The sequence below is a fragment of the Bdellovibrio bacteriovorus genome (assembly GCF_002208115.1).
Taxonomy (GTDB): domain Bacteria; phylum Bdellovibrionota; class Bdellovibrionia; order Bdellovibrionales; family Bdellovibrionaceae; genus Bdellovibrio; species Bdellovibrio bacteriovorus_C.
Map to the genome: position 1 here is coordinate 3,212,919 of NZ_CP020946.1, position 114,854 is coordinate 3,327,772.

The following is a 114,854-nucleotide window of genomic DNA, read 5'->3' on the forward strand; positions in this document are numbered from 1 at the left end:
TCAAAGCCTTTGCCGCCGCTCCGTTTTCGGGACAACGAGAGCAGGTAAAAGGAGGCCATTCCAGTGTCATCACCACCCAACGTTCCGCATAGGACCGCGAGCTCGTGAGCAGCAGCACCGCCGTCAGAAAGATCGCCTTGATTACATTCATTTAACCTCTACTCCCAAGCCTAGTTTCGCACTTGTATTTCACTCGCTGATTGAACTAGGAACACGTATACGATATCACTAAAAATGCATAGGCTAATCAATAAGCATGACATTACGTTTAAGAATTTTCTTATTCAATTTAATCTCCGTCTTTCTTGCGACGTTTGTTGTTGCGCTTATTGGCCTCAAGATTGTCGAGTCTACGGTTATCGACAGCACCTATGAACGTCTGACTCAGATCCGCATCAGCAAAACCAGCTCGATCGAAAATTACTTCCGTGACCTGCAGACCGCAATCAACCTGATCTCTTCTCATGAATTGACGGACGATTTGCTGCACGCAAAGAAAGTCGACAGCCTGCCCGAGTTCCGCCGTCTGCTGGATAACTATGTCCTGGACTTCAACATCTACGACATGGCTCTCATCAACAATCAGGGCGTCGTCGTCTACACCACCCGCAAAGACATCGAAGACGGCTCGTCAGCGACCAGCGGACTGCCACCAGGATTAAAGCTGAAGGATATCTACACCTGGGGCGTGAAAGCTCAGGAAGGCTCGACTCTGTTCCTGGACTTCGACAAGGACAATCTGAATCCGAATTCCGCCACCGGGTTTGTCGCCTCACCGATTTACCGCAACCTGCGCCCGGTGGGCGTACTGGTCCTGAAGATCTCCATCTCAGAAATTGATCGCATCACCAGTGACAACTTCGCGTGGCCGACTCACGGCATGGGCCAGACGGGCGAAACCCTGATTTATGGCGAAGATTGGAGCCTGCGTAACACCGGCCGCTTCCGAGTTGAAGCCAGTCAGGCGGCACAAGGTGCGCTGGAAGCTGAAGTTCTTTCTTCCAACCGTGGCGACGAAGACATCAAAAAAATTGAAAACTTGAGTGAAGTGCGCGAACTGGGCACAGACTATCGCGGGCAAAAGGTCATTCGTTCCATCGGAAAGATCTATCTGCCCAACGGAGAGCTTTGGTACATCCAGACCAAAATTGATGAAAGCGAAGCCTTTGCGGTTTTGGACCGTATCGCGATTGCCTCCAGCGCCGCGGCGGTTTTGATCTTCATTCTGTTCTTCTTTGCGACCTTTGCCGCCACCGGAAAAGTCGTGGAACCCATCCAGCTTCTGACCGACCGTCTGGAAAAACTGGGAACAAGCAACCTGACCCAGAAGATCAACTACAACTCCAAAGACGAAATCGGTTTGCTGGTAAGCAAGTACAATCAACTGGCCGACCGTTTGGAAACCACCACCGTTTCCAAAGAGTTCCTGGACAGTGTCATTCAATCCATCAAAGCCTTCCTGTTCATCGTGAAGGTCAGCCATCACGACGACTGGAGACAGGCGTCGTACATGATCTCGCAGGCCAACGAATCCGCGCTGAAGTTCCTGGGTTATTCCATGAACCAGATTTCCCACGTGGATTTGAAACAACTGATCAGGACCCAGGAAGAATTCAACAACTACACCTGGCTGCTGCAGACCCGTCACAGTATCGAAGCCGAAATCACCGCCCAGGACGGACGTCGCCTGCCGGTTCTTATGAACTGGGCCGCTCTTCCCAACCGCACCAGCAAAGATCTGACTTTCGTGTTCGTGTGCACCGACATCACCGACCGTATCACGGCCGAGCAGGCTTTGATCGAAGCGCGGGAACAAGCGGTGAAGGCCTCCCAGGCCAAATCAGAATTCCTGGCTCGTATGAGTCACGAGATCCGCACCCCGCTGAACGCCATCATCGGCATCACCGACATTCTGGCGGAATCCGATTTGAAGCCGGAACAATCCCAGTTGGTGCGTGTGTGTGCGAATGCCGGGGAAAATCTGCTGGCGCTGATTAACGATATTCTGGATATTTCCAAAATCGAAGCCCGCGAAGTTCGTCTGGAAAAAATCGCATTCGATCTTGAGTCAACGACTACAAATATCTGCGACATCCTGAAACAGAAGGCGACGGAAAAAGACCTGAAGTTCTCGTTAAGTGTGAATCTGCCAAAGAACCGCGCACCACTGGTCATCGGGGACCCGACCCGTCTGCGCCAGATTCTGTTCAACCTGATCGGAAATGCGATCAAGTTCACGCAGGAAGGTGAAATTGCTGTGTCACTCGACTTTGACAGCAGCTCTCAAAAATTCGTGCGCTTCACGATTCGCGATACCGGGACCGGGATTCCCAAAGACAAACAACACCTGTTGTTCCAAAGCTTCGTTCAGGCCGACAGTTCCATCACCCGCAAATTCGGCGGCAGTGGCCTGGGTCTGACAATTTCAAAAAACCTGGTGGAGCTGATGGGCGGACGCATCTGGTTCCAGAGCGAAGAGGGCTCGGGAAGTTCGTTCTATTTCACAATTCCTTATGTTCCAACGGAAGCTCCGCGCGAACTGGCGGCACCTGAAAAAACACCGGTTACCGACACCACGCCTCGACCGCCGGTGAATGAACTGACCGTCACCCGCTCTGCGCGCATCCTGGTAGTGGATGACACCGAAGACAACCGCTTCCTGCTTTTGACTTATCTGAAAAAACTGCCCTTTGAAGTTGTGCAGGCTGAAAACGGCAAAGAGGCGGTTGAAAAAGTTCTGGCCGAACCATTTGATCTGATCCTGATGGACATTCAAATGCCGGTGATGGATGGCTATGCGGCCACCCGCAAGATTCGTCAGTGGGAAAAAGATCAAGGCTTAAAGCCGATACCGATCATCGCAGTGAGCGCCAATGCCATGGCCGAAGACATGCAAAAGTCTTTGGATGTCGGCTGCAGCGAGCACGTCACAAAGCCCATCAAAAAATCAGCCCTGCTAGAAATGATTCAAAGATACCTAGGATAACAGCCTACCAAAAATTTAAGGCTGGTCAAAAAGGTTCAGATGCAAGGCGGAGTAGGCCCTCGCAGCGCAGGCGTGCTCCAAGCACGTCGGAGCGAGAAGGCCGCCCGACAACGCAGCAGATGGGCCTTTTTCACCAGCCGGTTAAGCGAGGCGGCCGTTGCGGATGGTGGTGACCTTGTTCCCAAGGATCTCCACATCACGCTGGTCATGGGTTACAAGCAACGTCGGAATTTTTTCGGTTTCAATGACACTTTTCACCAGTTTGCGACTTTCATCACGCAGTTCCTGATCCAAAGCGGAAAACGGCTCATCCAACAACAACAAACGAGGCTCACCCATCAGCGCCCGCGCAATGGCCACACGCTGCTTTTCACCGCCCGAAAGCACCGCGGCCGGTCTTTGCAGGAAGGAATCCATTTTTAGAATTGAAGACAGCTCTTTCAGGCGAGCACGGGCTTTGGCCGGATCCACTTTGCGTGCCCGCGCGGCAAACATCATGTTTTCTTCCGCACTCAGGTGCGGGAAAAGATCCAAAGTCTGAAACACCACGCCCAAATGACGATCCGGTGTTTTTAGTTTCGCCAGATCCGTGCCCTGATAAGTCCACTTGAATCCCGGGCAGCTTTCAAGACCCAGCAGAATACGAAACACAGAAGTCTTGCCCGAACCCGAAGGTCCCCACAACACAGTGACACCTTCATCCAGGATTTCCCAGGAATCGATGTCTAACTTGAAGTCTCCGTAATCACGGTGCAAATTTTCGACCAAGGACACGGCTGCCTCCCACACACAAAACAAAACAAATCAAACCGGCGACAATAATCAAACTGCTTAAAACGATGGCCTGATTCAGGCGATAACCTGACATCAAGGTTTCCGTCATCATCGCGATGCTCAGATCCCGGTGCGCCAGAATGCGCGACACCGCAAAATCACCCGCAGCCCAGATCGACGCAATTCCGGCCAGCAAACCCGCACGCCCTGAAAGCTGCGGGAACAGGATTTCCTTAAAGATCTGAGATTTCGAAGCACCCATGGAATAGGCGACGGTCATCTGATTTTGCAAAGCATGCAGTTCGCTGTCCCAGCCCATGCGGAACAGACTGTTCAGACTGAGCAGCGTCAGTGCGACCGGAATCTTTATGAACGGATAAAACCCCTCATTCGGGCCCAGGATCAAAAGACAAAAACACGCCAAAGAAGTTGAAGGTGCCACATAGCCATTCAGGAATCTTTCAAACCACGCCTTTGGCCAGCAATAAGCAATCAGCATCAAACCCGCATAGGACAAAATCCCCACGCTCATTCCCAGTGTCAGACTGCCAATAAAGTTCCAGATCAAAGCAGACTGCAATTCATAGAAAGTGGAAACCTGCGAAAGCCCCGACAGGAATCCCTGCACATAACCAAACAGGTACAAAAACGAAAGACCGGCGATAACAAAGATCCCGGTCGGTGTCTTCAACAGACTTAAGTTCGCCGTGCGTGTGCTGTGCATTCCTTTTCCGCGGCTGGCGACAAAGGACAGCGCAAAGATAAACACCGATTGCAGGAAGGCCAGCAGGACCGCATCCCCCCAATTGCTGGAAAGACGGATTTTTTCATAAATCAGAACTTCCACGGTGGTGCCACGTCCCCCACCCACGATCAACGGCACAGCGAAGCTACCAAAGCAGATCACAAAAATAAACAGCCCCAGCAACCAGAAGTCCTTTTTCAGCATCGGGAAAAGCCCGCGCAGTAAAAACTGCCAGCGCCCGGCGCCTTCCACATAAGCCAGCTCGATCATGCCGCCCAGTTTGTTTTCAATGGTCGACGCCAAAAGAACGGCCACCAGGCCGAAATTCATTAATGTGTGCACGATCACAATCCCGGGAATCCCCATCGGGAACGGATCAATCACATTCAGGGTGGAAAGCAGAATGAAGATTGGCGGCATAAAGTTGGGAAGCAGGCACAGAATTTCAAGGCCCCAGCGCACCTTGCGCCCGCGAGCCGAATGCAGGGTCAACAGCCCCAGCGCCACCCAAAAACCCATGATCAATGAAAAGACGGAAGAAAAGAATGCCTGAAGGAAGCTGTTCTTAAAGGCCCAGACCAGCTCGCCCATGTCGGGCCAGCCGGAAAATCCAAACTGAGTCAGCAAAAACAGGAATGGAAAAATCAGAAACAGCACCAGGCCGATTCTGAGGCACTGGCGCAGGTTCAATTGAGATCGCCCCGGCGGATCTCAGTCCAGCGGCGAAGCAGTCGGTCCACTTCGGTGGAAGAAAGGATCTCTACCTGTTGCATGGTTTTGACATTCATCAGCGGCGCAAACGAAGTGTTTTCCATCACACCCTTCATGACCGGGAACATATAGTTCTTTTCCATGATGATCTTCTGACCTTCGTTGGAAAGCATCAAATTCACAAATTGCTCGGCCAGATCACAGTGGCGGCAGAATTCCGGGATACCAACAAATTCAAACTGCACCGGCAGGGCCTCATTAAACGGCAAAGCCACATAGTCTTTCTTTTTTTCCTCGATTTCATGATACAGAGGCGAAGTCACATAAGAATAAACCAGCTTGGTCTGTTTGTTGGTGAAAAGACCGTAAGCCGTGGACCATGTCGGGGAAAAACTGTGCACCTGACTCATCAGCTTTTGCAGATAGCGGAAGCCTTCTTCCTCGCCCTTGGCGCGAATCACCCAGTACAGGAACTGCATTCCCGGGGAACTGGTGCGGGGATCTTGTAAGGCGATTTTCTTGGCCAGCTCTGGAGCCAGCAAATCATCCAAAGACGCGGGCATGCGCATCAGTTCATTTTTACGGGCCACGAAGGTCAAAGCACCCCAATCGTAAGGGACAAAGAAACTGTTGGCCAAGGCCGGTTTCACGGCATCATAGACATCCAGCTGCCCCAGGCTGAGCTTTCGCCAGCTTTGTTCGGACACGGCTTTGGAAAGATCAAACTGATCCAAACCCACCACAACATCCGCACCCAGGCTTTCGCCTTCGATTTTCAGACGCTGCAATAAAATGCCAGAATCGCTGCCTTCGATGAATTCAACCTTACATTTACAATTTTTTTCAAACAGATCCTTCAACGCCGGTCCCGGTCCCCAGCGACCGGTAAAGGACGCATAACCAAAGACACGCACTGTGGGAAGAGAGCTGTTCGGTGCGGTGGTGTCCGTGCGGTTTAGCACCGCCAGGAACAGACCCAGGAATACGACTGTCAGAAAAAGAACAAAGTGCTTCACGCTCTACCACCAAAGCCCGCGACGGCGCTTGTAGAAATAATAATCAAAGCCCAGACAGCGACCCGCACCGACCCAAGCCAGAATCAGGTGAATGGCCAGGAAGGTTTTATACAAATCCTCCATCGCCGGACCCGAGATAAAGAGCATCGTCACACACAACAGCACCCCCAACAATGCCACGGGACGAACCACGTAACCCACGATGTAGGAAATGGCCACGGCAAACTCCAGGCCCAGAATGATAAAGGCCACAGTCTGCCAGTTCGGAATCATGGTGGAGCTTGCAAAAATCTTAAACCAGTTCGGTGCATGACTGGCCGGAAGCCATTCAGCCATTTGATCCGCAATGCGCGGACGGGTCAGGAAGTCGCCACGATATTTCATCAGGGCATGTTCCAGATAATAGTAACCCAAAAAGATTCTTAAAAAAGAGATCGGAAGAAGATGACCTACGTATTTAACGCTCTCAAAGAATGAAACTAACATGAAGCCATTGTGAACTAGACACCCTTCTTAGGGCAAGTCTCCTCGAGAAAGCAATGACTGCACGCAGGTTTTCTCGCCTTACAGACAGCTCGACCATGAGAAATCAGCCAATGCGGCAACATGATCCAATCTTCAACCGGGACGAACTTTGACAATTGACGCTCAATCATCACCGCGTTGTCGGTCTTCACCCATCCAAAACGGTTGGCCAATCGGGTCACGTGGGTGTCCACGACGATCCCGCTTGGAATATTAAAGGCATTTCCCAGCACCACATTGGCGGTCTTGCGGCCTACGCCCCCCAGCTCGACCAAAGCCTCGAGATTTTGCGGGACTTCGCCCCCGTGCTTTTCCACCAGGGTGGTCGCACAGGCTTTCAGGTTTTTGGCTTTGTTTTTATAAAAACCGGTCGAGCGGATCAGCTCTTCCAAAGATTCGACCGGCGCTTTCGCCATGGCCTTCGGGGTTGGGTATTTCTTAAACAGCGCCGGGGTCACCATGTTGACTCGTTCATCCGTGCACTGGGCAGAAAGAACGGTGGCGACCAATAGTTCAAAGGGATTGGTGTAGTTCAGGGCGCAGTAAGCGTCAGGGTAATATCTCTTGAGAAGTTCAATAGTTGCAAGAGCCGCCGCCTCTTTGGCAGAGGGCTTTTTTGCCGGGGACTTCTTACTCGCCATCGTTTCCGATTGCCTCAACCGGGCAACCTTCCATCGCTTCTTTGCACAGAGCTTCTTCTTCGGGAGTCTCTGGCTGGCGGGATACGAATGCGTGGCCATCTTCCTCATGCATAGAGAAGTTCTTTGGCGCCGTCAGCACGCAGGCATCACAAGCAATGCAAGATTGATCCACGAACATCTTGCCGGGCTTATTTTCTTTCCAAGACTGACTCTTCTCTGCCATCACAAACTCCTTAGGGGTGCCAAGCCGCCTTAATATAAGGCTTTTGCCCTTGATGTCAAACCCCCTTCCCGACTTGGGTCGCATTTTTCAGGCCGTCCTATGTTACTCACTGGGTCCTCCCCCCGTCCCTCGTATAGTATCTATATATGAGCCCCAGAGGGCCTTTAGGAACAAACCGCAAGTTCCGCAGCAGTAGGTCCCGAAAGGGACCACGTCCGCGAGGATGTGTCCGAAGCGGTTTGGTCCTAAAGGCCCTCTGGGGCGCTCTATGTAGATATAAGGAGAGTTCATGGAAGGACCTCGTTCCCCCCTGGAAGCTGAGCTTCCTCAGGTTCTGGATTTCCTCAATAAAAAGCTGCGCAATGATGCCTCTTGGTCCATTGCTGCGGAATATCCAACAGCCTTTTCCTCTAACAACTTGCATAATATGCGTATTATCGCCGATGAGGGCTCCGTACTATCGCATGCGGTTATGAAACCTCTTATCATTAAAAGCCCCCATGTGATCTTCAAAGTGGGTGCGATTGGTTCTGTCGTCACCGACGATCAGCACCAGGGTCAGGGTTACAGCACCCAGATCATCAACGACTGTCTGAAATCCGCGACCGAGCAGTCCTGCGACATCGCGATTCTGTGGACGGACCTGTTTGATTTCTACCGCCGCATGGGCTTTGAATTGGCGGGATCAGAAGTCAGCTTTGTGATCGAGGAAAACTTTGATGTTCCGCCGATCAACCTGCGCTTCTCTACCGACAACAAAGTTTCCCCGGATGCGATTTACCGCCTGTACGCGGCTCATTCCGTCAACTCTGTGCGCACAATTGAAGAAACCAGAAAGTTCCTCTCAATCCCGCAAACCAAAGTATACACCGCCTGGGAACCAAGCGGTCAGTTGGCGGCTTATGCGATTGAAGGCAAAGGTGCTGATCTGGGTGGTTATATCCATGAATGGGGCGGCTCGGTTTCCAAACTGATGGCGCTGTTTGCATTTATCCGCGCGCAAAAAGATCAGCCTTACACGATCATCTGCCCACGCCATGCAACGAACCTGATTCAGGCTTTGCAAACCAAGGACGTGACGATGAATCACGGTTATCTGGGCATGATCAAGCTGGTGAACTTTGACCAGTTGGCGGCCAAGATCAAACGTGCGTTCCGCGCTGAAGGCATCGCCGACATCGTGCTGGAAAAACACCCCAACCACTTTGTCTTCGGAGTCGGTCAGGATCTTTACACCATCAACAACGAAACAGACATGGTGCGCCTGCTGTTTGGCCCGGTGGACTTCCGTGGTTTGGGCATCTTCAAGGAAGAAACCGCCATTAAACTTGAAAAAATTCTGCCACTGAATCTGTGGATCTGGGGATGGGACTCTATATGAACCGATTTTTAAAACCCCTGTTGCCGCTGCTTCTGGCAGCGACCGCCGTTTCATGCATTAAAACTCCGGAACTGGAAGAGGAAGAAACTCCATCCACCATGGCGCAGGTTCAGGATTCCCTGTCCGAAGCCTGGGGCTCTGCTGATCCTTTGACCATGAGTCCGAATGATTTCCTGCTGCAGCAGACTTTCCGCAAAATTGAAACCGGCGAAGACCGCATGCTTTTGCAGGAAGGCATCACTATTTCCAAAAAAGAGGAACGCACCAACGACTGGCTTTACACGTACCTTTATCAGACAGAAACCCTGTCTGCTGAAGGCAACACTCAGCAGTCCACCAAAGAAGATCACCGCTCGGTCACCAAAGCCGAACCGGCCATGGAAGTCTTCACTCGCGGTCAAAAGCTGAAGGGCGAAGTTTCGACGATGGCCGATGACCTGCAGATGTCCTTGGGCTTTGAGCGCCTGATCGGTTTGGCTTACGCCTGCCAGCTGACAGACGATCAAAAGAAAGTCTGCACCGAAACCCTTGGCTATGACAGTTGCGAAGTGAAATGCTTCAACTTGCAGGTGTCTGAAGAGATGCGCCCGGCTCCGGATCTGATGAAAACTCAGGCCAATTGCGGTGGGCTTGCCAACTGCACCATGAAAGTGAAAACCGTTTCATTCGACTGGGCCGCTTACTACAAAAAAGGCGAAACCACCGAGAAGCAGAAGGTCAATTACAGCATCTCCATTACTCCGGACCTGCCGTTTTTCTCTCGCGTGACGGATTACTGCTATCGTGCACTGGCGCAAGCCGGATCACAAAAAGCTCTCGTAACTGTCTGCACTCGTCTGAAAAATTATAAGCCGGGCGGCACCTAGTCTGCGCCTTGCGATTCGTTGCCAACACCTGACGAATCTTGTAGGCTAAAACCTCCTGTGGAGGTTTTATGAAAAAAATTGCCGTTGTTCTTTCTGGCTGCGGTCACCGCGACGGAAGCGAAATCACTGAGTCCGTCAGTCTGCTGATCGGCCTTCACCAGGCCGGTGCCGAAGTTCAGTGCTTCGCTCCGGACATTCAGATTCCCATCACCAATCACATCAATGGCGAAGCCGACGGCGAAAAACGCAGCCTGCTGATTGAAGCCGCACGCATCGCTCGCGGTCAGATCAAGAGCCTCGATAAACTTCATGCCAAAGATTTTGATGCCGTGGTTTTTCCGGGTGGCTATGGCGCCGCGAAGAACCTGAGCAACTGGGCCGAAAAAGGCGCTCAGTGCGAAGTGAATCCGGATGTAAAACGTGTGATCCTTGAATTCCATTCCGCCAGCAAGCCTATCGGAGCCCTTTGTATCGCTCCGGTTCTGGTGGCGAAAGTTCTGGGCGACAAAAAAGTCACCGTCACTATCGGTGACGACGCAGCGACGGCGGCTGAAATTCAAAAAACCGGCGCCATTCATGAAGAATGCCCGGTGGATGACTATATCACCGACCGCGAAAGCAAAGTGGTGACGACTCCGGCTTACATGTACGGAAATGCGAAACCCAATGAGGTCTTTACGGGCATCTTTGGGTTGGCCCATGAAATCGTGGAATGGGCTTGATGGACACTGGACAATAGAAAATTGGAAATCGGCGTAAGAAACAGGGCGTAGGACGTTAGAGGAAGTTTGGATATGAAAAAGATTGTGGCTTTGATTTTTGGTGGCAAGTCTGCAGAGCATGAAGTGTCTTTGCGTTCGGCGAAGAATGTGGCGGATGCTTTGGATAAAGATAAGTTTACGCCTGTTTTGATCGGAATCAGCAAGGAAGGCAGTTGGTATCGTTTCCCGGATATGGGTGTTTTCTCTGAGGCGACGAAGATTGTCGACCAGGCCCTTCCCTCCAAGGCCGAACCTGTCGCTTTGATGTCTTTGCAGGGAAAGCCGGTTCTTTATTCTTTGAAAGATCAATCCAAAACTTCTGTGGACATAGCCTTCCCTATTCTGCACGGAACTATGGGTGAAGATGGCACAATCCAGGGGCTGTTTAAAATGGTTCAGCTTCCATTTGTGGGTTGCGGAGTTTGGTCTTCTGCCGCCGGCATGGACAAAGAGATCATGAAACGTCTTTTGGCCGTGGCCAAAATCCCCAATGCCCGCTATCTGCTGCTAACTCCGCATCAGAAAAACGATTACAACGAAATCGTGAAACAACTGGGCTCCCCGTTCTTTATCAAACCGGCTAACGCGGGTTCTTCTGTCGGTGTTCACAAGATCAAAACAGCGGAAGATTTTGTCGTGAAGCTGAAAGACGCCTTCCAGTTTGACACCAAAGTTCTGGCGGAAGAATTCATCCAGGGCCGCGAGGTGGAGTGTTCCGTGATGGGTCACAACCACGCACCCAAAGCCTCTTTGCCGGGTGAAGTGATCCCGCAGCATGAATTCTATTCTTACGAGGCTAAGTATATTGATGACAACGGCGCTCTTTTGAAAATTCCGGCGGAGCTTTCTGCTGAAACCACCAAAGCCGTTCAAAAAATGGCCGAACAAACCTATCAGGCCATGGGCTGCGATGGTTTGACCCGTGTGGATTTCTTCATTCGCCCGAACGGAGAGTTGTACATCAACGAGATCAACACCATTCCAGGTTTTACCAAGATTTCAATGTATCCTAAAATGTGGGAGGCCTCGGGCCTGAACTACAAGGATTTGATTTCTCAACTGATCCAATTGGGCTTTGAGAAGTTCGAAGGCGAGCAAAGCCTCAAAACCAGCTACTTGGATTAACTTTCTGCAATGATCGTGTTAAAGACCCTGAAAATTTTCAGGGTCTTCCTTCTTATGTCCTGAAGCGCCGTCAAAAAGCATTTTTGTTTATTTCATCGCCTATTTAGTCGATACACTACTCGCATGGGCATCAGACGTTTCTGGAAATACCTTTCGGTCGCAAACAAGCTGTATATCGTTATCGGCGTCATGGCACTTCTCATTGCCCTGGAGCTTTTCACTTTGTATTTCGCCATGAATTCTTTGTCTTCCGTTCGCGCCTTCGTGGCCGGCGAAAGCATGTGGTCGAAAGGTCAAAAAGACGCTGTTATTACTTTGCATAAGTATGCCCGCACCCGTGATCCGCAGTTCTACACCGTTTTCCAGGAAAACGTGCGAGTGCCTTTGGGCGACAGCAAAGCGCGTAATGCTTTGGAACAGGTTCCGCCAGACACAGCCAAGGCCAAAGAGGGCCTGCTGGAAGGAAAAGTTCATCCGGATGACATTCCCGGCGTGATTTCACTGGTGCTGAGATTTCATAATTTCAAACACGTGAAAAAGGCCCTTGAGATCTGGCGCGAAGGTGACCAGATGACTCAAGAGCTGATTGTCATGGGTGAAAACCTGCACATGCTGATTCAAAAAAATGCGCCCGAATCAGAGATCTTCAAAGCCCTGAACAGTGTCGATGATCTGAATGACCGCCTGACAGTGCTGGAAGCCTCGTTTTCTTACACTCTGGGTGAAGGTTCCCGCTGGCTGGAAAACATGCTGATGGTCACGCTGATCTTTGCCGTGCTGATCGTGGAGGGAACAGGCCTTTTCCTGACGATCAGTTTCAGCCGCAATCTTTCCAAAGGTCTGTCCGAACTGAACAACGCCGCCCACGAGGTGGGTGAAGGACGCTTTGATGTTCATGTGCCTGTTCGTTCCGGCGATGAACTGGGGCAGCTGGCCGAGTCCATTAACTTGATGGCCCACCATCTAAGCAGCAGCATCGGCGAACGACAGCAGGCCGAGCAGGCCAGTCAGTTAAAAAGTTTATTCCTGGCCAATATGTCCCACGAGATCCGCACTCCACTGGCGGCCATCATTGGCTTTTCTGATTTGCTGAAGGAATCGAATCTGGATGAAAGTGAACGACTGCAGTACGTGAACATCATTCACCGCACGGGCGAGCATCTGACCCGCATCATCAATGACATTCTGGATCTTTCCAAAGTGGAAGCGGGTCACTTGGAAATGCAAAGCCACCCGGTAAATCTGAATTCCCTGCTGGAGGACCTGCACATCCTGATGGTCGCCCGCGTGGGCGACAAGCCGGTGCATGTGGAGTTCAACCGCCGTGGCATTGTGCCGGACATGATCCGCACCGATCCTTTGCGCCTGCGCCAGATCCTGACCAACATCATCGGCAACGCCATCAAGTTCACCGATCAGGGTTATGTGCGCATGACCTACGAGATCTCTGGCAACAACCTGCTGTTCACCATCAAAGACACGGGTGTTGGGATTTCATCGTCGCAAAGATCGAATCTGTTCCAGGCCTTCTCACAAATCGACAATTCGGTTTCGCGCAAATATGAAGGCACCGGCCTGGGGCTGGTTCTGTCCCGCCGTCTGGCGCAGATGATGGGTGGTGACGTGGTTCTGGAAGACTCGGAGCCGGGCAAAGGTTGCACATTCATTGTAAAAATCGCTCTGGATATCCCGAAAATCCACACGGCAAAAATCGCCCCCGCCCCGGCCAAAGAAGTTCACTTGGGCGAGCAGCTTTCATCCACTTCCATTCTTTTGGTTGATGATGTTGAAGACAACCGACTTTTGATTCAGCGAATGCTGGCCAAACGAGGCGCCAATCTGACGCTGGCAACGAACGGTCAGGAAGGCCTGACCAAAGCGCTTGAGAAAGAATTTGATATCATCCTGATGGATATTCAGATGCCGGTGATGGATGGCTACACGGCCACCCGCAAACTGCGTCAGGCTGGTTACTCCAAACCGATTATCGCCCTGACGGCCCACGCGATGAAAGATGACCGTGAACGCTGCCTTGAAGCTGGCTGCACGGACTATCTGACAAAGCCCGTGCAGGTCGAATCATTGATTCATACGATTTTGACTTATTCGATGGAATCCACTTAGATACATTCGATGATCTTCTGACGGGTGATGCAGATGGACTGCAAAGCCCCCGGGGGGCCTGGCTGACCATTGACGCCAGCATGACCTTCCGGTCCTTGGTTTCCGTCCAAAGCTTTGTATGAACAAGGAAGGAACGTTCCGTCCGATCCTTTCACCATCCCCATCGCTTTCCCGCCATAACCGCCCGGCCCACCTTTAGCTCCCGAGCCGCCTGCGCCGCCCATGCCGGGATTGCGATAGTGATCCAACTGAAATTCTTTCCCAGACTGTATCACCACTTCCAGAGTGCCACTGTCGCCACCCGGGGAACCATTGCTGCCGGATTTGCCTGTACGACCTCTGCCGCCGTCTTTTCCACTGGCCAGTTCGAAATACTCGCCAGATTTCGCGCACAGGGCGAATTTACCATTTTCTCCGGCAAGTCCTCGCATGGATTCATCTGGCGCGGCTCCGGCTTTCCCAACTGCGCCGTCCTGGCCCAGCATCTGAATTCGCAAAGAGCCTTTGGCTGTTCCCACATCCAGTAGAATATGTCCGCCATGACGTCCGGCCTGACCGATGCCAGCTTTGAACTCTGGGGATAACGTTTGGATTCTTGCGCCGTCGGATTCAAGGCGGTCAATATGCAGGCGCACACGGTGGCCCATCGTATAGAGAACGGCATTCTTTTTCAGAATGACTTCCTTATAGTGAAACTCCAACTCTTCCACTGGCCATATTTTGGGGGCTTTACGCAGCTCCAGTTCCAGTTCCGGCCGAGTCAGAAAAGCGCCGTTAAAAAGGTACATCTCGCCGTCGACCACCATCCGGCTGATTTTGTTAACCTGAACCATGGGTTTTACGGGATCTGTGTCTTCTTTATCCCGCACCTCCACACAGCCCGCAGTTACAGCCAAAACCGCCACCAAAATTGCATTCATTCCGTATTTCATATCGAACCCTTTCGAAGTTTGCAGATCGGAAAAGGGACCTTACAAGTTACGGCCCGGAGCCTGTTGGATATAACGGGTTGTTGTGATCGGATTCCGGACCTTGGGCTGTGAACAGGTTTTGCAGTGGCACAGAGATGCTCTGGGAAAGAGACTTCGTCAGGATGACGATGAAATGCCAAGGATTAGAGGCGCATGAATTACAACAAGATCAACTACTTCGAAAAAGCGGACTCTCCACAACACCGTGAGTTCATCATTTCCCAAAACAATTGCATACTTTGCGGCACTGTACTGGAGCTAAAACACATTGCCGACCGGGAAGTTTCTGAAGTGAAGGAAGAGGCTTTCTGCCCTCATTGCGAAGTCAAAACCCGCAACCGCACCCACATTCTGAACTAGGGTCCGGTCAACTTTTCGACGGGGATTTCGTCACCTCTTTGACGTTACAGGGTCCCCGTCAAGATCTTAACATCCGAATAGAAGGTGCCTGACCAGGCTTTGTCTGGATTTCCGAAGCTGGATTGTTTGAATCCAAACACATTGCTTTCGGAATTGGGCTGCCATTGATTCAACCACACTTGCGCACAATCCAGTTGTGAAACCACCTTGGCCAGTTTCTCCTGCGGGCCCCAGACCACTGCGGACTGAGCCAGATAAGACGTGTTCGCCCATTTTAGAATTTCATGCTGATATTTAACCGGAGTCATCAGGAACAGTGGTCCCTGCAACTCATCCTGCTGCAGCACCGAACAGTTCGGCAGATCCAGCATCATCACGGGCTTCATGTGAAAACCTGGGCCCGAAGCACTGTCGCCGCCAGTGAGTACTTTGCCGTGTTCGACTTTGCCTTCCTGAACTTTTTTCTGCAGTTCTTCGCGACGGGCGGACGTAATCAACGGCGTCCACGGGGAATCACCCTTCGGGTCCGTCAAAGGCTGCAACTTATCAAGATAGGCTTTCATCGCTTCAATAAACTCAGCGGACATGGATTCCAGAAGAAACAAACGAGAGCTGTTCCAGCAAAGCTGTCCCTGCCCCAGCAGGAAGGATTTCATAATCTCGGGCATCTGCGCCTGATAGTCAGTTCCCGCCAATACGACGCAGGAGTTCTTCACACTGCCAGCCAGTTGCAGTTTTTTAAACTGCGAAAGACCTGCTTTGGCAATTTGTTCCATTGTCGATGTCTTCCCCACCGCCGTCACCGCGTGAATACTGGGGTGACCCGCTACGATCTTACCCACTTCGGCATCGCCTTGAAGCAAAGACACCGCGCCTGCCGGGATTTCGGCTTTTTGCAAAGCTTCGCCCAGAATTTGTGCGGTGATCGGTGACAGTTCCGAGATCTTCACCACGCACACATTCCCGGCCGCCAAAGCCGGGGCCATGCGCTCAATAACCAAAAGCAAAGACAGATTCCAAGAAGCAATGATGCCCACAAGCCCCACGGGCTGAGTCAGCACTTGTGCTGACAAAGGCTGATGCAGACTTCCCGCCACGTCTTTTAGAATTTTGATGGCCGGAAGCAGACTGTGCTGCAGTACAAAACTTTGTGACAGGCCCTGATGAAGGGCTTCCTGATAGGCATATTCAGAGGATTTTTCTTCCAGCGCGGAAGCCAGCTTCAACAACAAAGCGGCGCGATCAGACAATGAAAGTTCCTTCATCACCGGTGCGGCTTTTTTTGCGGACTGGATAGCTTTGATCACATCCATGGCATCCGACGCCGTCACGCGCGCCAGTTCAGTGCCATCAAAAGGAGAAATTTTTGCGAAGGTTTTCTGACTGTCGGAAGGGACAAAGGCCCCTCCGATAAAGTTTTGCAGTTCCAACGAAGATCCTAGTATAAGTTTTGGTTTCGATACTGCATCAGATGATGCGCCAACATGTCGGCTTTAAGTATCTCATCCGCCACTCCCAGTTCAATCGCTTTTTGCGGAGCATAGGGAAATTGCGCTTCTTCCGGGTGCTGCACCACGCTGGCGCCACCGCGTTTTTGCACTTCCACCAGGCCGTCGACTCCGTCGGTGCCGAAACCGCCCAATAGCAGTGCATAAACACCCTGGGCGTAAGACTGCGCTGCGGAATTGAAAAGCACATTCGCCGAAGGCAATTGCGACGACACCGGAGCTCCTTTGGAAAGACTCAGTACGGGCCCCTGAGGACCGGTCACAATTTTTCCGTGATGTTCAGCAGGAATAAAATAAACGTGACCCATTCTTAGGAAGTCCCCGTCTTTACCCACCACCGGAGTCACTTTCGAACCGGCTTTCAGCTTGCTGATGAAAGCCGTCACAAAGTTCGCCACCGTACTGCAAGCGACCACCACGGGAGGTGTATCGGCGGCGAGGCCTTTAACAAACTTTTCCAGCGCATCCGCACTGCCGGCGTTTCCACCCAGCACCACCACTTTCAACTCGGCCGCCCGACGGCGCGTTGGAGCTGCAAAGGTTGTGGTTTTGATTTCCAGAGGCGCGGGAGTCTCTTTTAACTTTTTCAGAATATTCACCGACGCAGCCGCACGAACTTTGTCCACCAGCATGCCGGCAAGGTCTTTTAGTACGGCCGGATCAAACTGTGAAGGTTTGTGCACGAACTCAACCGCCCCCAGTTCCAGGGATTTCATGGCTGCCTCTCCGGTGCTTGCCAAAGAAGAAACCATCACCACCGGGATCGGATGATGCTTCATCAGCTTTTCCAGGAACATCACGCCCGACATTTTCGGCATCTCGATGTCCAGAGTCAGCACGTCAGGCTTTTTGCTTAGAATCATTTCGCGGGCCTGATAGGCATCAGCAGCAGAGCCCACCACTTCAAGTCCGCTTTTTGTGAAGATATTGGTAAACAGAGTTCGCACTGTGGCCGAGTCATCGACAACCAGCACCTTCACGCTTTTGGCCACTGCCAAGGGTCTGAAGCCCGAGACATCCACAGGTTTATCAACACCGCCGCCAGAGGAGTTATGAATAACTTCGAAAGTCGCCGTGTTCATTTTGATTGTGCGCGCGGATTCACCGGCAACGTTTCTTTCCACGACCGGAATACCGCAGTCACGCAGTATCTTTTCGGCGAACTCGATATTGCGCTTGCCGATGCCTTCACCGATCTGGGAAACACTGATGACGTTACCGCCACCGTAAATTTTTGCCTGCAGGCGACCGCGGTTGGCCCCCAGACGCACACATTCTTCAATCAGCAGGGGAATGGCATGCGCGCCGTAGCGGGTGTTTTCACGTTCATCCGGCATGCCGTCGGCCAGCAAATAGTGATTTAAGCCCCCAATGCGGGTCGTGGGATCATGCAGAGCCACCGCCACACAGGAACCAAGCAGAGTGGAAATCACGGTCTCTTCTTTGAAGGCCGCAAGTTTACCGGGAAAAAGATAATGAGTGTTCATCAAGCCACCAGTTTTTCTAGATCCAGAACCATAATACTGCGGCGGTCTTTGATGAAAAACTGGTGAACAAAGTTCGCAGACATCATAGTGGATTGGTTTTCAAAATTTTGCAGATCAGCTTCTTTGACGCTGATCATGTCTTCAGTGTCTGTGACCTGCAGGCAGAAACGAACCCCCTGCTCTTCACAGATCACATAGAAGAAATTATCGGCATCCATCCGGGCAAAACCATGATCCTGCAGGTTGACCACCGGCACGGCTTCGCCGCGGAATGGAATCACACCCAAAAGACCCTCTTTTCTTTCCGGCAGATCAAACAGCGGCAACTTGCCGCTGATTTCGATCACACTTAAAATCGGCACCGCAAATTCCTGCACCCCAAAACGGCAGTGCAGCAGCAGAATTTCACGCAAGTTCTGCGCATTCAGCGCAAAACGTGTCGCCAGATCGGCGGTGTCGGTCTTGTCAATTCCCAGAGCTTCAATATAGCCCCGCAGAGTTTTCAAGGCTTTGATCAACTCCGCAGCCCCTTCCAGGTTGCGGCTCTTTTCATCAAAACCTTCCAGCCATTCAGCCAGATGCATAAACTCATTTGTCTTGGCATCCACCGCCCAGGCGCGTGTTTGCTCGCTGACCTCTGACAGAATACGGCGCCACAGCTTTTCGTCGGTCAGATCGATGAACTTGTCTATTTCCTTGATCACACTGTCCAGGAAATACGCTTTGAGTTCCGCTGTAAAGTCATCACCGAAGAAATCACTCATGCGGCCTCCTCGTGCGTTTGCTGTTCATACATCATCAAAGCCATCATTTTTTCCGGATCCACAATGTAGGTCACTTTTTCGTCCGCCAGGATGGAAATGCCCTTAAAGCCCTTTTGTTCCCCGATCATCGAACCAAAGGACTTAACGACCAGATCGGTCTGGGCCTCGATACGATCCACCAACAGGGCAAACACGGCCTCTTTCAGGCGGATAAACACGGCCGAAGACTTGCGAACCGCCTCTTCCGGTACCGAGGTGCGCAGGTTCAGGATCTCGTGATAGTTCAAAATAGGCACAGTCATTCCACTGAACTGACAATAGCGCAGATGATCCACAGTGGTGATCTGCAATTCGTCACACGATGTGATGTGCGCCACGGAAGTCAAAGGCACCGCCAACTGGTAAGAGTTCCACGCACACAGCAAGGCGCTTTCCACCATGATGTGCTGAGGAATTGGAATTTCCAGGTGGAAGGCCGCCCCGGCCCCCGGATGATTTTCAATATGAATGCGGCCTTTGTATCTTTCCACGGTGGAAAGAACGATATCCATCCCGACACCACGGCCGGAGATGGTTGTGACTTTTTCTTTCGTCGAAAACCCGGCATTGAAAATGAACTTGTAAATCTGCTCATCGCTCAGGGCTTTGGCGGCGTCTTCGGTCACCAGGGCATTTTTGACCGCGCGCTGAAGAATACGCTCACGATCCAGCCCCTTGCCGTCGTCTTTAAAGATCACGTGAACAGCGCCGTTTTTTTCATGCACGTCCAGGCATAGCAAACCAATCGTCGGCTTCCCCTGCACGGCTCTTTCAAACTGATCCTCGATCCCGTGATCGATGGAATTTCGCACCAGATGCACAAGACACTCATAAAGATCTTTGCCAAGGCCCTTGTCGATCAGAAGCTCCGAGCCGGTGAACTCCAGATGAACGCTCTTATTCAGCTCTGTCGAAGCCTGGCGCACCAGAAGCGGCAGACCGGAAAGACTGTCCCCGGCTTTTTCCTTGCGGACCGTCTGCACCTGGCCCTGGAACTGATCGCAGATTTTCCCCAGATTCTGGGCAAAATCATTCTGACGACGTTCAAAGACCTCGGGCTGAATCCGGAAGTTCACCGTCTGATTCATCATCTGGAAGAAATTTTTCAACACCAGAAGCTCGCCGGACAGTCGCAGGAATTCATTCAGTTGTTTTACGGACAGCCACACACCCTCCTCATCAGAGGCCGAGGTCGTGCGGCTGACAGCGGGACGCGGGCTGCGAACAGCCGACTCATCCCCGAAATCAAAAACTCCGTAAGCGGAAATCACCTCAATGGCTTCACTGAGCTCTTCCGGATAAACTTCACGCTTGTCGCGCAGGCTTTGCGCCAGAACTTTCAAAATGCGTGAGCTTTTCAGGAACAGATCAATGCAGTCCTTGGTGACCGGACGGGATTCACGTTTGATGCGAGTTAAAAGAGCTTCAAATTCGTGAGCAAGGGAACCCAGCAACTGTCCGCCGGGAACAGCCCCCACACTGCCTTTGATGGTGTGAATTTTTCGGAAAAGGACATTCACCTGATCCTGATCTTCCGGATTGTTTTCCAGCTTCAGAATCAGATTGTCGAGATCTTCCAGAATTTCCTTGGACTCTTCGAAGAACGCACGGGACACCTCTTCGACCTGTTCAAAGTCGATAAAGGCAGAAAGATCCACCTCTTGGTTGTCCTGGGGTTTGTTTTCGTCCGACATATAAGGGAATTTATCGGTATTTCAGGGATTTAAGTTAGAACGGCAGGCAGTTTATTTAGGCCAGATTTGAATTACAAGTGCCACAAATAAGAAGAGCGACCTTACGGTCGCTCTTAGGTTTATGATTCTTTCGAACCCTCGGCGAAGGTCTAGGCGTCCTAAGAGGACGTCACCTCCGCCTTGGTTATGTCTACGTTTTTAACCATAAGCATCACCTCCTTACCAGCCCCAATAGAAGCTTAGATATGATGATACTATGTCTGAACTGTCTTTTGCCACAAATCTGTGGTCCAGTTTTCACCTGATCAGTTCATACCGAATCAAGTTATTACAACGACTTGATGAACTGAATCAAAGCGGAACGATCCGCTTTGGGAAGTCGTGCGAATTTGTTTTTCGAGTACTCCGCTTCGCCCCCGTGCCACAAGATAGCCTCTTCCAAAGTGCGCGCACGACCGTCATGCAGGAAGCCCGCGCGAGGGTTGATGGTTTGAGTGTGCCCCATGCCCCACAAAGGACGAGTTTTCCATTCGCGGCCGTCAGCATCGAAATCCTGGCGACCGTCGGCCAGACCATCCCCCATGTCATGTAAAAGCATGTCGGTGTATGGATAGATCTTCTGATTCGCGAACGCTTTGATCGGGTGATCTCCGGTTGTGAAGCTTGGCTGGTGACAGGTTGTGCAACTGACCTGATGGAAAATCCCCGCACCGCGGATCACTTCGGCTTCAGTCGCCCCACGACGAGCCGGGACTGCCAGGGTCTGAGAATAAAATACGATGTCGTTGGCAACCTGATCCGTGGCTTCCAACCCGGCATGAGGTTCACGGCCCGTACGGTAAGCATCATACAACGGAGTTCCCGCGATGCTTTCATCCGGGAAGGCATAGTTCGTCACACCGATATCACCACGCAAAGCCCCCAAAGACTGGTGCAATACAGAGGGTGTGTTGTTCTTCAAGCCGAAACGACCCATGGAAACCGGGTACGGATCACCCGCCATGCTTTTTTCGATATCAAACACCCAGTTGGCTTTTCCGGAAACACCTTCGGCAGACAAATCACGCTGGGCCAAAGCCAAAATGTCGGCTTCTTTGATCGCCTCAAGCAAACCCAAACCAATCATCGGCGTCCCGATACGTGCGCCCATGCGAACGTCTTTTTCATAAAGACGGCTTTTCATTTCGCCAGTCACAGAATCAAAGTACTCATCATACGCGCCGGTGACTTTAAACACAGGCTTGCGAAGCTCCACCACATCCCCGTCAGGATAGGTGAACTGGGACTTTTCGTACTTCATCCAGACTTGCGCCTGACCTGTGCCCGGAAGATCCTCCCGAACCCCCAAAGAACCCAGGTGGAACAATTGATCCGAAAAACCCGGAACCGGCACCGGAGCGCCGAATTTATTTTCTTTTGTTTTTGGTTTCTTCACACCGTCTTCGATGCTGATACGCAGGAAGACCGCTTCATTCTGGCGCAAAGGCACCCATTCTTTATTGAAAGGAACCACCGGCAAAGCACCACGGCCATCTTTGGCGTGGCAGGCGTTACAACTGGTGTTGTTGTGGACCGGACCCAAACCGTATTCGAAACGGTTCGGATCATCAGAGAAATTTCTCTCAAAAAGAGCGTCGCCCGTCAGGTGACGAGCGATCTCTTCTTCAGACAAATTTGCAGCCGGGTTACGGAAGGCCCAGATGGACTGGCCTTTGAAAAACACTGTGGTCTCGCCACCGGATTTCTCCGCGTGAACATAGTCCATGTCAATTTGAGGAGCAGCAACCGCCGCCCCTGCCATGAAATTCAAAACAGTCAGTACAATCCAAGCCTTCATATTATTTCCCGATTACATGTCCAGAGTCGGAAGAACTTCAGACTCTAGTGTTGCGTGAAGTGCATTCAGAGCATCAATCGCCGCTTGAGTGCGGGCACGGCCTTCTTTGGTGAAGATGGCCTGACCGAAGTCACCACCACCTGCTGGACGGATCGCTTCGATCAAAGCGATGCAGTTCAGGATGTCAGCTTCAACACGAGCCGCCAAAGACGCATCAACTTTTTCAACCAAAGCTTTTACGCCCGGACCCTTGTTGTTTTTGTAGTGGCCTGTGTAGATGCTGTAAACGGAACGGATGTTGTGCTGGAAGTCTTTCAAAGAGTTCCATGCAAATGGAGATTCCACCAAAGCCATGTTCGCAGAACCGATATCCGCACCCATTGGGTCAGACATTTTACCGTTGGCAACTTCGTCAACGATACCCATCATGCCTTGAACGAATTCTTCCATGACGGCTCTTTCAGAAGAGTAGAATTCATTGTTCAAGCCCGGAGTGCTGATCACTTTTACGTAACCTGGAGCCGCTGGGTTTTCCGGGTCATAGTTTGTCGTCCAAGCGTGCGCCAGTTCCGCAGCGTGCTCTGCCAATAGCTGTGCACTTGCCTTCAAGTACTCAAGTTGTTTTGCTGTCAAAGACGCTGCTGGTTTTGTGTTGGATACTTTGCCGTCACCGAACAACAGATATTCCAAAGTGTGGAAGCCCTGAAGGTTGGTCCCCAGTGCACGAACCAGATCCACCGTGATCTTGCGGTTGGAGGACATAACAGAATCCAGATCCAGTTTGTTCAAAGGCCAAGTGTCTAACAAGGGGTCAATACCCAAAGAATCCACCGGACCGAACAGGAAGGATTCAGAGCTTTCCCAAGGGATACGGGCTGCGCGCCAAGCGGCTTGAGCTTTATCCAGGTTTTCCTGATTGGTGTTAGCTGCCAAAGCGTCAACCGCTGCAGACAATTCCGCAGTTTTTGTCGCCAGGTCGTTATAAGTCGCAAGAATCACATTGTAAGAAACGTGATTGATAATTTCTTTGTTCGTTGCAGCCTGAGCCGTCGCACCCGCGAAGGCTACTGCTGCCAACATCATTTTAAGAGCTTTCATTTTAAGTCTCCTTGGTTGTTAATAAAAAACAAATTACTTTTCAAAAGCGGACAGATCGAAACCGAAGGCCACGTTGGCCTGATAGGTTTCAGGCAAGCCTTCCAGTTCGGTTTTGTCACGAGCGTACTGCACCTTCATGAAGGCTGCCGTATCCCACATCCACATGAAACCCCCGGAACGGCGGCTGACATCGTAGCGTGGATTTTTAACGATACTTCCCTGAACATCAGCAAAGGTGTTCACGTGTTCCGCTTTCAGGAAGAACACCAAGCCCGGTGTTTCCCAGTCATAGGAAAGCTGGACTGATTCCAAGCGGGCTTTGTGGCCCAATGGCGCAAACGCCTTTGGTTTTGCCAGGCCACCCAAAGTGGCATTGGCTGCGGAAACTTTGTCCGAATTTTCCAGTGAACCTTCGATGTACTCGGCCGCGATACCGAGGCCTTTCCATTTGTAGTTACCCATCAGCGTAGTGATGCGAACTTCCGCCGGAACTTTCAGTTTGTCGACTTTATAGCGGTTGTCAGTGGTGTCACCCGCGTACTGGGCAAAGGCGATCCCGGTGCCCTTGGAGATATTGCCCCACTCCAGACTGAACACTGTCGCCAGATTGTCGGCGTTCATACTTTCAAAGTGACGTTGATAACCGCCACCCACCCAGGAATAAGTACGGAAGAATTCAGAATTCAGGCCGTTCACCAAAGCGGCGCGCGCTGTGAAGCCGTATTTGATTTTTTGCTCAAGCCCCACACCGGTTTCAGTCCAGCCCAGTGGCAGCATCCGACCTTCCAGATCGGACGCGAGGATGGTCGGATATTTGTGTGGCTTGGTCAGAACCGAACCCAAAGAAATGAACAACGGGAATTTACCGATGCGAACAGCCGTCTCGGTCTTTTTGAAATCCTTTTTATAGTAGATTTCATGAAGAACGACTTCACCGCCCTTTTCGATTTCCTGTTCGAATTCGCCGAACTCTTCGAATGGATCGAATTCGATGGTGGTACCGACGCCGCCGTGTTCGATTTCAACTTCGAACTCGATTTTGGAGCTGTCAGTCAGTTTGTACTCACCTTCGAATGCGAACTCTGCCAGATCCATGGAACGACGAACGATCGGCTCAAGGTTCTGAACAGTTTTAAACGTTTCACCCTGAGCGAAAGAGATATAGCCGTAAGAAGTGAATTCAAATTGCGGGTACTCTTTTTTGACTTCGGTGACAGTCGCCACTTGAGTCAATACCGGCGCTTCTTCCGCCTGAGTTTCAATCTTTGGCGTGCTTTCAGTGGTCGACGTGCTTTGAATCACCGTCGTCGTTGTGGTCGTGGTTTTCTCCTGCGCCTGGGCAGCAGAAGACATGGCAAAAATAAGTGCAAGGGCCCATTTCATTTATCAAGATCTCCAGTGAGGCCCGGTTGTAGGCCCGCCCCCGGAAACTGTAAAGACCCCGCATCTATTTAGAGATAAGTGAGAAGGCCCTGAATGCCAACTGAAAACTTATTGATAAGGCCCACCCTAGATGGCGGAAACTCCTGTATAATTTGAAAATTCTACTGGCGCAATGAGGCCATATACTCCGCCACAGAACACGCGCGCAAAGCCCCCAAACCCTGCCCTGACCACAGTGATTGAAATTCGGTACGTCCACTTTCCTGTGCTTTCTTTCGTAAGGGCGTGGTCAGCCAGTGCTGAATTGGATAATCCGGAGTATCGGCTTCGTGGATTTTCATTTCACGGGAAAACCGATTGCTCAATCCTCGGGCCCAGCGACCACTGAAGACTTTGATCAGCTCCGTGTCTTCGGGCTTTCCTTTGAGCAAAAGATCCCGGTATTCCCGGGAAGCTCCGCTTTCATCACAGACCAGGAAAGCCGTGCCGATTTGTACGGCGCCGGCACCGGCAGAAAGCATCGTATGCATGTCAGCTTTATTCACAATTCCACCAGCGGCAATCACCGGAATCTGCAACTGCGAGACAGAGTCCTGCACCAGTTTATGCGCTGGCAACAAAGGAAACTTGCCATCCAGGAAAGAACCGCGATGTCCGCCGGCCTCTAGCCCTTGGGCAACCACCGCATCACAGCCCTGAGCTTGCAAATACAGAGCCTCTTCCACACTTGTGGCCGTGCCCATGATAAATACGTTTTGAGATTTCAGTGCCGCCATCTCGGACGGCTTCAGGCACCCGAAAGTAAAACTGAAAGCAGGGACTTTTTCTTCCAGCACAACGGCAAATTGCTTTTGAAAAAGACCGGGATCATAGGAAAGCTCCGGCACAGAATCCATTCCCACTTCACGATAGAATGGCAGCAGAAGCTTCTTCATTCTTTCCACCTGCAGGAGATCCACTGCCGGGGACGTGGGGATGAACAGATTCACGGCAAAGGGTTTTGCCGTCAGAGCTTTTACTTTCTGAATAAGCAAACGCAAAGATTCCGGCGACATGTAACCGGCCCCGATCGAACCCAGCCCCCCGCTGTTGCTGACGGCAGAAACCAGCTCGGCCGTCGTATATCCTCCCGCCATCGGGCCTTGGATTACAGGGATATCTGTCAGCTTCCAGCGGGTTTCAGACATGGTAAACCTCGTTACTTGAACAGGAATTTGAAGCGCGGCACTTTCTGTCCGTCGACTTCGACGATTTCATTCCACATCGGAAGGGGCCGGCACCACAGACGCCCCACCGAGTTGTTGTACAAAGATTCATAGAACACCATTTCATCCAGACTCTCGCTGTGGCGGCCAACACCGATCACACGGTACTGCTTTCCGGAATAATGCTGGTAGATGCCACCAGCGACGATGTCGTGGGTGGTTTCTTTAATCATGGGATCTTTCCGACTGTTTCAACAGATGGGTGCGCTCTTGTTTGTACAGATCGAAAGCCTCTTTGATGATCTTCAGGGTTTCCGGCAAATCGTGGAAGCCTTCAACTTCAACCTTTTTATTTTCAAGGCCCTTATAGATTTCAAAGAAGTTGCGGATTTCCTTCAACTGGTGCGGTGCCAGATCCTTGATCGAATGGATGTGGGCCATCTCGGGATCATCTTCATGAACCGCGATGACCTTGTCGTCCATCTCGCCCTGATCCAGCATACGCATGCAACCCACCGGGCGGGCGCGCATGATACTGAGTGGATACACCTGCGCCTGCCCCAACACCAGAATGTCCAGCGGGTCATGGTCGCCACAATAGGTGCGCGGAATAAATCCATAGTTGGCAGGATAGTGAACCGAGCTGTAAAGCACACGATCCACTTTCAAAAGACCTGAAACCTTGTCCAGCTCAAACTTGGTTTTGGATCCCGCGGGAATTTCAATCAACGCGGTCACCACTTCCGGAGCTTTTTCTCCGGGACTCAAATCATGCCAGGGATTCATAGGGCCTCCGTTTTTTATTTCATCGCTTCCAGGTGTTTGATGATTTCAGACTGGATCTGTTTCATCTCAGCGTCGGAACGGCGCTGAGCGCGTTTGAAATCCAGATCCGGAATAGACCATGCCGGGATCAGATGCAGGTGATAGTGCGGAACTTCAAATCCCGCCACGATTTGTCCCACACGCGGAGAACCCGAGGCCTTCAAAATGGCTTTCCCGATTTTCTGGGATACTTTGTGAAGATGAGCGTAGGTTTCTGGCGGCACCTCTGTCCAATGATTGATTTCTTCTTTGCTGATCACCAGGGTGTGTCCCAAATTGACTTGATCCAGCGCCAGGAAAGACAGGATGCTTTCATCCTCATAGATTTTGTAACAGGGAAATTCGCCGTTGATAATTTTGGTGAAAACTGAAGCCATGAGGTCTCCTTACATTTGCTGAAAAACTCTGGAAAATCATGCCCGATCCCAAAGGCTTTGACCAGCTTCAACACCCCGGGTCCCCGTTTCAAACCGGGACATTGGGCCAGCTTCCACAATTGCTCAATACTCCCCGGCAAGAATAAGACCTGAGACAACCCCGTAGCCTATGGTAGGCTGGAGAGTATATGAGCACTATTTTTCTGCTTGAAGATGACCCAGTAATTGGCAAAGCCGTTCAACTGCAGTTGGAACTTGAAAACTATAAAGTCGAATGGGTGCAAACACTTGCTGATGCCAAACGCCAAAGCGCGGACTGCAAAGCCGATTTGTATCTGCTGGATATCAACCTTCCTGACGGCAGCGGGATGGAGTTCTGCAACTGGCTGCGTGCCCAAGACCAGAAAAATCCAGTGATCTTCCTGACCGCCCGCACTGATGAAGAAAGTGTTGTGCAGGGCTTTGACCAGGGTGCCAATGATTATGTTCGCAAGCCTTTCAGTCAGCGCGAGCTGATAGCCCGCATCCGCAACCAGCTCGCGGACAACAAAGCCACTTTGGATCTGGTTCGTTTTGCTGGCCTCACCCTGATCAAAAATCAGCAGGTGCTAAAAAACGGTGACGCTCTGATCAATCTGAATCGCCGTGAATTTGAAATTCTGACGACATTCTTTGAACATCCGGAAACCATCGTGACGCGCGAACAATTGATTGAACGCCTGGCTTCAGGAGAAGAAATTTATGATCGTACCGTGGACTCCCACATCAGTCACATTCGCTCCAAACTGACAAAAAACGGCGTCACCATGGTGAAGATCAATTCCGTTTACGGTCAGGGCTACCGCCTGGAAAAAGCCGTTTAATCCCACGCCCCTCCACAGGATCTCACTTTAAACCGTGAGGTCCTAACTCCACAATCGCTCAATACTTGCCCGCTATCCTGAATGTGTAAATAAGGCGGGACCATGTTACAAAAATCTTTTCTGACATTTTTATTCCTCGGACCGGTGATGGCCACAGCACAAACTTCGATGTGGGGCACGGGAATGTATGGCGGCATGCAAAGCTGTTCTACCGGAATGCGCGCAGGCAACGGCGCCACCAGCATCGATGACGGCACGAAAGAAATTCAGGCCGAACTTCAAGAGGCCCAACAACAGCTAAAAACCAAAAAAGCAGAAAAGAAAAAGATCGACCGCACCCTGCAACGAACCCGCACGGATGTGGAAAAATCAATCTCTAGCGACTATGCCGACTTTATCTTTGAACACATGGAAAACTCCCGCCGCTGTGAAGAGTACAAAGGCCTGCAGGAGCAATCGGGGGAATTTGTCGCTCAAGGAGAGGAAGGTGATGGTGGCACCGTCGCCAACGCCGACATGATTCCAGTGTACGGCTTTTCCACTGCCGAATGGAGGCAGTACTGCGACCGCGGTAAAGCCGGGTCCGTCAGCGGATCGGTTTGTTCCAATTCAAAGTACCGCGAAACCGACGGCGGCCGGGGCAGCGATGCCACCACTTGCAAAAAAGGGCTGTCGGATTATCGCAAGCAGTATTCCCAGTCCGAAAAACTGCAACGTGAAATCGAACGCATGGAAAACCAGATCACCAACCTGAAACAAGATCTGAAAGACGCCAAAGCCGATGCATTGGAAGACCGCAAGAACGGCCTTGCTTCCTCGGACACTGAAGGTGGCGTTTGTGTCGAGTGTATTGCTCAAGGAAATGGAACTCAGGCATCGGCTCCGAAAACCGACTGGGCCAATGTGATCGCCAACGTGGGCACAGGGTTGTTTGCCTCGTATGTGGGTTACAAACAAAACCAGATGGTGGCGGAGTACAACTCTAACGCCGGCTGGCCGACACAGTCCTACCCGGCTTTGAGTTATGGATACCCCTATCTGATGGCGGGTCTTTATGGCGCGGTCAGCGGCGGCACTGGACAAGGCAGCTTCGGTTGCGGCAGCGGGATGAACGGCACAGGCAACATGAATGGTGCCATGGGCATGACAGGCGCCTATGGTATGGGTGGTATGTACGGAAATGCCGGCATGGGCGGAGCTTTCGGATATCCCGCAGGCATGATGGGCAACATGATGGGCGGCGGAATGTATGCCTCCGGCATGGGCCCATGGGGCATGAATGGAATGAACATGGGCGGCATGGGGGGCCTTGGTATGTACGGCGGCGCCATGATGGGTGGAATGATGGGCTATGGCTCCATGATGGGCGGGTCCATGATGAGCAGCATGGTCGGCGGTCTTGTCGGCTACGGCGGCATGATGGGATCGATGGCCGGTTATGGCGGAATAATGGGCTCTATGATGGGTAACTATGGTTCTATGATGGGATCCATGACCGGCAGCATGATGGGTTATGGTGGTCTGATGGGAACCTACACGGGAAGCATGATGGGCTATGGCTCAATGATGGGCTCGATGACCGGATACGACTCTTCGTCGCTGGCGCTGCAACAGCAGATGATGCAAATGCAGATGCAGCAGTATCAAACAGCCCTGCAGTATCAGCAGCAATACCAACAACAAATGGTGCAAAAGTACCAGACTGTGTCTTCCCTGCAGCAAGAGATGTATAATCTGATGTATCGAATTCAGCAGGTGCAATACGGTGGAACCAGCTATCTGGGCGGAACACTCAGCTCCAGCACGTCACTGGGTCCGACTCCGATCTACTCCACCGGCACCACTTCCCTGGCACCGGTGCCGATAATCAACTCAACAACCACCACAACAATTCCAGCCGGTCGTTAATTTTTTACCCACTACCAGGCACCCAGTCTTAACAGGCGGGTGCCTTGCTTGTAAGAGTCCTCGGCAAAGCGCAGAATTCCATCAGAGCTCAGCTGCGACGTCAGGAACACCATATACACCGGTATCTGCTGTTTCAGTTGAACCTTGGTGTCTTTATCCAGCACTTCACCCGGCTTGGCCATATAGCGCTCGATCGCTGTACGATCCCACTCTGTTCCTTTCATCAGATATTCCGCAAGATCCACGGGTTTTTCCACGCGTACACAGCCGGAGCTCAGCAACCGTTGCGGTTCCGCGAACAGCTCCCGCTGATTCGTGTCGTGCAGATAGATCGCGTAAGAATTGGTCATCATGAATTTCAACGATCCCAGCGCATTCATACGGTGCGGGCTTTGACGAATGTAAATATTGGCGTCCTGAGTTGGATCCATGTTGTACCAGTCAATCGTGGCCGGATCGATTCTTTGAGTGAACGACTTGTTCCAGACCTGATAGTGGCGGGAATCAAAGTATTGACGAATTTCCCAGGGCCACAGATTCTTGATTTCTTCGACCTTGTCCTCGCGGAAAATAGTCGGAGGAACCACCCAGAATGGATTGATCACGATATAGACGATTTTGTCTTTCATGGTCGGCGACTTTCTTTCGGGGCGGCCGTTGATTGTACGGAAACTCATTGAATAGAACCCGCCGCCACTCTTGTCGACCAGGCTAAAATAGGACATCGCAAGGTTCACAAAGATATAGCGCTCTTCCACGTGCTGTGGGAACCAGCGCAGCTTTTCCATATCCAGACGGATCTGTCGCATGCGGTCCTGGCATGACACATTCAGATACTTCCACGTCTTCCCACCCGGAGAAATCTTGCTGTCGGGTTTAAAGCGCAGATTCCACTGAATGTCATTTACCGCAGCCACCACTTTGTCATCGAAGACGTTGTCGAGGCTGGTCATCTGATAACCCAACTGCGCCATGCGTGTCTTTAATGGAATGAGGATGGGGTCTTTGCTTCCTAGCTTTAAAGTCTTTTTGACTTTAGGCAATGCGGGCCACAGGTTGTTCACACAGGCATTGTTCATTTTGCGAAGGCTGTCGCGCAATGCCAGATACTGCGGCATTTGCGATGACATGGACTCCAGCAGCACATTGGGATTTTGCCCGGCAGCGGCCAAAGCCGTCTGCAGTTCAATAGGCGTCGGGAATTTCTTCTTGGTCAGCTTCACATCGACTCCCACCAGCGCCGGATCAACGATTCCGGTGGAAACATTCTGTAACAGGCGCAGATAGTTAAGGCTCGCCTGATTTCGCAGAGTGGGATTTAACGGATCAACCAAAAAAGTCTGCTCCATTGAATCCGACCAGTAGCTCTTCGCATTGACTCCGTGATCCCCTGACTGTGTCATCACCCAGCGCAGTTCACTTACCGGAATTCTGTCCACAACGGCCAAATAGTCTTTTGAATTCTGCGCGTTCGCACTCAAAGCAAGGCTCAGAACAGTCAAGAAACCCATGAGACGCACCAACTCCATAACCCCTCCTCATGTCTTCTTTTGATTTAATTTTGTCTCCGTTCTTGCTGCATTGTTAGGCTGGGTCTGGCCCACGGACTTGAAGATTTCGAAATCAAAACAAACTGGATGTTTTGCCACAGAAAACTGGCTCTGACTTTGCTCCCTATCATTATCAGTAACAACATCGTTCCCCGGCTTCGATCCAATGCGAGTTCATCGCATAAAAGATCTACAGCTGTTGAACTTTTTTGGGAGGTCTCAAAATGAGATGGTCAAAGTCACTTATGACTCTGGGTTTGGTTGCTGTCAGCGTAAATTTGGCTGCATGTAAAAAGCAGTCCAACAATTCCGTGCGCACTGCCAAGATCGCCAAAACCGCCGCTCCCCTGACCGAAAAACAGAAAGCGGAAAGAGCCGCAATGACCTCAGAACAACTGTGCTATCAGGATCTGTGCGCATCCCAGTCGACAGAAATTTCCTACGCAAATCTGATGGCGAAGGCGGCCCAGCCAAGTGACACCCAAAAAGCATATTACCAAGAACATCTGGAAGCCCGCCTCAAGGACGTGGTCAATGCCAAGGTGCAACTGCACACCACCACCCTGAATCAACTGCAGGAAAAAGAGTCTGAGTTTGCCACTGCAGAACTGAACGAAACGCAAATGCGTTTAATCAAAGTCATCTATATTCTGAGTGGCAAGGACATTTCAGAATCCAACCGGAATACGATCTTTGCCAAGATTGGTGAATATGATTTCGCCAAGGCCAATCAACGGGCCCAATTGCAGGGACCTCAGGCCTATCTGTTGGCCATGCATTCAGACAAAACTGTGATGGACGCAGCCCGCGCTGAAATCAACCTCGTACTGCAAATGCAGGAGACTTTGAATAAAGCCATTGGCTTCCGATTTATCGACCTGGATCACGGTGTGTTCGCCCGCGTGAAAGCAGGCGGGGCCGCAGACGCAACTGAGCTGAAGGACCTGATTCAAAGCTCTTACAGCGTGCGCTTGGTTCACACCCTGACATTGAAGGACACGGCCATCGCCGATGCACTGCCACTGCAGACTGAAACTATCCGTACCAATCTGGCAAAGTCCGACCTTAAAGCCCGCTTGCAAAAACGTCTTTCTGAGGCTCCAGGACTGAAATCAGCCTGCGAAGTGCGCATGTACCAGGGACTTAATCTGTATCCGGAAGTCAAAGATGTGACCGCCTTCCAGGAAACAGTGGAAGTGGTGCGAGAACAGGTTTTAAAAAACCTGAATTCTCAGGACCCCGCCTATGAGATCGTAAAAAAGATCAGCGTCTATATGCCTGAGTCTATCAATGATCTGTCCAAGTCCCTGGCTCAGTCTTTGACGGACAGAGCCCGCACCGACATGCTGCAAGTGGAAATGCTTAAAAAGATGGACGCATCCTCAACCCTGATGTTGGGCGCATTGCTGTCGCAGACTCTTGGTGAAAACGACATGCTTTGTGATGATCTGGTGAACCTCGGCATTTCTGATTTTGCCAGTCCGGGTCTGACGGGCATCAAAGTCAGTTGGATGTCTGTGAAGCTGCCGACTTATGGCGTTTCCATTCTGGCGCACGAGTTCGCCCATCACGTGTTTGCCCATGCAAAGCAGTTTGAAACTGCGAAGGCGTGCCTGACAGAAAAACAGGATTCCACCCAGTTCCTGAATGAAGACTTCTCGGATGTCCTGGCAGCCAAGGTTGTGTCACAACTGCAAAACGTTCTGCCTAAAAAACAATCGAACTATGGCTGCTTCTTCGCGTCTGAAGAAGCAGATCCGTCTTTGAAAGTTAAAGTTGTTGAAGGCGTTAAAGCTGTGCATTCCTCGGGTCTGTACCGCGCCCTGCAAATTGCGCAAGTTCGGAAAGAAACGATCCCCGACACTTGCAAAAAACTGGTGTCTGGGCAAAACTCCAAAGCCCTTAAATCCTGCGAGATGTGATTTGTGAAAAAATGCTTTCTGAGTTTTCTATTTCTGCTGAGTGCCTGCGCGCCGTCTGCCCAAGAGTCAGCGTCAGAACACTCTTTGCCTGACGGTGATGAATCAGCCATCGTCGGCGGTCGTCGTGTCACCAACACCGACCCTCGCGCCAACTGGGTCGTTATGGTTCGTGGGACCAAAGGCTCTTTTCTTTTCAGAAGTTCCGGCATCTGCACCGGGGCCTTCATTACTGAAGACGTGATCCTGACAGCCGCCCACTGCCTGGATGAAAAAGACGCCAAATATGATATTGCCTATGGCCTGAATCCGCTGGAAGAAAAAAGAAAAGTCATCCGTATCGACAAAGTCATCACTCACGAAGACTACAAACGGGACACATCAAAACTGGGCGCCTATGACATCGCCCTGATCAAGATCCGTGATCCCAAACCAGCACGTCTGAAAATCCTGGGGCTGCAGGCCCAGCCAACTCTGGATCAGCCAACGGCTTACCTGGCGATCGGCTATGGTAAAACCTCGGAAGGATCCAAAGTCAAAGAGCGGGGCGTGCTGCATTCCACCCCGACGATCATTTCTGAAATCAATGAGACCCATCTGATTGGCAATCAGAAAAACGGCATCGGCATTTGCCAGGGGGATTCCGGCGGACCTTTGCTGAAAGCAGACGAAAACGGCGAGCCCGTGATCATCGGCATCACCCATGCCACTTTCAGATACAAAGGCGACCCGGTCACTTCGAATGAATGTTACAGTCGCGCCGCCTATGTCAGTGTGGCCAACCAGATGGACTGGATCCAAAAAAATCTGAAGCTTCTTTCAGATCATTCAGACAAATAAAAAAAGGGAGCTTTTCAGCTCCCTTTTTCATTCGATCTTAAACCGAAATTCTTAGCGTTGGTTGGCTGGAGTCCATTTCAGACCCTCTTTGCCTGCCCATTTGCCACGAGGACGGTAGATACGGTTGTTTGCGTACTGCTCGAAGGCGTGTGCGCACCAGCCGGAAATACGGGAAGCTGCGAAGATCGGCGTGAACAGATCTGTCGGGATGCCCATAGAGAAGTAAACAGTTGCAGAGTAGAAGTCCACGTTCGGCATCAAACCTTTTTCGTTGAACATGGTGTCGTCGATCAAAGTGGACATTTCATACATGTGGTGGATACCAGCATCTTTAGTCAGCTTGTCGGACATGCCACGCAGGATGCGAGCGCGAGGGTCGCCGTTTTTGTAAACGCGGTGACCGATACCCATAACTTTTTCTTTTGCAGCCAAAGCGTCTTTAACGAACTGCTGAGCTTTTTCCATCGTGCCGATTTTTTGAAGCATCAAAATAACCTGCTCGTTCGCACCACCGTGCAAAGGACCTTTCAAAGCGCCAATCGCAGAAACGATTGCAGAGTGAAGGTCAGACAAAGAAGAAGCCGTTACGCGAGTTGCGAATGCAGAGCAGTTCAGCTCGTGGTCAGCGTGAAGGATCAAGCACGTGTCCATCACTTTTACGTGCTCAGCTTTTGGCTCAGCTCCGCCACCCAGCATGTACATCATGTTCCAAGCCATGGATTTGTCAGCTTTAGGAGCTACAGGCTCTTTACCTTTGCGGATTGCATCGAATGCGCAAAGCAGAGTTCCCATTTTCGCTGTCAAACGAACAGACTTGCGCAAGTTTGCTTCAGCGCCGTTGTCGTTAGCATCAGAATCCCAGTGAGCCATCAAAGAAACAGCCGTACGCAACCAACCCATTGGGTGTACGTTGGTAGGGATTGCTTTCAAAACTTTGATGAAATCAGGGCTCAAAGCCATTTCATTGCGAAGTTGAGTGGAGAATGCCGCCAGCTCTTGAGCATTTGGAAGTTTGTCGTTCCAAAGAAGGTAAGTTACTTCCTCAAAAGTTGAATTCGCAGCAAGATCATCGATCGTGTAACCACGGAAATTCAGAGAATCACCGACGATAAAAGATACTTTCGTCGTACATGCAACAACGCCTTCCAAACCCTTGTCCAAGGCGCCTTCATAGATATTTACTTCAGCCATCGTAGTTTCCTTTCTGACTTATCAAATACTTCTTTTTTTAAACATTGTAGACTTAACAGGAGTTTTCACAAGTTGTCACGCGGTTCCCGCCCCAAGGTCTGATAAACCCCGCGACTGAAAACATAGTAAAAATCAAATTTCCCGGAGACCGATTTCGCCCCAGGAGCCGCTTTTACCGACTGGCAAGTTTGATGACTCGGTCTTTAACCTCTGTGACGATCAGTGTCTGGTCCCGGACGGGATCCGGTTTTCCTGAATATCGCTCATTCGCGAGCAGAATCTCGTTACGCAGTTCATGCACACCCTGCTTCGGGGCCCGAGAAATCGCCTCGGAAATCCCATGTCCACCCCAGTTCACGCCCAGGGAGTTCTGGGAAAGCTTCAACCCTTCGGTCGCCAAAATCAGACGGTCCCGCGGATTGAGCTGGATCACACGGCTTTGTGGCTCCGTGTTAAAGTCCTTGCCCAGACTTGGACCGGTCGGCAGAAGCTCTACCAGACTGTCCTGACCATAGACCTGCATGAAGCCATCGATGTTCCCGACAGAGCAGTACTGCATTTCAAAGCTGCGGCGGTCGACGATCCCGTAAAACACACTGGCTTTGTCTTCATTCTGAATGGACGGCACCACTTCCTTGGCCAGCAACGCCAGCACCTTGTGAGCCTCAAGCCCGCGACGGGCCTCGATCTGGGAAGAAATTTTAATAATCACGGACAGCAGTACCGAAGACAGCGAATAGCCGCTGGCACTGGAAATCAGAATGCCGAATTTAAGTTTGTCTTCGTGTTCAAAGATGTCGAAGTAATCACCGCCCGAACGGGTGCCGGGAAGGAATTTGGTGCTGAACTCAAACCCCTGAACGTTGGGAAGTTCTGTGGGGGAAAGAAACTTTTGCATGACCTGCGCCAGCTTCAGTTCCTGGCTGATCTGAGCAATCATCTTTTCCAGGGCGCCGTTGGCCTTGGAAAGCTCAAGGCGGTAACGGTGAAGTTCCGCCTCTTTCACCGCCAGTTCATGTTCCAGTTCTGAAATTCGCTCTTTGAGTTCGTCTTGTTCTTTTGCCATGACGGCTTATATTAAATTCTTTTTTACGCCCAGTCGTGAAGGAACAGATTCAGTTGTTCTTCTTCGGCCTTTAGTCGGGCTTGAATGTGTTCGGGCACCTGCCCTTCTTTCAAACTTCCTAACCCCTGAAGGTGATAGCGGATCTCGCTGTGTCGTTTGTGGACTTTCTCGCGGGCCCAGGTCATCACTGTGGATGACAAAAGCTCCCAGCGCTTCCAGGTCGGTCCGAAATAGCGGGAAGCCTGCATTTCATCGACTTTCGCGTTACCCCCGAAATGACCCCAGATCATCTGGGCCACAAACTGCACGGTCAAAATCAAAGCAAACAGCAAAACGAACTGCAGAGTCTTATCCTGAGCCCCCGCCGTGCCCGTGGTGAAGCCCAAATTCAGGAAGGTGCGCACCTCACCTGCGACCATCATTCCCAAAAACGCCCCGCTGGCCGAGACCATCGCAAACTGAGAACCGACGCGACGGCATTCCTGATTCAAAGACCGGCTTTGCCACCAGAAGAAGATCATGCGACCCACGCGCTCCCCCGCAACCAGCCCCAGAGCCGCGTTGAAAGAGATGGTGTTGGTTAATAGCAACCCCAAAGCCAACGCCAGGGACCAGAACTCCAGTTGCACAATCAAACTGATCAAAGCTGCCAGACAGAACAAGGCAATGACCGTCGGAAAGCGCCCATCGGCCAGGAAATAAGCCAGCTCACTTTGTCCCAGGGTCGTCATCAGAATACTGGCGTTGCGAAGCATGGATTCGCCCCCGACCAGGAACAGGCCTGTGCCCAGAACCCAGCCCAGAATGTTTTTCACCTGCACGGACATGAACACAGTCAGCAGCCCGACACCGGCCAGCCCCAGCAGGAAGTTTCCGTTGAAGCTCATGAACAGCAGCCCCAAAATCAGCACCCACCATGCACCGAGCGTGCTGAGACACATCAGCAAAACACTGGGACGAGTTCCCAAAACACGCAGATTCAAAAGCGCCAAACCAGAATACAAAGATTTTTGCGGGGATGCTTCCAGCACCACCACATCCACAGCGCGGATGAACATTTTTCCGAGAGTTGTTTCCAACCCCTTTTCCAGAAAGCTTTTTTGCAGGTTTGAGAAAACCACCGCCACGTACTTTTGGGAAAGATAAAGCCCCAGCAACATCAATACAAAACTACCCAACCACATAAGTATCATAGCGAACCACCTTTCCCTCGTAAGAATGACGAACACCCGGCAAAAGCTCTTCGGCCTGCATCGGGCGCTTCACCACCACGCGCTTCACCGGCCAGGTCAGGGCCTCTTGCAAAACCAGACTGGCGTCGTCGTCGTGACCGACCAGATCACGGAAGACCACCATTTCCTGCTTGGGAAGTGCGGATTTCTTTTTGTGCGGATACATCGGATCAAAATAAATGGCGTCCACTTCAAGCAGACCCTTGTTCTGTTTCAAAAACTGCAGGCTGTCGGCAAAGTGCAGTTCATAGGACTTCAGATAGTCCTTTTGGGTGCGCGCGAAGGCCTCTTTCAAAAGAGCATACAGCACCGGTGAGCGCTCGACCCCAATCACGGTGAATCCCAACTGGGTCAAAAACACACTGTCGATCCCCATACCTACCGAAAGATCCAAAACCCGGCGCGCCCCTTTGGCAACCCCCAGCGCTTTGGCGATCAATTCGTTTTTTCCCCGGTGCCCTTTGCGTTCGTAGTCCAGATGGTTTTTATCGAAATCAATTTCAAGCAGGCGCTTTTCCTGATCGCGCACAAACACGCCCTCAGGTTCGACAAAGAAATGAAAGAAGTATTGTTCGGGATTTTCAGGATTCAGCGGTGCCTTCAGAAAAGACGCCCACTCGACAGCCTTGTCGTGGACTTCCGGAGCGGAAGCCCGAACACAAATGCGAAGGCCGCCGTCTAGCGAAGCAGGTACCAAAGACACTCAAAAACCCACATGCCAATGGCGATCAGGAACAAGTAGAAACCGGAGCGGAACACCTTGCGCATCTCGCTGCCCACAGGGCTTGAAATGTTTTTCAGTTTATAGATGAAGCCCACGGACGCAAAAGCCAGAACCACCGTCAGATAAACGCCCCAGTAAAAACCGGCGTAGTTCAGATGGTAAACCAGATTGAAGATCAGGAACAAAATCCACCAGCCGGCAATCAGGCGGCGGGCCTTGTCAAACCCCAGCCAGTTCACGGTGTTGGTGAAACCCGCCTGACTGCTCGGGAAGATATTCATGAAGTTTCTCAGGTGCACGACGAACAGCACCAGCCAACCCCACACGCAGCCCAGCCAGAAGGCTTCGACGTCACCAGGAACACCCATTGCGATCTGGAAGCCCACAGTCAACAAAGGCCCCAGCATCACAAAAAGAGCAAACTCGCCCCCGATACGGTACTTGAATGAGTTCTGTTTTTTAAACTGAGCCCACAACCCCACCGTCAAACTGACAGCAAAGATCCCCGCCAGTTGCGGGAAAGCAAACACCAGCGGCACCGCGCAGACCAAAGCCATGAAAAGGAAGAACGAAGACAGATGTTTAACCTGAGCAGCCGTGATCCAGCCATTTTGAATGGCGCGACTGCCGGAACGCTCCAGCACGCGGTCAACACCCTTCATGTGGTCCATGTAGTCGTTGCGCAGGTTGATGGAAATAAACGCCAGCAAGACCCCAATCGTCGCGATCGCCGTGGTCACCGGATCCTGCATGGTGTGGTCATCAATATTCTTGGTCAGAATCAAAAACAGCGGCAGGAAAATCAGAAGGAAGGTGCGCACCTTGTATACTTGAGCAAGCTTCGCCCACAAAGAGGGCTTCGCGATTTCACTCAAAGGAAGAACACGAAACGTCACCAGCTCGGAAGCGGAATTGACGTTCAGGGTCTGCTGCGGCAGAGCCCGGTGAGTTTTGGAGAATGTCCCCAGCAAGTAGGATTCAAACTTCGCGTCTTTTTTGGAAAGCGTGATCAGTTCACTCACGAAGGTTTCCTTCTCCAGTACAGAATCTCGGTCAGCGGGCGCAATTGATCAATCAGCTTTTCTTCGCCCGGCTTCAACAGGGACTTCAGACGTTCCAGATGGTGATCATACATTTTGATCAGGCCGCGGTTGATCTCGTCGAATTCCGCCAGCTTCTGATCAAAGCGTGCTTTGCCTCCGACGTTTTCGTAGTACTGCTCCAAAGTTTTGGATTTCACAATGTGATCAATTTCATGTCGAGTGGCCCCGGCACACATGAACGCCCCGAAGGAATTCAGGTAACCAGATTTCAAATCACCCAGAATGGCTTTGCCTTCGTCGTTACGGATGTCGTAATCCAGAAGGTCATCACTGCGCTGGAACAACTGTCCCAGCAGTGTGCCCATCTCAGAAAGAATGTTGTGCAGTTCTTCGTCGTAGCGTTCCTGCGCGATGAACGGCGCACGGATGCACCACTTGAACAGACTTGCCGTTTTCAGATTATGAATGCGATCCAGTTGTTCCATGGTGACGAAAAAATCACCCACCACAGAATCCTGCAGCCATTCACCTTCCAACAGATCAGAAATCACTTCCGCGGTGTACTGAACCAGCTTGATGTTGCCGTGACCGGACAGATTCACCATCACACGCGCCAACAGATAGTCGCCGGCCAGAACTGCGTACTCGGGCGTGTATTTCAGCCACGCGGCCGTTTTACCACGGCGAAGGTGAGAACGATCGATCAGATCATCATGAAGCAAAGAAGCATTGTGAATAAATTCAATGGTCTGGGACAAAAGCAGCTCAGTTTTGGGTTCAATACCCAGGTGAGCGGACATCATGCGGATCAATTTTGCGCGGAAGCCTTTGCCGCCGGAAAACAGGTCGTCATAAAGCTTGTTCAGCTTTGGCAGGTACGCCGGAAAATCCTTTGGATCATAGACTTTAAGATCAATGACGCTGCGTTGCAATTTTAACTCCTGAAGAGGTCGAATAGTCCCGCTAACTTCGCGATTTATCTGCTTGCTGTCAAGGGCTTCAAGGCCGTAAAGTCCGAGACATTATGAATAAAGTCTTTCGCACGAAAAAGACCATCACCTTCAGGGACGCCGACCCTGCGGGAATCATGTTTTTTGGAAATATTTTTGGTTTCGCCCACGATGCATTTGAAGAATTCATCGTCGACGCCGGCTATACCTGGAACGAGTGGTTTGGCAGCCGTGATCTGCTGATTCCCCTGCGCCACACAGAATCCAACTTTCTGGCGCCGTTCATCCCGGGAGAAACCTATGAAGTGAGTGTGGCGGTCGCCAGTTTTGGCGAGACTTCCTTCAAAATGAAGTACGTCTTCACTCAAAAAGACAAAACTCACGCCGTCGTCACCATGGTTCATGCTCTGGTGGATGGAAAGACAAAACAAAAGACGACTTTGCCGTCGTTGATGAAATCCCGTCTGGAACCTTATCTGGAATCCACCGGTCAGGGCTGCTAGAGGAGCGCACATGGAAGAATTCAAATTCACTGGAAAAGAATGGTGGCGTGAAGGCGTTCGTTTCGAATGCACCGGTTCCGGCAAATGCTGCACTTCCCACGGGGAATACGGTTTTGTGTACCTGAGCCTTGAAGACCGCCAGCGTTTTGCCAAACACCTGAAAATGCGCACCGGTGACTTCACCCGCAAATACTGCGATATGACCGGCGGCATCTGGCACCTGAAAGAAGACCCGAAAAACCCGGATTGCATGTTCCTGAAAGGCAAAGGCTGCAGCGTCTATGAGGCCCGCCCGACCCAATGCCGAACCTGGCCGTTCTGGCCCGAGGTTATGAACGCCAAATCCTGGGCCAAGGACGTCAAAGCCTTCTGCCCCGGCGTGGGTAAAGGCCCTGTCATCCCAGCCGAGCGTATCGAGCAACAAATCCGCGAACAAATCAAAAGCGAACAGGGCTGGGGCCGCTAGTCGGCAGTCGCCGGCAGAGCTGGAGGCCCGGCAGGGCCGCAAGCTGAAGCAGCAGCTGTCTAGTCCCTAGACAGTCAGGCATTTCTTACCGTTATCCAGCAAATTCCACCATTGCAATTCTCAGAAGTGAGGTCCCTTGTGTTACAAAGGACCTCATGAAAAAACTCATCTTCCCCCTTATTGCTTTGACGCTTGTTTCCCTGCAGTCTTTTGCCGGTTCCAAAGCCACGGACCGTTCTTACAAGTACTGCGATGACATGACCCAAATCGACAAGCTGCTGGATCGCAGTCGTGAATCCGTGGAGCGCATCCAGCGCGAAGGTTTGAATATTGAGCGTATCGTGGTTTCCAAAGACAAACGCCAGTTGTACCTGATTTCTGGTGAAACCTTGCTAAGAACTTACACGGTGGCATTCGGCTGGAACTTTATCGGTCACAAACAGTTCCAGGGTGACGGCAAAACTCCGGAAGGCATCTATTCCATCGATTATAAAAATCCAAAGAGCCAGTTCACCAAGTCCCTGCATGTGGACTATCCGAACAAAGCAGACATCGCTTATGCAAAATCCCAGGGTAAAGACCCAGGTGGCGACATCATGATTCACGGTCTGCCATCCAACCCACAGAAATACGAGCGCATCAGCAAAATTCACCCGTATGACTGGACACTGGGTTGCATCGCCGTGACCAACAAAGAAATCGAAGAGATCTACGCACTCGTAAAAGAAAGAACCCTGGTCGAAGTCTGCAAAATCAGCCCCGCCAAGTAAGACTTTTCACAATAACCGAGCAGCTGAAGGCCGTTCAAAAAGGCTCAGCTGCAAGGCGATACTTGCGCTGCACCCCTTCAAGACAAGACAGCTTCCCCGCATCATCAAAGACCCTCTCACACATCAGCACCTCCTCGCGCACAATAAACTTGTTACGAAGCTTTCCCAGACACTGAATCTTTTCGTCATCACTAAAACGATCCGCACAAAAACCAACAGCTTCCGCCGTGAACAATTCTGCGGCTGACATCTCGTTCAGGCAACGGCGCTTGTCTTCATCATAAAAGAAGGACTGACACAAGCGCGATGCCGCCTGCAACCCCGGACGGGCATCCACTTTCAAACGCGTGCGGTACGGGAAAGGCCTTTGAATTTCGGCAAGGCACCGGGCCTTTTCGTCATCAAAAGTCAGCGACTCACACACGTCCACTTCCTCGGGGCGAATATCACGATTCACCACACCCGCCAGACAGTTCACGCGGTCAGAATCAAAATTCTGATGACGACAAATTGGCAAAGCCTCTTTGCTCACCCAGTTCGCGCCGCTTTCCAGACGCACGCAGCGGGGGATTTCGTTGTCATCTTCGATGCTCGCGCAAAACTGCAGCGCCGCCTGCAACCCGGGAACCGGATCAGGAATCGGGATCGAATAGGCAGGAACCGAAACCAACATCAGAGCGAAAAGTACCATCTGTTTCATAGCGAGACCTCGTCCCTACTATGTCCGTTTATATGAGGGGACTCAAGGATTGTAAGCTCAGAATGATGCGGCAATCTTACATCCGACAAAACTTGGTAAAGATTCTCAGTTTGAATCTTTAGGGGTCCACTGGACCTGTCGATGAGTAAGGTCATGATGGACGTAAGTGGCAAGAATCTCATAGTTTTTATCCTGACAGTCTTTGCGCTGACTGGGTGTAAAGAGCCCGAGATGCAGCTTTCAACCCTGGGTAAGAAGCTTCCGGCTCCTTCCCTTAAGGGCAACAGTCCGTTTGAACAGGACTTCGATGCCCAGAACTATGCCCGCGTGCAGGGAAGCTGCGACTCCCGTGTAGGCACCATTCTGGTCAGCTTTGATAAAAGCATTTGGCATCAGCCGCCTTCATCCCCGGACCTGACAGACACGGCTTTGGCCGCTGGCCTTACCAATGATTCAGACTGCTCTGACGGCAGCTTTGATATTTATCTGACCAAGAATGACCTGCAAAATATCTGGGGCATCACCACCGGTTCTTCCGGCAGCGATGTGGATTATATCTATATCAAAGGTTCTTCGGTGATCGGTGACACGGAAACACTCACCCTGGTGGATGGCGACGCCAACACCCCAGGAAACGGATCCAATTCCGGAGCGGCGGCCGTTGTGGTTCTTGAGAAAAGCTGGCCACGCGGGTTTGCAGGATCGAATCAGTGCGGCTCATTCTCGGTTTTCCTTAACACCGAAAATGGTCAACGCGCGATCCATTCTGCAGATGTGACTTTCCAGCTTAGCAAATCGGCAGGAGGCTCCACTTACAGCGGTATCACCGCCTACAAAACCTGGAGCGACTGTCAAAGTGATACGAACACAACAGACACCTTCACCATCCCGGCGACAGCGGGCTATACAGAAATCTATTATCGTTTCCCATCGACGCCAATTGACGGAACTCTGAGCTTTAAAGTCATCAACACTTCGGCCCTGCGTGCAAGCACAACTGCGGCAGATGTGACACTCAGAAATTCAGAGGCCTCATCCAGCTATCGCTGGTTGGCACTGGACGAGCACATTTCCCAGATCTACAAGAACATCTGCTATCCGTTCCGCTTAAGATCCAACAACTATAACAACAGCAGTGCTTACGATCAGTTCGGCGGCACTCTGGATGTGGCGGCAAGCGATGCCCGTCTGAAATTCTATTCCGATGCCTCCTGCGGCACAGTGACCTCCAGCTACACTTTCAGCAGCTATAATCCCTTGATTACCGGCTACATTAAATTCTCGGACGCGACCTCCTCTGACACGATGACCTCGGTCAGCGTGAGTGTCACGGGCGCCACCGGCAACAGCTATAGCTATGACACCCTTCCTCTGAACTTCCGTGTGGATATGAGCAGCAAGTCTATTGCTGCGAAGCTGGACTTGTGGGGACCGCGCGATATCGGTAACGGCTATTGCAATGCCTATAACGTCGTGACCATGAACGCCAACGGCACCATGCTGCCGGTCAACGGGGACCTGACCGTGAATCTTGCCACGCAGGAAAGTAATTTGGGCCAGTTCTTTACTGATGAATCCTGCTCAACCCCGGCAACCACGGCGATCGTAGCCAAGAACACCGCCCTTAAAAAGGTGTACTTCCGTGCAGCCGCCGCCAATGCGGGAACTTATCATTTCAATGTGAATGCGGCGGGATTAACGAACCATACGCCGATTATGAACATCAGCACTCCGGCTGTGCAGTTCAAGCTGGCGCCATTTGATATGCAGGCTGGTGCGTGCAAACCGCTTTCTATCGGGGTTGCGGATGCCGCGGGCATCTTCCGCATCGCCACTCAAAGTCACGCCACGACAGTGTCTATCGGACTGTCGCCGGATCCGGGCGCCAATGTTGTCTTTACTGATCCAAACTGCAGTGCCCCTTTCGCAGGCAGCACAGTCACAATTTCAAGTGGAATGGGCGCAGCAGTTTTGTACATTCAAACCGCCGGCATGGCCGGAAAAACCCTGAATGTCACCGTCTATGGTTCAGGCGGACTGTCGGGCACCAGCCTGACCGGAACCCTTCAATAACTATTTGATCTTTTCGTGCAGGTGCTTCAGAAGCTTTTCGCGGTCCTTTTCAGGATGGATCGCAAAAGTTTCTGTTTCACCTTTGGTGGAGGCAAACGTCACGGCCTGAGTGTCGTCGATGCAAAGATCCAGACAACTGGTTGTCACTACTCGGATCTTGGAACCGTCGCCACTTTCCTTGAATGATTTTTTCAGGAACATTTTCAGATTATCAGCGCTGTTGCCTTCTTCCTCCAGCAACTTGGGGCTGATGGACTTGTGGCACTTCGTGCAGATCAGAACGATGCCTTGGGACCAGGGGTTTTCTTCGCGCTTCATAGTTTTCTCCTCAGCTCCGCCCACAGGATTTTTCCCAAATCACTGCGCGGGATCTCGTTCATATAATAAATTTTACGTGCTTTTTCAAAGGGAAGCACTTTTTCTGAATACAACTGCAGGACTTTGTCCGTGTCAGCTTCCGACAAAAGACTGACCAGATGAATTTCTGCTCCCAGCCTGTCAGAAGGCACATCCAGCAATGTCACCTGAGTCGGCCAGTGCGGATTCAAATACAAAGCGCAGGATTCCAGTACAGAACGCAGTCTTGCCACGTTGGTGGCTTCGCCACCAATCTTGACGTAGTCCTTGCTGCGACCCTCGACCAGCAGATTGCCATTCACAACGGACCCTTTGTCTTCGGTCGTAAACCAGCCATCCGTCGTTTTCGGATCCCACACACGCGAACCCGCTTCGGTATTCTGCGCATAGCAAGTGAACAGGGATTGCGCCCACACTTCCAGATAGCCGCCGTCATTCTGCCGAGCCTTCGCATGAGTCAACAAACCCACGGGTGGGAATTCCTCCTGCATCAGACTGTCCAAGGACGCCGTGGCGATCTGCGAGGCGGTCTCACTCATTCCATAACTGGGCAGAACGGGCCACCCCAGTGCGCGCGCTTTTTTATAAAGATCCACCTCGAAGGCCCCACCGCCAACGACGATCGCTCGCAAAGTGGCCGGCGCCTTCAATCCGTGGGATACCAGATCATAAACTTGCGTCGGAACCAACGCCGACAAAGTGCAGCCTTCAGACACCAGCACATCGTAAAAGTGCTGAACGTCCCAGCGTCCGTCTTTCAGGGCCTTCACCACCCGGGCCCCGCTAAGATGCGCACGAATTTCAATACCCAGGCCCCCCACATGAAAATGCGGCAGCACCTGCGTCCACACATCCTTGGCCGAACTTTGCACATGAAGATTCACGGACCGAGCCGAGGCCATCAGTGCCTGTTTCGACAAAGCCACAAGCTTGGTTGCCGAAATCGAGTTCGCAGTGGAACCGGAGGTCGCAATCCACACATGGCCTTTCAGATTTTTTTCGCTCTGACTTTTTTCAGCAAGTCTGTACAGCGCCTGATAGTCAGCTTCCGGCCAGCGGGGGTTTAGCAGAATTTCATTGGCGTCTGAGTGAAGATCTATCGGACTTTGAGCTGATACCACGTCAGGGCCTCCAGCAATTTATCAAAGCCCACGCCGGTGCCTTTGTTTTTCAAAAGATACGGTCCCTGGGTGGAAAGCTCGGCCGAGAAAGAATCCATCTGGTACAGACGATGAGTCAGACAGCCGGATTCAAGGATCATATCCCCGTACTTGTCTTTTAGCTCCATCGCCACACCCACGGCATGCACCACCCCCACTGGATGATCCATATAGCTGGTCACGGCCAGTTTCAGATTCCACTTCAGGCAGTGGGCCACGGCTTTATCAACATCGGTCTTTGCCGGCTTCACCACAATCACATCAAAAGGCGCGGAAGCAATCTTGCCCCAGGGCACTTTGTCGTACTGATTGTCCAAAGCGATTTTTGCCAGCTTGCGGGCTTCGCCCCAAGCGTGGAAATCAAACGGGAATGGATCTTCGACGTATTCAATCAGCGGTCGCACCGTCAATGGCAGATTCACCATGAACTTTTCAAAAGTCTGCCAGCTTCCCAGGGCGTTGAAATCCAGACGCATGCGCAGGCCCGAAGCGGCAATATGAGTCAGCATGTCTGCTTCTTTTGGCAGATCTCGGCCCATTTTGACTTTGAGGGTGGTATAGCCTTCGTTTTTCAGTCCATCCAGAAATCCGGACTTCAGATCCTGGTAATGAGAAAGCAGATAGTTGTTTTTGATTTTTTCGCCGCCATCAAAGACGTGCTTTTTTTCTTTGCGAAGAAGCGCGTCCCGACGGGCCAGCCAGATGCTTTGCTCAATCTGAGTGGTCATGCGACCCATGCGCAGATCAGATAGCTGTTCTTCCAGGGACAGATCCCCCAGCTCTGGCCACGGATGCAGGTCCGCAAAGCCATACAGCCCGTCATTCCACTCGACCTTCAGCAGAATCCCTTCACGCGCGGTGGCCACTGTTGTGGCATTCAGGGACTGAACAGGCTTCAGAGTGTAGGGGCTGTAGCTGATCTTAATCAAAAGGCAAATCCAATCGCGATAAGAAGTCCAAAGAGCAGATGCAAACCCGCAGCCTGCCCCAGGAATTTATTGTACGCCGGACTTGGTTCCGTGGCGAAAACATTTTTCGTGATCTTCACCGCCAGTGGCAAAGCAAACATCGAAACAATCGCCGCAATCTTGTAACCTTCAAACCACCAGTACAGATTGAGAACAAACGGCAGAAATGCCAAGGCCGCAATCTCCCAACGGGAAAACTGCACGCCAAAACGCACCGCCAGGGTTTTTTTGTTCACCAGACGATCACCACCGTGATCGCGCAGGTTGTTGATCGCAATCAGCACCGTGGCATGCAAACCAATCTGAAGCCCCAAAACAAAGGCTTCAGTCAGCCATTCGCCCGTATTCAGGAACACGATCCCCGTCACCGCCAGCAAACCAAAGAAGATAATCACAAACAAGTCGCCCAAGCCCAGATAAGCCAGCGGGAACGGACCGGCGGTATAGGAATAGCCCATCAGCACCGACGCCACACCAATGGCCACAATCACCCAGCCGCCTTTCAGCACCAACGGCACTCCACAAAGCACGGCCAAAGCAAAACACAATGAACCCAGAAGCATCACCTGATTCGCCGTCAAAATCCCGGCCTGAGTGATGCGCTGAGGACCAATGCGTTTTTCCGTATCCGCGCCTTTTTTAAAGTCCACGGCATCGTTCACCAGATTGGTCCCGATCTGAATCAGGAAAGAAGCCATCAATGCGTAAAACAAAACCCAGCCATCCCAGGAAAGACCAATGGCCTTTACCAGCGCCGTTCCCGCCACACAGGGCACCAGGGCAGCGGTCAGAGTTTTAGGGCGAAAAGCGAGAAGAATACTTTTAATCTGGGTCGCAGAGGTCATTTTGCATCGCATTGTTAAGGGTTAAAATCCAACCTCTTTGTATCAGATTCTTTTCGCGTGACCAAAAGAATTTCTAAGGGCAAAAGAAGGAGGTTTTCCGAATGAAGGGGGTTTTTATGAATGGCATGACTTTAGTGGCTTTTGCTGCCGGCGCGGTGATTTCCGGACTGCTGGTTTATTTCAAGCTGAAAGCGCAATTTGCCTCTGAAAAGTCCCAGTTGGAAGCCGACCTGTCCACGGCGCAGATGAAAAATGATCTTCTTTCACAAAGCCTGTCGGAACAAAAAAACCTGATGGTCGAAACCCGCAAACAGCAGGAAGAGCTGTCCCAGCGCATGAACACCCAGTTTGAGGTGATGGCGCAAAAGATCTTTGAAGAAAAATCCGCCAAGTTCACCGACCAGAATCACAAGAACATCGCTTCTGTGCTAGAGCCACTTAAAGAACGCATCAAGGATTTCGAGAAAAAAGTGGAAGAAACCTATTCCACCGAACGTTCCGAGCGCGGTGTTTTGCGTGGAGAGCTGACCAAGTTGATGGAACTGAACAAAGTCATGTCCGCGGAAACCCAGAACCTGACCAAGGCGCTGAAAGGCGAAGTGAAAACTCAAGGAAACTGGGGTGAACTGATTCTGGAAAACATTCTGGAAAGATCCGGACTGCGCAAAGGTGAAGAGTACGTGATCCAGGGAACAGACATGGATCTGCGTGGCGAAGACGGCCAGATCCTGCGCCCGGATGTGATCGTGAACCTGCCGGATGAAAAGCATCTGATCGTCGATTCCAAAATGACCCTGATCGCCTATGAGCAGTATTCTTCCGCGGAAACCACAGAAGAGCAGGAACGTCTGGGGAAACTGCACATCGATTCCCTGAAAAAGCACATCGACGGTCTTTCCGAAAAGAAATATCACGCTGCTGACAAGCTGATCTCTCCGGACTTTGTGATTTTGTTCATGCCTTTGGAGCCGGCGTTTGCATTGGCCTTCAAACTGAAACCGGAAATCTTCCAGTACGCGTGGGAAAGAAACGTCGCGATCGTCAGTCCGACCACTTTGCTGGCAACCCTAAGAACTGTAGCCGCTTTGTGGAAACAGGATCGCCAGGAAAAGAACGCTTTGGAAATCGCCAAACGCGGCGGCTTGCTGTATGAAAAGTTCGCCGGTCTTTTGAAAGACCTTCAGCACCTGGGTGAAAAACTGGGGGCCGCCCAGAAAGCTCATGAAGATGTTCTGAAAAAAGTTTCTGAAGGACGTGGCAATCTGATCGATCAGGTCGAAGACTTGAAACGTCTGGGTGCCAAGACTGAAAAATCCCTGCCGCAACTGGAACAGGCCTAAAGACCACGGGGCTTGCCTAAGAGCAAAGCCCTTCTTGTTCCGTCGCAGATTTGCTTTGTATTGATTGAGCCCACACCCCTTGAAACTTAGTCTGTTCAAGGGGCCTCATGACACGAAAGAATTTTTTCCTGCTGGGTCTGGCCGTGATTATCGGCGCATCCGTCTGGCTCTATTTTTCCTACAAAGGTATCAAAACCACTCAGGACGCCTTGGTCGAGCAGGCCGAGCGGACCCGCGCCCGTCGTCCCGCCTCTATCCCTGTTGTCGTGTCCGCTCCGCCTGAAAATCGCGCCATCACGGCCACCAAGGCCCGCCTGCAACAGGAAGCCCTGACCCTGCAAGAGCAGCTTCTGGAGGCCAACACAAACCTGCAACAGTCCCAACAGACCCTGGAAAGCCTGCGCGCCCGGCAGCAGGAGGAAAGCCAGGCCCCGACAGCCGACACGTTTTCTTCCGAACTGCAAAACAGCAGCCTGGAACTGCAAAGCTTCATCAGTGAACTGAACTCCTACGACCGTCTGGCCGAAGACATCAATCGCCGGGCAGACGAAGCCCTGCGCCTGCAAAGCAGCCAGGCCCAGGTGGCGCGCAGTCAGATCGATGAAAACATTCGCTCTCAGGAAAACTACATCCGTCAGACTCAGGATGAGATCATTTACTGGCAGCAGAACACCAACGATCTGACGGCCCAACAAACCCGCTTGGAGGATCTGAACAACCTGCTGTTGCAGCAGCAGCAACAACTGGAACTGATGCAAAATGAAAAGCTGCTGCTGTCATCCCAGGCTCTGCAAGGCCCGCAAAGCGTGCAACAGGCCCGCGCCCAGGCCTTGTCGGATCTGGATCAGGATCGCAGCAACCTGCAGGAGGAAATCGCCATCCGCCGCTCCCAGATCCAATCCCTGCAGGAAAATATCTATGAGTCCACCGCCAGTGACTATTCCCTGCGCCGCCAGTTGCTTCAAACCCAGCGCGCAGTCGAACAACAACAGCAGCAGATCCGCCGTCTGGAGTCTTCGTTGATTGAAAAAAACGCCGAGCTGAATGCCTTGGAATAGACAACGGGGGCTAAAATAAAAAAAGGAGCCTCTGGGGCTCCTTTTTCATTTTCTGAATCTTTAAAGATTAAAGTTCAGCGTCGCGAACAACATGCAGCTTGGTCGCCACATCGATGCCCGTGGATTGATTTTTGATTGCGACAGCCGGGTTCTGCACCACACGCTGTTGCAGCTTGGTGAAGATAGGCTCGCGGATAGCCAGGTTGTTATCCTGAAGAACACACTGACGAGCCGTACGGGCTTCGATGTTCACGACAACTGGAGCCTTCAAGTTCGCAGTCATCAAAGTAGGATCATCCGGGATAGTCACGATAGAGAAATAACGGGCTTTGTCCTGAGCCGTCAGTTTCAAAGCTTCCATGTCCCCTTTGGTCAGGGTTGCTTTGTACTGAGGAGCGAACAGTTCAGGCTCAAGAACAGGGAAGGCAATCGCAGGAGCTTCGCAGCTCTGCAACCATGCGAAGATTTCATCATTCGGATCGTCAAGAAGAACGAACTTGCGCAAATCAGCGAAGCCCAACAGGCCTTCGGTGAAAGTCAGAACATCTTCTTGTTTCAGCTCAACTTGGCCGAATCGCGATGTTGAAATGATCATTCATCCTCCCAAAAGGTACTCAGGATTCACCCTTATTTTAGACACACCAAGGCGCTATGATGGTGAATACATGTATAAATCTGGACCTAAATCTAGGGAGACTCAATTAAAATCTAGTAGACTTGACTGGGCGCTTCAGGCTGACAGCGGCCATAGGAAAGAAAAAGACGTCCCTGCCGAGGGGGCGGGTCGATGATTTTAGAAACGAAAAAAGGCCCGGCATCTCTGCCCCAGGCCTTTTTGCTCCCAAGTCTTTTAAAACCTATTATGGTTTCAACAACTTAGCGATATTACGTGTTTTATCGGCATCTGTGGTAGCAGACTGCTGATTTTGATCCTGAATCGCAACGTACACTTCTTCACGGTGGATTTTCGTGTCTTTGGGCGCTTCGATACCTAGGCGGACCTGTTTACCTTTAATTTGAACTACTCTGATTTTGATGTGGTCATCGATAGCGATGCTTTCACCCAACTTCCGTGTGAGAACCAGCATGACAACTCCTTTTGCTGCAGTCGTTATCGGTAGTTTTAAGCGGAACTGTAGGTATTATTTTTATCTTAGAAAGTCAAGAAGGCTTGGCTGAATAAGCTTACCCGACGTTTCGAGAGTCGCTTTCAGGGTGCTATCGGTCTTATTGATATCGGAAATAACCTGGAAAGCATCGGCATCTTCCAACTGAGAAGCCGTTACTTTATTGTCCACCACGGCCTTTTGCAGGGAATCGGTGGTGCTATTGACGGCCATAATTCTGGACCCAACCTCGGATCGAGCCAAAACCACCTGGGAAATAGCCTGATCCAGGGTGTCCAAAGCCTCCTGAACCCCCGCTTTATCGTTGGTTTTAAGGGAAATCTCCAGATTCTTAAGCGTCGAGAACAAATTCACGCCCACAGAGCCTGTGACCGGATCTTGCTTGTCCGAGCGGTTTTGACGGCCAGACTCTGACGCAGGACCTCGCGTGGTCAGGAAGTTAGAGTCCACTTCCTCGTTGATCTGTTGACGCTCGATTTCCTTGTTTTGGAAGTCCTTCAGGGACTCAACATCGGTCGGCGTCTCGTACTGGGCACGAACGATCCCGTCCCCGCCCAAACCACGACCCAGGAAGACTTTACTGCCCGGAAGGTTCATCGCCACGAAGGAGTCCTTCTGGGTCTGAATCTTCATGTCAGCATCATTACCGAAATATTCGCCGGACTGATTGAACGGCGTTGTCTGGGTCTTTTGACCCCCGAAAATATATCTTTCACCCAGCTTGCGGTTCCCGATCTGGATGGACTGGTTGTAGATCTGTTCGATCTCGCTGGCCGTGACCATACGGCTTTCTTCATTACCGCTGGCATCATTCGACTGGCTGACCGCCAGTTCTTTTGCACGCACCAGGATTTCAGTCAGCTCACTCAGGGACTGATCTGAAAACTCCAGGAAACTTCGGGCGTTATTGATGTTTTTGATGAACTGGGTGTTGCCGCGTTCTTCGGTTCTTGCCGTCAGAACACGCGCCGAAGCCAAAGGATCATCCGAAGGCTTGTTGATGCGCTTTTGAGTCGCAGCCTGATTCTGCAAATCAGCCATCTCCGACCGGTTCTTGGTCAGATTCTGGTTTACCTGATTGAAAGACATCTTATCCGCGATTCTCACTCATCACATCCGTTTTAGATTCAGTACTGTATCAAACATTTCGTCGGCGGTTTTGATCAAACGCGCAGACGCATCGTAAGTTTTTTGGAACTCAATCATCTTCGTGGTCTCTTCATCAAGGCTGACGCCGCTGATGCTCTCACGAATATTGGTCAACTGGGACATCACGTTCTTTTGTGACTCCTGGGCCTTCACTGCCCGCTGGGTCACCGCACCGATCTGACCCACCTGAGTGCTGTAGTAATCATCCAATGTGGAGGTGCCACCATCCATCACCTGACGGTATTGCAAAGCCGAGATCACGTTGGCCACGGTGTTATCCCCGGCAGCGCCCGGCTGGGCTCCCGTCGCGATTCTTCCCACATCATTAAAGACTGTCTTGTTCAGACCGATAACCGATGCGGCCCCTTTGACCTGATCTGGCATATCAAAGAACAAAACACCATTACGGCCGCTTTTATCAAACCCCTCGATGTGAGCGGTGTTGACCTCTTTGGCCAGAGTGTACGCCATGTTATCCACATGGGACAAAAGATCCTCGATCACGTGATCACGCACATCCAGAGCGCCACCAATGCGGCCCCCGGTGATCTGCCCGGTGATGTTCGCGGAAGTTGATCCGCTGCCTTCAAAGAAGACTTCAACACGGTCACGGGCATCTGTCTGACGGGCTTTCAGTTCAGAGGAACCGATACCGGAAACCAGAATCGCCGTGCGCCCCGCAGTCACCGTCACCATGCCGTCTTTACCCTCGGCCCAGGAAATGTCGATTTTTTCGCCCAGTTTTTTCAGCAAAAGATCACGACGGTCGCGCTCGTCATTGGCAGGGGTTCCCTGCACCTCAACCATCTGAACCTTTTCGTTCAGGGAGGCGATCTCTTTGGACAACTGGTTGACCTCTTCAACGGTCGTTTTGATCTGACCGTCAAGGTCTTCCTGAACCGCCTTCAACTGACCCACCACGCGACCGAAATCTTTGGTCAGCGCCACCGACGATTCACGCACCATCGTGCGGGAAGCCAGACTTTCAGGGTTGTTGGAAAGTTCACGGAAAGAGTTGAAGAAATCAGTCATGTACTGATTCAAACCCTTGTTATTTTGTTCATTGTAAATCTGCTCTACACGGCTCAGAGCATCCGCACGGGAATCCTGGAAGCCCATGCTCATGCCTTCGCGCTGGATTTGTTTTTCAAGCCATGGATTGTTAACACGGGTAACGACCCCTGCCCGGGCACCCATCCCGATCTGAAGATTTCCTTCAGTGATAGGCGTGTTCGTCTGAAGCTCCACTCTCTGACGAGAGAAGCCTTCAGTCGATTTATTGGCGATGTTATGACCGACCGTTTGCAATGCCGTCTGAGAGTTCATCAGAGAGCGTTTGCCCGTATCCATCATTGCCGAGATTTTAGACATCCTATCCTCATCTCCGGTGGGTTCGTTACTGCTGCTTCAGCCTGCGGGGCTCCGCCCCTTCGGCTCTGCCCGGTCGAGCCGGGGGCCTCAGGCTTCTTTACTTACGAAGTTGCCTGCGACTTGTGGGCCTTGTTTTACCTGGCCCTTGCCTCCGTAAGTTTTCTTGCCGGAAAGCGTGTCTTTGATATTGTTCAAAGCGCCGTTCAATGTCGACAGAGCGGACTTTGTGTATTCTTCGTTATCTTTGTTAATTTCAGTGATGCGTTTGATCAGAATGTCCAGCGCCGCGTGCTGCGTGCGCAGACGGTCTGCGGCTGGAGTGCCGGCAAGTTTCTGCGCAAGCTCCAGCAAACGTGGATTTTCAACATCCGCACCAATCAGCGTCGCCAGTTCCATCGCATAGCGGGAACGCAGGGAATCCTGAGCGCGCAGTTTGAACAGCAACTCTTCTTTCAGTTTGTTGCTTTCATCCAATGCTTCACGATCCGCCTTCAAAAGAATTTCTTTTTCTTTGCGAACGATATCCAGCAGTGAACGGTAGATTTTGGTAAGTTCTTCGAGATTTGATTCTAACTTGTGAAACGCTCTTTCGACTGTTGCATCCATCATCTTCATCATCCTTGATGCCGCCGTGGGCGGTTAAGATTTATGTTCGAGGCAGCTTTTCACTCCGGCTTCGCTGGAGTAGAGCTGCTTCAGCTTCAGGCCCTACCGGGCCTTCAGCTCTGCCCGCTGGGGCGGAGCTCTGTCCGCTGAGGCGGCGACTAAAATTCCAAATGTTCGTCGACCATTTTGTCGGCGATGGCTTTGGCGTCAACTTTGTATTTGCCTTCGTCAATCAAGGCACGGAATTTTGCAACTTTAGCTTCGTCAACATCCGGAGTTGCCAATGCAAGTTCCTTGATGCGTTTTGCTTCTTGTGCACGAGGAGAAAGTTCCACGCGAGAAGATTCGCCAAGATTGGAGGAAGTCAGAACGTCAGCTTTCGCCGCGCCGATATTATCCGCTTTGCCTTTGATACCAGCGGCGTTGTCAGCTCTGGAAGAATCAGTAAGATTCAAATTTTGACCGACTTTATTGTGCGTGATCTTCATCGAGATCCTCCTCCGTCGAAAGAGTGTAAAAACACACTCTTCTGTTCATTCAATAGTATCACAATGGGACAATTACACCAAATCATTCTGAGACAGTTTCTGGTCTAGGTTCACTCTGTGGTTCGATGGTCCAGTAGAGTGATTTCGCCTCTGGACTTAAAAAGCCAAGGGTGTCGCCAGCTTGCAGTTTTTCCCCTGTCGAAACTTTTGACAGTCCGCCTTTGAATACCATCTGACTCTTTAGACCATTGTCGTGACCGATCTCGACCAGGGTCTGGTCATCGGCCAAACTGCGCTTGCCAAGAAGCACGCCATCCCAAGGGGCCTTCACTTCGGAAGCCGCTCCTGGGGCTGATTCAGTGTCGAATCGGTAAGACAGGGCCTGCTTCTTTCCCGGGTGCTGGAATGGCTTCAATGCCAGGTTGCTTTTCTCATCCATGGCCAAAGGTCCTACAGGCTTTGTGACAGGTGCACGCACACCCATGGCCACGCCGAACTTGTTCATCAGCTGATCATAGATCATGTTGGACAAACCGATACCACCGCGTTCGCCCCACTTTTCGACGTACTGGTCGTCTAACTGTTCTCGGAAAATTTTTTCAGCCTGGTTCGACTGGATGAAACCGCCTTCTTTGACGGTCGAGCGCATGGCTTTCATCATCTCCCGCAGGAAATGTTTTTCGTACATGTCAGAAACTTCGCGCAGCTTCTGCTCGGGCGCCTTTTGTTCAGGCCGCCCCATCATACGATTGCCAATGGGTTTAAAACCGCCGGATCCCACATCGCTCATTGCGAGACTCCTAGATCAAAAAAGAAAAAGGTACGGATGTACCTTTTTTGAAAGAGAAAAAAAAAGGGGAGTTAGAGTCGGAGAATCATGTGCATCCTGCACTCGATTCTGAGAGTGTAGCTTCGGCTCGTGTTGATCACTCCGTGATCTCTGCTGACCTATTGCTCCTGTTTCCTGCGAGAAACTTTTGACTCTTGACCTTCCATGGTTCGCGATCTCTTTCTCACCCTCCCCGCGTTTCAAACACGTCCATGTGTCTGAAACTATAACTTTGATTGTATTAAATGCTGTGTCATTCTGAAACAGAAATCTCATAAAACTTCGAGTTCCCCGTGCAAAGCTCCAGCTGATTTTATGGACTGAAGTATTGTAATCAGGTCCTTAGGCGAGACTCCGAGCTTGTTAAGTGCCTGGACCAGTTCACCGACGCTGACACCACTGTCGAGAACCGCCACTTTTTCTTCCGCACCTTTTTTGCCATCGCCCACTTTCACTGACAGTGCTCCGTGTGAGATAGCAACGCGTGAGATCTTCACTTTGTCACCGATAACAATCGTTCCTGTTTTTTCATTCACCACAACACGCGCTTTCATGTCGGGATTGATCTCAATGGATTCAATCGTCGCCAGAAGCTCCACACCGCGATTTTCATAGGCAAACGGCGTGATGATATCAATCGTGCCGGAATCCTTTGCCGAAGCATAGTGACCCCCCAGCTCTTTATTGATCGTCAGCACAGAGCGCGCGGCCGTCGTGAAATCCGGATTGATCAAAGTCAGGCGGTACATCTTTCTGGAAGAAAAATCCGCTGTCATATCACGCTCAATCGTTGCGCCATTCGGAATACGGCCCGCAGTGGTGTGTGAATCTTTGCCATCACCACCAATCACGATGCTTCCCTGAGCCACGGCGAACACCTGCTCATTGGCAGCGCGCAGAGGCGTTTGCAGCAGGGTCCCCCCCTGCAGGGAAGACGCTTCACCGATCGCACTGACATTGATGTCAATCGGGTTTCCGGCTTTACCGAATGCCGGCATGGTCGCCGTCACGATCACCGCCGCCACGTTTTTGCTGGAAAAATCGACATTGTCGAGCTTCATTCCCAGCTTGTCGAGCATACGCACCATGCTCTTGCTCATAAATTCATTCTTGCCATCGCCGGTGCCTTTAAGACCCACGACGATACCGTAGCCAATCAACTGATTTTCACGCACGCCACGAATGCTGGCGATGTCCTTCAAGCGGGCGGCATTGGCCGACTCGATCAAAGAGAAAAACAAGACAGCGGAAAGAATCAGAAAGTTTGTGATTTTATTCATTGCTCTTTGTCTTTCTTAAAGAAACCACGTCGTACTGTGGATCCAGAAGTTTATCCGAGTTGATGCCCGCATCGTTGAAGTCCTCTGGACGGATCAAACCCGTCACGATGACTTTGTATTCACGCTTGCCGATCATGAACGGCTGCTGACCTTTGATGCGATAGTTGCCGTCGGCCATTTTTTCCACGATACGGGTTGGGATGTTCGCCACATCGGCGGCTCCGTCATCCTTTTCCTCCACTTTGGCAGGTTCCGGTTTTTTAGCCGCTTCGGCCGAAGCCGGGGCACGGGAGGCCTCATCCCCATTTTGCGCCAAAGAGTTGTTCAACTGCTGTTGCTGCTGCTCTTCCAGCTGCTTCAAAAGTTTTTTGATCACTGACACTTTGGTGTCGACCTGTTTTTTGGCCGGACCATCCAAGGTCACATTCAACAGGTCCCCTTCTTTGCGCATTTTGTTTTGCGCAAACAGATAAGCTCCCTGGCCTTCCATCACCCATGTCGATCCGGCACTGGCACCCAGGTCGGATTCTTCTTCCATGCGGTTTTTCGTCATGCGTTTGTACTGACGGTCGGTCGGCACACCCATGTTCTGGTTGTCAGAATATCTTGGCGCTGTATTGATATCTTTCAGCGCCGGTGCCTCTTTCGGGCCGTCCAAAGACGCCATGAAATCCTGCATGGTTGCGCAACCTGCAGTGAACACCATCAAAACCAAAATTGAGAAAGAAGAAATCATCTTCATCATTGCAACTTCACCACACCTTTTTCAGTGACCAGACCGGACAGAACTTTTTGGGTTTCCAGATTTTTTACCTTGATAAGATCCCCAACAAAGCCACTGTCCTCCGCCATCATGTTGACGGAGATCTCGAAACTGTCATCGCCAAGCAAAGCTTTAACGATCTGTCCCTTCTTAGCTGCCGGTTCACGCTTGAGATCAGAAGCCCATACGGTGCTTCCAACGGGAAGTGAGCGAGCTGCCATCTGACCCTGGATATCCTCCATGCGCAAACTGCCATCCTTGGCAAAAGTCACGTCCGTCATGGACATGCGCAGGTCATCTGCTTGAACTCTCTCTCCTTGTAAGATCAAACGGGTCGTTACAGGGGTTAATTTTGAAACGCGAATTGTGCCGGAAATCCATTTGATCTGGCGCTGATCGCCATCGCGCAGTGGCAGCAGGAAGCCGCCCTTGGCGGAAAGCTGAGTGAAATCAAGATCCCACAGCTTTGACGCCGGACGTGGCGTGCTTTGGATGCTGATCTGATATTCACACTCATTGCAGCGCGCTTTGAGGATATTATGAACTTTTCTCTCAACTTCCTGGCGCGACACCGGCGTGGCAGCAAAGCTCACCTGCACTTGGGAAGGCACCTTGAATTGAGGATTCAGACGACGCAGATTTTCCTGACTGTTCAAAGCCGCGCGCATCTTCACCAGAATTTCGCTGGAATTCAGATGCTGGCTTAACAACAATTCCCGGCAGTCCTCGCGCAGGACCACGGCATCCAGAGCATTCACCAACTCTTCGGTGCCGCCCGTTACCGTCGCGATGTCCCCCAGGCGCAAAAGTTCACGCTGGGAAATCTCCACACTGGAAGGAATGGAGATTTCAGGCCTAGCGAAGGCCTGCAGACTTACCAGAAATGCAAACACGAAAATCTTCTTCATCAATTATCTCAGATTGTTAATGGCTTGAAGCATCTGATCAGAAGCCTGCATCACTTTAGAATTGGTTTCCATCGCACGCTGGGCGGTGATCATATTGACCATCTCATCCACAATGTTCACGTTGCTGGATTCCAGCTGCCCTTGTGCCAGATAGCCTGTGCCGTTCAAACCCGGACGGGAGGCAATCGCCTGACCGCTGGACGGAGTCTGTGTGAACAGGTTTTTACCCATGGCTTTCAAACCAGCCGGGTTTACAAAGTTCACGATATCGATTTGACCGATAGTCTGAGGAACATCATTCAGGCCCGTGATCACACGCACTTCACCCGTGGGTGCCACCTCGATACCGGAGACGTTGGCAGGCACAGTGATTTCCGGCTGCAAAGCATTTCCGTTTTTGTCGACCAGACGGCCGTTGGGATCTTTTTTGAAGGCCCCGTCGCGGGTGTAAGCTGTTTCACCATCCGCCGTCAGCACCTGGAAGAAACCGGAACCTTCGATCTGAAGATCCAGAGGATTCTTGGTGATCTGCGCCTGGCCGCCGGCAAAATCCTTTTGCACACCCGCCGTACGCACACCCAAACCGACCTGAACCCCGTTCGGGGAATAAGCATTCAGACCCGAAGCCGTCCCTGGCTCCTTTTGGGTCTGGTACATGAGGTCTTCAAACTCAGCGCGGGATCTTTTAAAGCCAGCCGTTGAAACGTTGGCGATATTATTGGCGATAACATCCATGTTCGTCTGTTGTGCCGCCATCCCTGTAGCTGCTGTGTTCAAACTCTTAAGCATTCACGAATCCTTCCGTTGGCTTAATAAATAATTTCAAAAACCGACTGCAAATCCTAAGCAGCTAGTTTGTTTTTCCCACCACATTGATCATTTTGTCGGCCATCTGATCGTAAGCACTGATGGCCTTCTGCGTGCTTTCAAACACACGATTGGTGGAAATCATGTCCGTCATCTCCTGAACGATATTGACGTTCGAAGTTTCCAGAAAACCCTGTTTCAAACTGGGGTTTGCAATATTCTGCATGTCTGGAGCGATATTGGGTTTGAAGGTATAAAGAGAGCTGCCGGTCTTTTGCAGTGAATCCGGATTGTTCACGTTCACCAAAGACAGTCGACCCAGATTTTCCGTGCCCTCGTACACATCCCCATTGTCGGCGATAGCCACGGCCCCATTGCCCGTGAAACGAATCACGCGGCCTGCGGGATCAGAACCGGCTTCACCCTGTCGAAGAACAGGATAACCTTCCTTGGTCACAAGCTGTCCGTTGCCATCCAATGTAAAATTACCGGAACGAGTCAGCTTCACGCCGCCCGGAGTGGCAATTTCAAAGAAACCTTTGCCATCAATGGCCACATCCAGACTGTTGCCTGTCGGTTTCAAACCACCTTGAGAAAAGTCAGTGAAGGTGCCTTTGGTGTCGACATAGGATTTGTCGCCACCTTGCATGTTGTAGAAGCTTTCAATCGCCGCCACATCGCGCGGGATCTGTGTGGTCTCTGGCATCTTTTCGTTGGCGGTCAGATATTCCTGGAAGAGCTGCTGGTCCCGCTTGAACGCAGGTGTGTTCACGTTCGCCAAATTATTGGCGATTGTATCAAGCTTCGTACTTTGAGCCATCGCTCCACTGAGTGCTGTATAGACCCCTTTTATCGCCATGAAAACCCCTCCACAGTGTTGAGCAGCAAGGCGTGTGCCATCTTTTGACAGGACGGATTTTGGTCTGGGAAAAAGGTTCCAAGCCAGACCTTCGTTCAGGAAAAAAAATCTGGGCTCAAGTTTTCTTCGATTTGACCGTGCATTGACCTTCGTCGATGGTGCCAGGGAATTGTCAGATCTTTGTCGACAGTGTCAAAGAATCGGCTTCATAATTGATTCTATGAGGACGTGGGTTGCATTCATTTTTATTGGCATCATTCAACTGAGCACCGGAGCTGGCGCGGCTTCTGTGGCATCAGCAACCCCGGCTACAGCAGCGACCACGGCAGCCCCTGCACCAGGGACTCAGGCCCTCAGCCTGAAGGAAAAACTGAAAGCCCTCACTGCCAAGTCCACCCACGTTCAATCCGACAATCTGATCTTTGATCTTCCCGTCACCTACAATAAAAAAGTCAGTCAGTGGATCGCCTATTTCCAGGGAAGCGGCAACAAGTGGTTCCGCACCTGGATGCAGCGTTCGTACAAGTACATGCCGTTCATTCAGGAAGAACTAAAGCGCGCGGGTCTGCCATCAGATCTTGCCTATATGGTGATGATTGAAAGCGGCTTTGCCCCGAATGCAATCAGTACGGCGGATGCTGTAGGCCCGTGGCAGTTCATCGAATCCACCGGAACTCGCTATGGCCTGAGCAAAAGCTGGTGGCTGGATGAGCGCCGTGATTTAAAAAAGTCCACCTTGGCAGCCATTCGTTACCTGAAAGATCTGCACGCTGAGTTCGGTTCCTGGTATTTGGTGGCGGCAAGTTACAATATGGGTGAAAACGGTCTGCGCCGTCGCATCAAAAAATATGGCACCAAAGATTACTGGGCACTCATTAAGCTGGATGCACTTCCTCAAGAAACACAAGACTACGTTCCAAAAATCCTGGCGGCCATGCTGATTGCCAAAGCTCCGAACCTTTATGGCTTCCGTGACTTGGAAAAAATGGACCCATTGGAATATGACGTTGTTCTTGTCCCTGGTGGCACCGATCTGGAACCTTTGGCAGATCACTTGGGAGTCACCAGAAAAGCATTAAAAGATTTGAACGCCGAGCTGTATTTGGGATACATTCCTCGTCAGATTGAGAAGCACTTCATCCGCGTTCCGAAAGGAGCTGGAAGAATGGTTTCCACTTACGTCTATCAGCACTCTCGGAAAGTTGCTTTGGAATGAAACCTCTGATTGTCCAAAAATATGGCGGCGCCACTTTAGCAGATCCTGAAAAAATCAAATCTGTTTCGTCCCGCATTGCCGCCCAATCAAAAGAGAATTCACTGATCGTCGTGGTCAGTGCCATGGGTAAAACCACCAATTCCCTGATTGATCTTGCCAACCAGGTGTCTGGTCATCCTCAACGCCGTGAAATGGATATGCTGCTGACCGTGGGTGAGCGCATCAGCATGTCCCTGGTCAGTATGGCCTTGAATGATCTGGGTTGTCCCGCAATCAGCTTCACCGGAAGCCAAGCCGGAATTTTCACAGACGATTCCCACGTGAATGCGTTTATCAAAGACGTTAAACCCATGCGCCTTGATGAGGCCTTGAAAAACAACCGCGTGGTGATTCTGGCCGGTTTCCAGGGCGTGTCCCCGGTCACCAAGGAAATCACCACTCTGGGACGTGGCGGTTCGGACACTTCGGCTGTTGCGATGGCGGCGGCCTTCAATGCCGAGCGCTGCGAGATTCTGAAAGATGTCCCGGCCGTTTTCACCGCCGACCCGAACATCGTGAAATCCGCGCGCCCTTTAAGTGAACTGAATTACGATCAATTGATGGAGATGACTTTCTGGGGCGCCAAAGTTCTGCACTATCGCTCGGTGGAACTTGCGAAAATGCGTGATGTGACCCTTTACATCGGCCCGGCCTCCAGCAAAACCTCTGACGGAACCATCGTCAAAAAAGGATTGAATATGTTTGAATCCTGCAAAGCTCTTTCTTTGAACTCTCACGAACTGGTGCTGGGCATTCACTGCCGCGAAAAGAATCCGGCCAAGGCCCTTCAGGGTCTGCAGAATCTTTTGGACAAGAACCAGATTGCCTTCCCGCAGCTGCTTAGCTGTGAAACCAGCCTGGATAAAACCGAAATCTTTTTGACCGGCCCGCAGGAAATCATGTTCGCCGTCAAAAAAGAGCTGGAAAAACATCCGGACTTCACCCTGCTGCCAACCGACTATTCCACTGTCACCCTGACTTGCACGGGCGCGACATCACCGGAAATGACCCAGAAGGTTTTGAATACTTTGACGGGGAAAAATCTGGAAACCCAAAAGATCCTGATCAGCGCCATGAGCCTGACCGTTCTTGTTGAGGCACCCCTGCGCAAGCAGGTCATTGAGTGCCTTCATCCTTTGATTTGATTTTTGATTAAGGCAGAAGAGTCGGACTCATCACGCGATAGCGGTTTTGAATCTTCTGCCAGATATTGGAATGCGGTCCGGTGATTCCATCCGGGCCTCCGCTGCCAGCCAAGCCACGCAATTTTGGATCATATTGTCCACCAGGAAGGAACTTGCTTAGATCAGGTCCGCCTTTGCCTTTTGCCGCACCAGCCATACCCGCCATGCCGGCAGCGCCGCGATCTCCACCACCACTGCCGCCGCCAGAGCCACCAAAGGATCCGCCGCCACCATAGAATCCGGCATTCACCTGAACACCATCTTCAAGGCCTTCTTCGCCGGCACCACCACCGGCTGCGCCACCGCCGCCGCCTCCACCAGAACTGGAGATGCCCGCACCACCGCCCTGCTTGCCATCCACTGCCTCACCCGCACCGCCAGAACCTGGCTTGCCTGGAAGAATGGAAGGAAGACTTGGCAGATCACCCCCGGCACCTTCGAGACCTTGAGTGCCCAGACGAGCTCCCGGGTTTGTGCTGCTGATGAAAGTAGAACCGCCGGCACTGTTTTCATTCATACAAATTGGATCTGTCGGATTCTTGGAGCACACGCACACCTTGCTGCCCGCATTTGCAGGGTTTGTGCAATCAGCGGCAGCGATCGCGGCACAGCCTGGCAGATTCGGGTTTGTTTTACAAAGCTCAGGCAAAGCTGTGCTGTCGCCTGCCGTCTGTTCCGCACACTGAGCCGCGTTTTTCATTGTACCTGCGAAGTTATTGATCGCCTGATTGGCTTCCTGAACTTTGGAGTCAAAGTCATTACAGCGTTTCGCAGAGTTTTCCGCCGAAGCAATTGCCTGACGACTGATACCATTGCCGCCCGCTGCCGCATCCAAACAAGCGGCATTCTGCTGGGCAAATTCAACAACCCGGTCACAGACGGAATGACAACTGCCGATGGCGGACTGACAGTTCAATCGATAAGCGGCCACTGCCGCATTGGCCGCCGAACTGAATGAAGCCATCTTGGAACAAGCCGCCTGAATACTGCCTGCGGTCTGCTGACCGAACATTAAACTAAGCTGCGAGGCCGTGTTGGCAACACCGCTCATGCCAGAGTCATTTTTTTCATCGCAGGAATAAGAGGTCTCGGAAATTTGGGTGCGACATTCTTCCATCATAGTATGCAGTTGGGTGCTGCACGTGAACATCACATTGCTTGTTGGTGCCGGAGGCCCGACAAAGCTGTCGTTGGGAGTGCACTGCTGTTGACCTGATTCACTGACAAAGCAACTTGAGCCCGCTGGACACACGATATTACAAGCAGGCGTTGCTGCAGCGTCGTTCGCGACAAAGAATAGCGAAATTGTGAATAGTGTTTTCAACGCGAACAAAGTACTCATTCCCATGGTATCTCTGATCGGCATTCCCACATGGGAACTTTACCAAGGTATTGAGCGCCGTCTCAAACTGAGATTAAGGCATCAAAGTCGGACTTAAAACCTGATATCTATTCTGAATTTTCTGCCAGATATTTGAATGAGGCCCCGTGATTCCGTCCGGCCCGGCATTCCCCGCAAGACCGCGGGTCTTAGGATCGAACCTACCACCTGGCAGGAACTGACGCAGATCCGGAGCACCTTTGCCTTTGGCCGCTCCGGCTTGACCGGCCATACCGGCGACACCGCGATCACCACCGCCACTACCCATACCAGAACCACCGAAGGATCCGCCGCCACCATAGAACCCGGCATTCACCTGAACACCGTCTTCAAGGCCTTCTTCGCCTCCGGCGCCACCACCGGCTCCACCACCACCTCCGCCACCTGAGCTGGAGATGCCAGCGCCGCCGCCTTGTTTGCCATCCACAGCTTCACCGGCCCCGCCAGAACCTGGTTTGCCAGGAAGAATGGAAGGCAGACTTGGCAGATCACCCCCGGACAAACTGGCCCCGGATGTTGACAGACGCGAACCTGGATTTGTGCTGCTGATGAAAGTGGAACCCGCAGCGCTGTTTTCATTCATACAAACCGGATCGGTCGGGTTCTTTGAACAGACACAGACTTTGCTTCCGGCATTCGCTGGATTCGTGCAATCAGTTGCTGCCACTGCGGCACAGCCGGGCAGCGTTGGATTGGTCTTACAAAGTTCTTCCAATGCCGTTGTGTCCCCCGCCGTCAACGATGCACACTGAGCGGCGTTTTGCATGGTTCCGGCAAAATTATTGATTGCCTGATTGGCTTCCGCCACCTTGGCATCGAAGTCATTGCAGCGTTGGGCTGCGCTTTCAGCAGAAGATCTCATCTGAGCCGAAGATCCCACACCGCCGGCAGCATCCAAACAAGCGGCATTGCTGTTGGCAAATTCAACAACCTGATCACAAGCCGAATGGCAACTGGTAATGGATGATTGGCAGGTCAAACGATACGCGGCCACGGCCGCATTCGCTGCGGAACTGAAAGAGGCCATCTTCGAACAGGCCGCCTGGATACTTCCCGCCGTCTGTTGACCGAACATCAAACTAAGCTGTGAAGCCGAATTAGCGATGCCGCTCATGCCTGAATCATTTTTTTCATCGCAAGTATAGGAAGTGTCGGTGACCTGAGCACTACACTGCTCACGCAGCTGGTTGTATTGAGACAGACAATCGGTATTGTTGACCTGATTTGCGGCCACACACATATCGTTGCGACCACTGGGATCCGTCGGATCCGGCATAAAGCAGGTGAAACCTTCAGCGCACTGAGCCCGACAGCGGCGAGCCTCTGCATCCACAGGGATGAGAATCACTGAAAGCGCGAGCAACATTGTCACTGATAAAAACGATCTCATTCCCATGACAAACTGTTCGGCATTTCAGAGGGGAACTTTACCAAAGTGTAAGGAATCCCAGAGTGAGATTATGGAATTAAGGTCGGTGTCAGAACCTGATATCGATTCTGAATTTTCTTCCAGATATTTGAATGGGGACCCGTAATACCATCAGGTCCTCCGGTCCCCGCAACACCACGGGCTTTCGGATCATATTTTCCACCCGGCAGGAACTGTCGCAAATCCGGGGCACCGTTTTTACCGGCAACACCGGCTTGACCTGGCTGACCTTGACCAGCTCGGCCTTCACCACTGCCGCCTCCGTATCCCCCGAAGGATCCCCCGCCACCATAGAATCCGGCATTCACCGAGTGACCACCCTCTTCGCCTTCCGCACCACCACCTTCACCGGCACCAGCGGCACCGCCGCCGCCGCCACCACCTGAACTGGAGATGCCCGCACCGCCACCTTGCTTGCCGTCCACAGCTTCACCCGCGCCACCAGAGCCCCGCTTGCCATGCTCAATCCCCGGCAATGAAGGCAAATCACCACCGGACAACTCAACGCCGGAGGTGTTTAGGCGAGCCCCGGGATTGGTGCTGCTCAGGAAGGTGGATCCACCACTGCTGTTTTCAGACATACAAATGGGATCAGTCGGATTCTTGGAGCAAACGCAGATTTTTGTGCCTGCAAGTTCGGGCTTGGTGCAATCCACCGGTCCCGTCGCCACACATCCTGGAAGATTCGGATTGGTCTTACAGAGCTCTGGAACAGGCGCACCGTCACCCGACGTGGCCGCCGCACAGCTCGCTGCATTTCGCATGGTGCCCGCCACATTGTTGATCGCCTGAGTCGCCTCTTGCACCTTGCTTTCAAACTGATCGCAGCGCTCAGCCTTGGATTCAGCATTTTGCAGCAGCATCGCATTGGATCCTGCCGTTCCCTGAAAACCCTGAACCGTGCACGTCGGATTGTTCTGAACGAAATCAACAAGCTTGCTGCAAGTCGAACGGCAGGTTCCCAAGGCACTGTTGCAATTCAGGCGATAAGCCGCGACAGCCGCATTGGCCGCCGCCGAAAAACTGGCCATCTGCGAACACGCCGACTGAATACTGCCCGAGGTCTGCTGCCCCAGCATCAAGCCCAACTGCGAAGCGGTGTTGGCAACACCGGACATGCCAGAGTCATTTTTTTCATCACAAGTGTGCGAAGTCTCCTGAACCGCATTCGAACATTCATTCAGCAGTTCGGTATATTGGGAAGTACAATCATTCACCGTCGACTGAGTGTTGCCATTGATGATATCGATTCGGCACTGATAGTCCCGCCCGCTGCCATTCACATCCACACACTCGGAAACCGGGCAGCGCCCCCCGCAGGGCACTGACCCTGGTTCGGGATTATAATTGGAGGACTGAGCTGGTTCCTGCTGGCGTTGCTGGGCCGGTCGCGAGGTGCCTGATGACCGTGGCGCGCCTCCACAGCGGCCCTCGTTCTGGGTCTGCACCACGCACATGTCATATTTTCGCATTTGAGATTGATCGGCCTGACCCGACTTCGGAAGGAATCTGGCTGCACACCATTCAGCGCAACCCAAGAACGTGTCCGCAGACGCCGGTGCGCTCAAAAGAAGTGCCGAGAATAAGAGGGATATACACCCAAAGTACCAGTTCCCCATGGTTTTCTCTTCGGCCCCCCCACACTGTTCCTATAGCGCCTCACAATATATTCTCATGTTTTAATGTTCCCTGTTCTCAAATTAATTTAACAAATCATATTCTTGATTAGAGACCACTATCTGTCTCAGAATGAGATCAATACAGGAGTTCCCAATGAAGAAGCATCTTTATGATTTCACCGTCAAAGCCGCCAACGGCCAGCCCGTGTCTCTGGATCAGTACCGTGACAAAGTGGTGCTGGTGGTGAACGTGGCGAGCAAATGTGGTTACACTCCCCAATACAAAGGCCTTGAGGAACTTTACCAGCAGAACAAAGACAACGGCCTTGTCATCCTGGGCTTCCCCTGCAACCAGTTCGGCGCGCAAGAACCGGGCAGCAACGAAGAGATTCAGCAGTTCTGTGAATTGAACTATGGCGTGTCCTTCCCGGTGATGGGCAAAGTCGAGGTGAACGGCGGCAATGCTGATCCTCTGTACCAGTGGATGAAAGAGGAAGCTCCGGGACTGCTGGGAACTGAAATGATCAAATGGAATTTCACCAAGTTCCTGATTGGAAAAGACGGAACTGTGTTGAAACGTTTCGCCCCGAAAGACGAACCCAAAGACATCGCTGACGACATCAAAAAAGCCCTGGCTTAGATCTCGCCGCGAAACATACAAATAAACGTCACCGGACTGTCTGTGGCTTAAACACCGCCACAGCAGCCAGGTCCCTCACTTTCCTTCCCGCCTTCTGGCATCGTCGTTGCTATCTCCTCCTTATATACAAGGAAGGGATCCATGGTGATTTTCCGCCCGCTGCTGAAAGCTTTGCTGTTTTGTCTCGTTGTGGGACAATCGACTGCTTTTGCCGCCCTTAAAGTGGAAAAAGAAAAGTTCGACAACGGGGTCGTTTCCCGCGAGTCGTACTATCAGGACTCCCGACTGGTAGAGCGTCGTTATTTCAATATCGACGGCGTCTTCACCGCGTGGACACGCTTTACCTATCCGGCGGCAGGCCGGGTGATTGTCACGGACCTTTCCGTTGAAAAAGAAAGCTACGGCCTTGTCCAAACCCGCGAGGAATGGACCGGACTTGATGCGAACAATTCGCAGACTGAAAAATCCCGTCTTATACGCAAATGGCACTTTACCAAAGAAGCCCCTTTCAATCTGGAATATGTGGGCTGGAATGAACAAACCTCGCCGTTCCGGGAAATCCAAAAAGACTATCTGGATAAGAACGAGAAGGTAACCAGCTCGGTTTACCTTTACTACAAGGGCACCGATGAAAAGCCGTATGCCTTTATCGAAAAGGACCCCGCCGGAAAGACGATTGCGGAATTCAGTCTGTATGAAAAGTATGATCTGGAAAAGTCACTGAGAGAGGCTGGCAAAACTGCCGCCGAGATCAAAGTGCTGAAAAACCAGCGTGAAAACCCGGACAAGTTCGTTATCGCGATCATCGATTCCGGTTTTGACTACAATCACAGTGAACTGGTCACAAAGTGGTGGAACAATCCGGCAGAACCCGTCGATGGCATTGATAACGATGGCAACGGCTGGGTGGATGATAACTTTGGCTGGGATCAGGTTCGCGATATAGGCCTGCCAACAGAATCCACCAGCGGGCTGCAGAAAGACCACCGTCCTCTGTCGCATGGAACTCACGTCGCACACATCGCCACCAAGGGCTTGAACAATGTGGCTCTGGTTGGGTTTGCCGGTGATTACACCCGCGCTGAATATATCAAGAAGATGTCCGCCTTCATCAAACAACATAAAGTCCGTCTGGTGAATATGAGTCTGGGCTTCCCCTCAGATAACAAGGACATGCTGGGTTTGCGCGATGGTATTCGTGCCTATAAGACCATGATCGAAGAAAATCCAGAGACTCTGTTCGTCGTGGCCTCGGGCAACGCCGGTCAGGATCTGGACATCAGCAAGAACCGTCAGTACCCGGCAAGCTTCACTCACCCCAACGTGATGAAAGTGGGCGCACTGAATGCCGCCACGATCGAAGAGGTCACCCCTGAAAATGCGACGATGGCTGACTTCAGCAATTTCGGTCAGGACAACGTCGATATTCTGGCTCCGGGGGTTGACGTCAATGCAGCCTCTTTGGGGGGCGGCCTGATTAAACATTCCGGGACCTCGATGGCGACACCTTACATGGTGAATCTGATTGCGCAACTATGGGCCGAGCTTCCACATCTGACAGCGGCGGAAGTCCGTCAGTTGTTTATCGAAACAGCCCAAGTCACCAAAACACCCGCACCGATCAAGTCCCGAGGTTATGTTGATTTGAAGGCGGCTTTGCTCAAAGGAAAAATCAAAAAGCTGCAGGGCCGTTCTGCCGCCCTGGAAGGACCAAACTGCTGGAACGCATCCACTTATCTGGCGGGAATTTCACAAGGCATCCACCACACTGTGGGCAGTGAATTTGCCAACGTGCTTGAATCACCGCTATGCACCCAGATTTCCCGCGAAGAAGCACAAGCCGGAGACATCGTCGCCCTTCGCCGGGTGAACCGCAAAGGCAAAGTCCTGCCTGCCGCGTTTGCCTCGGAAGTGCATGGTGACACACACCTTAATTCCGGCATCGGATTCACTAAAAACGGCGTGATGCCGCAAGCCCCGTATGAAGTGCAAAGCAGCGAGCACATCTTCAACAAGTACCGCTCTACCGATGGCCGCGAGTGCAAAAAACTGGGAATTGAACGTCAGGACTGCCGCTTGGTCGAAATGGTCTATCGCTGCCAGACGCTGGAATCTTACATGAATGCTCGCGGCGGCTTGAATGCCTTCGAACAGGACATTCAACTGGCTCTGGATAAAGCAGAAAAGAATCTGGAAGAGCACTTTCTGAATGGAAAGCAACTCAACCCGGATTTTTCCCTGCAGGGCATCGCAGGCAGGATTGAGGGCTTGAAAGCCCAGGGCAGCACTCAGATGGTCATCGACTATTTTGAGTCCCGCTTAACTTCGCTGGAATTTGGAAATTAGACATTTAAATAAGTAAATGAATTTTTAAAAAGGAGAATTTTTATGAAAAAGGTTTTGATGGTTGCTTTGCTGATGGCGGGTGTTCAGGCTCAGGCGGATACGGAAATGCGTGTTTATACGAACGCGGAAGGTTGCACTGTGATTCAGGAAGCCCGCACTAACGGCACCACTTACGACATTGAAATGGCCGGTCAGCGCGCCTTCGTGGGTGTTTTGCATGACAGATCCACCGGAGACATCGCCGCTTTCTGTGATGACGTGAAAATCACCAGCACAGCAAAAGGCTTGAAGATGGAATGCGCGAAAAACCAGAATGGCGGCCTGACGACTCGCGGAGCTGCCGAACTGGGTCTTTTGAAAGATGGCACTTTGACTTCAATCAGTGTGATCGGCCAGGTTAAAAAGTTGTTGGGTTGGCAGACCGACACTGAGATTTCCTGTGCTAATCTGGAAGAGGACGTCGGTCCCTAGTTACCTTCTTGGTGGTATGATAACGATATTACGCGTGCCGGGATACCCGGTGCGCTGTCTTGCCGCTTCGGCCTCCGCCGGGGTTGCCATGCGGAATGGAAAGCTGTTTTTGATATTGGCAAAACCCATCCGGTTGAAGGTGTTTTCCTTGGCATAAGGTTTCGTGAATCCGGTGTAAAAATCAAACCGGCCCGGCCCTTTGATAGCTCCCCCCGCATCCCGCACAACAAAGAACCCGTCATGAGTCACTCCGTTAGGCATCACGGCCCCATCCAGCCTGGGCACATAGATCACATCCCCGATTTTATAAATACTTAAGTCCGCGGCCACCGTGTAATACGGATCCAAACAGACATTGCGCATTCCATATCCATAAGGACACTTGCGCATGTCGACTTCCTTAAAGCGGGGAATGTTGTCGGCTCCGCGGGCATAGTAATTAAATGAACGAAAACGTCCATCCTCATCGTGAACATAACAAGCCCCTTGCATAACACAGTTGTTGAAGTCCGCAGCACAAAGACGCGTCAGCACCTTGTCTTCCGGCGACAACATTTCAACCCGAACCTCATCCTGACACTTGTCCACGTCAAATTTGATAATGGGCTTATAGTAGATGGTGGGATTCAAGTACAAGGGCTCTTGTGGTTCGGGTAAAGGAGGAGGCATCGGAGCATCCGAGTAATCATCGGCACGAGCCTCCAAACTAATGGCCAGAACTAAAGTCAGAAACACTTTCAACATGGCCCCATACTAACAAACTCAAAGGGCCAGCAGGTCTTTTCGGGTAAAAGACATAAACCAGTGCGACAAAAGGTACCAGGTACCTTTTTCCGAAGCGCCGCAACACTTAAATTTCTATAATCAATGGGCCAACTGAGGGCAAGAGTGATCCTGAATCTCTTCGACGGAGCCGTAATTGTTTGTGCCACGCTCAAAGCGACTTGTGAGCAAAATCAAACTATGGCCCTTCTTTTTGTCTTTCACCGCCACCAGGCCCAGCCCAAACTCGCCGCTGTGATCTTTGGCACCTGGCACTCCGTCGGCCAGCATCTGGAAGGCGTTGCCTTTTTCCAGCTCTTTTTCGCTGATCTTACGGACATAGTACTTATGACCCAACAAGGGCTGCGGCAACAACGTCCATCCGTTTTTCAGTTTCGCCGCTTGCTCCTGCAGTTGCTGCTGGACCTGAGGTTTCACGCAAGACACATGGATGTGCAACTGATTCTGACTGCGCCCGAACTGAGAATTGATCGCCAAAGACACCGCTTCCACCGGAATGACAGAACCGTGCTTTTTATCCATATAGGTTTTGGCTTTCCAGGCCAGATCAAAATAGTTCGTCGCACCCGCAGCGCGGATTTCAGGGCTTTCCATACCGGTGATTTTCTCCGTCGGCATCAGCAGATACTGCAAATCTCCGACGCGGTCTTTGAACACGACATAACCTTTTTCCTCGCCTTGCGCGATGTTCACTTCGATGCACGGATTTTTCTCTTCACCGATTTTATGCAAAGGCAGACACTGCGTGCTGATGATATTCCACAAAGCATCCGAACGCGGAACTTCAACGACAGGCTTAGATTTGCAGGAGCTCAGTCCCAGGACAGCAACAGCGGCAAAAACGAAAGACAGGTTTTTCACAAACGACCTCCGTTTAGAAATTTATCCAAACGGAGGCACCAAATCACGAAGTCAGTGATTATCCCTCACTTCGTCCAGTCGCCTACGCCGGCAGAGCTTTCGCGACAGCGGCAGAGCTGTATCCACGACCGTCGATACAGCTGAAGCAGCTTATTTCATCTTCTTCAACAGACGCGAGTAAGCATCGGCATCCGCAGGCCTCGCCCAGTCGTGACCGACTTTAAGCAGATCCTCGTCGGTCACTTCAAGCCCCAGCCACTGAATGAAGTTTTCATCACAGATGAAGAAGTCTTTCTGGTATGGCAACAGATAGCCGCCATCCGATTCCAGATGGGCCCGGGCCTCGTCATAAGACGCATACCAGACTTTCCAGTAAGCGCTGTGACCCTTCTTGCAGAAGTCCACCTGGTTTTCCAGCGTGGCTTTCAGATCATTCCACGAGGCAAAACCCGCAGTCTTGGCAATCAGGGCAAAAGCATCCTTTAACTGAAAATCCTGACCGGCTTTCTGTTTGGCTTTTTGCAAAAGTTTGGCTTTGATTCGATACGATTCAAGGCGTGATACAGACATAGAACATCCTTTGGTCTTGTCGCCGTCCCCGCCCATGGCAACCAAAAGAATTAATTTTGATTTTTTGAAGACACGATTTAGATCGCATCACGAAATGAGATTCTCTTTTGCGGGTGCAGGCTTTTTCGCGAAGCCTTGAACCCAATATAATCGAAAACCGGAATTCCCGAAAGAGGAAATCTTAAACCCCGCTTCCAAGAGAGAAAAACCAAAATCAAATCAGCACCTTAAAGCTTATCCAGAACTTCCTTCAGAACGATCGCATGGTTAGTTTTTTCGTCCCGGGCGGCATACAGCAAAGTCACATTCCCATCCTGAGCCCGCTCGGCCAGCTCCGCCAGTTTATCGTGGGCTTCGGCGGATTTAAGTTCCTTTTTGTATTCTGTGCGAAACTCCCCGAACTTTTCGGGCTTGTGTCCGAACTCTTTGCGCAGCTCCGTGCTGGGACAGATTTCTTTCGGCCATTCACTGAATTTCAAATCTTCTTTTTTAATTCCCCGAGGCCACAGACGATCCACCAACACACGATAACCATCATCCTTACTGGGCTTTTCATACACACGCTTGATCTTGATCATAGTATAAGAATTTTACGCAACGCTTCTGCAAAAGTAAGCAGGTACCTTTTGGGGATGGGAAAAAACAAAAGCCCCGTCCTTTTGGAACGGGGCTTTGAGATTTAAAAAGCTGCTTCAGCTGTGGCCAAGCCACAGCTCTGCCGGCAGGGCCGAACTAGTGCTTGCCCTTTTTACCTTTTTTCGGAGCAGCATCTTCCGCTTCGATTTCAGTTGGCTCTGTGCCTTCGTGGTCTTCACCGTTGTTGCCGTTAGTATCAACCAAAAGTTTGCCGATACCGTTTGCCGCAAGGATCTTCTTACGAAGTTCAGTCATGTATTCCGGGTGCTCTTTCAGGAAGGTTTTCGCAGCATCACGGCCTTGGCCCATGCGCTCACCATTGATAGAGAACCATGCGCCGGATTTTTCAACCATGCCCGCAGTCACTGCCAGATCCAGAAGGTCACCCTCTTCAGAGATACCTTCACCGTACATCAAATCGAATTCAACTTTGGTGAATGGAGGCGCCATTTTATTCTTAACAACTTTCACCGCAGTACGGTTACCCGTCACGTCTTCACCGTTTTTGATCGCGCCCACACGGCGTACATCCAAACGAACAGAAGAAACAAGCGTGTTGGAACGGTTGATCGCCGCAGTCAATTTACGAAGAGCCTGGGACATCAAACGAGCCTGCAAACCAACGTGGGAATCACCCATGTCACCTTCGATCTCTGCACGAGGAACCAAGGCTGCTACGGAGTCGACAACCAATACGTCGATCGCGCCGGAGCGAACAAGAGTTTCAGTGATTTCCAAAGCCTGTTCACCAGTGTCTGGCTGGGAGATCAGAAGATCTTCCGTGTTTACACCCAGTTTACGAGCGTAGTTTACGTCCAACGCGTGCTCCGCATCGACGAAGGCAACAACGCCGCCTTTTTTCTGAGCTTGAGCGATAACAGACAAGCACAGAGTTGTTTTACCAGAAGACTCTGGTCCGTAGATTTCAACGATACGACCTTTTGGAAGACCGCCGATACCCAAAGCGATATCCAGGCTCAATGCACCGGTGCTGATCGCTTCAACGTCTTTAACCAAAGAATCGTTCGCGCCCAAACGCATGATGGAGCCTTTACCGAATTGCTTTTCGATAGTCGAAACAGCCAATTCAAGGGCTTTGATTTTTTCTGAGTTTGCTTTGTTGTCTACAGTAGCGTTTGCCATCTGTTATTCCCTCTCTCTCGTGACTATCGCCACGACGCTTTTTTACACTCCGACTCTGCCGGAGTACAAATTATTGTTTAAAAATCAGGCCGGGGGCCTTTTACTATTTCTTGTCGAGAACTTCTTTCAGCCAAGCCACTGCGTAGTCTACCGAAGTCATCTGGATGGATTTGCGATCGCCTGAAAAGAGTTCTTTTCGGGAATCTTCAAAACCCGGTCCAGCGATGGCAAAGCATACAGTGCCCACTGGCTTTGACGGTGTTCCACCTGTCGGACCAGCGATACCTGTGATTGCCACAGACCAATCAGTTTTAAGCTGACGACGCACTCCGTGCGCCATTTGACGAGCGACTGTCTCGCTCACCGCACCCTCTTGCATGAGAGTGTCTCGACGAACCCCCAGAAGATCCACCTTCGCCTCGTTAGAGTAAGAAACCACAGAGCCTAGAAATATGTCGGACACGCCTGGTTGCTCTGTTACAAAAGCCGAAAGTGCACCTCCAGTACAACTTTCCGCAAAACCCACTGTGAGTTTTTGGTCGCGAAGGGATCGAATGAGTTCTTGAAGCTTCTGATCGTTTGGCATCATTGACTGATCACCACGATCTGAGAGCCCAACCAATTGGTTTGAGTGTAGATCACTTGCATGATGAGGCTCGCAATTATCCCCGCGGCCACGTCATCGATCATCACTCCAAGTCCTCCTTGGATCTTCTTATCTAAATATCCTATGAATAAAGGCTTTGTGATGTCCAGCAATCTGAACAGGGCAAAACCGATTAAAATGGCCTGCCATGTCATAGGCATCCAAACCATGGTGATCAGAAAACCCAAAACCTCATCAATTACGATCTCTTTGTGATCATGACCGCCCTTGGAACGTTCGTAAGCCTCGCAGGCCGCAATTCCGACTGGGAGCAGCAAAATCACCGCCCCCATGTAAACCAAAGGACCCAATTTGCTTAAAAGAATGACAATTGGAATGGTCGCCAGGGTGCCCACAGTGCCCGGCCCTTTAGGAAAACGGCCCACACCAAACAGAGTCGCAAGTTGTATCAGAAAGTTTGTCACCATACCGATGAGGTACGCCGGACCCCGAGGCCTTGCAATGCAGAATGAGAAGCGTCAGAGCATTAAAGAAGGTTCAGAAACCGGCCCCGATTCCCGGACTGAAGCCGCCCACAGTTTCCCCGGTTTTGCCGAATACTTGGCGAAGAAATTATCACGACGACAGACCATCACGGCCGACGCACGTTCGGGCATTTCAACAATCCCCTGCATTTCAAAACACGTTTCTTCGGCATAGCGAAGGACCTTGCGGTTGCGGATGTCGGGCTCGCCAAAAATGCGCTGGGTGCGGGTTTCCTCGAACTGGAATTTTAAGAACGCGGCGATCAGCGACGGCGTGTAAGTGCGCCCCAGATAAGCGGTTTCTCCGATCAAAAAATGCAAACCCTGATCAAACGGACGGCTGTCGACGTACTTCCCCAGGATGTCGTCCTGAAGCCAGTAACGCTCCCAATAGCTGACCGGGCGGCCATCAATAAAACCGATGAAAAGATCCTGATGTTTGTCGGAAAGTTCGCTGATCAGATGGGCTTCAAGCTCGGTCCGGGTTTTCGCCAGATTCCACCACTGCGAAACATACTTCTGATGCATCCACTTGTAGTACACATCAAAATCACGCTCGATGGAAAAAGGGCGAAACGCATAGTAGCACCCGTTCTGACTGTTATAGATCTCAGCGCCTTGAGAGTTCATACCCGAAGACTAAAGCCCTCCGACCCCAACCCAGGCAAGATCAAAGCCAAGAACTTCCTGAACTCGAAATAAACAACGAACCACTATCCATTTGGTTTTCAGGTTGGACGCAAGGATCTATGTCTCAGTGCGAAAAACTTATGGGTTCCATCAAAATTAGCGATTCGACTTATGCAAGCCCTTTTCGCATACTGCCTTCACGGAGGCCCCATGATTCGTTGGATGATTCTGCTGGCTAGCTTGCTCTACTTCGTAGACACCCTGGTAGCCATTCAGTTGTAGATCAAACGCCGGAAACTAAAATGTTTGGTTTCACCTCTAAGACTCTCGGGGCCGACCTATTTTCTTGCCAGATCTCAGTTCCCAGCCACTCCTGTTAATGCTATAGATTTTTTATGAAACCAATCATTCTTACGGGCGACCGCCCAACAGGTCCCCTCCATCTTGGTCATTACGTTGGATCTCTTAAAAACCGCGTGGATCTTCAGGATTCCCACGATCAATACATCATCATCGCTGACGTTCAGGCTTTGACCGACAACTATGATGATACAACTAAGGTTCGCGACAACATCTTGCAAGTGACGTTGGACTATCTGGCGGCCGGCATTGATCCAGCAAAAAGCACCATCTTTGTTCAATCCGAATTGCCGGAACTGTTTGAGATGACCACTTACTTCATGAATCTGGTGACCGTGGCACGTCTGGAAAGAAATCCAACCGTGAAAACCGAAATCCAGCAGAAGAATCTGGAAAAATCCTTGCCTGCAGGTTTCCTGACTTACCCAGTAAGCCAGGCCGCTGACATTCTGGGCTTCAAGGCGAACCTGGTTCCAGCCGGTGAAGATCAAAACCCGATGATCGAGCAGACCAACGAAATCGCCCAGCGTTTCAACCACATCTACAAAACGGATTTCTTCAAGCCGGTCAAAGGCATGCCGGGTGTGGCGGGTCGCCTTCCAGGTATCGACGGCAAAGCGAAGATGAGTAAATCCTTGGGGAATGCCATCTATCTTTCCGACGATGCAGACACCATCAAAAAGAAAGTTCAGAAGATGTACACCGATCCAGGTCACATCCGCATTGAAGATCCGGGCAAAGTCGAAGGCAACGTCGTCTTCAGTTTCCTGGATGTCTTCGACCCAAGAAAAGATGAAGTCGCAGCTTTGAAAGAACACTATCAGCGCGGCGGTTTGGGTGATGGCACTTTGAAAGTGCGCCTGACTGAAGTTCTGAACACGATCATCGCACCCATGCGTGAACGTCGTGCCCAGTACGCTCAGGACCCGCAAGCGGTTCTGAAAATCTGCAAAGAGGGTTCCCTGAAAGCTCAGGAAAAAACCCGTCAGACTTTAAAAGAAATGAAAGCGATCATGGGAGTGGGGATCTAACCCCCCCACCTTTAAAGCGCCGGAGTTCTGCCGCCATCCACAGGAAGATTGATTCCGGTGATGTAAGCGGCGGCGGGACTGGCCAAAAAGGCAATCGCTTCAGCCATCTCCTGAGGCTCTCCGATTCTTCCTGCCGGAATGGTTTTCTTCCAGGCCTCTTCCACTTCATCAACACTGGCATTTGTACTTTTCGCCGAAGCATCCACCAGACCTCTGAAACGGTCGGTGCGAATATATCCCGGCAGCACGTTGTTCACCGTCACACCAAAGCCCGCAAGTTCACCGGCCAAAGTTTTTGACCAGCTCGCCATCGCACCACGAACGGTGTTGGAGACGCCCAGATTCGGGATCGGAGTTTTTACGGAAGTGGAAATCACATTGATGATGCGACCATAGTGATTCTTCTGCATGGACGGCAAAACCGCCTGCACCAGCAGATGAGCGGCTTTCAAATGCGCACGCAAAGGCTGATCAAATTCCTCAACAGACGCCTTATGCAAAGGCCCGCCCTTGGGACCACCGGTGTTGTTCAAAAGAATGTGCACAGTTTCCGATGCCAAAGGAGCAAGGACATTGGTTTTTAAGGATTCCGTGTCCCCCAAATCCGCCAGCAGATAACGGTGACCAGAGCCTGCCAGAGATGACATCAGGCCTTTCAATTTCTCTTCATTGCGAGCCACCGCAATAATGCGTGCCCCGCGCTGCGCGAGCAGTATGGCAGCAGCTTCGCCAATGCCACCGGAAGCTCCGCAGACGACGGCGGTTTTTCCATTTAAATCCAAAGAGGAATATGCGGATAAGTTCATTGGGGTTCTCCAGTTAACTTGAGTTAATACGAGAACCCCTTCAGGGGCAACCTAAAGGTCTTTATAATAGACCATATCTTCAGCGGAAGTGTATTTTGCGACAATCCTGCGAAGGGTGCCGTCTTTTCTCATGTCACTGATGGCTTTTCTTATTTGCTCTGCTTCGGACTTCGAAATTCTTCTTAATGAAAGATAAATTCCCCCCTGCATCTCGTACTCAGGATCCGGAACCGCCACCACATTCTGATTAAAATCAGGAATCACTTTTTGATAGTAGTTGTACACTGCTGGCGAAGTGAACATCGCCTGAACGCGTCCCGAAACAACCTGACGATAGCCGGTTGCCGGGCTTGGATATTCGACAATTCGGCCCGCTCCGATAAGCAGATCTTTTTCGGCAAGCTTCAAAAAGAATCTTGTCCCGATCTGATCACCGAACTTGATCCGCCCGTCCTTGATATAGTCCGCGATACTGCGTGCAGGATCATAGAAGGCTTTGTTCACCAACAGCTTGCGAACTGTTGAATACACCGGAACATATTCGCCGGAAGAACGAAATTTTTCAGAAGGAATCACCAAACCCACGATGTCAGCGCGCCAGTTTTTAAAATCATCGTGCATGCGCGGGGCATCCATTGGGGCCTGAGAAACAATGCAGCCCAGACGAACTGACAGTTCATTCATAAATTCAAATGTCAGCCCATGAACATGACCTTCATTGTTCACATCAAATAGCGGAGCATAGTTGTTGACGATAATTCGGAAGCGGCGACCGCAGTCTTTTGCTGACGCCACCGCAGAGAAGCAGAAAATGATAATTGGCAGTATGAGTAACCGTGTTTTCACACAGTAATCATAACAGCGATTCAACAAAGAACGAACAAGAAGGCCTCACCCTTTCAGTCTTGTAACAAGACTAAACTCAAGGCAGTTCTTGCGCCCACGTGTCAGGGATGACGATCTTGGCATCCTCTTCCCAGAACTCATAAGGGGCTTTTTCTCCACTTTTCCTTTTTTCGCGCTCCAGATTTACCAAATCCGAACGGAGCACTTCGCCGGAAGTGTTCTTGGGAATTTCCATGAACTCCACACGGCGTATACGTTTAAATGGAGACAGACGCATGCGTGCAAAGTTCATAATATCCAACGCCAGCTCTTTGCTGGGTTCGACGCCTTTGCTGACAGTGATCAAGGCCTTCGGCACGTTTTCACGAATGGGGTCCGGGCTGGGAATGACCACCGCTTCTCGAATGGCAGGAAATTCTTTCAAGACAAACTCAATCTCGAACGGACTGATGCGATAGTCTGAGGATTTAAACAAACCGTCGATACGATCGCAGTAGGTAAAGTTCCCCATATTGTCCAAATACGCGGAATCCCCGGTGTGATAATACTTTTGTGAAGAATCCAGACCCGACATCAAACCCCAGGGACTGTCAGAGATATCCACACAGATTTCCCCGCTGTCGGTCTCTTCACCCTTGTCGTTAAGCAACGCGATTTTGAAACCAGGCAAGGCTTTCCCGGAAGTGCCGAAGCTGTCCTTTTCTTCCGGGGGCACGCCAATCAGGGTCGCGGACTCGGTCTGACCATAGCCGTCGCGGATGAACAAACCCCACGCATGATGGACTTTTGAAATCAGATCCGCAGTCAAGGGCTCACCGGTGCTGAGGGCTTCGCGCAAGTGCACGTCATACGAACCCAGGTCCTCTTGGCACAGCATGCGCCACACCGTTGGTGGCGCGCAGAAGGTGGTGATCGGGTATTCATCCAGCACATCCAGAATCAGACTGGCATTAAATCGTTTTTCCTTAAACACAAAAACCGTGGCCTCGGCGTTCCATGGCGCAATGAATGAGTTCCAGTCATGCATGGCCCAGCCAGCAGAATTGATTCCGAGATGCACATCCCCCGGATGCAATCCCATCCAATACATTGTCGAAAGATGACCCACCGTAAAGCCCGCGTGGCTATGCTCGACGATTTTTGGTTTCACCGTGTTCGATGAAGTAAAATACCGGAACAGAGGATCGGTGGCCTTCGTGCGTTCGCTGACCTCGAATTCCGCGCTTTCTTTGTACACTTCCGGATAAAAAATCCAGCCGTCCACTTCCGCATCCACAACCACTGAAATCACCCCTGAGGATGTCACATCAAACTTTTCCGTATGCGCTTTCGTGGTGGCGATCATTTTGATTTTTTCGCGATTGAGCCGTTCTTTCAGCTCCTGTTGGGATAACAGTGGGTTGTTCGGAACAATCACCGCGCCGATTTTCATGGCGGCCAGCATGATTTCCCAAAGGGCCGCATCATCTTCAATCAAAAGAAAGACCGAATCCCCTTTTTGCAGTCCTTTGGCTCGCATAAAGTTCGCGGCTTGATTGGAGCGTTTTGAAATTTCGCTGAAACTGAACTTCTTTTCATGTCCGACTTCATCCACCAGCCAAAGACCGATCTTGGTATTGCCTTCAGCCATCGGGTCGAAGTAATCCAGGGCCCAGTTGAAATCATCAAAGCGGGGCCAGCGGAACTGGCTGTAAGCATGTTTATAGTCTGAACGGTGCAGAATCAGAAAGTCCCTCGCCTGCTCAAATTCATTACGAAAACTCATACAAACCTCCCGCGATTTTCCAAGATTATCATTTGTTCCTCGACTCGCCGATCTGTGTTTCTACATTGGACTGTGCAAGAACAGGGCAGTTGTGATAAAAAAATCCATGGGAATTTTTCGTACAGTTGCCAGCACTCTTATTCTTGCGATCTTTGTCTATGTCTCTCACCAGTTGACCCGCTTTACAGACTTTTCGTGGCAGGAAACAACTTTGGTTGTGAGCCTTCTCGCGTTCTTGTTCGCTTTGGTGATTGGAACTTTCCTCTTCTTCTGGAAAGAAAAAAAGCTGGACGTCAATCCATGGCGGGACCGTCTTTTGAATGGCTCCCTGACCGTCATGGCCTATATCAATTTTCTGATCACTCTGGTGATTCTGCGCGATCTGCTGGCCTTTGCTGACAAGATCAGCGGCTCGTGGATTTCCCTGGACACCCTTTACAGCTCCCAGGCCACCGCCGCCTTGATGGGACTGCCGGTGGCGATGATCGCCCTGGGAAATGCCATCGTCCGCCGCGGGGCCCGCGCCAAAGTCATGCCGATTTCTTTTGCCAACCTTCCCTCTGAACTGGAACGCCTGCGCATCGTGCACATCACGGATTTGCATATCAGCCCCAGTCTGCCACTGCGTCTGGTGCAAAAACTGGTTGATCAGGTCAACGCCATGAAGCCGGACCTGGTTGTCTTCACCGGCGACATTCTGGACAGTTTCATTGAAAAACATCAGGCCGAGTTTGAAATCCTGAAAGACATGCGCGCCACCCACGGAATCTATTATGTTCCCGGCAACCACGAATATTACTGGGATGCCCCGAAGGGACTTCAGGCCTTCCGGTCGCTGGGATTCCATGTGCTGATCAATCAGGCCACCACCCTGAACTTCGGCAAGGCCCAATTGCAGATTGCGGGCATTCCCGACCCGGCCGCCCTGCACTTTCGCCAAGAGGGGCCGGAGCTTGAAAAGGTCGCCCACCAACTGCGCCCGGGAACCTTTAAAATTCTTCTGTCCCACCAGCCGTCCCTGGCCCCGCATATTGAAAAACTGGGGGTGGACTTACAGCTTTCCGGCCACACCCACGGCGGACAGTTCTTCCCGTGGAACTGGCTGATCGTGTTCTTTGAACGCTATGCCAAGGGGCTTTATCAGGTCGGAGCTATGCAGCTCTATGTCAATCAGGGAACGGGTTACTGGGGACCGCAACTGCGTCTGGGAACTTATTGCGAACTGACTGAAATTATCCTTCGCAAGGCTTAAAAAACGGGGTATTAATTTCCCCTATGTCCCGAGAGAAAGATCCCCTGAAAACCCGACAAGCCGCCAAGAAAAAGGTCATGGACATGATCGCGCGCCGGGACCATTCCGAAAAAGAACTTCGCACCAAATTGAAAGAGAAGTTCTCAGACGAAGAGGACGTGGGGGATATCATCGATGAAGCCATCGAGTTTGCCAAAGACAACCGCTGGCTGGGCGACCCCGTCGACCTGGCCCATCGTTTGGCCGACATGCTTCATCGCCGTAACAAGGGCATCTATTACATCAACAACTACCTGAAGGAAAAAGGTCTTCCCGCTGTTGAGACAGATCGCGCTTTGGAGCTTGAAAAGGCGCTGGCGATTGTCAAAAATAAGTACGACGAAGACCACAATTTTTCCCGAGAGGAAAAAGCCCGAGTGGGCCGGTTGCTGGCTTCCCGTGGATTCGATTCTGAGACCGTAAGAAAGGTTATTTATGAAAAGCTCTGAGATCAGAAACGCCTTTATCAAATACTTCGAAAAGAACGGACACAAAGTGGTTCCGTCCTCTTCCCTGATTCCTGAAAATGATCCCACGTTGCTTTTCGCCAACGCCGGAATGAATCAGTTCAAGAACACTTTCCTGGGTCTTGAAAAGCGTGACTATTCCCGCGCCGTGACCGCACAAAAGTGCGTGCGCGCCGGCGGTAAGCACAATGACCTGGAAAACGTGGGCTTCACGGCCCGTCACCACACGTTCTTTGAGATGGTGGGGAATTTTTCTTTCGGTGACTATTTCAAAAAAGACGCCATTCATTTTGCCTGGGAATTCCTGACTAAGGAACTGGCGATTCCAAAAGAAAAGCTTTATGTGACCGTGCACATCTCTGACGATGAAGCGGCCGACATCTGGCACAACCAGGAAGGCGTGCCACGCGAGCGCATCTTCCGCTTTGACAAAGACAACTTCTGGAAAATGGGCGACACCGGTCCGTGCGGTCCTTGCACCGAGATCTTCTATGATCACGGGCCTAAAGCCGGGACTATTTCTGATCCATTCAAAGGCATCGAAGCCGGTGAAGACCGTTTCGTTGAAATCTGGAATCTGGTGTTCATGCAGTACTTCGAAAACCCTCCGGGCACATTGACTCCTCTGCCAAAGCCGTCTGTTGACACCGGTGGTGGTCTTGAGCGTATGTCTGCAGCCATGCAGGGCGTGTTCAACAATTACGACACCGACCTGTTCCAGCCAATGATTCAGTTGGCGTGCAAGATCGGGAACATCGAATACATCTCTGACAAAGAAGTGCTGGCGAAAAACCCGGCAGCGGCTGAAACCACCGCCGCTTTGCGCGTTCTAGCCGATCACTGCCGCTCCACTTCCTTCCTGATTGCGGACGGCGCTTTGCCATCCAATGAAGGCCGTGGTTACGTTCTTCGCCGTATCATGAGACGTGCGATCCGTTACGGTCGCAAGCTTTCTGCCGACAAATCCTTCCTGCCAGGCATGGCGGAAGCTTTGATTGAAAGCATGGGCGCGGTTTATCCGGAACTTAAGACCCGCCGCGATCACATCCTGAACACCATCCGTGACGAAGAAGACCGCTTCATCGCCACTTTGGACAAAGGCACCGCGATCCTTGAGGACGAACTGAAAAAAGCCAAATCCAAAGGCATCAAAGAGCTTTCCGGCGAAGTGGTCTTCCGCATGTATGACACTTACGGCTTCCCGGCGGATTTGACCCGCGTGATCGCCAACGAACAAGGCATCGAAGTGAACGAAGCCGCGTTTGAAAAGGAAATGGAAGACAACCGCGCAAAATCCAAAGCCAGCTGGAAAGGCAAATCCATGGGCGCTGATGAGGCGCACATGATCAAGTTTGCCAAAGACTATCTTCAATCCGGCAAATCCGTGACGTTCCTGGGTTATGAAGGCACGATCGGCGACGGCAAAGTCATGGGCCTTTCCAACGGTCAGGCCGAAGTTCAGGAACTAAAAACCGGCGACACCGGTCTGATGATTCTGAATGCGACCACTTTCTATGGTGAAGGTGGCGGTCAGGCTGGTGATGTGGGTTACATCATGAACGACACCAACCGTGCCCGCGTGATCAACACCACGAAGATCGACGATATCGTTCTTCACCACGTTGAAATCGAACACGGCTCCTTCAAAGTGGGCACTGCGGTCGTCACCGGGGTGGATCCGGTTGAAAGACGCAACACGGCTGCGAACCACTCGGCAACTCACTTGTTGCACGCGGCTTTGCGCAAGGTTCTGGGCACTCACGTGACTCAGGCCGGATCTTTGGTTGATTCCCAGAAAACCCGTTTTGACTTCACTCACAACAAACCGGTTTCTTCTGAAGAAATCAAAAAGATCGAAGATCTGGTCAATGAACAGATCGCCCGCTGCAATCCGGTGCAGACCGAGATGATGTCCCACAAGGCAGCCCTTGAAAAAGGTGCGATGGCTTTGTTCGGTGAAAAGTATGCGAGCGACGTGCGCGTTCTGACCATGGGTGATTTCTCGTGCGAGCTTTGCGGTGGTACTCACGTGAAGAACACTTCTGAGATCCGTCTGTTCAAAATCGTTTCAGAAGCAGGTGTCAGCTCGGGTGTTCGCCGTATTGAGGCGATCACGGCTGATAATGCTGTTCAGTACATGATGAGTGCTGTGACCCATCTGGATGATGCTTTGGCGGCGGCCGGCTTCCAAAAAAGCCCGCACTACATCAAGCATCTGGAAACCACCGGCGAAACTGCCACTTTGGCAAATCGTGTGGAGTCCCTGAAAGATCAGGTGAAACAGCTTGAAAAAGAAATGAAGAAGCTTCAGGGCGGTCAGGTGAACGTGGATGACCTGGCAGCAAATGCGCTGACCTTCAAAACCAAAGCAGGTGCTTCGGCGAAACTGGTTCTGGCGGATGTTCCTTTGGATGACCGTCAGGTTCTGGCAGAAGTCACTGATCACCTAAAAAACAAAATCCAGTCCGGCATCGTCGTTGTCGTCGGTCAGGGTGATGGCAGTCATCCGATCATCGTCAGCGTATCGAAAGAAATTTCCGGCGAAACCAAAGCCGGTGATCTTCTGAAAGAGGTCGCGGGTGTGATGGGTGGTAAAGGTGGCGGTCGTCCGGACTTCGCTCAAGGGGCTGCACCGAACCGTGCGCAACTGAACGAAGCCTTCGGCAAAGTGAAATCCATGTTGGGTCTTTAAGACCAAAAAAAAAGGGCCTTCGGGCCCTTTTTCTTTTTCTGCTTACTCGCAGTTCATCGCTGTCCAGTTGTTACGAACGTGGGAAACATAGGCTTGGAACACATCGGCCAGGCCTCCACAAAGATCTTTCAGACCTGTCCCGCAGGAATCCTTTTCTTCCCCCAGATTCACACGCGTTTCATTGGCGTACAAAGACGCATAGGCCGGTTTGTATCTCATCGCGCACATGTCAGCGGATTTCACCGGGGCTGCGCACACGGAAGAACCGCTCAGGATTGTTTTCAGTTCCGACAGACTGCCCGCAGACAGACAGCGTTCCTGAATAACCGTGTTCACTTCATCCACCAGTTGAATGCGGCCTGAATCAGTCGCAATCACCAGTCGATACTGACCCAGCTCGCTGGCTTTGGCAGCGACGCCTTCAACCACGGTGTCAGACACATTGGGAATTTCAACATAAGTGACTTTGGCGGGAGTGCTTGCGGAATCACCACCACCGGAGGGAGGAAGTGCCACAGAAACATCATTCAATGATGCCATTTCAGATGTCTGAAGCGAGTTCTGACTGCAGTTCTGGAATCCAAGAATGAGACACACAGTCCCGGTCAGCAGTGCCAAACGTTTAGTCATGAATTCCCCCTGTTTGCCCGTTTCAATATGAATAGAGGCAAGATCCGTTCCGCGGTCGGACCTTCGTAATATCGGGATAAGCTGTTAGAAACTTAACGCTGTCTTAAGAGTTTGCAGGGGCTGTTTCGATGTCTTCTGCACAGTATTTTTGAACGATTTCCAGAACGGTCTGCTTGCGCACGGGTTTGCCACAGTGCTGGTCCGCCCCGGCCATCAGGCTTTTTTCAATATCTTCGGTGAAACTGTTGGCGGAAATCACCACCACAGGTGTGCGGCGCAGGCCGCGGGCCCGCTCGATCTCGCGCAGCTTTCGGATGGTGTCCAGACCCGACATCTTCGGCATCTGCACATCCATAAAGATCATGTCGTAATGACCCCGCTCCCACATCTCCAGACATTCATATCCGTTGTAGGCCGAATCCGTGGTCACATAATCCAGGCGCTTGATATAGGCTTTCAGCAGGGTGTGGTTTTCTTCCATGTCATCAACAATCAGAATGCCCTTTCGCCCCGTCTCGGACCCTGGTTGCACCACCTGGGGCGGCGGAGCCAGTTCCAGATTAAATCGCGTGCTCCAAAGCTCTGCCCGTCGTGATGTCACCTGAATCGAAAAATGGAAACGGGATCCCACAAACTGACGGCTTTCACAGTAAAGCTCGCCCCCCATCAGATGCACAATCTTCTGAGAAATACTTAAACCCAGGCCCGTGCCCCCGAAACGACGGGTGACGGAAGAATCCTCCTGCCCGAATTCATCAAAGACTTTTTTCAGGTTTTCTTTGGCGATACCAATGCCGGTGTCCTTGACCTCAAAGAAGATGACTTCTTTACCCGGCTCTTTTCCCGGATACGGCTGCACCGTCAGTTCAATTGCACCACGGTCGGTGAACTTCACCGCATTTCCCAGCAGATTCATCAGAACCTGTTTCAAACGCAGGGAATCCCCCACAATCAAGCGGTCATGTTCCGGCGGATGGAAAGTGAACTGCAGATTTTTACGCAGGATCGAAGTGCTGATCAGCGCCTGAACCTCACGCACCAGATCGCTTAACAGGAATTCCCGACTTTCGAGCTGCATGCGGCCTGATTCAAACTTTGAAAAATCCAGGATATTATTCAGCATGCTGAGCAGCGTATCCCCGGCACTTTGCAACGAGATCAAAAGCTCTTTTTGCTCGAAATTCAGATGCGTTTCATTCAACAGCTCTGCCGACCCCAGCATCGCATTTAATGGCGTGCGGATCTCGTGGCTCATGGTTGAAAGGAACAGGGATTTTGCACGGGTTGCGGCTTCCGCACGATCGCGGGAATCCTGCAAGCGGGCCAAAGCCTCTTTGTCCTGCGCGATCACGTACTTTCCGGTCATCCACACCATCAGGGTGAAAACGACATAAGCCACCAGGGCCACAAAACCAAAGAAGAACAAACGGAAGTACAATCCGGAATAAGCCTCTGTCTTTTCCTGATAGATCACCAGATGCCATGGCTTTCCTTTAATCGGACGGGAATAGGTCAGATAGGTTTTGCCATCCGCCCCGGGAAATTCCTGAAGCTGGCGCTGGTTCTGTATATTAAAAACTTTTTGCGAAAGCTTGGGCATCGCCTTGAATTCATCCTGATTCAAAGCCCGCAGATATTTAAAGCCCAGCACCGGCGTGTCCTTGGCAATCAAAGGCAGCACCGGACGACCGTGTTCATCCACGATCAAGGCACCCCCGGTTTCACCCAGCTTAAAGACCCCCAGGCGGTGTGCGATGTCCCCGGCCAAAGTATCAATCCCCACCACGGCTTCAAGCTTTCCGCCATTGCTGAAGATCCCGGTGGAGGTGCTGAACATGATTTTTTCCATGTAGCCCTTGTCGAAATAGAAATCCGAATAATTCACTCCGGAATTCTTTTCATTCATCCACCACCACTGAACATCGGGATCCTTGTCGTAACCGGGTTCCGCAAAGACTTCCGCCACAAAGGTGGATGGGTCATTGTATTTGGGATTGGCAAACAGGGAATAATCGCGGTGAACGACATAAACGTAGGCCTCACGCCCCATGTATTCCCGCGCCAGACGCGGCCCCAAAGCGACCCAAGCATTAAACTGAGTGCTGTGGCTGGCAATTGTGGCCGAGGCAAACTGGCGGAACTTTTCAACTCGAGTGCCCTTGGGCATCACATCGAAAAGTTCGACCATGCTTTTCAGCCGCTGAACATTGGCTTCCAGCGTGGCAAAATCATTATTGATGCGGTCGACTTCCCGGGCGGAAGCCGGTTCCATGCGTTCGCGGATGGCCCGCTGTTCTTGAATGAAAAGATGCGTGCCATACACCCCCAGCACTGTCAAAAGCACCAGGGTTGTCACCAGCTGATTCAGCAGGAATAAATGGACAAAGGTCAGCTTCTTTTTCATTCGCCCCGTATTAGAAGTTCACACCCAATCCAACAGTGCCATAGAAAGTGGTCAACTTCGCGCCGGAACCGTCAGAGTTCTTTTCGTAATAATAGTTCTTCAAACCAAACCCGGCTTCACCGAAGAAGCGCGGAGTCCATAAAACCTTCCCGTGGAAGTTCAGCACATAGTCATCACCCAGAGTGATGTCGCTGTCGGTGGACGAGAGGTATTTGATAAATTCCATGTCCACCCATTTTGGATAGTTCATGAACGGAATCTTGGAAAACCAGTAATCAATCGCACGCGGCATGGAACGGGCCCAGAACAAACCTGCGCCGATCTTCGGCACATTGCTGTCTCCCAACGTCATCGCCTCGTAAGCCACGATCAATCCCAGAGTTTCATCTTTTTCCCACAGACCCGGAGTAAAACGATAGCGCAAATCCGCATCCATCACCGCCAGCTTTACGTCTTCAGAATTGCCGCCCGCTGTGGAAGCCGGCAGATTCGTCAGGGACGTGAAATACTTCGCACTGACTCCCCAGCGCTGTTTGGACAACCAGTAGTTCTGCCAGCCAAACAGATCATTGAACCACCACGAAACGTGGCCTTCACCCAGAACCACATAATCAGAATCACTGGTCACAACACCCGTCAGACGCAAGCTGGCCTCGCCTGCACCGGCACGATAGATTTCCAGGTAAGATTTGTGCGTGGCCTTTTCGCCCGGCACATCCAAAGTCGCCGTGTTCATGGCAAACTTCTGAGGAGTTTCAAAGTTCCAGACGGTGACGTTGTCTTCCATGTCACGCACGGGCATCTGATCCTTGGAAAGATAAGTGCCTTTCAAAGCGCGGGTGGAAATAAAGCGGCGGTCCTTTTGACGGGGCGGTTCGGTGATTTCCAAATTATAGACAAACACCCCGCCGGATTTACCCGGCAAAACCAGACGGGCATTTTTCTGGTTCACATCCGCCTGCCACATGTCAGCGCGGGCGCCAATCGTGCTTTCAAAACCCAGCATCTTGGTCACTGCACCATAGTCTTCACCAACGATATTTTCAGACTCCAGCTTCAAGGGTCTTGGCATATCACCAGTCAGAGTCACGTCACCGGCTTTCTTTTCAGATTCGATCATGTCCCGAATCACCGGAGCCACTGGCTCAGAGACGAATTCATAAGTCGCATCAGAGTCCAGGGTCGCCAGGAACTGCACCGGTGTTCCCACGGCCACTTCCTCAGCCCCTTGCAATTTCTTTTCTTCATTCTGGAAGATCACACGCGGGCTGGCTTCAGACTTGGTTACCCCGATCTGGACGTTGCCGTCTTTGATCTCAACACCGTACCACTGGGAGCAAATGCTGGAATAGCCTTTGCCGGCTTCCGCACGCAGACAGAAACGGAAACGCTCGCCGTCCTTCCACTGAGGACCTTTGCTTTCATTGATCGCTGCAGAGGACCAGGTGCCCGTGCCTTTCACGGGTTGCTTCCACAGCTCTTTCCCCTGCTGACTGATCACAGACACTTCACCGCCGGGAACCAGTTCATGATTCCACGTCAGATTCAAAGTGTTGTTTTCAACTTTGGCCGCCAAAGACTGACTGTCAAACACCAGCCCGCCGATATCGAGCTGCTTGCCTTTGGATTTTTTCAAGTCGTATTCGACCACGGGATTTTTGATCTTCAGCTCTTGATCCACAACAGAGAAGAACAGAGGTCTTGTGAACTCAGTTTCTTTTTTCTCGGGTTTTTCCGTGGTCTCGGCAGAAGCCGCCACGGGCGCTGTTTCTGGAGGGGTGGGTTTTGCTGCCTCTTGTGCAATAGCAGTTTGGCAACCTAAGATGACGACCAAAGATGAAATCAAGCTCTTCACAGATGTTCCTTACGCAAAATTTCGTTAACACTAAGAATAATCTAATAAACATGAATAAGTCCTTTAAATCAGAGCACTTAAGACTTAGTACTAGGACCAGCTTTGCGTCCAATGTGGAACATTGCGTGAGAGCCTAGACAAATAGTGCGATGCATTTGCATTGCATGGTCCAGCACACTGAAATAGCCTCCCTGCGTTTACCTATAGGAGGGTATTAAATGAAAAAGCTACTTATGGCTGCTTTGGTTCTTTTCGGTTCTTCTGCTATGGCAGACACAAGAATCATGACTTGCGTAGTTCCTTCTGAAACTAACGCTGTAACTTTGGCGATTGACCTTGCTGATGACCAGTCCGCTGACTTCGTGATGGTGAACCTGATCGAGCGCTCCAGCAACATGATGTTCTTCTCTCAGATGGACAAAGGCACTATCGCTCAGCAGCTTCAAAACGGTTTCCTGAACATCCTGGCTTTGACTGAAAAGTCTTCTCAAGTTGACGGCGTTATCAAAAACACCGGCTTCCTGGGCTTGAGCCTTGAGTCTGATGGTACTTTCGGTGGCTTCCTGGCTGCTAACGGCAACATCTACCCATTGTCTTGCACGAAGTAATCTGTTCTTAACAGAGCTTTCAAGATGAAATGAAAAACGCCTCGAAAGAGGCGTTTTTTTTATCGTCCAATGACGGCACCCGCGTTGGATTTCAGGCACTTGACCTGGCAACTTTCATACACGGTCACCTTCGTGCCCGGCACACAAGTCAGATACAGCGGTCGAATCATGGACAGCGCCTCTTCATAGCTGATCTTTTTTTTACATTCCTTTTCAATGACTTCCTGAATGGATTCCACCTTGCCGGCATATGCGGACGTGGGCCCCAGCACCACGGTTATCGTCATAAATACTGATAAGAAAATCATAACCCCATCCATTAGAAATCCGTTCTTAGACTGAGGTAATAAGTTTTCAAAACACGATCCGTGCTTTGCACGGGTCCAAACCCAATGGGAGTGGCTGAATAATTCTGCTGGCGATAGCCTGCCCGCAAAGTCACCAGACTCATCCACTTGGTCGTGACATACAAATGCTCACTGTTACCAGGTGTTGAATAAAACCGGGTCAGATCCTCGGGCGCAGCAGAGAAATAAAACGGCACACCCGAACTGGTCAGCCATTCCAAACCCAGCGCCCAGTTCTGAAAACGGTAGCGCGTTGAAAGCAAGGTCAGACTGCCATAGTTGGTCCCGTAATCCTGATCCGTCCCAAACCCCAGCCCCGGAGCCAGCAGCCCATCACTGATCGTGTTGGTGTAAGTATGACTGAGCGATACATCCAAAGCCGTCTGCGCGATGCTGTTCAGCTCAAGCAATGCTGTCAGACCATCACCCTGCAGATTCAGGTCTGAAGTCCCCGCCCCCGTTGAAAACGGCAAACGTCCACTTTTATAGTACTGAAGAATGGCACCCAGCTCATCCGTCCACGACTGATTCTTCAACGTGTAATCAAGCTGTACCGAACCCATATTGATCAGTGTTTCAGTGTCATCACCAACCTGAACACCAGCATTGGTGTCATCAGTCGGCGGACGCAAAAACTTTCTGTTTCCACCCCACACCACATCGGTGAAAGGAGTGTAAAGCACGCGCACCGCCAGTTCATGATTCAATGGCAGATGTGAATCCGCGCGGAAGGTGACCGCGACTCCGTCCAACGGAGCATCAAAGGTCAGCAGCGGATAAGTTCCCTGTCTGGGCAGCATATCCCAGAAATGTTCCGGGCTGCCATTCACCGTCGGCAGTCGTCCCACCGACAGGGTCCAAATGGATTCAGGGCAGGAAAGATCCACATAGGCTTTTTCCAGGTAAATCAAAGAACCCGAATTCGAATACACCCCTTCAACATCATGAATGTAGGTGGGATCACCACCTTGCGAACGCCAGTTGTTCATGAACTTCGTCGCTGTCAAACGGGTGTAGACGCGAATTTGCGGATTGATCTCGGCATCCGCATTCAAAGAAAGACGCAAACGCAGGTACTGCAGATCCGGATTATCAAAAGTTTCAGGGACATTTTCTTCAGCCGAGATGTGATCGTAAGTGGAAATCAAAAAGCCTGAAAGATTGAAGTAACGAAGGTTCTGATTGGCTTCCAGCTCTGCAAGACGTTCTTCGACGGTTTTGGGAGTTGTCACATACATGGAAGCCTGATGGGCCTGCACCACAGATCCCAAGAACAACAGCAATAAGCCAACAGCATTCTTCATGCAGCGCCTCCCCCATATAGAGGACTAGCACCCGCATGACAGCCTTGCAATGAGAGTAAAATTACAATTCCAGGGGAATTATAAACAATAATATGTATGCAGAAAAATTGAGAGCTTTAAAGACAGGGATTTTGGATAAAAAAAAAGGGAGCTCGAAAGCTCCCTTTTTTCTTCCATTCGCAATTCTCGAAAGAATGCGTCCGAGCAAATTAACGCTTGGAGTATTGGAATCTACGGCGTGCACCTGCTTTACCGTATTTTTTACGCTCAACCATACGAGGATCACGTGTAACGAATCCAGCTTTCTTCAAGATCCCTTTGAATTCAGGATTGAAAGCGATCAAAGCACGAGTGATACCCAAACGGATCGCACCAGCTTGTCCAGACTCACCACCACCTGCAACAGTGATTTTAGCGTCGAATTTGCCGATTTGGTTCAAAAGATCAAGAGGCTGTACGATCACCATGCGGGATTGCATACGAGTCAAATAATCTTCAGATTTTTTACCGTTGATTGTGATAGTGCCTTTACCAGGCTTCAAGAAAACGCGCGCGGAGCTTGTTTTTCTTCTTCCAGTTGCATAGTAGAATTTATCTGCTGCTGCCATGTTCTATCTCCGATTATTTCTTAGAAGGAAGGGTGTAAAGAGCCGGCTTTTGAGCAGCATGAGGATGCTCAGCACCAGTGTAAGCCTTCATTTTCATGATAACGTGACGGGATAGCTTGTTTGTTGGAAGCATACCGCGAACAGCTTCGTGAATGATGAAAGTAGAATCTTTCTCTTTCGCTTGAGCTGCTGTCATCTCTTTCAAAGAACCGAAGAAGCGAGTGTGAGAGTAGTACTTCTTGTCCTGCCACTTAGTTCCAGAAAGCTCCATCTTGTCCGTGTTGATAACAACTACGAAGTCGCCAGTATCAACGTTAGGAGTGTAGATAGCTTTGTTTTTACCACGAAGGATAGTCGCTACGTGAGTTGCTACACGACCAACTTTTTGGCCAGCAGCATCGACGATCCACCATTTTCTTTCAACTTCTTCTGCTTTTGCATTGAAAGTCTTCATTTAGAGTCTCCAGTTTCATTGTGAACAGTCAGTTTTACCGTCTGCCTGTTCGGCAAAAATATGTTTGAGTTTAACAACGGGCTCTTACACTATTTTGCGGGAAGGGATGTTTTAAAGTTCTAGGCACCTATTGTCAAGGTCCTGAGGATAATAAACCTTCATCAGGTACAGGCCCTGTGCGGGCGCCGGAGGACCGGCTTTCATGCGGTCTTGAGCCGCAATAATCTCCTGCATTTTTGAAGGCTCCAGGCCTTTGCGTTCCAAAAACATTGAGGTCCCCACAATATTTCGGACCATCTGCTTTAAAAAGCCGCTGCCGGTGATCGTGAACTGCAATACACCGGGTTTACGCCATTCCCAGTCCGCCTTATAAATCTCACGAACCGTGTCCGGGACCGGGGTTCCGACGGATTGGAAGCTTTTAAAGTCTTGATTTCCCAAGAGATATTTCGAACTTTCCTGCAAATGTTCGATATTGATCGGCAGGCGCACCCAGTCCGCATATCTATTTAAATGAGCGCTGGGACGGGGTTTGTTCACTATAAGATAGCGATAGGTTTTATGAGTCGCCGACAAGGTCGCATGGAAGTCATCCGGTGCAATCCAGGCTTTCTTGGCCACAATTGACGGAGGCAGATGGGAGTTCAAGGCCCAGCACAGGTCCCATTTCTTGCTTGGATCAATCTTGCGATGCGTAGAAAAGTGGCAAACCTGGTTCAGGGCATGAACCCCGGCATCGGTTCGGCCGGAGGCAAACAGGGTGATTTTTTCATTGAAGACCTTGGACAGGGCCTCTTCGATCACCTGAGCGACCGAAATCTGGTCCTCGGGTTTTTGTTTCTGCCAGCCGCAGAATCCTGTTCCGTCATAAGCAACGGTAAAGCGCACTTTAGTAGTCATGCGCGGGAACCTATCAGGTTCCCCTTAAGGCCGCAAGATGGCGGGAACTTTTAACAGCCTAGAACAAAGCTCCCTGACAGGTGACGATCTTGCCGCCGAAGTGGGCATAGTTTCTCAAGGCCGAGATGATATTGTCTTTAAATCCTTTCAAAGCCGGCAGCGACGCCTTCAACCCCTCCATACGGAAAAGATAGTATCTGGTCGCATGATCCTGATACACGAGGAAAATACCAATACCCGGAGGCATCGACATCCCGGTGGAAGCCGCCCAACCAAACTGATTCGGCCCTTGGCGGAAGACTCCCGTCGCCCCACCGTACATCGTTGTATTTTTCTGATGCGTGAAAGCCCCGTCACGTTTTTCAAACACAAGACCATAAGTGCCTGCCGCAGAAATCTCTGCCACACCGGTCAGGGTTTTCTTCAGGCGCTCAACATCCATGAAAATCTCAAAGACCATTTTTGATTTGCCGTCAGATCCCACCTGGCGCGAAACACCTGCACCCAGTCCCAGCATATAAAAGAACCCGCCGGATTCAGGAATGAACCGGCCAATGCTTCTGCCACGCAGAGCCTCCATCACCTTTTGCGGCAGCGCCAGCCCCGCCCCGATGGAAACCATCATCGTTCCGCCCTTCACATTACTGCGGGAAACGACATGGGAACTTTCATAAAAACGATTGTTCAGTTCATTCAAAGCCTTGTTGATCTTACCCGGCTTCACACGGAAGAACGACAGCACACGCGCGAACTTACCCAGAAACGCTGACTTCTTGGCCAGGAACTTGGCGATGTCGGCATCAGAAAGTTCCAGCAGTTTTTCCAGCTCCGCTTCGCTGCGCGGGCCTTCGAATTCATACAGTTTGTCTGTGGGAATATCGGCTGTCATCGCCGCGCGGGCTCTTGCAATAAAGGCCTTGCGGTTGAAGTCTTTCTCGCCCTCCACCACTTCAGACAAATCCAGCTTTATCACCGCCTCATCCGCGATGTCGGTGCGCGGAGCTTTCTGGTTTTCTGTTTGAAGGGGTGTGGATTCAAAAAGCAGGAGATTGGCGTCGTCTTCAGCAATGGCGTGAACGCCGGTCAAAGAAACGGCAGCGATCAAAAGCAGGCTTTTGAAAAGGGTGCGAATGGCCATGGGAACTCCTGTTCCCGCTAAAAAGAGCAATGGGCATACCAACCGGCAAATAAGAGAAAAGCCCTAAAAATCCCCTTATCTCTGCTAAATTGCTTATAAGACCAGAACCACCCCCGGCCCCAGTCAGCCCTGTGACAGGAAACCGAAAATAGGCACTTCCGGCGCCTAGCGGAAGTTTTCCAAAGGGACATCCTTACCCAGCCAGCGCTGCATGATGCGGGCATAGTCCGGCGAGGTTTTCAGCTTTCTTAAACCCCGATCCAGCTTTTCACGCAGCTCACGGCTTTGCGGATGGGAGCGGGAAAAATGGACATAGATGGGCTCATTGCTCAGCTCTAAAACCGTGCTCACTTTGCCGCGAAACTGGGGGTTTCTTTGCAGGTAATAGTACAAAACCATTTCGTCGATGGCGGCGTAGTTTATCCGGCCGGTCACCACCAGCTTCAATGAAGTCATGTCATTGGCGGTGAAGTGCTTCAGGATCTTTTTGTTATCGTCGAATTCCTTCCCAAATGGAAAACCGCTGGGTAGTGCCACCGTCTCCCCTTCAAGGTCACGGACGACACGGATGGATTTGGTCTTTTTTACATGGCGATTGGTGACAATCAATCCGCGGCTGCGGAACAGGTGCTCATCCGGGAAGATGTATTTTTCAACCAGCTCCTGATTTTTTGCCGAGTTAAAGCAGCCTGGCTCTTTCCCGATGGCGGTCAAAGCCAAACAGCGCAGGTATGGAACTTCCAAAAGCTCGACTTCTGCTGATTCCAGTTCAAGTGCGGCTTGCACCAGATCCACGGACACGCCCTGCAGCCGGCCTTTCTCCACATAGGAAAATGGCGGCCAGTTGTCCTCGGCAAGGACACGATAGCTTTTGGCCTGCGCACACACGCAAGCAAGCAGGACTGGCAGAATCCAATACAGACGGGTCACTTAAAACTCCTCAATTCAAAGAAGTAAATACAAAAGAGTTTTGAAATCCCCTAATTACTTGTTGGAAATCAAAGCAGAGCGGGACCATCTGTGTTCCGCCAGTTTTCTGTTGGCAACGCCCGAAACTTGGTAATTACCCTTTTTTCACAACATTTACTGGGAATTGACCGGCACCGGCGAAAGGCGTATTTCCTGTCCCACTTTTTTAAATTAATAAAATAAGGAGTTATTCCATGAAAACATTGTTCGCAGTATTGATGCTTGTTTCCGGTTCCGCGGTTGCTTCTGACGTTAACTACTCTCGTATTACTGACGAGTACTATGTAGACTTCATCAGCTGGTGCGATTCCAACAACGTAATGGGCCAGGACAGCCAAGGTCAAACTTACGTAAAATACAACTGCTCTGAGTACGCTCAAACTTGCCGCCAGACAGTTACTCACCGTCACAACAGAACTCTTTACTTCGCAGCTTGCTCTGACAAATAGTTCTGATTCTTCAAAATTGAAGACAAAAAAAGGCGCTCTCTGAAAGAGGCGCCTTTTTTTATTTTACCGCATACCGAAAGCCAAAGGCTGGTCAAAAGGGTTCAGATGCACAAAATGCCTCTGGCATTTTGAGGCGAAGCCCACGCGGAGGTGGGCCCTTTTCACCAGCCTAGTAGTCGACCGTGACGCCCGCGCCGATAATCCCGCCTGAAAAATCGACATCTTCACTGAACGTCTGCAACTGGCGGTATTCCAATGACAGCCACAGGTTGTTGATGCCGTATTCAGAGCTCAGGGTGAAGGCCGTGTCGTCACTCATCGCAGCGATATTAAACAGCAAACCACCCGCCCCATACACACCCGGCGTACCCACCACGGACGGCGACTTGCCATCGTCACGGATTTCAACCACACCGATATACGTGCCCCCGGCAGATACATACGGTGCAATCCACTGACGATCACTCCACTCCAGACGATACACCCCACCCACATTAAGCGGAACCGCCAGGAAGGAATATTCCTCTTTTGCCTCTTGATTCGGGAACTGCGGATCAGGAGTGATAAATCTTCCCTGACCTGTGGCATACAGCAACCCAAGTCCTGCCTGGATGCCCAAACTGCCATAGCCATTAAACGGCTTCCATTCATAGTCAAACATGAACATCGCCTGGGACGAGCTACCGTACATGGAATCATAGTTGGTCACGCCGTCAGCAGAATCAATCTTCGGAGGGTCCATCATCCCGACACGGAAGGTGCCGGACTCTTTCGAAGCCGAAGGCGGCTTTACACGATAAACGTAGGCGCCATCTTTCGTGATGGTCATCAGGCCTTTAGCGGCCTGCGGGTGCTGGATGTACTCCACACCACCGCTCTTGGAACGACGAACCACTTCGACCTGCGGTGTTTTCTTCACCGGAGCCACTTGCTGAGGAGGCTCTTCAGGAATTACCACCGGAGCCGTCTCTTCAACCACAGCCGGAGTTTCCTCCTCCAGCATCAGATCTTCTTCGATTTTGGAATCACTGGGCGTCTGCTCATTCAGGTTCACGGTGCCGGACTCTTTACCGGGAGCCGCACTTTGAATCTCGTCCTCGATTTGCAGGTCCTCACCTTCGAATTCGGTTTCTTCCTGAACGAATGGAGGCTCTTGCGGCGGACCCTGTTCCTGAGCCTGGACGGCGTGGAAGGAAACAACGGCCAGCAGAACTACAAAATACTTATGCCAGGCATTCACGCTTCACCCCGCGTTCTGCGACCGGCGACAAAACGACGGTACATTTCATAAACGGACACACCTGCCAAAGCCGCAAACAGCAAGGTCACCCACAGACCAAAAGTCACGCTCATGCGGGCAAAGAACAGCAGAGGCCACAAAGCCGTGCGCACTGCCGCTTTCGCAACTTCATTTTCAGCGATCAGATTCGCATAGAAAGGACTGTGCTTATAATAAAGCTTCACCAATTTCGTCCCGATGCTGTTGCTAAGAAGGTACTTGTTACGGAAGTCACGGAAGCTTTGAACTTCCGGAGCCATGTCACTGCCAAAGGCCGCCGTGGCGATAAAGCAGCTTTTGTCATCCAGAAGGCCGACGACTTTCGAAGGTGTCGCGCACAGGCTGATGGCATCGACCCCGCCAGAAGTCCCCGGCAGTGGAGAATAATAAGAAACAATACCGGTCTTGTCCTGATTGGCCATGACCATGCAATAGCGGACGTCATTATCCAGTCCGTCGATGCGGTTGTCTCTTTCAGGGTCCACCAGTTGGATATAACTGGAGGCATTTGAAATGCGCGCAATAGTGGTGTTGTCATCCTCGCCATCCAGTTGCTTTTCATAGAAAAACACGGGACCAGCGTATTCAATGCCTGGTGCCGTGCTGGCAGGATAATCATCCGCTCGCGCCAGTTGGTCGGCATAAATCTTTTCATCCCCACGATAGGCACTGAAATAACAGTAACCCGAGCCTGCAGGAATTGTGATGTCATCGGTCGGACAGTTGGTATAGACCCAGTCGGAGCCGTCGGTTTTTGCCACACGCCCCATCACCTTGAATGTCATCAAATCGTTGGTGGTTGTGGAATCCGTTGTGGTTTTAAAGCCCACAGAAAGTTCACCGCTGAAGTCCGCCACGCATCCACCGCTTTGCCCCAGCTTCTGGCACAGCTCACCCCAGGTGACCTGCACATTCAAAATACCATCCGCCAAAGTCGGATTGATGGAAGGGGTCAGCGTGTCTTCACCCACTTTAATGATGGCATCAGCCAAGACAGCCGACGTGTTGCTGGATTGAACACGGATCGTGATACGAAGGTTGTTATAGGCATTTTTCTTATTGCACGGCCACAGTTTGGAACTGGAAACCGTTTCGCCACTGCAACTGTCGCAAGTCGCAGTGGAATTCGCATCCGCCGTGCAAGTTCCGGCAAAGCCCGCATACAGCGTGGTTTTGGTTTCCGTTGTTGCCAGATCAATGCGAGAAGCCCCATCCACAGAAACAAGTGTGATCGTGGCCAGAGCCGGAGCAGAAAGCAGCAGTCCCCCCAGCAAGGTGGAAAGTGCAAACGTTCTAAGGTGATGCTGATATCCCGTCCATGGAAGTCTCATCCTTTAATCGAACCATGCTAAGGTCCGGAAGTCAAAAAATGCCCCCCGCCCCGACCTAGGTCGGCACCGCCCGGCAGTGCTGGAGCGCCGGCAGGCGCGCAAGCTGAAGCAGCTTCAAATTAAAAAGGCCATCGTCAGATGGCCTTTTTATCAGCTGAAGAAGATCTTTTCCGCGATCTGGATGCCGTTCAGGGCGGCTCCTTTGCGGATGTTGTCGGAAACAACCCACATCAGCCACATCTTTGGATTTTCCGGGTCGCGGTGAACACGGCCCACATAGACCGGGTCTTTGCCAGAAACATCGCGGGCCAAGGGATAAACGCTTTTCTTGGGTTCATCCTGAACTACGATGCCTTCCTGCCCCTGAAGGGCCGCCATGACTTCGTCACGGCTGACGGATTTGTTCAAAGTCACCCACACGGATTCACTGTGAGCATTCAAAGCCGGGATACGCACGGTGAATGCGGACACCTTTAGATCTTTTTGACCCAAAATCTTGCGGGTCTCTTTCATGATCTTCACTTCTTCGCTGCAGTAACCTTCATCGTTGAAGGAACCAATCTGGGGAATGCAGTTGAACAAAATAGTGTGCGGGAATGTTTTTGGATCTGTCGGTTTCTGATGGTTGGAGGTCTGTTCGATCAATTCGTCATGACCGCCCTGACCAGCTCCGCTCACCGCCTGGTATGTGCTGACACGCACTTCTTCCAGACCGAATTTTTCAAGCAACGGTTTCAACGCCACCACCAACTGAATGGTGGAGCAGTTTGGATTGGCGATGATCTGAGGTTTGGAATCCTTGTTCACCAGATCGCCGTTCACTTCCGGAACGATCAACACGGTGTTGGGATCCATGCGGAAGGCAGCCGAGTTGTCCACGGCAAAAGCCCCTGCCGCCACAGCCTTCGGGGCCCATTCAGCAGAGATGTCGTCTCCGGAAGAGAAGAAAACCAGATCCAGCCCGTCAAAGCAGCCGTCCTTCAAAACCTGACAAGGCCATTGCTGGCCTTGCAGTTCAATTTTCTTACCCAGAGAGTTTTCAGAAGCAAAGGGGCGCAGTTCTGCAATTGGGAAGCTGCGCTCTGACAGGATGTTCATGAAGGTTTGGCCGACCATTCCGGTCGCGCCAACCACACCGACTTTAAGTTTTCTTTTCATCTTTCTTCGCCTCTTCTTCCTCTTCTTCGAGGACCAGATCGCTTTCATGCACAGATGCAGGAGCGTACACACTTGGCTTGATCTTACGGATGTTTTTTCCAAGTTTGAAGACACCGAAAACAGCGCCCAAAACCGCGTAAGCCATGAAGAGAACGAACAGCATTACTTCCGGACGAAGTGCCACGACAACCAGAACACCGACACCCAGAATCAGGTAACGGAACGGCAGACGCTCTTTCAAATCCAGATCTTTAAAGCTGCGGAAGCGGAAGTTGGATACCATCACCAACGCCAGCAAAATAGTCATCACCAGCAAACCATAGTTGCCCAGCGGTTCCAATTCCAGATCCTGGAATGCCAGAACGGAAGACGCCACGATCCCCGCCGCCATTGGGATCGGCAGACCCTGGAAGTAGTTCTTTTCAACCACGTTCGCCTGAACATTGAAACGCGCCAAACGAAGCGCACCGCAAGCCACGAACAGGAAACACGCCACCCAGCCCAAGCGACCAAACGGCTGCAAAGCCCACAAGAACAACAGCGTGCCCGGAGCCATACCGAAACTGACCAGGTCACACAAAGAATCGTATTCCGCACCGAATTTGCTGGTGGAACGGGTCAAACGCGCCAAGCGGCCGTCCAACTGGTCAAACACCGCCGCGACAACAATCGCGTAAGCTGCGTAAAGATAGTTACCTTTGATGGATTGGATGACGGCAAAGAAACCAGAGAACAAATTCCCTGTGGTCATCAAATTTGGAAGAATATAAATGTACATCGCCAAGCGCTGAGCTTTGGCATCGTCAGAATCAATTTTATCAAGATGAGTATCAGTAGCCATTTTTCGTCCACCTAAGCTAGAAAATGTATGCGGTTGGAGTGGCGGAAAAGACCCGTCTCCAACCTCAACGACATTAGCTTACGGCTGCGAAAAATCCAAAGAAATAAAACAGGATAGTCAATCCGACAGCGCTCATCAGAGGCAAAGTCAGATTGTCATCAAGCTTGGCAACAGGAATCAATTCAGCAAAAGCTCCCACCAAACCGGCAAACAAGCTGACCACAATCAGACGATCCATCAGATAATTATGGTAGATCAGATAAATGAACGTGACAGCCGCGCAAACAAAGAACGCCGCCATGAATCCTTGAATGGATTTATGACCAAAGATCTTGTCCTTGCCGTAAAGAATCCCAAAGTAGCTCGCGATCGGATCGGCAAAAGCCAGGAACAACAGCGTCAACGCCACGATCGGACGAGGGAAAAGGATATTAACAATCAAAACACCGCTGAGCAGGAAGGTTGTCCCCGCCAGTTTTTTCACTTCGCTTTGACGCATGATGGGCTTAAAGGCGTGCATCGCCCAGTCATTCAAAGCAGGGTATTTCAAACGAAGAAAATCAAAAGGAACAAACAGACTCCACGCGACGATCAGCACGGTCATGGAAACAGCCGGTGGCATGTACACATAAGCCAGGAACATCGCGAAGACTCCAGACATATGCCAGATCTTTCGAGCATAATGAATGTCCGAACGTTTTTTTAGATCCACAGGTTGGGTCAATCCTTCAATGAGCATCAGTATAAATCCACTTATTGTCCGCGCTTCAACGCAGGGACGGTGGCTAACTTAAAGGCAGAGTAACTGAAGATCAATTTAATTGATCTTACTCTAGCTGGACGCATTAAGATGTTGATTTTAAAGGATTAAATCTGACTGGAGCGAACCAAAAGGACTTCTTCAACAGCCTTGCCGGAACGTTCACGATAGCGAATCGTGATTTCGTTATCGCCCTTTTTAAGCTGAATCAGATCCGTTTGATATTTGTCAGTGCCACGCAGGAAAATGGAAGCCGTGTAGCCATTGCTCTTATTAATGATCTCCACGTCGCCTTCTTTAAAGCCACGCAGACAATTTTTACCCTCAAACTGGACATAGCCGCTGTCCACGCTCAACGGGCTCAGGGCTTTTTTTGCACAGCTCAAATCAAACTGCGTCAGACGGCTGACCGCCGCGACCTTCGCACTCGGAATGCTGGCGGGCTCACGACCCCCGGCAAGTGCAGGTGCTTGCGCCGACTCAAACACTTCCTCTTCAGCCACGACATACGAATCTTCCGTCAAATTCATGAACGTCGGAATTCCCAAAAGGAGAACCAACACGAAAGTGACAATAATGAACTGAGTGTCTGAAGGTTGTGCTTTAAACATACCTTTTATCATCGGAATCCCTGCGCAGGACTTTAGCTGTGTCATTTTGAGATCCACCGATCAAAAAACAGCCATTTTGCTTTAGTTTTTCCACATTTCTTCCGTATTAAAGTCCAGGTACTTGGGGGAAAGTAACTATGAATGGCCGTATTCTTCGGAAAATTCGGAATTTTCGCGTCCTTTCGGCGTTGATCATCGCTTCCCTTACTATTGTCAGCTTTCAAAACTGTGCTCCACAAAATTCATTCTGCAGTGGTGACTGCGCTGAAGAGGGTTCCACCACGGAAGCTTCCAAAGGCAGCGGCAGCAGCTCGGGCGGTCGTACCGACATCTGGGGTTCCCGTCCTGGGGGCACTGGCGGCGTGAACATGGGTGGAGGTTCCAATTCTTCAGGTTCGGGCTCGTCCACGGGCGGCGGCGGTGGCGCGGTCATCATTGGTGGCGGCGGCAGCAGCGGGGGTTCTTCCGGGGGTATCAGCACTGGTGGCGGCAGCTCTTCCGGAGGCGGTTCTTCAGACGGAACTTTCCGCATCACCAATCAGCCCACGGGTGTCAGTGTTCAGGAAAACGGCGACTTCCAGTTGGACGTGGCCGTGACCGGCGGAACCCAGCCTTACACTTATCAGTGGTATGTGAACAGCAAGGCTATTACAGGCGGCTTCGGCAACTATGCGTTCCTGGCCGGGCGTGCTGACAGTTGGAAAAACGAGGGCACTTACTATGTAGTTATCAAAGACAACAAAGGTCAAAGTCTGCAAAGCACGATGGCGCGCGTGACGATTCTGGAGCCCACTGTGGGATGCACCGCTGGCAAGTACTTCACTTACACCAATGCCACCTACGATCAGGGCTACAACTATTTCACCGAATACTTTGATGGTCCGCGCGGAAAATTCCTGCTGCACCAAAGCTATGACATCTACAACATGCTGTTCCCGTATCCGAGCTACAGCCAGTTGACTTACTTCAATGTGCCTGCGAATTTGAACTATCTGGACAAGACGTGGATCAGTTGCCGCTCAACCATTCCGCGCATTCATTCTCCGGCGGTGAATCCCAACTATTATGATTATGGCGACCGTTACGACGACACCTCCGAATGGAAGTACGACGGCAACGTTGCCTTTGAGTGCCGGAACAAAAAACTGAAATTGATTTCAAACACCTGCAAATGGGTGCGAAGATAAAAAAAGGGCGAAGAGCCCTTTTTTATTTCTATTTTTTATCGATACTGATCGCGAACTTCTTAACCCCGGAACCTTTGACGATATCCAGAAGTCCCACCACTTTCCCGTGAGGCACATCTTTGTCCGCCGAGATGATGGCCTGAACATCCGCGTTCTTGCCCACTTCTTCAGTAGCTTTGGCGCGAACGTCCTCTTCCGTCACGAAGGATCCATTCAGGTTGATGCGTCCGTCAGCAGTCAAAGCAATATTCAGCTTGCTCGGAGCTGTCTGATCACCGCTGGCTGCTTTGGGCAGATTCACGTTGATCGTGGGCTTCATAAACATGGGTGCTGTCACCATGAAGATGATCAGAACCACAAGAATGATGTCCACGAGCGGAACGACGTTAATGTCCGCTATGGCTTCATTATTGTCGCTGTTATTAAATGCCATTTTTAAACACCTTTTTTCTTAGCGTAAGCCAGGCACAACTCTTTCACGCTTTCCAGATTCTGGAACACACCACGAACCTGTTTGCTGTAATAGTTGTACGCTGCCACCGCCGGGATCGCCACGAACAGACCCGCTGCCGTTGCCACAAGGGCCATAGAGATACCCGCCATCACCGTCTGCTGACCCGCCTCCGGAGCTGTCGCCAGATCGTTAAAGGCTTTCATGATACCCAAAACCGTACCGAACAAGCCGATATACGGAGCATTGGAGCCAACTGTTGCCAGGAAACCCAGGAACTTTTCCAGCTCTGGACGCTCGGTCAATGCAAAGGTGTTGAAGATTTCAGAAAGACCTTTGCTGCCCGCGTCTCTCATATGTTTCAAAGCGTAACCTGCTGCACGGCCCTCGATGGAATTAGGATCTTTCGCAAGATCTTCCACGTCTTCCAGGCTGTTGCTCTGAAGTGCCAGCTTGATGCGAGCGCGCACTCGTTGCGACTCAGCGGAAACTTTCTTCAGGGCAAAATACCGCTCCAGAATCATGCCGATGCTCAATACGCTGAGAACAAGCAAGATCCACAAAACAACCTGATCCGCCAAGTGAGCAATAGTAAATATCTTTTCCGTGAGCATGGGTGATTCCTCCAAATCTTTGACTGCGCTGTCTAATTGATCCATTATCACTAAAACCATTACATACGGTCAAGGTATGCGGAAAATCATTTTAACTCTCACACTCATCCTTCTGAGTTTGGTCCAGCTCTCCTGCCAAACAAAAGACAGGAACTCTATATTGATCATCGCGGTGGACGAATTGACCATCAGCGACGTCAACTGCAGTCAGGATCCTTCCGAGAGGTCTGGTTTTCAATTGCTTTGCAGTGAATCGGTGCGATTCACCCACGCCTTTTCCCCTTCACCCTTATCCGTTCCTGCATTGGCCTCCCTGCTGACGGGGCTTTATCCTTATCAACACAAGGTTCGCCACAATGGAGGTCCGGGACTGACGGCGGAAGTCGAGCTGGCTTCCGAGGTGGCACTGGATCAGGACTACCGCACGAGCTTCTTTTCCGGAGGCGCCCCCGTCTTTCGTCGGAGCGGGTTGAATCAAGGCTTCGAACTATTCGACGACAATATAGTTCCGACCTTCCGCAGCCTGATTCGTCCCTTTAAACAAAATGCCGATGCTTTTCGACAATGGGTTCACCAGGATGTCGGTGGCATGTCTTTCTTCAGTGTGATCTATGTTCCGGATCTGCTGTTCACGAACACTGAGACCCTGACGGATCTGGGCGAAGCCCGAAACTTGAGTTTTGAAAGTCAGCGTGAAGAACTGGATGAAAGCCTTTTTGAACTTTTCCAAGAGCTGAAATCCACCGGTCATTGGGACAGCACCACCATCTTTTTGGTGGGACTGAACGGGCACACCGGGAACGATCGTCCGAAAGAACTCAGCTCCATGAACCTGCACGGTGAAAACACCCAGGTGGCGTTATTCATCAAACCTTCTCAAAAGAAAAAACGGGATGAAGCGATTCATTGGAAGATCGATCAAAACGTCAGCCTGGTGGATGTCGGGCGCACGCTTTTCCATCTTTTGGGCGAAAGCATCGTGGATCAAGGACCTCAGTCCTTCCCGGCTCAGTCTCTGACCGAGGTGATGAAAAGCGCCACGGCGACATGGCCGGAAGACCGTCCGCTGTTGCTGGAGTCCGGCTGGGCCCTGTGGCGCAAAGCCGGTCCGCTGAAAACGGCCGCGATCTCCAATCATGTTCTATATATCAATGACGAAAAGCCCCGCTTGTACAACACTCTGGTGGACCGCTTTGAAACCAACCCTTTGCCGTTGCTGCAGGAAAGTATTCTGCCAACCACGCAAAAGCTGCAAAACCTGCTTTATCGAAATCAGTTTGTTTCCTTCCCTCCCCTGCTTTCTGAATGGACCACGAAACTAAGCCTGCCTTACTCCCGCTGGATGCGCGTGGACCAAGAGGATCTGCTGTTGAAGGACCTGAAACGGCTGCAGGCGCAGCAGCCCGGCAGTTTGGACCTGCTAAACTGGACAGCTCAAATCGCTTTGAACCGCAAAGACTGGGACACTTTAAAGCAACTGGGTCAGAAAAATAAGATTTCAACCTGGCAGTTCGTGGCGGAAAAGAACCTCAATGTGAAGACCGCCAAAGTGACTGATCCGTGCTTTGACCTGGTGACCGTAAAAACCATTGGCACGGACAACCTGAAAAACTGCAATGATGGTCTGTTCCTGGAGTGGATTGACTGGATTCGCGCGGATGCCCGCGGCCTTTCGCGCGAAACCCAGCGCAAACGCTTTGAAAGATCCTTCCGCAATTACATGCTGGATCAGCAAATTCAGCGCAATAACATTGCCGCAGGTCTGATCTGGGATACGTCACGTGACAATATCTTTGCTCCGTCACGAGTGGAACTGGCACTGGCGTTGCCAGAGTTTTCCAAACTGCGCAATCAGGTTTATAAGTCCCTGACGATCGAAGAGCTTTAGTTTTTTCGGTTATTCGGCGGAAACGTCGATCAGACCCAGCCAGAATGGCGAATCCGGGTCTTCCTGAATCATGCCCGTGGTGACGGAACCCAAATCCAGCGAATCCCCTTCCCGAGTCCACAGTGTCGTCGCCACGCTGGAACTTGCCAGCAGCACCAGACGGTCGCCTTCGCTGACATAAGTATGCCCGCACTGAATATAGCAAGTCGGATCCAGCCCCAACAATTGCGACGGCAACGGCGGCAGCGCCTGTGGTCTTGGCAGTTCACTGGACAGATCCTGTCCGATGGAAAGCGGCTGCAGTCTTTGATTTCTTCTTTGAATGAACAAACTCGGACAACCCACATGGGCCCACGCCACTTGCGGACCGCGTTTGAAAATCGCCATCAGCTCAACACCGGAAAAATATTCGGCGCGGTTTTCACCGCGATAAAGCAGATCATTGGCAATCAGAATCCCGGTACGCACATAGTTCACTTCGTCCGACAGACAGGTCAGAAACTCAAACGGAGAGGTCACTTCAACGTCGGCCTTGGCGGCGCTGACGTACTTTACCACCTCGTCCATAGCACGCTGGGCGTGCTCGGGCTGTCCCCAGGACGTGGCAATCACAATCAAACTGCCGTCGTCCTCGCGATGAATGAGCGGCTTGGGGCGAAGAATCTTGGTGCTGTACGAGCGCTCCTGCAGTTTCACTTTACAATGCTCCGTATTTTTTCAACTTGATGTAGGCCTTTTTGTAGTACTCACCATCCGGAATATCCAGCTCCAGGATTTTTTTCCACTTGTCCTTGGCGCCCGCCTTGGACTCGCCACCATCGACGTTACCAAAGCTTTCCTCCAGGATGCCTTCCTGATACAGCGTCATCATCTGCTTGCGCAGTTCAGTGGTATAACGCTCGATACGATCCGGAAGCTCATCATTTGTCGGATCCAGACTGCGCGCCTTGCGCAAAGCCAGAATAGCCCCTTTCAGGTTCTGCGCCTGATAGTTCTTTTCCGCCTCAGACTGCAGGCTGGCCGTTTTCGAATTCATCATCTGACGAATAGAGGCAATATTGCGTTTTGCCTGACCTTTATAGCCGCTTGGATCCGGCAATTTTGATTCCAGAACCTTTTCATAAGCAGCAATGGCATCCAGAGGTTTGCCTTTTTTGTGCACCCCTTCCGCCCAGCCGTAAAGACCACGCATCTTCGCCACCAGCGACTGGTAAGCGGCTCTTTCAGCCTCTTTGGCCTCGCGCTGGGCATTCAGCATATCGACCTGCGATTTCAGATCCAGAATACGCGGGTGTTCCGGGTTGAACTGCAGAACCGGGCTAAGACAGTCCTCCATCTCGGCGGCCGTGATGGTAGGATTGATTTTTTTCTGACATTCCACCACCTGCTTCTGGATTTTTTCCTCAGCTTCGGCTTTGGCTTTTTCAATTTCGTCCTGACGGCGCTGCTGTTCCTGAATGAAGATGGCCTCTTTGGACAGACGCTCGATTTCGCGGATATCCTCATAGTCCGGGATGATCTCCTGAATCTTCACGATTTCATCCTGGGCCAGTTGGTATTTACCCTGCATATAAAGATTCTTCGCATCTTTATAGCGCTGACGAACCAGAGCCTGTTGCTCCGGCTTCAGTTTCGAGAACAGTTCCTGTGGCGACCCCGGAGCCATCACCTGACCCGGCTGTGCAGGAGGAGCGGTCTTGTCACCACCGCTGAACAAATAAGCCACGGCCAAAAGAACCACCGCGCCCACAATCAGTTTTGGACGATGCTTCTGGAAATCAAATTTGCCCGAAGCCTGTGGCATCGGGCCCGGCATCGGTGCGCCCATACCCGGATACTGCATCGGCTGCTGATACGGCATTGGCGGCATGGCCCCCTGATACGGCATCATTTCGTGGGACTGCTGCTGATATTCCATCGGCACATTGTCATAGCTGGTCGGCACCAAAGGACTTGGTGGTGCCACGTTCACCAGCTCCAGACGGCTTTGGAAGCTCGCATCGTGCAATTCGAAGTACAAATAATTTTCCAGCACACTGATCGCGTCCCCGGATTTGATCGGAGTCATGTCGGTGGAGGAAATCGGATTGCCGTTTAAAAGCGTCCCATTCACGCTGCCCAGATCCAGAATCACAAACTGGGATCCGGCACGACGGATTTCAAACTGACGACGGCTGACCCGCTGATCGCGGATCTGAATATGACAGGTGGAATCCCGTCCCGCAATCCAGGCATCGCCCGCATCCAGACGGATCATTTCCTTGGTTTCATTCTGAGCATCCACAATCTTGATGAAGGCCGCCGTCGGCGCCACACCAATCATGGTTTTTTCATCGCTGCCATCGAAGGAATCCGGTGCAGAACCCATCACGGCCGGCAGGTTTTCCCCACCGCTCATGGCGGGAGCTTCCTGATACGCCGGGGCTTCCGCCACCGTGTTCAGGAAATCAAATTCGTAAGGAGGCACGGTGAACATCGCCCCGTGCTCCAGTTGGAACTGCTGAACTTGTTCACCGTTATGAATCACTTCACCATAACGGGATACAACTTCCACGTTCCAACTGCCATTGAAGGAAACTTTGAAGTGCTCGCGGGAAATGCCTTTTTCAGGCTGCAACACGATATCACAGTCTTCCTTACGGCCGGCCACGTAAGAGCGGTCCTCCGTCAGGTTCACTTCACAGACTGTTTTGCCACGCAGGCGCACACGCAGAAGAGCCATTAGAACCTGCCCTCCAGATTCAGCGTGCACTCTTCATAGAACTGCTTGGCTTCCTTGAATGAAGGATCGTCCTTGCGGTGCTGAAGCATGGTCATCACGTTGGAATAATTCGACTGGCACATTCTCCAGTTCTTTTTCTCGCGGTATCGGTTGCCTTGAATCATGTTGAATTTCACCAGCTCGTCAAACTTGATCTTCGAAAGATGGAAATACCGTTTTGCCAGCTCGTTGTCCGGATCCAGATTCAAAACAACCTGGAACGCCTCGCGCGCACGGGCATACTGGCCCTGCTGGAAGTCGCGGAAGCCCTTGATGAAGTTTTCCTGAGCCCGGCGGTATTGAACCGAGTCATATTTTTCCTTCTTGATGGTCAAAAGCTCCTGGGAACGCTTCTCGGCTTCGGCCACGTCCGCCATGGACAGCGCTGAAGTTCTGAAAGCATTCGGATCTTTTTTGTTCTTGTTGCCGGAATCCGACAGGAAGAACCACGCCGCCAGGCCCACGATCGCGATGATTCCATAGAATCTTGCCTTCGGATTGGAAAGCAGTCCCCCGCCACCGGATGGCCCACCCATCGACGCCCCCATATTGGGCATGCCGTGATTCGGAGGCGGAGTGTAACCGCCATAAGCCATCGGCTGCGCCGGAGGCATCGAAGGGTTCGGCATCGCCGGCATCGGACGAGGCTGTTGATAAGCCGGCGTCTGCGCCTGTGGGAACGGATTGCTGACCGGCATCTGCTGCGGACGCGGCGGAGTCGGAGCCGGGAACGGATTCGGCGTCAAAAGCGGAGACGGCGTCGCCGCTGGAGTTGGTGGAGGTGCCTGCACCACCGGCATGTCGACCTTGAACAGAATTTCTGTCTCACCAATCTGAATCACCGAATCGTTCGCAAGAACTTCGGATTGAATGCTCTGGCCATTGACCATCACAAAGTTTTTCTGACTCAGATTGACCAGCACAAATTCATTGCCGCGCTGTTTGATTTCAGCGTGCTGACGACTGACTCGTGGATCCTGGGAAAGGACAATGTCGTTTTCCGGACCACGGCCCATGGATACAGAAGCCTTTTCAAAAGTAAGCTTCTGACCAATATGCGGGCCTTTGATGATCTCGATGTCAAACTTCATGGAATCCTTCACCTGAGGGGCTGCGCTCATCACGAGCCTCCTTCAGTTGGTGATACAGTGATCACATAATAGTCCACTTCCTGACCTGTGCAGAATGCCTGACAGCTCAGAATGCAAAGATGTCCGCTGAATTCCAGTTGGTCCGTATGGATGCCGCGTGGATTTTCACGGGAACGCACCACCAGACCCTCGATGTTCTGCTGCAAAGCCACATCCGGAATGGCTTTATACATTTGCCCCTGAAGCTGCGCCATTTCCGCACGAGCCACCTGCAGGAACGAAGGGTTGCAGGAAATAATCCGGCCTTCCTTCGCAATCGCCACACACGGGTAACCAATCATCTGCATCAGATTTTCAGCCTCGCCGTCCTTGTTCACAAATCCGGCGGCCCCACCGCCCTTGTCGGTGTCACCATTGATATATCTTGTCAGCAGACTGTTGATATTGCCAATCAGGGCCTGCAGTGGCGGGAACTGGAAGTCCACCACCGTGTTATCAGTCTTTTCACGCATGGCTGTATCCAACTGTGCATTCAACGTAACCAGCGGATATTCAATCAGCTTGTACATGAAGAAGAACAACAACAGACCAATCAAAGATGCAATCACCAGAGTCTGCATGAACAGACTGATCGCCCGTCCGTCATCAAAGGCCAGACTGCCGATATCATAAAGCACAATGGCGTGAGCCTTCACCGACTGCTCCCCCGTGTTCGGGTCAAACAGACCAATCGGGAAGCTGGCCCCGATAGTGGATGAGTCCACTTCCACGGACTGCGGGCGCATTTCCCGGCGGGCCGAGTGCACAAATGGCAGATCCGGCGTGGTCCCCGCGCGCGAAGCCGGCGCCAGGATCATACCATCAGATTGCTGCACGATCAGAACCTGCTTCACACCGTCCTCGGATTCCGCCGCGTTGGTGCTTAAAGAAGAGTAACTGTTTTGCAAAAGCGCCGCTTGATTTAAAGTTGCCACCGTGCGGGCAATCGACGCCGCCCGACGTTTACTTTCATTGGTGATGCTGGCGCGGGTGATCTGCACCATCGGAATCATGGAAAGCAGGGTCGTGGAGAAGATGAACAACACCACAAAGCCCAGCAGAACCATTTTCATTTCCACAAACTGCGGCAGCTTGTAAACCCCGGGCAAAGCCACGCGGTCCATATATTCATTGAATTTATCCACCAGGCCTTTAAAGCCACCCTGCTGGAAAGCCGGAGCTGGCGCGGGTGCAGGGCCTGCGCCCGGCATTCCCATGCCCGCCATCGGTTGCGGCATTCCCTGAGGCATGCCCATGTTTTGCTGAGGCATACCCATATGCATAGGCTGCGGCATCTGTGGAGCGGCCCCGCCGCCATAATAAGGCATTGGCGCCTGCGGGCTTGGTTGTCCTTGCGGACGCTGCGCCCGGGATTCCTGCGCCGGGATCACATCGGCAATCACGTCGTGAATGCCCAGCTTGTCTCCAAGGCGCATCACACCGCTTTGCACGCGGACACCGTTCAAATAAGTTCCGTTGCTGGAACGAAGATCCGTCACAACAATTTTATCTTTAAATACAGCAATCTCGGTGTGTTCCTTGGAAACACCGGCACTGATAAGTTTTATGTCACACTGAGGAGCCCGTCCAATGAGGTTTTTCCCCATCTTCAGCTCCAGCACTGAACCCGCCTGCGGGCCGGTCAAGATTCTAAGCGCCCACATAAAGTTGATCTCCCACGCTGACATTCCCGTTGCTGACTGTCCCTGATGCCATCTCTATCACCGAAGCGGCTCCCCATACCGGGAGCACCAGTCTCCAGGGCCGCACATCCCTGCGGATCGCGCGCACCTTCAAATTTTTATCCACAAACACACAATCAATCGCAAACTTCATAAAGAAAGTATGGATGCTGTTGCAGTGATGAATCCACAACGCCTTTTCAGCCGGCAGACTTTCGCGGCCCAAAAGACCTTTGCCACGGCTCAGGAAAGTGGAGGCCACTTCCAGATCCGCAATCAAAGTTTGGTTGTTGGTTGTGTTCATCAACTTAGCCATCACTTCTACTTCCCACCATACATGAACGAAACCGCCACCGGACCGAAGACGATGATGAAAACCGCCGGCAGAATAAACAGCATCAGCGGGATCAGCATGGTCTGGGAGGCTTGCGCACCGGCTTTCTCGGCACGGACGAATCTTTCAAGACGCATCTGCACCGACTGGTCCTTAAGAACCTGCGAGATACTGGCACCGGTAGCCTCTGCATCCACCAGAACCGCCACAAAACTTGTGATCTCGTTCATATCCAGGCGCTCCGCCATTTCCTTCAAAGCCTGAGCCTTGGAGGAACCGATTTTGATATCTTTCAGCACAATTGAAAACTCTTCGGCCAGCACACTGTCCGTGCCACTGGCTTTATCCACGATCTTCTGAATCGCCGAGAAGAAGTCCAGACCGGCTTCCACCGACAGCGCCAGCAGATCGATGAAGAACGGCAGATCCGCACGCACAGAAAGCTCGCGGCGCTTCTTTTCCCCGCGCGCATGAATCTGCGGCAGATAGAAACCAATCAGCCCCATGCCCACCACCACCAGCGGGGACAAACCCAACTGCAGTGAGAAGTTCATGATCAACAAGAAGATCGGGAACATGATCCCCCACAGGAACTGCAACCCGATGAATTCATCCTCGTTCAGCTCTGAAGACAGGCCCGAGGTTTTGATGTATTTACGAACTTTTTTGCGATAGGACTCGCTGC

Annotated in this window: 111 protein-coding genes (2 of these 111 cut by a window edge); 30 read left to right on the forward strand and 81 right to left on the reverse strand. The window is 51.4% G+C overall.

Going from position 1 to position 114,854, the window contains the following annotated elements; genetic code table 11:
* Positions 1-151: the 5' portion of a substrate-binding periplasmic protein gene (locus tag B9G79_RS15420; protein ID WP_088566283.1), read on the reverse strand. It extends 590 nt beyond the left edge of the window; the window shows 151 of its 741 coding nt (coding positions 1-151); it begins with the start codon at positions 149-151; its stop codon lies off the left edge, out of view.
* 105 nt (positions 152-256) lie between these two features.
* On the opposite strand from B9G79_RS15420, the gene B9G79_RS15425 reads away from it, so the two are divergent.
* Positions 257-2,986 (forward strand): ATP-binding protein, encoded by a 2,730-nt coding sequence (locus B9G79_RS15425; protein ID WP_088566284.1) that lies wholly within the window; start codon positions 257-259, stop codon positions 2,984-2,986.
* A 141-nt stretch (positions 2,987-3,127) separates the two neighbouring features.
* Here the strand turns inward: B9G79_RS15425 and B9G79_RS15430 are convergent, their stop codons facing one another.
* From B9G79_RS15430 to B9G79_RS15455, 6 genes are read right to left on the reverse strand one after another with little or no spacing between them, the layout of a single operon-like run.
* Entirely contained in the window at positions 3,128-3,760 is a 633-nt protein-coding gene (locus B9G79_RS15430; RefSeq protein ID WP_232468776.1) for an ATP-binding cassette domain-containing protein, read from the reverse strand.
* A complete protein-coding gene (locus tag B9G79_RS15435; protein ID WP_232468778.1) occupies positions 3,732-5,162 on the reverse strand; it encodes an ABC transporter permease in 1,431 nt (476 codons plus the stop codon). The genes B9G79_RS15430 and B9G79_RS15435 overlap by 29 nt, the downstream gene beginning before the upstream one ends.
* 29 nt (positions 5,163-5,191) lie before the next feature.
* Complete coding sequence (locus B9G79_RS15440; RefSeq protein WP_088566286.1) at positions 5,192-6,232, reverse strand: thiamine ABC transporter substrate-binding protein; 1,041 nt, start codon at positions 6,230-6,232, stop codon at positions 5,192-5,194.
* A 3-nt stretch (positions 6,233-6,235) separates the two neighbouring features.
* Entirely contained in the window at positions 6,236-6,718 is a 483-nt protein-coding gene (locus B9G79_RS15445) for a DoxX family membrane protein (RefSeq protein ID WP_088566287.1), read from the reverse strand.
* A 14-nt stretch (positions 6,719-6,732) separates the two neighbouring features.
* On the reverse strand, positions 6,733-7,398 hold the full coding sequence (nth, locus tag B9G79_RS15450) for an endonuclease III (protein WP_088566288.1): 666 nt from the start codon (positions 7,396-7,398) through the stop codon (positions 6,733-6,735).
* Positions 7,388-7,621: a ferredoxin gene (locus B9G79_RS15455; protein WP_011163159.1), complete on the reverse strand. Its 234-nt coding sequence runs from the start codon at positions 7,619-7,621 to the stop codon at positions 7,388-7,390. The genes nth and B9G79_RS15455 overlap by 11 nt, the downstream gene beginning before the upstream one ends.
* 289 nt (positions 7,622-7,910) lie before the next feature.
* On the opposite strand from B9G79_RS15455, the gene B9G79_RS15460 reads away from it, so the two are divergent.
* From B9G79_RS15460 to B9G79_RS15480, 5 genes are all read left to right on the forward strand, one after another.
* On the forward strand, positions 7,911-9,002 hold the full coding sequence (locus tag B9G79_RS15460; protein WP_088566289.1) for a GNAT family N-acetyltransferase: 1,092 nt from the start codon (positions 7,911-7,913) through the stop codon (positions 9,000-9,002).
* Positions 8,999-9,868: a hypothetical protein gene (locus B9G79_RS15465; protein ID WP_088566290.1), complete on the forward strand. Its 870-nt coding sequence runs from the start codon at positions 8,999-9,001 to the stop codon at positions 9,866-9,868. Before B9G79_RS15460 ends, B9G79_RS15465 begins: the two co-directional genes overlap by 4 nt.
* A gap of 68 nt (positions 9,869-9,936) precedes the next feature.
* Positions 9,937-10,590, forward strand: coding sequence for an isoprenoid biosynthesis glyoxalase ElbB (gene elbB / locus B9G79_RS15470; protein ID WP_088566291.1), 654 nt, complete (start codon positions 9,937-9,939; stop codon positions 10,588-10,590).
* Positions 10,591-10,662: 72 nt separating this feature from the next.
* Entirely contained in the window at positions 10,663-11,754 is a 1,092-nt protein-coding gene (locus B9G79_RS15475; RefSeq protein ID WP_088566292.1) for a D-alanine--D-alanine ligase family protein, read from the forward strand.
* Between the two features lie 189 nt (positions 11,755-11,943).
* Complete coding sequence (locus B9G79_RS15480) at positions 11,944-13,878, forward strand: response regulator (RefSeq protein ID WP_232468780.1); 1,935 nt, start codon at positions 11,944-11,946, stop codon at positions 13,876-13,878.
* Here the strand turns inward: B9G79_RS15480 and B9G79_RS15485 are convergent.
* On the reverse strand, positions 13,875-14,810 hold the full coding sequence (locus B9G79_RS15485; RefSeq protein ID WP_088566294.1) for a hypothetical protein: 936 nt from the start codon (positions 14,808-14,810) through the stop codon (positions 13,875-13,877). The genes B9G79_RS15480 and B9G79_RS15485 overlap by 4 nt on opposite strands.
* 192 nt (positions 14,811-15,002) lie before the next feature.
* Here B9G79_RS15485 and B9G79_RS15490 point away from each other — a divergent pair, with 192 nt between their 5' ends.
* On the forward strand, positions 15,003-15,209 hold the full coding sequence (locus B9G79_RS15490) for a hypothetical protein (RefSeq protein WP_015089744.1): 207 nt from the start codon (positions 15,003-15,005) through the stop codon (positions 15,207-15,209).
* Between the two features lie 44 nt (positions 15,210-15,253).
* Here B9G79_RS15490 and B9G79_RS15495 read toward each other — a convergent pair whose 3' ends face one another.
* The 11 genes from B9G79_RS15495 to B9G79_RS15545 form a co-directional block, all read right to left on the reverse strand.
* Positions 15,254-16,639, reverse strand: a complete 1,386-nt coding sequence (locus B9G79_RS15495) for an aldehyde dehydrogenase family protein (RefSeq protein WP_088566295.1) — start codon at positions 16,637-16,639, stop codon at positions 15,254-15,256.
* A gap of 8 nt (positions 16,640-16,647) precedes the next feature.
* Positions 16,648-18,204 (reverse strand): chemotaxis protein CheB, encoded by a 1,557-nt coding sequence (locus B9G79_RS15500; RefSeq protein ID WP_088566296.1) that lies wholly within the window; start codon positions 18,202-18,204, stop codon positions 16,648-16,650.
* The gene (locus B9G79_RS15505) at positions 18,204-18,968 is read right to left on the reverse strand and encodes a chemotaxis protein CheW (RefSeq protein WP_088566297.1); all 765 of its coding nucleotides are present in this window, start codon (positions 18,966-18,968) and stop codon (positions 18,204-18,206) included. The genes B9G79_RS15500 and B9G79_RS15505 overlap by 1 nt, the downstream gene beginning before the upstream one ends.
* Positions 18,965-20,701: a chemotaxis protein CheA gene (locus B9G79_RS15510; RefSeq protein ID WP_088566298.1), complete on the reverse strand. Its 1,737-nt coding sequence runs from the start codon at positions 20,699-20,701 to the stop codon at positions 18,965-18,967. Before B9G79_RS15510 ends, B9G79_RS15505 begins: the two co-directional genes overlap by 4 nt.
* 328 nt (positions 20,702-21,029) lie before the next feature.
* On the reverse strand, positions 21,030-22,538 hold the full coding sequence (locus tag B9G79_RS15515) for a di-heme oxidoredictase family protein (protein WP_088566299.1): 1,509 nt from the start codon (positions 22,536-22,538) through the stop codon (positions 21,030-21,032).
* Positions 22,539-22,550: 12 nt separating this feature from the next.
* On the reverse strand, positions 22,551-23,636 hold the full coding sequence (locus B9G79_RS15520; RefSeq protein WP_088566300.1) for an imelysin family protein: 1,086 nt from the start codon (positions 23,634-23,636) through the stop codon (positions 22,551-22,553).
* A gap of 33 nt (positions 23,637-23,669) precedes the next feature.
* Positions 23,670-25,019: a hypothetical protein gene (locus B9G79_RS15525; RefSeq protein ID WP_088566301.1), complete on the reverse strand. Its 1,350-nt coding sequence runs from the start codon at positions 25,017-25,019 to the stop codon at positions 23,670-23,672.
* Positions 25,020-25,180: 161 nt separating this feature from the next.
* Entirely contained in the window at positions 25,181-26,206 is a 1,026-nt protein-coding gene (locus B9G79_RS15530) for an NAD(P)H-dependent flavin oxidoreductase (protein WP_088566302.1), read from the reverse strand.
* Between the two features lie 11 nt (positions 26,207-26,217).
* Complete coding sequence (locus tag B9G79_RS15535) at positions 26,218-26,457, reverse strand: DUF1653 domain-containing protein (protein ID WP_088566303.1); 240 nt, start codon at positions 26,455-26,457, stop codon at positions 26,218-26,220.
* On the reverse strand, positions 26,450-27,010 hold the full coding sequence (locus B9G79_RS15540; protein ID WP_088566304.1) for an inorganic diphosphatase: 561 nt from the start codon (positions 27,008-27,010) through the stop codon (positions 26,450-26,452). The genes B9G79_RS15535 and B9G79_RS15540 overlap by 8 nt, the downstream gene beginning before the upstream one ends.
* A 14-nt stretch (positions 27,011-27,024) precedes the next feature.
* Positions 27,025-27,426, reverse strand: coding sequence for an HIT family protein (locus tag B9G79_RS15545; protein ID WP_088566305.1), 402 nt, complete (start codon positions 27,424-27,426; stop codon positions 27,025-27,027).
* Positions 27,427-27,614: 188 nt separating this feature from the next.
* On the opposite strand from B9G79_RS15545, the gene B9G79_RS15550 reads away from it, so the two are divergent.
* Both B9G79_RS15550 and B9G79_RS15555 read left to right on the forward strand, forming a co-directional pair.
* Entirely contained in the window at positions 27,615-28,289 is a 675-nt protein-coding gene (locus B9G79_RS15550) for a response regulator transcription factor (RefSeq protein WP_088566306.1), read from the forward strand.
* A gap of 102 nt (positions 28,290-28,391) precedes the next feature.
* Positions 28,392-30,197: a hypothetical protein gene (locus B9G79_RS15555; RefSeq protein WP_088566307.1), complete on the forward strand. Its 1,806-nt coding sequence runs from the start codon at positions 28,392-28,394 to the stop codon at positions 30,195-30,197.
* Between the two features lie 11 nt (positions 30,198-30,208).
* Here the strand turns inward: B9G79_RS15555 and B9G79_RS15560 are convergent, their stop codons facing one another.
* Positions 30,209-31,726, reverse strand: a complete 1,518-nt coding sequence (locus tag B9G79_RS15560; RefSeq protein ID WP_088566308.1) for a L,D-transpeptidase family protein — start codon at positions 31,724-31,726, stop codon at positions 30,209-30,211.
* 245 nt (positions 31,727-31,971) lie between these two features.
* Between B9G79_RS15560 and B9G79_RS15565 the strand changes: the two genes are divergently transcribed.
* Positions 31,972-33,669, forward strand: coding sequence for a hypothetical protein (locus B9G79_RS15565; RefSeq protein WP_088566309.1), 1,698 nt, complete (start codon positions 31,972-31,974; stop codon positions 33,667-33,669).
* A 3-nt stretch (positions 33,670-33,672) separates the two neighbouring features.
* Positions 33,673-34,506 carry a S1 family peptidase gene (locus tag B9G79_RS15570; protein ID WP_088566310.1) on the forward strand — a complete coding sequence of 278 codons (834 nt, stop codon included), beginning with the start codon at positions 33,673-33,675 and terminating at the stop codon, positions 34,504-34,506.
* 51 nt (positions 34,507-34,557) lie between these two features.
* Here the strand turns inward: B9G79_RS15570 and B9G79_RS15575 are convergent, their stop codons facing one another.
* The 6 genes from B9G79_RS15575 to B9G79_RS15600 form a co-directional block, all read right to left on the reverse strand.
* Positions 34,558-35,697: a citrate synthase gene (locus B9G79_RS15575; protein WP_011163135.1), complete on the reverse strand. Its 1,140-nt coding sequence runs from the start codon at positions 35,695-35,697 to the stop codon at positions 34,558-34,560.
* Positions 35,698-35,869: 172 nt separating this feature from the next.
* Positions 35,870-36,763, reverse strand: coding sequence for a PP2C family protein-serine/threonine phosphatase (locus B9G79_RS15580; protein WP_088566311.1), 894 nt, complete (start codon positions 36,761-36,763; stop codon positions 35,870-35,872).
* Between the two features lie 23 nt (positions 36,764-36,786).
* Positions 36,787-37,956, reverse strand: a complete 1,170-nt coding sequence (locus tag B9G79_RS15585) for a hypothetical protein (RefSeq protein WP_232468782.1) — start codon at positions 37,954-37,956, stop codon at positions 36,787-36,789.
* Positions 37,934-38,698 carry a class I SAM-dependent methyltransferase gene (locus tag B9G79_RS15590; protein ID WP_232468784.1) on the reverse strand — a complete coding sequence of 255 codons (765 nt, stop codon included), beginning with the start codon at positions 38,696-38,698 and terminating at the stop codon, positions 37,934-37,936. Before B9G79_RS15590 ends, B9G79_RS15585 begins: the two co-directional genes overlap by 23 nt.
* Complete coding sequence (locus tag B9G79_RS15595) at positions 38,674-39,741, reverse strand: prenyltransferase (protein WP_088566314.1); 1,068 nt, start codon at positions 39,739-39,741, stop codon at positions 38,674-38,676. The genes B9G79_RS15590 and B9G79_RS15595 overlap by 25 nt, the downstream gene beginning before the upstream one ends.
* A complete protein-coding gene (locus tag B9G79_RS15600) occupies positions 39,738-40,694 on the reverse strand; it encodes a polyprenyl synthetase family protein (RefSeq protein ID WP_088566315.1) in 957 nt (318 codons plus the stop codon). The genes B9G79_RS15595 and B9G79_RS15600 overlap by 4 nt, the downstream gene beginning before the upstream one ends.
* Before the next feature lie 92 nt (positions 40,695-40,786).
* Here B9G79_RS15600 and B9G79_RS15605 point away from each other — a divergent pair, with 92 nt between their 5' ends.
* The 3 genes from B9G79_RS15605 to B9G79_RS15615 all read left to right on the forward strand — a co-directional run bounded on the left by B9G79_RS15605 (position 40,787) and on the right by B9G79_RS15615 (position 42,451).
* Positions 40,787-41,215, forward strand: coding sequence for an acyl-CoA thioesterase (locus tag B9G79_RS15605; RefSeq protein WP_088566316.1), 429 nt, complete (start codon positions 40,787-40,789; stop codon positions 41,213-41,215).
* 10 nt (positions 41,216-41,225) lie between these two features.
* The gene (locus B9G79_RS15610; RefSeq protein ID WP_088566317.1) at positions 41,226-41,681 is read left to right on the forward strand and encodes a YkgJ family cysteine cluster protein; all 456 of its coding nucleotides are present in this window, start codon (positions 41,226-41,228) and stop codon (positions 41,679-41,681) included.
* A gap of 155 nt (positions 41,682-41,836) precedes the next feature.
* On the forward strand, positions 41,837-42,451 hold the full coding sequence (locus B9G79_RS15615) for a L,D-transpeptidase family protein (protein WP_088566318.1): 615 nt from the start codon (positions 41,837-41,839) through the stop codon (positions 42,449-42,451).
* A gap of 34 nt (positions 42,452-42,485) precedes the next feature.
* Here the strand turns inward: B9G79_RS15615 and B9G79_RS15620 are convergent, their stop codons facing one another.
* Positions 42,486-43,151, reverse strand: a complete 666-nt coding sequence (locus tag B9G79_RS15620; RefSeq protein WP_088566319.1) for a hypothetical protein — start codon at positions 43,149-43,151, stop codon at positions 42,486-42,488.
* 153 nt (positions 43,152-43,304) lie between these two features.
* Between B9G79_RS15620 and B9G79_RS15625 the strand changes: the two genes are divergently transcribed.
* A complete protein-coding gene (locus B9G79_RS15625) occupies positions 43,305-45,224 on the forward strand; it encodes a hypothetical protein (RefSeq protein WP_232468786.1) in 1,920 nt (639 codons plus the stop codon).
* Here B9G79_RS15625 and B9G79_RS15630 read toward each other — a convergent pair whose 3' ends face one another.
* The 4 genes from B9G79_RS15630 to menA are packed head-to-tail and all read right to left on the reverse strand — an operon-like array spanning position 45,225 to position 48,554.
* A complete protein-coding gene (locus tag B9G79_RS15630) occupies positions 45,225-45,542 on the reverse strand; it encodes a (2Fe-2S) ferredoxin domain-containing protein (protein ID WP_015089717.1) in 318 nt (105 codons plus the stop codon). It abuts the gene before it with no gap.
* On the reverse strand, positions 45,539-46,702 hold the full coding sequence (locus B9G79_RS15635; protein ID WP_088566321.1) for an AMP-binding protein: 1,164 nt from the start codon (positions 46,700-46,702) through the stop codon (positions 45,539-45,541). Before B9G79_RS15635 ends, B9G79_RS15630 begins: the two co-directional genes overlap by 4 nt.
* Entirely contained in the window at positions 46,678-47,670 is a 993-nt protein-coding gene (gene menC, locus B9G79_RS15640) for an o-succinylbenzoate synthase MenC (protein ID WP_088566322.1), read from the reverse strand. Before menC ends, B9G79_RS15635 begins: the two co-directional genes overlap by 25 nt.
* Positions 47,667-48,554, reverse strand: a complete 888-nt coding sequence (gene menA / locus B9G79_RS15645) for a 1,4-dihydroxy-2-naphthoate octaprenyltransferase (protein WP_232468788.1) — start codon at positions 48,552-48,554, stop codon at positions 47,667-47,669. The genes menC and menA overlap by 4 nt, the downstream gene beginning before the upstream one ends.
* 101 nt (positions 48,555-48,655) lie before the next feature.
* On the opposite strand from menA, the gene B9G79_RS15650 reads away from it, so the two are divergent.
* The gene (locus tag B9G79_RS15650; RefSeq protein ID WP_088566324.1) at positions 48,656-49,894 is read left to right on the forward strand and encodes a DNA recombination protein RmuC; all 1,239 of its coding nucleotides are present in this window, start codon (positions 48,656-48,658) and stop codon (positions 49,892-49,894) included.
* A gap of 107 nt (positions 49,895-50,001) precedes the next feature.
* A complete protein-coding gene (locus B9G79_RS15655) occupies positions 50,002-50,952 on the forward strand; it encodes a hypothetical protein (protein ID WP_088566325.1) in 951 nt (316 codons plus the stop codon).
* 67 nt (positions 50,953-51,019) lie between these two features.
* On the opposite strand, the gene fliW is transcribed toward B9G79_RS15655, so the two are convergent.
* From fliW to flgF, 12 genes are all read right to left on the reverse strand, one after another.
* The gene (fliW, locus tag B9G79_RS15660) at positions 51,020-51,547 is read right to left on the reverse strand and encodes a flagellar assembly protein FliW (RefSeq protein ID WP_011163118.1); all 528 of its coding nucleotides are present in this window, start codon (positions 51,545-51,547) and stop codon (positions 51,020-51,022) included.
* Between the two features lie 265 nt (positions 51,548-51,812).
* On the reverse strand, positions 51,813-52,040 hold the full coding sequence (gene csrA / locus B9G79_RS15665) for a carbon storage regulator CsrA (protein ID WP_038451346.1): 228 nt from the start codon (positions 52,038-52,040) through the stop codon (positions 51,813-51,815).
* A gap of 60 nt (positions 52,041-52,100) precedes the next feature.
* Entirely contained in the window at positions 52,101-53,186 is a 1,086-nt protein-coding gene (gene flgL / locus B9G79_RS15670; protein WP_232468790.1) for a flagellar hook-associated protein FlgL, read from the reverse strand.
* A gap of 3 nt (positions 53,187-53,189) precedes the next feature.
* Positions 53,190-54,599, reverse strand: a complete 1,410-nt coding sequence (flgK, locus tag B9G79_RS15675; protein ID WP_088566327.1) for a flagellar hook-associated protein FlgK — start codon at positions 54,597-54,599, stop codon at positions 53,190-53,192.
* An 87-nt stretch (positions 54,600-54,686) separates the two neighbouring features.
* The gene (locus B9G79_RS15680; protein WP_226987973.1) at positions 54,687-55,208 is read right to left on the reverse strand and encodes a flagellar protein FlgN; all 522 of its coding nucleotides are present in this window, start codon (positions 55,206-55,208) and stop codon (positions 54,687-54,689) included.
* Positions 55,209-55,363: 155 nt separating this feature from the next.
* The gene (flgM, locus tag B9G79_RS15685; protein WP_011163114.1) at positions 55,364-55,693 is read right to left on the reverse strand and encodes a flagellar biosynthesis anti-sigma factor FlgM; all 330 of its coding nucleotides are present in this window, start codon (positions 55,691-55,693) and stop codon (positions 55,364-55,366) included.
* Between the two features lie 82 nt (positions 55,694-55,775).
* Complete coding sequence (locus B9G79_RS15690) at positions 55,776-56,483, reverse strand: rod-binding protein (RefSeq protein WP_088566328.1); 708 nt, start codon at positions 56,481-56,483, stop codon at positions 55,776-55,778.
* A gap of 311 nt (positions 56,484-56,794) precedes the next feature.
* Complete coding sequence (locus B9G79_RS15700; protein ID WP_038451340.1) at positions 56,795-57,802, reverse strand: flagellar basal body P-ring protein FlgI; 1,008 nt, start codon at positions 57,800-57,802, stop codon at positions 56,795-56,797.
* On the reverse strand, positions 57,795-58,547 hold the full coding sequence (locus B9G79_RS15705; protein WP_088566330.1) for a flagellar basal body L-ring protein FlgH: 753 nt from the start codon (positions 58,545-58,547) through the stop codon (positions 57,795-57,797). Before B9G79_RS15705 ends, B9G79_RS15700 begins: the two co-directional genes overlap by 8 nt.
* A complete protein-coding gene (gene flgA, locus B9G79_RS15710; protein ID WP_088566331.1) occupies positions 58,544-59,473 on the reverse strand; it encodes a flagellar basal body P-ring formation chaperone FlgA in 930 nt (309 codons plus the stop codon). The genes B9G79_RS15705 and flgA overlap by 4 nt, the downstream gene beginning before the upstream one ends.
* A gap of 3 nt (positions 59,474-59,476) precedes the next feature.
* Positions 59,477-60,262 (reverse strand): flagellar basal-body rod protein FlgG, encoded by a 786-nt coding sequence (gene flgG / locus B9G79_RS15715; protein WP_088566332.1) that lies wholly within the window; start codon positions 60,260-60,262, stop codon positions 59,477-59,479.
* Positions 60,263-60,323: 61 nt separating this feature from the next.
* Complete coding sequence (flgF, locus tag B9G79_RS15720) at positions 60,324-61,139, reverse strand: flagellar basal-body rod protein FlgF (RefSeq protein ID WP_088566333.1); 816 nt, start codon at positions 61,137-61,139, stop codon at positions 60,324-60,326.
* A gap of 220 nt (positions 61,140-61,359) precedes the next feature.
* Between flgF and B9G79_RS15725 the strand changes: the two genes are divergently transcribed.
* Together B9G79_RS15725 and B9G79_RS15730 are read left to right on the forward strand one after the other, a co-directional pair.
* Positions 61,360-62,355 (forward strand): lytic transglycosylase domain-containing protein, encoded by a 996-nt coding sequence (locus B9G79_RS15725; protein ID WP_088566334.1) that lies wholly within the window; start codon positions 61,360-61,362, stop codon positions 62,353-62,355.
* Positions 62,352-63,539 carry an aspartate kinase gene (locus B9G79_RS15730; RefSeq protein WP_088566335.1) on the forward strand — a complete coding sequence of 396 codons (1,188 nt, stop codon included), beginning with the start codon at positions 62,352-62,354 and terminating at the stop codon, positions 63,537-63,539. Before B9G79_RS15725 ends, B9G79_RS15730 begins: the two co-directional genes overlap by 4 nt.
* A 7-nt stretch (positions 63,540-63,546) precedes the next feature.
* Here the strand turns inward: B9G79_RS15730 and B9G79_RS18525 are convergent, their stop codons facing one another.
* The 3 genes from B9G79_RS18525 to B9G79_RS15745 all read right to left on the reverse strand — a co-directional run bounded on the left by B9G79_RS18525 (position 63,547) and on the right by B9G79_RS15745 (position 68,007).
* Positions 63,547-64,920, reverse strand: a complete 1,374-nt coding sequence (locus B9G79_RS18525) for a hypothetical protein (protein ID WP_269768120.1) — start codon at positions 64,918-64,920, stop codon at positions 63,547-63,549.
* 73 nt (positions 64,921-64,993) lie between these two features.
* Entirely contained in the window at positions 64,994-66,349 is a 1,356-nt protein-coding gene (locus tag B9G79_RS15740; RefSeq protein WP_157678799.1) for a hypothetical protein, read from the reverse strand.
* Positions 66,350-66,417: 68 nt separating this feature from the next.
* Entirely contained in the window at positions 66,418-68,007 is a 1,590-nt protein-coding gene (locus tag B9G79_RS15745) for a hypothetical protein (protein WP_088566338.1), read from the reverse strand.
* A 154-nt stretch (positions 68,008-68,161) separates the two neighbouring features.
* Between B9G79_RS15745 and B9G79_RS15750 the strand changes: the two genes are divergently transcribed.
* From B9G79_RS15750 to B9G79_RS15760, 3 genes are all read left to right on the forward strand, one after another.
* A complete protein-coding gene (locus B9G79_RS15750) occupies positions 68,162-68,647 on the forward strand; it encodes a glutathione peroxidase (protein ID WP_088566339.1) in 486 nt (161 codons plus the stop codon).
* A gap of 141 nt (positions 68,648-68,788) precedes the next feature.
* Positions 68,789-70,993: a S8 family serine peptidase gene (locus tag B9G79_RS15755; protein ID WP_088566340.1), complete on the forward strand. Its 2,205-nt coding sequence runs from the start codon at positions 68,789-68,791 to the stop codon at positions 70,991-70,993.
* Between the two features lie 42 nt (positions 70,994-71,035).
* Positions 71,036-71,464, forward strand: a complete 429-nt coding sequence (locus B9G79_RS15760) for a hypothetical protein (RefSeq protein WP_088566341.1) — start codon at positions 71,036-71,038, stop codon at positions 71,462-71,464.
* On the opposite strand, the gene B9G79_RS15765 is transcribed toward B9G79_RS15760, so the two are convergent.
* The 8 genes from B9G79_RS15765 to B9G79_RS15800 all read right to left on the reverse strand — a co-directional run bounded on the left by B9G79_RS15765 (position 71,465) and on the right by B9G79_RS15800 (position 77,218).
* Positions 71,465-72,208: a 3D domain-containing protein gene (locus B9G79_RS15765; protein ID WP_088566342.1), complete on the reverse strand. Its 744-nt coding sequence runs from the start codon at positions 72,206-72,208 to the stop codon at positions 71,465-71,467.
* Between the two features lie 120 nt (positions 72,209-72,328).
* Complete coding sequence (locus B9G79_RS15770) at positions 72,329-73,108, reverse strand: CDP-diacylglycerol diphosphatase (RefSeq protein ID WP_088566343.1); 780 nt, start codon at positions 73,106-73,108, stop codon at positions 72,329-72,331.
* Between the two features lie 150 nt (positions 73,109-73,258).
* On the reverse strand, positions 73,259-73,678 hold the full coding sequence (locus B9G79_RS15775) for a glyoxalase superfamily protein (RefSeq protein ID WP_232468792.1): 420 nt from the start codon (positions 73,676-73,678) through the stop codon (positions 73,259-73,261).
* Between the two features lie 227 nt (positions 73,679-73,905).
* Positions 73,906-74,256 (reverse strand): DUF488 domain-containing protein, encoded by a 351-nt coding sequence (locus B9G79_RS15780; RefSeq protein WP_088566345.1) that lies wholly within the window; start codon positions 74,254-74,256, stop codon positions 73,906-73,908.
* Positions 74,257-74,410: 154 nt separating this feature from the next.
* On the reverse strand, positions 74,411-75,457 hold the full coding sequence (gene recA, locus B9G79_RS15785) for a recombinase RecA (protein WP_088566346.1): 1,047 nt from the start codon (positions 75,455-75,457) through the stop codon (positions 74,411-74,413).
* A 103-nt stretch (positions 75,458-75,560) separates the two neighbouring features.
* Positions 75,561-76,046 carry a CinA family protein gene (locus tag B9G79_RS15790; RefSeq protein WP_088566347.1) on the reverse strand — a complete coding sequence of 162 codons (486 nt, stop codon included), beginning with the start codon at positions 76,044-76,046 and terminating at the stop codon, positions 75,561-75,563.
* Complete coding sequence (locus B9G79_RS15795; RefSeq protein WP_232468794.1) at positions 76,043-76,459, reverse strand: phosphatidylglycerophosphatase A family protein; 417 nt, start codon at positions 76,457-76,459, stop codon at positions 76,043-76,045. The genes B9G79_RS15790 and B9G79_RS15795 overlap by 4 nt, the downstream gene beginning before the upstream one ends.
* Before the next feature lie 123 nt (positions 76,460-76,582).
* Positions 76,583-77,218, reverse strand: a complete 636-nt coding sequence (locus B9G79_RS15800; protein WP_088566349.1) for a GNAT family N-acetyltransferase — start codon at positions 77,216-77,218, stop codon at positions 76,583-76,585.
* A gap of 395 nt (positions 77,219-77,613) precedes the next feature.
* Here B9G79_RS15800 and trpS point away from each other — a divergent pair, with 395 nt between their 5' ends.
* Positions 77,614-78,609 carry a tryptophan--tRNA ligase gene (gene trpS, locus B9G79_RS15805; RefSeq protein ID WP_088566350.1) on the forward strand — a complete coding sequence of 332 codons (996 nt, stop codon included), beginning with the start codon at positions 77,614-77,616 and terminating at the stop codon, positions 78,607-78,609.
* Positions 78,610-78,620: 11 nt separating this feature from the next.
* Here the strand turns inward: trpS and B9G79_RS15810 are convergent, their stop codons facing one another.
* From B9G79_RS15810 to B9G79_RS15820, 3 genes are all read right to left on the reverse strand, one after another.
* Positions 78,621-79,415 carry an SDR family oxidoreductase gene (locus tag B9G79_RS15810; RefSeq protein WP_088566351.1) on the reverse strand — a complete coding sequence of 265 codons (795 nt, stop codon included), beginning with the start codon at positions 79,413-79,415 and terminating at the stop codon, positions 78,621-78,623.
* A 51-nt stretch (positions 79,416-79,466) separates the two neighbouring features.
* Positions 79,467-80,261 carry a substrate-binding periplasmic protein gene (locus tag B9G79_RS15815; protein ID WP_232468796.1) on the reverse strand — a complete coding sequence of 265 codons (795 nt, stop codon included), beginning with the start codon at positions 80,259-80,261 and terminating at the stop codon, positions 79,467-79,469.
* A gap of 76 nt (positions 80,262-80,337) precedes the next feature.
* Positions 80,338-82,026, reverse strand: a complete 1,689-nt coding sequence (locus B9G79_RS15820) for an AMP-binding protein (protein WP_088566352.1) — start codon at positions 82,024-82,026, stop codon at positions 80,338-80,340.
* 106 nt (positions 82,027-82,132) lie between these two features.
* On the opposite strand from B9G79_RS15820, the gene B9G79_RS15825 reads away from it, so the two are divergent.
* The 3 genes from B9G79_RS15825 to alaS are packed head-to-tail and all read left to right on the forward strand — an operon-like array spanning position 82,133 to position 86,476.
* Entirely contained in the window at positions 82,133-83,278 is a 1,146-nt protein-coding gene (locus B9G79_RS15825; protein ID WP_088566925.1) for a metallophosphoesterase, read from the forward strand.
* A gap of 23 nt (positions 83,279-83,301) precedes the next feature.
* Positions 83,302-83,766 (forward strand): regulatory protein RecX, encoded by a 465-nt coding sequence (locus B9G79_RS15830; protein WP_088566353.1) that lies wholly within the window; start codon positions 83,302-83,304, stop codon positions 83,764-83,766.
* Positions 83,753-86,476, forward strand: coding sequence for an alanine--tRNA ligase (gene alaS, locus B9G79_RS15835; RefSeq protein ID WP_088566354.1), 2,724 nt, complete (start codon positions 83,753-83,755; stop codon positions 86,474-86,476). The genes B9G79_RS15830 and alaS overlap by 14 nt, the downstream gene beginning before the upstream one ends.
* Before the next feature lie 42 nt (positions 86,477-86,518).
* Here alaS and B9G79_RS15840 read toward each other — a convergent pair whose 3' ends face one another.
* The 3 genes from B9G79_RS15840 to B9G79_RS15850 form a co-directional block, all read right to left on the reverse strand.
* Positions 86,519-87,106: a hypothetical protein gene (locus tag B9G79_RS15840; RefSeq protein WP_088566355.1), complete on the reverse strand. Its 588-nt coding sequence runs from the start codon at positions 87,104-87,106 to the stop codon at positions 86,519-86,521.
* Between the two features lie 103 nt (positions 87,107-87,209).
* Positions 87,210-89,510 (reverse strand): hybrid sensor histidine kinase/response regulator, encoded by a 2,301-nt coding sequence (locus tag B9G79_RS15845; protein WP_088566356.1) that lies wholly within the window; start codon positions 89,508-89,510, stop codon positions 87,210-87,212.
* 10 nt (positions 89,511-89,520) lie between these two features.
* Complete coding sequence (locus B9G79_RS15850; RefSeq protein ID WP_088566357.1) at positions 89,521-91,365, reverse strand: hypothetical protein; 1,845 nt, start codon at positions 91,363-91,365, stop codon at positions 89,521-89,523.
* A 218-nt stretch (positions 91,366-91,583) separates the two neighbouring features.
* On the opposite strand from B9G79_RS15850, the gene B9G79_RS15855 reads away from it, so the two are divergent.
* Positions 91,584-91,973, forward strand: a complete 390-nt coding sequence (locus B9G79_RS15855) for a hypothetical protein (RefSeq protein WP_088566358.1) — start codon at positions 91,584-91,586, stop codon at positions 91,971-91,973.
* Positions 91,974-92,032: 59 nt separating this feature from the next.
* Here the strand turns inward: B9G79_RS15855 and B9G79_RS15860 are convergent, their stop codons facing one another.
* The 7 genes from B9G79_RS15860 to B9G79_RS15890 all read right to left on the reverse strand — a co-directional run bounded on the left by B9G79_RS15860 (position 92,033) and on the right by B9G79_RS15890 (position 97,654).
* On the reverse strand, positions 92,033-92,281 hold the full coding sequence (locus B9G79_RS15860; RefSeq protein WP_232468797.1) for a hypothetical protein: 249 nt from the start codon (positions 92,279-92,281) through the stop codon (positions 92,033-92,035).
* 11 nt (positions 92,282-92,292) lie between these two features.
* Positions 92,293-93,624 (reverse strand): DUF3373 family protein, encoded by a 1,332-nt coding sequence (locus B9G79_RS15865; protein ID WP_088566360.1) that lies wholly within the window; start codon positions 93,622-93,624, stop codon positions 92,293-92,295.
* Between the two features lie 209 nt (positions 93,625-93,833).
* A complete protein-coding gene (gene rpsI, locus B9G79_RS15870; protein WP_088566361.1) occupies positions 93,834-94,232 on the reverse strand; it encodes a 30S ribosomal protein S9 in 399 nt (132 codons plus the stop codon).
* A gap of 13 nt (positions 94,233-94,245) precedes the next feature.
* The gene (gene rplM, locus B9G79_RS15875) at positions 94,246-94,686 is read right to left on the reverse strand and encodes a 50S ribosomal protein L13 (protein ID WP_088566362.1); all 441 of its coding nucleotides are present in this window, start codon (positions 94,684-94,686) and stop codon (positions 94,246-94,248) included.
* Between the two features lie 111 nt (positions 94,687-94,797).
* On the reverse strand, positions 94,798-95,586 hold the full coding sequence (truA, locus tag B9G79_RS15880) for a tRNA pseudouridine(38-40) synthase TruA (protein WP_088566363.1): 789 nt from the start codon (positions 95,584-95,586) through the stop codon (positions 94,798-94,800).
* 58 nt (positions 95,587-95,644) lie between these two features.
* On the reverse strand, positions 95,645-96,724 hold the full coding sequence (locus B9G79_RS15885; protein WP_088566364.1) for a hypothetical protein: 1,080 nt from the start codon (positions 96,722-96,724) through the stop codon (positions 95,645-95,647).
* 165 nt (positions 96,725-96,889) lie between these two features.
* Positions 96,890-97,654: a substrate-binding periplasmic protein gene (locus tag B9G79_RS15890; protein ID WP_088566365.1), complete on the reverse strand. Its 765-nt coding sequence runs from the start codon at positions 97,652-97,654 to the stop codon at positions 96,890-96,892.
* A 233-nt stretch (positions 97,655-97,887) separates the two neighbouring features.
* Between B9G79_RS15890 and B9G79_RS15895 the strand changes: the two genes are divergently transcribed.
* A complete protein-coding gene (locus B9G79_RS15895; protein ID WP_088566366.1) occupies positions 97,888-98,142 on the forward strand; it encodes a hypothetical protein in 255 nt (84 codons plus the stop codon).
* A 169-nt stretch (positions 98,143-98,311) separates the two neighbouring features.
* Here the strand turns inward: B9G79_RS15895 and B9G79_RS15900 are convergent, their stop codons facing one another.
* The 6 genes from B9G79_RS15900 to B9G79_RS15925 all read right to left on the reverse strand — a co-directional run bounded on the left by B9G79_RS15900 (position 98,312) and on the right by B9G79_RS15925 (position 104,122).
* Positions 98,312-99,382: a hypothetical protein gene (locus B9G79_RS15900; RefSeq protein ID WP_088566367.1), complete on the reverse strand. Its 1,071-nt coding sequence runs from the start codon at positions 99,380-99,382 to the stop codon at positions 98,312-98,314.
* Positions 99,379-100,752, reverse strand: a complete 1,374-nt coding sequence (locus tag B9G79_RS15905; RefSeq protein ID WP_232468799.1) for a CFI-box-CTERM domain-containing protein — start codon at positions 100,750-100,752, stop codon at positions 99,379-99,381. Before B9G79_RS15905 ends, B9G79_RS15900 begins: the two co-directional genes overlap by 4 nt.
* Positions 100,753-100,902: 150 nt before the next feature.
* Positions 100,903-101,910 (reverse strand): aspartate-semialdehyde dehydrogenase, encoded by a 1,008-nt coding sequence (locus B9G79_RS15910; RefSeq protein WP_088566368.1) that lies wholly within the window; start codon positions 101,908-101,910, stop codon positions 100,903-100,905.
* A complete protein-coding gene (gene pssA, locus B9G79_RS15915) occupies positions 101,894-102,751 on the reverse strand; it encodes a CDP-diacylglycerol--serine O-phosphatidyltransferase (RefSeq protein ID WP_088566369.1) in 858 nt (285 codons plus the stop codon). The genes B9G79_RS15910 and pssA overlap by 17 nt, the downstream gene beginning before the upstream one ends.
* A 73-nt stretch (positions 102,752-102,824) precedes the next feature.
* Complete coding sequence (locus tag B9G79_RS15920) at positions 102,825-103,412, reverse strand: diacylglycerol/polyprenol kinase family protein (RefSeq protein WP_232468801.1); 588 nt, start codon at positions 103,410-103,412, stop codon at positions 102,825-102,827.
* Between the two features lie 206 nt (positions 103,413-103,618).
* Complete coding sequence (locus B9G79_RS15925) at positions 103,619-104,122, reverse strand: hypothetical protein (protein ID WP_088566927.1); 504 nt, start codon at positions 104,120-104,122, stop codon at positions 103,619-103,621.
* Positions 104,123-104,259: 137 nt separating this feature from the next.
* Here B9G79_RS15925 and B9G79_RS15930 point away from each other — a divergent pair, with 137 nt between their 5' ends.
* A complete protein-coding gene (locus B9G79_RS15930; RefSeq protein WP_088566371.1) occupies positions 104,260-105,309 on the forward strand; it encodes a SprB repeat-containing protein in 1,050 nt (349 codons plus the stop codon).
* A gap of 28 nt (positions 105,310-105,337) precedes the next feature.
* On the opposite strand, the gene B9G79_RS15935 is transcribed toward B9G79_RS15930, so the two are convergent.
* The gene (locus tag B9G79_RS15935; protein WP_088566372.1) at positions 105,338-105,742 is read right to left on the reverse strand and encodes an ExbD/TolR family protein; all 405 of its coding nucleotides are present in this window, start codon (positions 105,740-105,742) and stop codon (positions 105,338-105,340) included.
* 2 nt (positions 105,743-105,744) lie between these two features.
* Complete coding sequence (locus B9G79_RS15940) at positions 105,745-106,374, reverse strand: MotA/TolQ/ExbB proton channel family protein (RefSeq protein ID WP_088566373.1); 630 nt, start codon at positions 106,372-106,374, stop codon at positions 105,745-105,747.
* Between the two features lie 160 nt (positions 106,375-106,534).
* On the opposite strand from B9G79_RS15940, the gene B9G79_RS15945 reads away from it, so the two are divergent.
* On the forward strand, positions 106,535-108,262 hold the full coding sequence (locus tag B9G79_RS15945; RefSeq protein ID WP_232468802.1) for a sulfatase-like hydrolase/transferase: 1,728 nt from the start codon (positions 106,535-106,537) through the stop codon (positions 108,260-108,262).
* Positions 108,263-108,271: 9 nt separating this feature from the next.
* Here B9G79_RS15945 and B9G79_RS15950 read toward each other — a convergent pair whose 3' ends face one another.
* The 6 genes in view from B9G79_RS15950 to B9G79_RS15975 are tightly spaced (at most 5 nt apart) and all read right to left on the reverse strand, a layout consistent with a single transcriptional unit that may run on beyond the window.
* A complete protein-coding gene (locus tag B9G79_RS15950; protein ID WP_088566375.1) occupies positions 108,272-108,958 on the reverse strand; it encodes a hypothetical protein in 687 nt (228 codons plus the stop codon).
* 1 nt (position 108,959) lies between these two features.
* The gene (locus B9G79_RS15955) at positions 108,960-110,984 is read right to left on the reverse strand and encodes an FHA domain-containing protein (RefSeq protein ID WP_088566376.1); all 2,025 of its coding nucleotides are present in this window, start codon (positions 110,982-110,984) and stop codon (positions 108,960-108,962) included.
* Positions 110,984-112,144, reverse strand: a complete 1,161-nt coding sequence (locus tag B9G79_RS15960) for an FHA domain-containing protein (protein ID WP_088566377.1) — start codon at positions 112,142-112,144, stop codon at positions 110,984-110,986. The genes B9G79_RS15955 and B9G79_RS15960 overlap by 1 nt, the downstream gene beginning before the upstream one ends.
* A complete protein-coding gene (locus tag B9G79_RS15965; protein WP_088566378.1) occupies positions 112,144-113,817 on the reverse strand; it encodes an FHA domain-containing protein in 1,674 nt (557 codons plus the stop codon). The genes B9G79_RS15960 and B9G79_RS15965 overlap by 1 nt, the downstream gene beginning before the upstream one ends.
* Entirely contained in the window at positions 113,804-114,151 is a 348-nt protein-coding gene (locus tag B9G79_RS15970; RefSeq protein ID WP_088566379.1) for a DUF192 domain-containing protein, read from the reverse strand. Before B9G79_RS15970 ends, B9G79_RS15965 begins: the two co-directional genes overlap by 14 nt.
* 5 nt (positions 114,152-114,156) lie before the next feature.
* On the reverse strand, positions 114,157-114,854 hold the 3' portion of the coding sequence (locus B9G79_RS15975; protein WP_232468804.1) for a type II secretion system F family protein. It continues 211 nt past the right edge of the window; only the last 698 of its 909 coding nucleotides appear in the window; its start codon lies beyond the right edge, outside the window; the stop codon is at positions 114,157-114,159.

Excerpts from the sequence above, each read along its gene's own strand:
- B9G79_RS15650 (WP_088566324.1), top strand. The coding sequence starts at position 48,656 with ATGAAGGGGGTTTTTATGAATGGCATGACTTTAGTGGCTTTTGCTGCC.
- B9G79_RS15790 (WP_088566347.1), bottom strand. The coding sequence starts at position 76,046 with ATGATGCCAAACGATCAGAAGCTTCAAGAACTCATTCGATCCCTTCGC.
- B9G79_RS15810 (WP_088566351.1), bottom strand. The coding sequence starts at position 79,415 with ATGAACTTATCCGCATATTCCTCTTTGGATTTAAATGGAAAAACCGCC.
- B9G79_RS15500 (WP_088566296.1), bottom strand. The coding sequence starts at position 18,204 with ATGAACACTCATTATCTTTTTCCCGGTAAACTTGCGGCCTTCAAAGAA.
- B9G79_RS15630 (WP_015089717.1), bottom strand. The coding sequence starts at position 45,542 with ATGAAGCGCGAAGAAAACCCCTGGTCCCAAGGCATCGTTCTGATCTGC.
- B9G79_RS15610 (WP_088566317.1), top strand. The coding sequence starts at position 41,226 with ATGGAAGAATTCAAATTCACTGGAAAAGAATGGTGGCGTGAAGGCGTT.
- B9G79_RS15960 (WP_088566377.1), bottom strand. The coding sequence starts at position 112,144 with ATGAGCGCAGCCCCTCAGGTGAAGGATTCCATGAAGTTTGACATCGAG.
- B9G79_RS15485 (WP_088566294.1), bottom strand. The coding sequence starts at position 14,810 with ATGAAATACGGAATGAATGCAATTTTGGTGGCGGTTTTGGCTGTAACT.
- flgA (WP_088566331.1), bottom strand. The coding sequence starts at position 59,473 with ATGAAGAAGATTTTCGTGTTTGCATTTCTGGTAAGTCTGCAGGCCTTC.
- B9G79_RS15690 (WP_088566328.1), bottom strand. The coding sequence starts at position 56,483 with ATGAGCGATGTGGGATCCGGCGGTTTTAAACCCATTGGCAATCGTATG.
- B9G79_RS15655 (WP_088566325.1), top strand. The coding sequence starts at position 50,002 with ATGACACGAAAGAATTTTTTCCTGCTGGGTCTGGCCGTGATTATCGGC.
- flgG (WP_088566332.1), bottom strand. The coding sequence starts at position 60,262 with ATGCTTAAGAGTTTGAACACAGCAGCTACAGGGATGGCGGCACAACAG.
- B9G79_RS15800 (WP_088566349.1), bottom strand. The coding sequence starts at position 77,218 with ATGAACTCTCAAGGCGCTGAGATCTATAACAGTCAGAACGGGTGCTAC.
- B9G79_RS15920 (WP_232468801.1), bottom strand. The coding sequence starts at position 103,412 with ATGTCTGGAGTCTTCGCGATGTTCCTGGCTTATGTGTACATGCCACCG.
- B9G79_RS15970 (WP_088566379.1), bottom strand. The coding sequence starts at position 114,151 with ATGGCTAAGTTGATGAACACAACCAACAACCAAACTTTGATTGCGGAT.
- B9G79_RS15680 (WP_226987973.1), bottom strand. The coding sequence starts at position 55,208 with ATGATGGATGCAACAGTCGAAAGAGCGTTTCACAAGTTAGAATCAAAT.
- fliW (WP_011163118.1), bottom strand. The coding sequence starts at position 51,547 with ATGATCATTTCAACATCGCGATTCGGCCAAGTTGAGCTGAAACAAGAA.
- B9G79_RS15745 (WP_088566338.1), bottom strand. The coding sequence starts at position 68,007 with ATGGGGAACTGGTACTTTGGGTGTATATCCCTCTTATTCTCGGCACTT.
- B9G79_RS15585 (WP_232468782.1), bottom strand. The coding sequence starts at position 37,956 with ATGATACTTATGTGGTTGGGTAGTTTTGTATTGATGTTGCTGGGGCTT.
- B9G79_RS15760 (WP_088566341.1), top strand. The coding sequence starts at position 71,036 with ATGAAAAAGGTTTTGATGGTTGCTTTGCTGATGGCGGGTGTTCAGGCT.
- B9G79_RS15525 (WP_088566301.1), bottom strand. The coding sequence starts at position 25,019 with ATGAAATGGGCCCTTGCACTTATTTTTGCCATGTCTTCTGCTGCCCAG.
- B9G79_RS15825 (WP_088566925.1), top strand. The coding sequence starts at position 82,133 with ATGGGAATTTTTCGTACAGTTGCCAGCACTCTTATTCTTGCGATCTTT.
- B9G79_RS15545 (WP_088566305.1), bottom strand. The coding sequence starts at position 27,426 with ATGGCTTCAGTTTTCACCAAAATTATCAACGGCGAATTTCCCTGTTAC.
- B9G79_RS15740 (WP_157678799.1), bottom strand. The coding sequence starts at position 66,349 with ATGAGATCGTTTTTATCAGTGACAATGTTGCTCGCGCTTTCAGTGATT.
- flgK (WP_088566327.1), bottom strand. The coding sequence starts at position 54,599 with ATGTCTAAAATCTCGGCAATGATGGATACGGGCAAACGCTCTCTGATG.
- rpsI (WP_088566361.1), bottom strand. The coding sequence starts at position 94,232 with ATGGCAGCAGCAGATAAATTCTACTATGCAACTGGAAGAAGAAAAACA.
- B9G79_RS15455 (WP_011163159.1), bottom strand. The coding sequence starts at position 7,621 with ATGGCAGAGAAGAGTCAGTCTTGGAAAGAAAATAAGCCCGGCAAGATG.
- pssA (WP_088566369.1), bottom strand. The coding sequence starts at position 102,751 with ATGGCTACTGATACTCATCTTGATAAAATTGATTCTGACGATGCCAAA.
- B9G79_RS15445 (WP_088566287.1), bottom strand. The coding sequence starts at position 6,718 with ATGTTAGTTTCATTCTTTGAGAGCGTTAAATACGTAGGTCATCTTCTT.
- B9G79_RS15845 (WP_088566356.1), bottom strand. The coding sequence starts at position 89,510 with ATGAAAAAGAAGCTGACCTTTGTCCATTTATTCCTGCTGAATCAGCTG.
- B9G79_RS15515 (WP_088566299.1), bottom strand. The coding sequence starts at position 22,538 with ATGAAGGCTTGGATTGTACTGACTGTTTTGAATTTCATGGCAGGGGCG.
- flgF (WP_088566333.1), bottom strand. The coding sequence starts at position 61,139 with ATGGCGATAAAAGGGGTCTATACAGCACTCAGTGGAGCGATGGCTCAA.
- B9G79_RS15755 (WP_088566340.1), top strand. The coding sequence starts at position 68,789 with ATGGTGATTTTCCGCCCGCTGCTGAAAGCTTTGCTGTTTTGTCTCGTT.
- flgM (WP_011163114.1), bottom strand. The coding sequence starts at position 55,693 with ATGAAGATCACGCACAATAAAGTCGGTCAAAATTTGAATCTTACTGAT.
- B9G79_RS15535 (WP_088566303.1), bottom strand. The coding sequence starts at position 26,457 with ATGATTAAAGAAACCACCCACGACATCGTCGCTGGTGGCATCTACCAG.
- B9G79_RS15505 (WP_088566297.1), bottom strand. The coding sequence starts at position 18,968 with ATGAGTGATTTCTTCGGTGATGACTTTACAGCGGAACTCAAAGCGTAT.
- B9G79_RS15465 (WP_088566290.1), top strand. The coding sequence starts at position 8,999 with ATGAACCGATTTTTAAAACCCCTGTTGCCGCTGCTTCTGGCAGCGACC.
- B9G79_RS15765 (WP_088566342.1), bottom strand. The coding sequence starts at position 72,208 with ATGTTGAAAGTGTTTCTGACTTTAGTTCTGGCCATTAGTTTGGAGGCT.
- rplM (WP_088566362.1), bottom strand. The coding sequence starts at position 94,686 with ATGAAGACTTTCAATGCAAAAGCAGAAGAAGTTGAAAGAAAATGGTGG.
- B9G79_RS15625 (WP_232468786.1), top strand. The coding sequence starts at position 43,305 with ATGATGGACGTAAGTGGCAAGAATCTCATAGTTTTTATCCTGACAGTC.
- B9G79_RS15575 (WP_011163135.1), bottom strand. The coding sequence starts at position 35,697 with ATGGCTGAAGTAAATATCTATGAAGGCGCCTTGGACAAGGGTTTGGAA.
- B9G79_RS15830 (WP_088566353.1), top strand. The coding sequence starts at position 83,302 with ATGTCCCGAGAGAAAGATCCCCTGAAAACCCGACAAGCCGCCAAGAAA.
- nth (WP_088566288.1), bottom strand. The coding sequence starts at position 7,398 with ATGGCGAGTAAGAAGTCCCCGGCAAAAAAGCCCTCTGCCAAAGAGGCG.
- B9G79_RS15780 (WP_088566345.1), bottom strand. The coding sequence starts at position 74,256 with ATGATCAAGATCAAGCGTGTGTATGAAAAGCCCAGTAAGGATGATGGT.
- B9G79_RS15550 (WP_088566306.1), top strand. The coding sequence starts at position 27,615 with ATGAGCACTATTTTTCTGCTTGAAGATGACCCAGTAATTGGCAAAGCC.
- B9G79_RS15895 (WP_088566366.1), top strand. The coding sequence starts at position 97,888 with ATGAAAACATTGTTCGCAGTATTGATGCTTGTTTCCGGTTCCGCGGTT.
- B9G79_RS15935 (WP_088566372.1), bottom strand. The coding sequence starts at position 105,742 with ATGGCATTTAATAACAGCGACAATAATGAAGCCATAGCGGACATTAAC.
- B9G79_RS15615 (WP_088566318.1), top strand. The coding sequence starts at position 41,837 with ATGAAAAAACTCATCTTCCCCCTTATTGCTTTGACGCTTGTTTCCCTG.
- trpS (WP_088566350.1), top strand. The coding sequence starts at position 77,614 with ATGAAACCAATCATTCTTACGGGCGACCGCCCAACAGGTCCCCTCCAT.
- B9G79_RS15560 (WP_088566308.1), bottom strand. The coding sequence starts at position 31,726 with ATGGAGTTGGTGCGTCTCATGGGTTTCTTGACTGTTCTGAGCCTTGCT.
- B9G79_RS15855 (WP_088566358.1), top strand. The coding sequence starts at position 91,584 with ATGAAAAAGCTACTTATGGCTGCTTTGGTTCTTTTCGGTTCTTCTGCT.
- elbB (WP_088566291.1), top strand. The coding sequence starts at position 9,937 with ATGAAAAAAATTGCCGTTGTTCTTTCTGGCTGCGGTCACCGCGACGGA.
- truA (WP_088566363.1), bottom strand. The coding sequence starts at position 95,586 with ATGACTACTAAAGTGCGCTTTACCGTTGCTTATGACGGAACAGGATTC.
- B9G79_RS15705 (WP_088566330.1), bottom strand. The coding sequence starts at position 58,547 with ATGATGAAGATGATTTCTTCTTTCTCAATTTTGGTTTTGATGGTGTTC.
- B9G79_RS15605 (WP_088566316.1), top strand. The coding sequence starts at position 40,787 with ATGAATAAAGTCTTTCGCACGAAAAAGACCATCACCTTCAGGGACGCC.
- B9G79_RS15510 (WP_088566298.1), bottom strand. The coding sequence starts at position 20,701 with ATGTCGGACGAAAACAAACCCCAGGACAACCAAGAGGTGGATCTTTCT.
- B9G79_RS15480 (WP_232468780.1), top strand. The coding sequence starts at position 11,944 with ATGGCACTTCTCATTGCCCTGGAGCTTTTCACTTTGTATTTCGCCATG.
- B9G79_RS15750 (WP_088566339.1), top strand. The coding sequence starts at position 68,162 with ATGAAGAAGCATCTTTATGATTTCACCGTCAAAGCCGCCAACGGCCAG.
- B9G79_RS15820 (WP_088566352.1), bottom strand. The coding sequence starts at position 82,026 with ATGAGTTTTCGTAATGAATTTGAGCAGGCGAGGGACTTTCTGATTCTG.
- menA (WP_232468788.1), bottom strand. The coding sequence starts at position 48,554 with ATGACCTCTGCGACCCAGATTAAAAGTATTCTTCTCGCTTTTCGCCCT.
- recA (WP_088566346.1), bottom strand. The coding sequence starts at position 75,457 with ATGGCAAACGCTACTGTAGACAACAAAGCAAACTCAGAAAAAATCAAA.
- B9G79_RS15565 (WP_088566309.1), top strand. The coding sequence starts at position 31,972 with ATGAGATGGTCAAAGTCACTTATGACTCTGGGTTTGGTTGCTGTCAGC.
- B9G79_RS15620 (WP_088566319.1), bottom strand. The coding sequence starts at position 43,151 with ATGAAACAGATGGTACTTTTCGCTCTGATGTTGGTTTCGGTTCCTGCC.
- B9G79_RS18525 (WP_269768120.1), bottom strand. The coding sequence starts at position 64,920 with ATGAGTACTTTGTTCGCGTTGAAAACACTATTCACAATTTCGCTATTC.
- B9G79_RS15910 (WP_088566368.1), bottom strand. The coding sequence starts at position 101,910 with ATGAAAAGAAAACTTAAAGTCGGTGTGGTTGGCGCGACCGGAATGGTC.
- B9G79_RS15700 (WP_038451340.1), bottom strand. The coding sequence starts at position 57,802 with ATGAATAAAATCACAAACTTTCTGATTCTTTCCGCTGTCTTGTTTTTC.
- B9G79_RS15775 (WP_232468792.1), bottom strand. The coding sequence starts at position 73,678 with ATGTCTGTATCACGCCTTGAATCGTATCGAATCAAAGCCAAACTTTTG.
- B9G79_RS15520 (WP_088566300.1), bottom strand. The coding sequence starts at position 23,636 with ATGAAAGCTCTTAAAATGATGTTGGCAGCAGTAGCCTTCGCGGGTGCG.
- B9G79_RS15965 (WP_088566378.1), bottom strand. The coding sequence starts at position 113,817 with ATGTGGGCGCTTAGAATCTTGACCGGCCCGCAGGCGGGTTCAGTGCTG.
- B9G79_RS15460 (WP_088566289.1), top strand. The coding sequence starts at position 7,911 with ATGGAAGGACCTCGTTCCCCCCTGGAAGCTGAGCTTCCTCAGGTTCTG.
- B9G79_RS15475 (WP_088566292.1), top strand. The coding sequence starts at position 10,663 with ATGAAAAAGATTGTGGCTTTGATTTTTGGTGGCAAGTCTGCAGAGCAT.
- B9G79_RS15885 (WP_088566364.1), bottom strand. The coding sequence starts at position 96,724 with ATGGCCATTCGCACCCTTTTCAAAAGCCTGCTTTTGATCGCTGCCGTT.
- B9G79_RS15555 (WP_088566307.1), top strand. The coding sequence starts at position 28,392 with ATGTTACAAAAATCTTTTCTGACATTTTTATTCCTCGGACCGGTGATG.
- B9G79_RS15540 (WP_088566304.1), bottom strand. The coding sequence starts at position 27,010 with ATGAATCCCTGGCATGATTTGAGTCCCGGAGAAAAAGCTCCGGAAGTG.
- B9G79_RS15860 (WP_232468797.1), bottom strand. The coding sequence starts at position 92,281 with ATGATTTTCTTATCAGTATTTATGACGATAACCGTGGTGCTGGGGCCC.
- B9G79_RS15930 (WP_088566371.1), top strand. The coding sequence starts at position 104,260 with ATGAATGGCCGTATTCTTCGGAAAATTCGGAATTTTCGCGTCCTTTCG.
- B9G79_RS15865 (WP_088566360.1), bottom strand. The coding sequence starts at position 93,624 with ATGAAGAATGCTGTTGGCTTATTGCTGTTGTTCTTGGGATCTGTGGTG.
- B9G79_RS15940 (WP_088566373.1), bottom strand. The coding sequence starts at position 106,374 with ATGCTCACGGAAAAGATATTTACTATTGCTCACTTGGCGGATCAGGTT.
- B9G79_RS15490 (WP_015089744.1), top strand. The coding sequence starts at position 15,003 with ATGAATTACAACAAGATCAACTACTTCGAAAAAGCGGACTCTCCACAA.
- B9G79_RS15840 (WP_088566355.1), bottom strand. The coding sequence starts at position 87,106 with ATGACTAAACGTTTGGCACTGCTGACCGGGACTGTGTGTCTCATTCTT.
- B9G79_RS15905 (WP_232468799.1), bottom strand. The coding sequence starts at position 100,752 with ATGAGACTTCCATGGACGGGATATCAGCATCACCTTAGAACGTTTGCA.
- csrA (WP_038451346.1), bottom strand. The coding sequence starts at position 52,040 with ATGCTGGTTCTCACACGGAAGTTGGGTGAAAGCATCGCTATCGATGAC.
- B9G79_RS15530 (WP_088566302.1), bottom strand. The coding sequence starts at position 26,206 with ATGTCTGAAACCCGCTGGAAGCTGACAGATATCCCTGTAATCCAAGGC.
- B9G79_RS15925 (WP_088566927.1), bottom strand. The coding sequence starts at position 104,122 with ATGTTTAAAGCACAACCTTCAGACACTCAGTTCATTATTGTCACTTTC.
- B9G79_RS15725 (WP_088566334.1), top strand. The coding sequence starts at position 61,360 with ATGAGGACGTGGGTTGCATTCATTTTTATTGGCATCATTCAACTGAGC.
- alaS (WP_088566354.1), top strand. The coding sequence starts at position 83,753 with ATGAAAAGCTCTGAGATCAGAAACGCCTTTATCAAATACTTCGAAAAG.
- B9G79_RS15425 (WP_088566284.1), top strand. The coding sequence starts at position 257 with ATGACATTACGTTTAAGAATTTTCTTATTCAATTTAATCTCCGTCTTT.
- B9G79_RS15955 (WP_088566376.1), bottom strand. The coding sequence starts at position 110,984 with ATGGCTCTTCTGCGTGTGCGCCTGCGTGGCAAAACAGTCTGTGAAGTG.
- B9G79_RS15730 (WP_088566335.1), top strand. The coding sequence starts at position 62,352 with ATGAAACCTCTGATTGTCCAAAAATATGGCGGCGCCACTTTAGCAGAT.
- B9G79_RS15580 (WP_088566311.1), bottom strand. The coding sequence starts at position 36,763 with ATGGCAAAAGAACAAGACGAACTCAAAGAGCGAATTTCAGAACTGGAA.